The following is a 112,393-nucleotide window of genomic DNA, read 5'->3' as shown; positions in this document are numbered from 1 at the left end:
CCGAGCCGAGGGCCTGTCCGGCCGGCTCGGCATTGAGGGCGACGCGCGGGCCGAGGCGGTCCTCGGCACCGTGCTCCGGCGCCTTGGCCGGACCTGGTTCAAGCGGGTCAACCCGATCCGCCTCGGCCATCCCGCGGCCGACCGCTTCGGCCCGCTGGATGCGCTCGATGCGCGGCTGTTCCGGCCGGCGGTGCTGCGGGAGGAGGAGCAGGTCTTCGGCTTCCCGGCCGATGCCGAGACCATGGCCAAGCGCCTGGTGGCGGCGCTGCGCGCCTCGGGCGACCGCATCGTGACCGCGGAATCCTGCACCTCGGGTCTGATCGGCTCCTGCGTCGCCTCGGTTCCCGACAGCTCCGAGGCCTTCGCGGGCAGCTTCGTGACCTACCGCACCGAGATGAAGACGGACGTGCTGGGTGTTCCGGAGGCCCTGCTGCGCGAGCGCACGCCCTACGACCCAGAGGTGGCGCGGCAGATGGCGCTCGGCGCCCTGCGCGAGGCGCCGCATGCCACCATGGCGCTCGCCGTCACCGGCGTGGGCGGCCCCGGGGCCGACTGCGGAAAGCCTGCGGGCCTCGTCTACGTGGCGGTGGTCCGGCGCGATGCCGAGCCCCGGGTCGAGGAGCACCGCTTTCCGGGCTCACCCAAGGAGGTCCTGGCGGCGACGATCCGCCGCGCGCTGGCCATGGGGCTCGCCATGGCCGCCGGAGTGCCGCCCGGGCCTGCGCCAGCCCAGTGACCCCTCGACGATCAGGTGGAGGACCGAGGCCGCCAGCGCCACGACTCCCACGGCGACGGAAGCCCGCAGGAAGCGCGAGGCGTCGCCGTGGATCGCGAATTCCCACCAGAGCTCGTCCCGGAACTCCACATGCTTGTAGGAGAAGAGGCCGAGCCAGAGCGCGCTGCCCAGGGCCACCACCACGGCCACGAACCAGCCGGTGGTGAAGGGCTGTGCCAGCAACGCGCCGCGCCGATGGAATTCGCCGCGCGCGGGCAGAAGCGCCAGCAGGATCAGTCCTGGCACGATCGCCACGTGCCAGGCGCCGCCCTGCAGCAGCGCGGCCAGGGCGCCGAGGGCGAGGAGCGGCAGCGACAGGACCCAGGCGGCGTGCAGCCGGCGCTGGATCGCGTGGGACAGCAGGATCAGCAGGACGCCGACGACGCTGCCCACGAAGTGCGACATCTCCAGCAATGGTAGCGAGACCACGTGCAGGGGATCGGGCAGCGTCTCCTCGGGCGTGGCATGGGAGAGCAGCAGGAAGGCGCCGGTGACGAAAACGCAGACCGCGAGGCCAGCGGGAACAGCGGGGCCGATCAGCGCGGCGGCGCCGCGCGACAGGCCAGCCACACGATGCCGCGCCCGCGCGGCCTCGATCCCGCCGAAGAGGAGGCCGGCCGCGATCAGCGGGGCCAGGTAGTAGATGACGCGGAAGACCAGCAGGCCGGCGACGATCTCGCTTCCGGGCATCTTCGCCGACAGACCCACGAGCACGATCGCGTCGAAGACGCCGAGCCCGCCGGGGACATGGCTGATGATGCCCGCGACCAGCGCCAGCCCGAAGACGACCAGCGTATCCAGGTAGGTCACCGTGTCGGAGACGGGCAGCGACAGGTACAGGACCAGCGCCGCCAGCACCAGGTCGCAGAGGCCCAGCCCGACCTGCGCCGCGGCGATGCCGGGGCGCGGGAACGCGATCTCGCGCCTCAGGACGCGCACCGGCCGGCGCAGCACGAAGCCCGCGCAGACATAGGCTACCAGCGCCGCCACGGCCGCCGCTCCCAGCGCCGTGACCATGCCTTCAGGCACGCCGACCGCCGCGAAGGAGGCGGGATCCAGCGCCATGGCGATGGGCACGACCACCACCAGCCCGATGGTGAAGGTGGTGACCACGAACAGGGTGATCTGGGCGACCTCGAAGCCGGTCAGCCCCAGCGGCGCGTAGAGCCGATAGCGGATCGACGCGCCAACCACGCTCGCGAAGCCGAGGCTGTGGCTGAAGGCGTAGCTGGTGAAGGCGGTCACCGCGACCCAGCGGAAAGGCAGACTCCGCCGCAGATGCCGCAGCGCCAGCGCATCGTAGAGCGTCAGCACCGCGTAGCTGACCATCGCGACGGCCGAAGCCGTGGCGAGCTGCCCTACGCCGACCTGACCCAGCGCCGCGCGGATGTCCTCGACGCTGTAGCGGTCCAGCCATCGGTCGAGGATGACCAGCGCGCCGCCGAACAGCGCGATGACGAGCAGGCCGGTCGCATAGTGCAGCAGCCGCCCGCCGGCCGTCTGCGGCCGGATCGCCGCCGGGTCTCCCGACAGCGCCGCCGGCCCGGAGGCGCCTCCGCGCGGATCGGCTGCGTGCTCCGTTCGCGCCATGAGGCCGACTCCCGAAGACGTGCGGTTGATCGCCCCGCTGTCAGCAGGGGCGCCAGCACAACATCGGCCCGGTGCGCCGTGTTCCCGGCGGATTTCCGGTTTGCCCCGGCCGCGGCGCGTCAGGGCTTCCTGGGCTCGGGCGCGATCGTCACCGTGCCGGCGGCGGTCCGGGCGGCAAGGCCCGGGCGGTCCATGTCCTCGGCGGAGGCGGGCGGCTGGGCGAAGCGGCCGGCGACGGCCGCACGCACGACATAGGCGAGCCTGAACCGGCGCGTCCCCGGCGCGGGGTCGAGGGCAGCGACCAAGCGGTCCTCGCGCCGGCCGAGATGGCGCACCGGGCTGAGCTCTCCCAGCCAGCCCAGGCCCCCGGGCCCGCCGCCGTCCGGCCGCTTCACGCTCTCGATGACGAAGCCGGCGGGAACCAGTTCGGTGACCAGGACCGGACACGTGCCGCCCTCGGGGCACTGGCCCTCGACGAGGACCACCAGCCGTTCGCCCTGGCGCAGCGCATCGAGCCGCGCGGGCCGCCCCACCGTGTCGAGGACGCGGCGGGACAGGCTCATGCCACCGGCTTCGGGGGCCGGCGGGACACCCGTACGGCGCGTCGTCAGCGTCACTGCGAGCGGCCTGTCCACGGCTTCCACCGCAGGCAGGGGGGCGCCGGGATCCAGGCGCCTGTGCACGGGCCGCTCGGCCCGGATCTCCTGGCCATCCAGACGGAAGGCGAAGGCGCCTGACAGGGGTGCGATCGCCTGGGCTGCCTGGATCGCGGCGGCGCGCTCCTGCGGGGATATCCGGTCGGCGGCAGCCGCGACGTCCTGGGCCAGGGCCTCGGCACGGACCAGCAGCGCCTCGCGCGGGGCGAGGCCGTGCTCGGCCAGCAGCGCCAGGACCAGAAGCCGGTCGCGGAGCGGCGAGCCCCAGTCGCGCAGGCCCGCGGACTCGTCCCGGTTCCGGTCCGCGCGCTCCAGCGCCCCTTGCCCGGCTTCGGGCTGGCCGAGGGCGGCGAAGGCCGCCGCCAGATGCGCGCCGCCGAGCGCGGTCGGGAGCGCGTCGGCGCCGCCCGTCAGGAAGAACTTCAGCTCCTCGGGGTCAATCGCCTTCGCGCGCGCCAGGACATAGTAGGCATAGGCGCGCGCAGGCAGCTCCGCCGGGTCGAACCAGTCCATGTCCACGAGCACGTTCAGCCAAGCCTGGGCCTTGGCCAGGCGCGGCTGCGGCACGTTCAGGCCGGCCTCGCGGGCGCGCTGCAGGAACTCCACGGCCTGCGCGGTCAGCCACGGCTCGGCCACCCCGTCCGGAGCCCAATGGCCAAAGGCGCCGTCGGGGCGCTGGAAGGTCAGGAGGCGGTCGGCCTCCGTCTGCACGAGGCGCCTGAGCGCCGCCTCGTCGGAGGAGCCCAGCGCTGCGGCGGGCTCCAGCGCGCGCAGCAACGGCAGGGCGGCGGCCAGGATCCGCTCGGCGCCCGTGGACCCCAGGTCCAGCCCGCCGAGCAGGCGCAGAAGGCCGAAATCGGGCAGCGGCGACACCGTCAGGGCCCGTGGCTGGTCCGGGGCGGCGTCCTCCGGAAGGCCAGGCGTGCCAGCGGCGCCGGGCCCGATTCCGACGGTGAACGATGCCGCCGGGGCCGGAGCCGAGCCGCGCACCGGCAGGGACCAGTCGCGCGTCAGCGAGAAGCCGTCCGGGCCTTCCAGGTCGAGCCGCAGCGTTCCCGGGCCGGTGTCCATCGCCTCCAGCGTGACCGCGCCATCGGTGCGCCGGGCCGCCAGGGCGCCCGCACCGCTGACCGCGGCCTTCCAATCCTCTGGCGTGCCCGTACCCGGCAGGAACCCCAGGGGCAGCACGGCGGAGTCACCGCGGCGCAGGAAGCGTGGCGGCTCGAAGGCGACCGCCGCGGGTTCGGCCAGGTCGACCGAGGAGACGGCGTGGCCCATGCGCCCCGCGGACCAGGCGATCGCGGTGAGACGCAGGCGCCCGGCAAAGTCGGGCAGGGCGACTGGCACCTCGGCGCGGCCGTCGGGCCCCACCCGCACCACGGCGGATTGCACGGCCGCGGTGCCGCGGCCTGGGAAAGCCAGGGCGGGGGTGGGGGCCGGGACGGGGGCGTCCTGCGACTGGGCCGCTCCGGCGGAAGCCGCGGGCATCCCCCGGAACTCCGGCTGTACCAGGCGTCCGAAGACGTCGCGGACGGCAATCCGCAGCGGACGCCCGCCGAGCATCCGGCCCAGCGGATCGGCGGGCGGCTCGCCGCCATAGGCCAGCAGCGCCTCGTCCACTGCCGCGACGGTGACGAAGACCGGCGCGCCGTCCTCGGCGCCGCGGACCTGCAGGCGCAGGGGCAGGGTTGTCCGTGGACGGGCTTCCGGCGGCTCCTCGAAGGCGACCTCCAGCCGGCGCGGCGCGGGATCGAGGGCCAGCCAGGCCTGGCCGAGGGCGCGTCCGGGCGCACCGGGCTTGCGTCCGTCGGCCGGCGCGAAGGCGGTGGCGAGCACATGCGCGCCGCCGGCCCAATTTCCGTCCACCGGGATCTCGAGGAAGCCGCCTTCGGGGCCGATGCGGCGCGATGCCAGCCGGTGCAGCCGCCGGTCGGTCGCGACAGCGACCAGGACCTGGCTTTCGTAGGGCGGCCGGACAAAGACGCGGGCGGTCTCTCCCGCGGCATAGCGCGGCTTGTCGATACGCAGCTCGACCGCGTCGGGCTGCTCGTCCGCGATGGGCGCCACCCACCAGCCCGCCGTGAAGCGGATGCTGCTCGCCGCTCCGGTCGCTCGGTCGAAGACCTCCAGCCGGAAGCGGCCGGCGCCGACGGGCTGTTCGATCACCACCGGTCCCGCGGCCTTCGTGTTCACCGTGCCGCCCGCGAGGCGCCGGTCCCGGATGCGGGCCCGGTAGTCCCAGCGCCCATTCGCCTCGAACCAGTCGTGCTCGACGATTTCCTCGAACAGCTCGTAGGCGAGGCCGGGATGATCCGTCTGGGCGCCGGCGGCGTCCACAGCGATCACCTCCACCGCAGCCGTCGCGTTCTCCGGGACCGCATCGCCGTCGAAGCGCGGCCTCAGCCCGATCGCCAGCGGCTTGCGCCGCACGGGCAGCACCAGGCTCCCGGTCGCAGTGCCGCCGCCGAGGTCGACCGCCGAGACCGAGATCAGGGCCTCCATGGGATGGGTCAGATCGGGGATCTCGCCGATCGGCACGTTCAGCCGGGCGCGGCCATCCGGACCGGTGGTGAAGCCGGGCAGGGACCGCCGGAGGGTGTCGATGCCGTCCTGCTCCTGAACCAGGCCGAATCGGTAGCCGCCATGGCCTGGGAACGGCGCCTCGGTCGGCCGCAGCGTGATCGTCATCTCGCCGGGCAGGTTGGCCGCGGGCTCGCCATCCGCCAGCCGCGCCTCGACCGTCAGGGAGGCCGTTCCGCCCTCCTGCAGCGGCGTCTCGGCGGCAGCGACCGACAGGGCGAGACGGGGCAGCACGAATTCCTCGACCCGAATCGGGATGGACCCGGCGGCGGGCCCTTCGGCCTCCAGATGGGCCGAGATCGTCCAGGCCCCTGGCATGGGCGCCGGGGGAAGCTGCAGGGCGGCGACGAAGCCTCCGGCACCGGTCTCGCGCAGCTCCTGCTGCTCGACCTCGAGCCCGTCGGGCCGGGTAAGCTTCAGGATCGCCGGGCGTCCTCCCACCGCGCGCCCGGCCTGGTCGCGCAGCAGGACCACCACGTTCGCCGTCTCGCCGGGCCGGTAGGCGCCCCGGTCCGGGCGCAGGAAGGCCCGCGCTGCGCCCGCAGGCTCAGTCGGCCGGACGCCCGTCGCCGCGAGGTCCAGCAGGTTGAAGTCGCCATCGTGGGTCGCGACCAGCGCCTGGGCTGCGGTGACGCCGGAGCCCTTGAAGGCCTCGGCCGGAAGCCGGGCGATACCCTCCTCGTCGGTGCGCACGCGGCCGAGCTCGGAACGGTTGTGGGCGAGCAGGCGCAACTCGGCATTCGCGACCGGCGCCGCCGTCCGGACCGAGCGCACGAAGATCGTCAGCCCATCCTCGCCCTGAAAGGTCGTCATGCCGATGTCGGAGGAGACGAACCACTGAGTCGCCCGGCCGGCCCAGCCGGCGGGCGGGTTCTCGGCGTCGTCGGCGACGGCCACGTAGACGCCGGGCTTCGGGTCGGCGGGCAGCGCGCCGGTCGGGAGCTCAGTCAGCGCCACCTGATTGCGCGGTGCGTCGACCGACACCTCCCCCTGCCAGACCGGCTGACCGGCCTTGTCCAGCAGCTCGCCGACCTCGGCCTCGGACAGCGCGTGGCCGACGCGCCCGAAATAGGCGCGTTCCACCAGCTCGCGATCCTCGATCCTGAGGACGGCCAGGCGGACCCGGCGGATGTTGGTCGTGCGCAGGGCCAGGTTTTCCCCGTCGACCCGCGGCAGAACGTAGCCACCGTTGCGGAAGGCGATGGTCGCCGCACGGTCGGGCACGGCGACTTCGAATCGCGCCTCTTCGGGCAGGCGGGCGCCCTGCGCCCCCGGCAGGCCCGCGGCCAGCCGGACCGTGTAGGACTCACCGTGGGCGAAACCCTCCAGGCAGAGGCTCCGATCGCGGACGACGGATGTCAGCGGCACCGCCGGCTGGACGGCCACATGGCGTGCATAGTCCCGGGCCTGGGGGCGCTCCAGCCGGCGGGTGAAGGTGAAGCAGGCCTGGGGCCGATCGCGCTCGGCCACCACCTCCATGCCCTGCACGGCGAAGGCGGGGGGCTCATCGGGCCGCGCCGCCTGCGGCCATGCAGGGGCCGTGGTCGCAAGCAGGGCGGCCAAGGCAGGCGCGAGCAGGCGCGTCATGATGGGCGGGACCTCGGAGGCGGGCTGCCGGCGGGAGTGCTGGAAGGCTGCGCGTTGGCTTTGGACCATGGGCCGGGGCCGCACCGCAAGCCCCGACATGACAGGCCCGGCATGGCGCCGCGGTCAGGCGGCGCGGTCGAAATGCCGCTTCAGGCGGGCCGCCGCCTCGTCCAGCAGCGCTTCGCCCTTGCAGAAGCAGAAGCGGACGTAGCGGTCGACGGGCTTGTGGGCGAAGAAGGCGCTGACTGGGATGGCGGCGACCCCCGCCTCGGTGGTCAGCATCCGGCAGAAGGACACGTCGTCGCCTTCCCAGCCCAGGGGCCGCAGGTCGGCAGTCACGAAATAGGTGCCCTGGGCCTCGAGGACACCGAAGCCGACGGCCTTCAGGGCTGCGCTCAGCCGGTCGCGCTTGGCCTGCATCCCCGCGGCCAGGCCGGTGAAGTAGGAATCGTCCTTGCCGAGCCCGTGGGCGACCGCCGCCTGGAGGTTGGGCGGCGTGGTGAAGGTCAGGAACTGGTGGGCCTTGGCGACCGACTGCATCAGCTCCGGCGCGCCGGTCACATAGCCGACCTTCCAACCCGTGAGGGAGAAGGTCTTGCCGGCCGAGCCGATGCGCAGGCAGCGCCCGCGCATGCCGGGCCGCGTCATCAGCGGCACATGGGGCCGACCGTCGAAGGTCAGGTGCTCGTAGACCTCGTCGCAGACCGCGACGGCGCCAGAGCCGCGCATGAACTCCGCGATCAGGTCCAGCTCGTCGGACGTGAATACCTTGCCCGAGGGGTTCTGCGGCGTATTCAGCATCACCACGCGCGTGCGCGGCGAGAACGCCTGCTCGAGCTCCTCGCGCCCGAAGCTCCAGTGAGGCGGCGCCAGCGAGACGAAGCGCGGCACGCCGCCCGCGAGCTTCACGATCGGCAGGTAGCTGTCGTAGAGCGGCTCGAAGAGCACGACCTCGTCGCCGGGCCGGATCAGGCCGAGCAGGCAGGCGGCCAGCGCCTCGGTCGCCCCCGAGGTCACGAGGACTTCGCGCTGCCAGTCGACGTCGAGCCCGTAGAATCGGCCGTTGTGGGCGGCAACGGCCTGTCGGAGCTGGGGCGTCCCCCACATGGAGGGGTACTGGTTGTAGCCCTCGGTCAGCGCGTCGGCGGCGGCCTGCAGCACGTCGGCGGGGCCGCGGTCGTCGGGGAAGCCCTGCCCCAGATTGACGGCACCGTGCTGGTTTGCGAGCTGCGACATCACCTCGAAGACGGTGGTGGGCATCTCGCTGAAGAGGGGGTTGCCGACCTTATCGACCATGGAACGTCCCGTTGGCTGAAGGCCCGGGACTTTACCCATTCGCGGGCCGGGGGTCAGCGGCCTTTTTTAACAGGGCGCCCCGTCGCGTGGGATCGGGAGTCGGGGCTCTCAGCCGGCGACGTTGGCCATCTTGGAGGCGCTGATCACCGCCTGGGTGCGGTTCTTGACGCCGAGGGACTTGAAGATCGCGGTCACATGGATCTTCACCGTGCCCTCGGACAGCCCGAGCTCGTAGGCGATCTGCTTGTTCGACTTGCCTTCGCGCAGGCAGTTCAGCACGTCGAGCTGGCGCTGCGTCAGCATGGAGAGGCCGCGGGTCGAGCTTGCGGCGGGGCTGCCAGGCTGGGTCGCCGTGACCGCGGCGATCTCGGCGGCCAGCGCCGCCGGCGGCACGTAGATCCCGCCCGCCATCACCAGGTCGATGGCGCCCAGCATCACCTTGACGCTCGACGACTTCGGAATGTAGCCCGACGCGCCATGCTCGATAGCCTGGCGCATGTCCGACTGGGATTCCGAGGCGGAGACCACGATCACGGGCGTCGTGGGACGCGCCCTGCGGATCTCGGCAATGCCGGTGAAGCCGGGCCAGCCCGGCATCTGCAGGTCGCTGAGGATCAGGTCGATGTCCGGCGTCGAGAGAGCCAGCCCGGCCATCTCGTCGAAAGTGCTGGCGTGAAGATAGGAGGATCCGGGATGCGTGGTGGCGAGAAGACGATGGATCCCCTCGCGGAACAGGGGATGATCGTCCCCGATGAGAATCTTCATGCGCGCCCCTGCTGCACCGCGGATACGGAATGTTCTGCGATGGGTAACCCTGGCCCCGTTAACTCTAGGTTATCTTCTCGGAGGGGCTAGTGCAAATACTCTCCCGTGTCCCATCCTTGTCGCAATCAGGCCGCGCGACGTCCATGCAGATCCTCCTCGGCCGCGATCCAGGCGGCGATCGCGGGCGGTGCCACGGGCCGCGTCCCATGGGCAATCCCGAGTGCATCCAGGATCTCCGCTGACGGAACGGTGCCGTTCGGTCCGCGCAGCACGCCCTTGACCAGGGCGGCACAGGCGAGTCGCCCGTCCATCGTCTCGGCGATCTGCTCGAAGTAGAACCACTTCTCGTCCCAGTAGAGGAGGCGCGTGCGCAGCCGGAAGCGCTCGAACGGCCCAAGCGAGCGGCGGAACCGCACGCTCGCCCCGCCCAGCGCGGGCATCCAGCGCCTGCGCAGCGACACACCCAGGAGGCCACTGCGGATCACCACGTCGGTGCGGCCGAGATCCATGATCGTCAGATACCGCCCGTTGTTCATGTGCAGGTTCAGGTCCAGGTCGTGGGGCCAGACCCTGAACTCCAAGACCGATTCGTCCAGCAGGCCCCGGCGGCGCCCGAGCAGCGCCGCCAGGATCACGCGGACCAAGCGAAGGATCAGGTTCATCGCGTTCCCCTCAACGCATGCCCCTTGTGCCCGCCGGCGTCAGAACGCGTCGGCCTCCAGCGCCATCAGGGGCTTGGCGCCGGCGACGATGGTCCGGAACAGGGCCTCGGTCTCGGGCAGCAGCTTGGCGAAGTAGAAGCGCGCGGTCTTGACCTTGGTCTCGTAGAAGCCGGCCTCGCCGGTGCCGGCCGCCAGGCGCGCCTGCGCGGTCTCGGCCATGCGTGCCCACATGTAGCCCAGCGCCACCAGGGCGAAGAAGCGCAGGTAGTCCGTCGACGCCGCCGCGGCCTCGTCCGGGTCCTTCAGGCCCTTCTGGGCGATCAGTGCGGTCGCCTGCTGCAGCTTGCCGAAGGCCCGCATCAGCGGTAGGCCGAACTCGGCCATGGCGTCCTGCTCCATCCGTTCCTCGATATAGGCGGAGACCGGATGGAAGAACCGCCGCAGCAGCCGGCCCATGTCCTGGGGCAGCTTGCGTCCCACAAGGTCCAGGGCCTGGATGCCGTTGGCGCCCTCGTAGATCTGGGCGATGCGCGCGTCGCGCACGAACTGCTCCATCCCGTACTCGCGGATGTAGCCGTGGCCGCCATGGACCTGGACCCCGAGATTGGCCGCTGCGAAGCCGTGATCCGTGAAGTACGCCTTCAGGATCGGGGTCATGAGGGCGACCAGGTCCTCGGCCTCCTGGCGGATGGCCGGATCGGGATGCTTCTCGGCCCGGTCGATGCTGAGCCCGATCCAGGCCGCGAGCGCCCGCGCACCCTCGTTGCAGGCCTTCATGGTCAGCAGGTTCTTGCGCACGTCGGGGTGCACGATGATCGGGTCGGCGGGCCGGTCGGGCGCCTTGGCGCCGCTCAGCGAGCGTCCCTGCAGCCGGTCCCGGGCATAGGCGACGGCGTTCTGGTAACTGACCTCTCCGAGACCCAGGCCCTGCATCGCCACGCCCAGCCGGGCGGCGTTCATCATGGTGAACATCGCCCGCATGCCCTTGTGGGGCTCGCCGACCAGCCAGCCGGTCGCGTCCTCGAAGTTCATCACGCAGGTGGACGAGGCCTTGATGCCCATCTTGTGCTCGATGGAGCCGCAGAAGGCGCCGTTGCGCGGGCCCAGGGCTCCGTCGGGGCCGGGCAGGAACTTCGGGACCACGAAGAGCGAGATGCCCTTCGTGCCGGCCGGGGCGTCGGGCAGGCGCGCCAGCACCAGATGCACGATGTTCTCTGTCAGGTCGTGCTCGCCGGCCGAGATGAAGATCTTGGTGCCGGTGATACGGTAGCTGCCGTCCTCGGCGGGAACGGCCCGCGTGCGGATCAGTCCTAGGTCGGTGCCGCAATGCGCCTCGGTCAGGCACATGGTGCCCGACCAGGTGCCGTCCACCAGCCGGGGCAGGTAGAGGTCCCGAAGCTCCTGGGTGCCCCAGCGGTACAGCGCGTTGTAGGCGCCGTGGCTCAGCCCGGGATACATGCCGAAGCTGAGATTGGCGGAGCTCGTGAACTCCTCCATCACGAACTGGACGGTGTTGGGCAGGCCCTGGCCGCCATAGGCGGGATCGGCCGAGAGGCCCGTCCAGCCGCCTTCGCGGAAGGTGCGGTATGCCTCCTTGAACCCCTTCGGCGTGTAGACGACGCCGTTCTCGAAGCGGCACCCCTCCTCGTCGCCTGGCTGGTTCAGCGGGAACAGTTCGTTCTCGCAGATCCGCGCGCCTTCCTCGAGCACGGCCTCGATCAGGTCGGGGGTGTGCTCCTCGTGCCCTGGCAGGGACGCCAGTTCCGCGACGTCGAAGAGCTCGTTCAGGACGAATCGCACGTCGCGCAGCGGGGCCTTGTAGGTCGGCATGGTGTCTTCTCCCTGTCTCGCGCGGGGCTCAGTTCCGAAGCGGCTTGCCGGTGGCCAGCATGTGCTCGATGCGGGCGATCGTGGCGGGATGGCGGATCAGGCGCATGAAACGCTCCCGCTCGAGCGCGAGCATGTCATCCTCGGTCAGCGAGCGGGTCACGTCGGTGTCCGCACCCGACAGCACCTCGGCCAGCGCGCCTGCGACCACGACGTCGTGGGACGTCGCCTTGCCCGTCGCGCGGAAGCCCTCCACCGCGAGGTCGAGCGCGACCTTGGCCGTGGGGCCGGGCAGCCGCAGCTCGGCCGGCTCGGGCGGGCGGTAACCCTCGGCCAGCGCCAGCGCCCTGGCCTTGGCGTCGGCCAGCAGCCGGTCGCGGTTCATGGTGATGCCGTCGCTCTCGCGGAGGTACTTCAGGTCCTTGGCCTCGGCCGCGGACTTGGCGACCTTCGCGGTCGAGATCGTCTCAAAGGCGGCTGCGATGGGCGGCATGGGGCCGCCCGGCCGCTTTCCATCGGCCGTGTGGCGCAGCAGCATCTCCTTGCAGCCGCCCCAGCCCGGGATCAGCCCGACGCCGACCTCGACCAGCCCCACATAGGTCTCGGCATGGGCCTGCACATGCGCGCAATGCAGCAGCATCTCGCACCCGCCGCCGAGCGCCATGCCGGACGGTGCGGCGACCACGGGGAACGGCGCGTATTTCAGCGCCGCATAGGTCTCCTGGCCCATCTGGACCATCTGGTCGATCTGCGGCCAGAGCGCGACGTTCACCGCGAAGAGCGCGAGGCCTAGATTGGCACCGACGGTGAAGTTGTCGGCCTCGTTGTGGATGACCAGCGCCCTCCATTCGCCGCTGCCGTCGCCCACGAGCCCGAGCGCCTGCTGGCAAAGGCCCAGGATGTCGGTGTCGAGGGCGTTCATCTTGCTGGTGAACTCGAGGCACAGGACGCCGTCCCCGATGTCCCACAGCGCGGCCGAGCCGTTCTTCGCCACCGGCTTCGAGCGCCTCTTCACGTCCGAGAGCAGCAGCACGCCCTCCGGCCGGGCCAGGTCCGCATAGGCGCCGCCGGCCTCGAGGCATTGCAGGCGCCCGTCCTCGACGCGGTAGAAGGGCCGGCCCGCGGCCTTGCGCAGCAACGCCGGCACCGCGTGCCCTTCGGCTTCCAGCGCCTCGGCGAACCATTCTGTGCCGAGCTGGTCGATCAGTTCGAAAGGCCCGTATTTCCAATTGTAGCCCAGGCGCATGGCGCGATCGACGGAGGCCGGGTCGTCGGCGATCTCTGGCACCAGGCTCGCGGCGTAGGCCAGGGTCTGGAAGAGGACTCGCCGCGCGTACCGCCCACCCTTGTCCTCGTGCTCCACCAGCACGCGCAGGCCGGCCTTGGCCGCGTCGACGCTGGCGAGCTTCGGCTTGTCGGACCTGCGGTAGCGGCCGGTCGAGAGGTCGATCGCCTCCTTCACCTTGGCGCCGCCCTCCGTGTTCAGGCGGTAGAAGCCGCCCTTGCCCTTCCGGCCGGTATAGCCCTCGGCGATCATGCGCCGGAACAGCTCGGGATCGCGGTACAGGCCGCGATAGGCGTCGTCCGGCGGCAGGGTCGCGAGCAGCGAGCGCGCGACATGGGGCATCAGATCCAGCCCGACCAGGTCGATCAGCCCGAAGACGCCGGTCTTGGGGATGCCCATGGGGCGGCCGACGACCGCGTCAGCCTCCTCGACGCTCAGGCCGAGATCCATGGCGCCGTTGACCGCGCTCTGGATCCAGAAGGTGCCGATGCGGTTCGCGATGAAGCCCGGGCGGTCCTTGCAGCGCACGACCCCCTTGCCGAGGCGCATGTCGGCGAAACGCTCGATCGCGGCCAGTGCATCGGGGCGCGTGCGCTCGCCGGCCACCAGCTCCAGAAGCCGCATGTAGCGCGGCGGGTTGAAGAAGTGGGTGATCATGAAGTCGCGGGCGAAGGCCTCGCTCTGCCCTGCGACGAGGTTCGCCAGCGGGATCGTCGAGGTGTTCGACGACACGGCCGAGCCCGGCTTTCGGACAGCGTCGACGCGGCGGTACAGGGCCGCCTTCACTGCCTGGTCCTCGACCACGGCCTCGACGATCCAGTCCACCTCTCCCAGGCGGGCGATGTCGTCCTCCAGGTTGCCCGGCGTCACCAGCCGGGCGTTGCGCTTGTGCATGAAGGGCGCGGGGTCGGCCTTCAGCATGCGATCCACGGCGCCCCGCGCCAGCCCGGACCGGTCGCCGCCCGCCGCCTTGGCGGTGTCGGGCACGATGTCCAGCAGAAGGACCGGGATGCCGGCATTGGCGATGTGGGCGGCAATTCCACTGCCCATCACGCCCGAGCCGATGACGGCTGCGCTCTTGATCTCCATGGGGGATCTCTCCTGTCCGGCGCCGCTCAGACCGCCTCGAGCACGGTGGCGATGCCCTGGCCGCCGCCGATGCACTGGGTCGCGAGCGCGAACTGGCCGCCCTCCCGCTTCAGGAGCTGGGCTGCCTTCCCGGTGATGCGCGCGCCGGTCGCGCCCAGCGGATGTCCGAGCGCGAGCGCCCCGCCATCGAGATTCACCCGGTCCTCGTCGAAGCCGAGCTCCCGCGCGACTGCAAGTGCCTGCACCGCGAAGGCCTCGTTGCTCTCGATCAGGGACAGGTCCGCTGTCTTGATGCCGGCCCGGTCCATGGCCTTGCGGCTCGCCGCGACGGGGCCGATGCCCATGATGGTGGGATCGCAGCCGGTGACCGCGAAGGAGCGGATGCGCGCCAGCATCGGCAGACCGTGGGCGCGCGCATACTCCTCGGACACGACGAGCGTCACGGCGGAGCCATCCGTCAGCGGTGAGGAGGTTCCGGCGGTGACGAAGCCACTCGCATCGAACGAGGGCTTCAGCGTCGCCAGCGTCTCGAGCGAGGTGTCGGACCGGACGCAGCCGTCCCGGGAGACGACGCCGTCGGGCCCATGGATGGGCACGATCTCCGCTTCCAGCCGTCCCTCGGCCTGCGCCCGGATGGCCTTGGCGTGGGACTTGACCGCGAAGTCCTCCATCTCGGCGCGGGTGATGCCGTACTTCTTCGCGAGGTTCTCGGCGGTGGTGCCCATGCCCATGTACGCGCCGGGCTCGCTCTCGGCCAGGCGCGGGTTCGGCATGGGATTGAAGCCCATCATCGGGACCCGGCTCATGCTCTCGACCCCGCCCGCGAGGTGGACGTGCCCCGCGCCCATCTGGATGGCGCCCGCGGCCATGTGGATCGCCTGCATGGAGGATCCGCAGAAGCGGTTGATGGTGGTGCCCGCCACGCAGCGCGGGAGCCCGGCCAGCATCGTCACGAGGCGCGCGATGTTCAGTCCCTGCTCGCCCTCGGGAAAGGCGCAGCCGAGAATGAGGTCCTCGATCTCGGCGGGGTCGATCTCGACCCGCGAGAGCAGGCCCTTGACGGTCTCCGCAGCGAGGTCGTCGGGACGGACGCGCGCCAGCTCGCCCTTGGAGGCGGGCGTGAAGGGCGAGCGGGCGAAGGCAGCGATGACGACGTTCTTCATGGTGGCGGGCTCCTCACCTCGGGCGGTCTTGCGGCCGGGCAGCCTCGGCGCGTACGGGCTGCCGGCGGAAAAGGGGGCCGATGTCGCCGCGCGGCGCTCAGACGACCGTGTCCGGGTCGATCCCGTGGTCGCGCAGGTGGTCGGCGATCTGCCGGTCGAGATCATCGAGTTCGACCATCGCCTGGCGCAGGTCCTCGAGCTGGCGCTCCAGCGCGCGTCTGCGGTCGCGAGCGCGCTGGAGCGCGAACTTCATCTGGCCGAGCTGCCGGTCGTCGACCTCGTAGAGGTCCAGGAAGTCGCGGATCTCGGCCAGGCTGAAGCCCAGGCGCTTGCCGCGGCAGATCAGCTTCAGGCGCGCCCGGTCGCGATGGCAGTAGATCCGGGTCAGGCCCTCGCGGCGGGGCCGGAGGAGGCCCTGGTCCTCGTAGAACCGGATGCTCCGCAGCGTGATCTGGAACTCCTCGGCGAGGTCGCTGATGGACCACGTCCGCTCGGGTTCGGGGTGGAGCGTGCCGGTCATGTGCAGCATGGCGGATCGTCCGTGTTTGACGTTTACGTAAACGTAAGTCTCTGGTCGCGCCGCTGTCAAGCCGGACGGAGCAGCGCACGGAGCGCCCTCAGGCCCCCGGCGTGTCGCGCCGGGCCTCCTCCTCGTCCAGCAGCGCCTTGCGGGACAGCTTGCCGATCATCGTCTTCGGCAGCTCCTCCCGGATCTCCAGCAGCTTCGGAATCTCGATGGGGGAGAGCTTGTCCCGCAGGAAGGCGTCCAGATCCTCCTTGGTCAGGCTGTGCCCCTCAGCCAGCTTCACATACGCCTTCACCGTCTGGCCGCGGTAGCGGTCCGGCACCCCCGCCACCACGCATTCCGCCACCGCGGGATGCAGGTACACCGCCTCCTCGATGTTGCGGGGGTAGACATTGTATCCGCCGCACAGGATCAGGTCCTTGATGCGGTCGACGATGAAGGTGTAGCCGTCCTCGTCCATGTAGCCGACATCGCCGGTGTGCAGGCGGCCATCCACCAGGGCGACCGCCGTCTCGCCGGACTGGTTCCAGTAGCCTTTCATGACCTGCGGGCCGCGGATGCAGACCTCGCCGCGCTCGCCGATGCCGAGGACCCGGCCGCGGTCCTCGAGGCTCAGGATCTCGATCCGGGTGCCCGGGAGCGGAAGGCCGATGGAGCCCGTCTTGTTCTCTCCCTCGATGGGGTTCGCCGTGGCGACGGGGGAGGATTCGGTCAGGCCGTAGCCCTCCACCAGGACGCACCCTGTGCGCTTCTCGAAGGCGGCCTTCACCTCCACTGGCAGGGGCGCCCCGCCGGAGACGCAGAACTTGATGGAGGACAGGTCGTAGCGGTCGGCGTCGCGGTGGTTCGCGATGGCCGTGTAGATGGTGGGCACCGCCGGGAAGAGCGTCGGTCGCTTCGCCTGGATCGTCCGCATCACCTGGTCCAGCTCGAAGCGTGGCAGCAGGATCATCTCGGCCCCGACCGCGATGGCCAGGTTCATCACCGTCGTCATGGCGAAGACGTGGAACAGGGGGATCACCCCAAGCACCCGCTCCTGGCCAGGCTCGGCCTTGGCGAACCACATCGCCGACTGGATGGTGTTGGCCGTGATGTTGGCATGGGTCAGCATCGCACCCTTGGGCAGGCCGGTCGTTCCGCCGGTGTACTGCAGGACCGCGACGTCCTCCTCGGGATCCACCGTGACCGGAGACGGACGCCCCCCGCTGGCGAGCAGACGAGCCAAGGGAATGTGGCGTTCGTCCCGGGGTATGCGCGCCAGGTCCCTGCGCTTGGCCAGCGGGAACAGCCAGTTCTTCGGCCAGGGCAGCGCGTCCGCCATGGGGCAGACCACGATGCGCCTGAGCCGCGTCTCGTGCAGCATGCGGGCGAGCTTGTCGTAGAGCATCCTGAGGTCCAGGGTGACCATCAGGTCGGTCCCGGAATCCTCGATCTGCTTCGACAGCTCCCGCTCGGCGTAGAGCGGGTTGAAGTTCACCACGATCCCGCCGGCCTTCAGGATGGCGTGGAAGAAGATCACGAAATACGGCGTGTTCGGCAGGAAAAGGCCCACGCGATCGCCCTTGGCGAGTCCGAGATCCTGAAGCCCCCGGGCGACCCGGTCCACCAGCGCGCCGATCTCGGCATAGGTGTAGCGACGGTCGAGGAAATCCACACAGGGGCGCGAGCCGTGCCGCGCCACCGCCTCGTCCAGCAGGTGCCAGACGGGCTTCTTCGGGATCTCTGCGTGCCAGTCGATCCCAGGCGGATATTTGCGCTCCCACGGCGGGCTTTCCCGCAGGGCGGCCTCGACCATTCTCATCCTCCCGTTCCCCGGCTCATTTCCGGTCGGCGTCGTGTGTGTGGCGCCCCCCGTTGATTTCTTCCAGCCACCGGTTCGGTCGAGGTTAGTTGCCGTTTACGTAAAGGTCAATGCTAGCTGCCTCGGGCCTTTCCCTAACGGAATCGCGCTGGAGAGCGCCTGACGCCCATGCATAATCGTGCCATGGGACGGGGCCGGAGCGGCCCCGGCGGGGCAGGACAATGTCCGACGGGAACACAGTCCGCGCGACGGTAAAATGGTTCGATCCCTCGAAAGGGTTCGGCTTCGTCACCCCGGAGGACGGGTCCCCCGCCGCCTTCCTCCATGTATCGGTGCTGAACCGCGGGGGCATCGTGTCCGTCGGCGAAGGGGCGGTGCTGCTGTGCGAGATCGCGCCCGGCGGGCGCGGCCCGCAGGTCACGCGGCTGGCCGCGTTGCTCGACCCCGGGGCTCCGCCGGGCCAGCGGTCCCGCGCCGAGGCCCGCACGGGAGCAGGGGCCGAGCTGACGGGAACGGTGAAGTGGTTCAAGCCCGAGAAGGGCTTCGGCTTCGCCGAAGCCGAGGACGGCGGAAAGGACGTCTTCATCCACATGACGGTGCTGCGGCGCTGCGGCGTCGCCACGCTGGAGCCGGGCCTGCGCGTTCATATGCGCGTGCGCGAGGCGGAGAAGGGCCGCGAGGCGACCTGGCTGGCGCTCCTCTGAACGCAGGCGGATGCGCGGCCGCGGCGCCCAGCCCCGTGCTCAGACGGACAGGCGGGACGCGCTCGCGGGCGCATCGGGCTGCATCGGAGCCTCGCCGATGGCCTTTGCCAGGGTCTCGGCGAGGAGCTCGACAGGGCAGGGCTTGGCCAAGATCACGAACTCGCAGCCGGCCGCCGGGTTCTCGCTGTAGCCGCTGGTCAGGACGACCGGCAGGCCGGGATAGAGGCGCCGCACCTCGCGGCCGAGGTCCACGCCGTTGCGCGCGCCGGGCATTACGATGTCGGAGAGCAGGACGTCGACCCTCTCTCCGCCCGACAGCAGGGCCAGGGCCTCGTCGGCCGAGGACGCGCGCACGACGCAGTAGCCGAGATCCTCGATGGTGGTGGCCATGACCGGTCCGACGACGGGGTCGTCCTCCACCAGCATCAGGCGTCGCCCGCCGCCCGGGCGGGCGGCCTCGACGACCTCGGGCAGCCGCTTCTGCGGCGCCCTCGCGGAGCGGGGCAGGACAAGCGTGACCGTGGTGCCGGTGCCGGGCGTGCTGGCGATCCGGACCTGGCCGCCCGACTGGCGCGCGAAGCCGTAGACCTGGCTGAGGCCGAGCCCGGTTCCCTTGCCGACGCCCTTCGTCGTGAAGAAGGGCTCGAAGACGCGCTCGAGCACTTCGGGCGGCATGCCCTGCCCGTCGTCCGACGCGGCGATGTGGACGTGGTCCCCGGCCAGGCCGTGGGTATCCCCTCCGGGCTCCAGCACCGCGTTCCAGCCACGGATGCGGAAGCTGCCGCCTTCGGGCATCGCGTCGCGTGCGTTCACGGCCAGGTTGATGACGGCGAGCTCGAACTGGGTGGGATCGACCTCGATGGGCCACAGGCCCCGCTCGAGGTCGACCTCGAACCGGATGTCTGCCCGCAGGGCCCGGGACAGCAGCTCGGACATGCCCAGCAGCACCTCGGCAACGTCCACCGGCTCTGGGCGCAGGGCCTGGCGCCGCGCGAAGGCCATCAGCTGCTGGGTCAGCTTGGCCCCGCGGTCGACGGCCTGGCGGCCGGCCTCGATCAGCGGCGCGATCTCGGGAGCCGGCGAACGGCGCTCGATCATGCGCAGACAGGCGGACATGGCCTGCAGAAGGTTGTTGAAGTCGTGCGCGACCCCGCCACTGAGCTGGCCGATCGCCTCCATCTTCTGGGACTGACGCAGGGCCTCCTCGGCCTTGCGCCGCTCGGCGATCTGGCGCCGGAGCTCGGCGTTGGACCGCGAAAGCGCGGAGTGAGCGATTCCGAGGACGCCGACCAGCAGGGCCGCCATGCCGGCCGGGAGGCCGATGGCGGCATAGCGCTCGATCCGCCGCGCGAACGGCTCCAGCGCGGCGCGCAGCTCGACCGATCCGATCGTGCCGCCACCCTGTACCACGGGTGCCGTGACGGTGACGTAACTCGCAGCGTCTCCTTCGTCGCCGGCCTCGGGCTGGCCCGCTGCGGCCCGCCCCGCCATGGTTCGTCCCCGCCGTGCATACCTCGCGACGATGTCGCCGCGCAGGTCGTAGACAATGACGGAGACGATCTCGGGATTGGCCTGCAGAGCGTCGACGTATTCCTGGGCCGTGTCGCTGTCGTCGAAGGCCAGGGCGGCTGTGACGCTTCCGGCCAGGATCCGGGCCTGAACCTCGCTTTCGGCGGTCTTCTGACTACGGTAGGCGCGCTCGTTGTAGACCGTCACGGCCACGGCTGCGAACAGCAGGGCCACGGCCGCGCCGATGGCCAGCCCGGGGATCAGCCTCCACAGGCGCGGCGAGTCGGCGTCCTGCGTCATGCGGAATCCTCCTCAGCCCCGGCGCCTGACCGAAACGGCCAGGCCCAGCAGCTTGGAGCTGATCGTGATGCCGTTCTCGGCGGCCGCCCCGGCATCCATCTCGAACCGGACCTTCCCCTCGTTCAGGACGAAGTTCACGATTCCCTTGGCGCTGGCTTGCGGCTCGGCGTCAGTGATCGTCAGTACGGGCGTGCCGCGGACAGTTCTCAACACATCCTCGACCGGCTGCTGGCGGGATCCCGCCACGTACATGACATGGCACCGGGCCCCCGGGTCCACCACCTTCAGGCGCTGTACCGCGAAGGTGCGGCTGGCGGGCGGCTGTTCGGCGACCGACCGGTCCAGCAGGTCGCCGAAGGGGTCGTCGCCGACGACGCAGAGGGCGATCGGGCTCGTAGGGCCGTCGAAGGCGTCGTCGGGCCAATCGACGAAGGCCGCGAATTTCGGCAGGAAGGCCGCCTTGATGGCCCGCTCGAGCGACTGCGCCGCGGCCGGCCCTCCGACCGGGACGGCGAGCGCCAGCGCCGCCGCGGCAAGGGTGCGGAGCCACCGCGTGGAGGCGTGTCCCGCCGCCGTGCGCAAACGTCAGAACTCCGCCCGGATCTTCGCGAACACCGTACGGCCGATATACCGGACGGGGCTCTGCCCGAGATCGTTCACCTCGTAGTGCCTGTCGAGCAGGTTCGTTCCGTGCAGCGACAGCTCCGCCTGGGGCGTGACCTGCCAGCCCAGATGGGCGTCGAGCTGGGTGTAGGCTGGTACACCGGACGGCTCGACCGCGCCGACCCGGCGCAGCGCCACGTCCAGGAAGACGTCGCGGGAGAGGTCGAACTCGGAGCTGAGCCGCCACTGGAACATCGGATCCTGGCCGCTGGTGGGCGGGTCCGAGTAATCCGTGATGCCTGGCTCGACCTCGAAATCGCGCTGGATCCAGTTCATGCCGGCCCTGAGCCGCCACCAGTCGGCGATCCCGTAGCTGCCCCAACTCTCCACGCCGAAGGTCCGGCCCCGCATGTCGTTGCTGAGGACCAGCGGCAGACCCAGGGGGTTGCCGGCTGTGACGGGCTGTGAGGGGACCGTCGTGCGCAGGTCGTCGTAGACGTTGTAGAAGGTCGAGATCGAAATCGTGGCGCGTGGCGCCGGGCTGCCCCGGTAGCCGATCTCGTAGGCCGTGAGCTTCTCCGTCCGGAACGCGTCGGCTTCCAGCAGGATGCCGGGTGCCGTCAGCTCCCGGTCGATCCGCGACGGTGTCCGGACTGCCCTGGAAACCGCGCCCCACAGCATGTGCTCCGGAGCCACCGTCCAGGCGAGCCGGACGTTCGGCAAGGCGTCCAGGCCCGTGTAGCTGCTGTTCTCGAACTTCGATCCCAGCGTCAGGCGCAGGTCCTGATCGAGCGCGATCTCGCCCTGGGCGAAGACGTTACCCACCCACAGCGCCGAATCGGGATCGGAGAGGACGAACGGGCCCTGCGTCACGAAGGACGATTGCCACAGACGGTACTCGCCACCCCAGACGAACTGATGCCCGCCCGCGAAGGACAGGTTGTGTTGGGCCTGGGCCGCGTAGGTCCGGACCTCGTCCTCGGCGAGCGCATAGTCGCGGTTCTTGGAATCGTAGTAGGCCTGGAGCTGGAGCGACGATCCCTCGCCGAGTCGCCGCGTCCAGCGCCCGAGGGCGTTTGCCCCGTGCAGCTCGGTGTCCAGGAACGGCGTCCTGTTGCGGTACAGGTCGCCCTGGATGGTGTAGCCGTTCTCGCCCGCCTCCCTGTCCAGCCGGAAGCCTCCCTGCGTGCCCCGGAACTTGTCGTCCAGGATGTCCGACGCCTCGCGCGGGTCGCTGCGGTCGCGCAGGAACCGGTTGGCGTAGACGCGGAAGGTCGTATCTTCGTCGAGCCGGCCTCCATAGCGCACGGTTCCGTTCCGCTCGCGGTTGCCGGCGCCGCCGTCCACAAGGACGCCCTGGCTGTCGCGGCTGTGGCGGGTGATGACGTTGATGACGCCGTTGACGGCGTTGGCCCCCCACAAGGTCCCGCCAGGACCGCTGACGACCTCGATCCGCTCCACGTCCGGCAGCGAGACGTCGACGCCCTCCCAGAACACCGTCGCCGCCAGCGGCGAATAGACGCTGCGGCCGTCCACGAGGACCAGCAGCTTGTTCGAGGTCTCGATCGAATTGAAGCCGCGGGCGGTGATGGCATAGTTGTAGGTGTTCAGGCGCGCGACCTCGAGGTTCGGCGCCAGCCGCAGGGCCTCTGGCAGGCTCGTGGCGCCGGAACGCCGGATCTCCTCGGCCGTGATCACATAGACCGAGGCCGGAGCCCGGCTCAGCGGCTCGGGCCTGCGGGAGATCGAGGTGACCTCGATATTCGCGAGCTCCTCGATAGGGAGCCGGGCGAGATCCTCGACCGACTGCGCCCTGGCCTCGGGAACGCAGGCAGCCGCGCAGAACGCGACCAGGAACAGCGCCTTGTCCCTGCCGCGGTGTTCCGTCCTCACGCCCCGCCGACCGCGACCCTGGCCCGCCATCCTCACCCCGCCGCATGGCCCGTATTCGTTACAACCGCCATGCATATCATCCCGATGTCGTTGGCGGGGCTAGGCGGATGGGGTGAGGCGCATATGACATTCGGGCTGGCATTCTTCCCATGGTTGTCGAAGCCGAGCCATTTCGATGCGGTAGATCAATTCTTCGCCTCTCCGGAGGTGGTAGGTCGGCCTCAGCGGCGGGCCTGAACCGCCGGGCAACCGACGATGAGAAAGACGATGGCGAAGTTCCGGTACAGCATGATGGCCACGGCAGCGGCACTTGGCTGCATGGTCGCGGTCTCGGGCGCGCAGGCGCAGGTCAAGGGCAAGTCCGCGGGCGACTTCATGGTCCGCGCGCGTGTCCTCAGCGTCATTCCGCAGGAGGACGGCGACATCAAGGACGCCGCCGGCAACGACACCACGCTCGACGTCCAGGTCAAGAAGGACACGATCCCCGAGCTGGACTTCACCTACTTCGTGACCGACAACATCGCTCTGGAACTGATCGCCGGCACCTCGAAGCACAGCGTCTCGGTTGACCCGAGCGGCGCCAGCCTCGGCAGCGTGCGCCTGCTGCCGCCGACGCTGACGGCCCAGTACCACTTCCTGCCGAAATCGACCTTCAGCCCCTATGTCGGCGCCGGCCTGAACTACACGATTTTCTTCGACGAGGAGTCCGGCGTAGCAGACTCGATCAGCTACGAAAACGGCTTCGGCGTTGCCCTGCAGGCGGGCGTGGACATCTTCCTGACGGACAACATCCTGCTGAACGTCGACGTGAAGAAGCTGTGGCTCGACACCGACGTGTCGGTGAGCAACGGCGCGCTGCGCTCGAAGGTCGACCTGAACCCCTGGCTGGTCGGCGTCGGCGTCGGCTACAAGTTCTGAGGATCGGCCCCACGGGTTCCCGGACCGGCCGGCCACCGGCCGGTCCGGCCCTGCCGGGGCTTCCAGCCACTATTCGCGGCCCGGCGCGGGCCCGCCCTTTGGGGCATCCGTCTGCGCGGCTGCAACCAGCGCGTCGGCCGCGTCGGCCAGTGCATGCAGCGCGTCATCCGAGCCCAGGGTCTGGGCGCTGGCATAGGCGCCATCCATCAGCAGCAGGAGCTGGTCGGCCAGCACTCCCGGATCGCGTGCGCCCGCCTCTTCGGCCAGCCCTTTCAGCCGCGCCCGCTGCTCCCGCTTGTGCGCCATCGCGACCGCCCGCGCCGGGTGGTCGGGATCCGCGAACTCGACCGCCGTGTTCACGAAGGGGCAGCCGCGGTATTCGGGTCTCGTCGCCTTGATCCGCACCGCCTCGAACACGGCGCGGATCCGCGCCCGCGCGTCCCGCCCGCCGGCAGCGACCGCCCGATCCCACCACTGCCAGTAGAGCTCGTTCCGGTCCTCGAGGTAGGCTCTCGCCAACTCGTCCTTGGAGGCGAAGTTGCGGTACAGGCTCATCTTCGCGACGCCCGAGCGCGCGATGATGGTGTCGACGCCCACCGCGCGGATTCCTTCGCGGTAGAAGAGTTCTGCGGCGGTCTCCAGGATCCGTTCCCGCGCACTCTTGGCGTGCGTCCCAGGCATGAAATCACCCTCGATGACGACTTGACGAATGATACAGACCTGTCTCTATCATCGCAAGCCTCGGTACCTGTCGGGTACCGCCGTCCGCAAGGAGGTCCCATGTCGACGCCTGTCATCGCGACCCGCCGGCTGCATTACGCCTGGATCGTCGCAGCCCTGACCTTCACGATCCTTCTGGTGGCGGCGGGCGTGCGCTCCATGGTGGGCGTCCTGATCGTGCCGCTGGAGCGCGAGTTCGCCTGGGACCGTGCGACGATCTCGCTGGCCGCCTCGGTCTCGATCTTCCTCTACGGGCTTATGGGGCCGTTCTCGGCAGCCATCATGGACCGGCTCGGTGTCGGGCGCACGGTCACGCTCGCCTTCGCCCTGATCGGCACGGGCATCGCCCTGACGCCGCTGATGACGGCGCCGTGGCAGATGGTGCTTCTCTGGGGCGTCGTGGTCGGCACGGGCACCGGGATGACGGCGCTCGTACTCGGCGCGACGGTGGTGAACCGCTGGTTCCTGGAGCGCCGGGGCGTCGTCATGGGCGTCCTGAGCGCCGCCACGGCCACCGGCCAGCTCCTGTTCCTGCCGGCGCTGGCCATGGCGGTCGATACCTACGGGTGGCGGGCGGGCGTGCTCGGCGTGGCGCTTGCCGCCGTGGCGATGATCCCGCTGGTCCTGTTGCTGATGCGCGAGAGGCCGTCGCAGCTCGGGCTGCCGCCCTTTGGCGGGACGGCGGTCGAGCCGCCGCCGGCGGCCAGCGGCGCCAACCCCTTCCGCACGGCCATCGAGGCCCTGGCCGAGGGCGTCCGCTCGCGCGACTTCTGGCTTCTCTTCGGCACCTTCTTCGTCTGCGGGCTCAGCACCAACGGGCTGATCGGCACCCACCTGATCGCCGCCTGCGCCGATGCCGGCATCCCCGAGGTGCGCGCGGCGGGGCTGCTCGCCATGATGGGCATCTTCGACCTGTTCGGCACGACGGCCAGCGGATGGCTGTCGGACCGCTACGACAACCGTGTGCTGCTAGCCTGGTACTACGGGCTGCGCGGGCTGTCGCTGCTGTGGCTGCCCTTCGCCTTCGACATGAGCTTCCTGGGTCTGGGCCTGTTCGCGGTGTTCTACGGCCTGGACTGGATCGCGACCGTGCCGCCGACAGTGCGGCTGGCGGGCAACGCCTTCGGACGCGAGCGCGCCGGGCTGATGTTCGGCTGGATCTTCATGGGTCACCAGCTCGGCGCCGCTGTCGCGGCCTTCGGCGCGGGCGTCATGCGCACCGCCCTGGACGGCTACATGGAGGCTTTCCTGATGGCCGGCATCGCATGCTTTGCAGCCACGGCCATGTCGCTGCTGATCGGCCGGCGCCCCGTGGCCCCGGCCAAGGCGGCGGCGGGCGCCGCCTGACGCGGCCGCCCGCTCCGGCGCCGGCGGAACGCGCCGGGCCGGGCTCAGCCCATCCCGGCCGTGTGCGGCCCGAGGTTCACCGCCGGGGTCGGGCCGCCGCTCCGGAAGGGCAGGAAGGGCCGCGGCGGCTCGCCCGGGTCCCTCTCGCGCGGGAACAGCATCCCGCGCCGGATCGACAGGCGGACGAGCTCGCCCTGCGCGGGGACGCGCCCGCCCTCGGGCAGCACGACCTCGAACAGCGTGCCGGCATACTCGACCTCGGCCCGGGTGACCGGGCCGACCTCGTGGACGAGGCGGACCGTCGCCGCTCCCAGCCGCTCGTCAGGCGGGAGAAGCTCGATGTCGTGGGGCCGCACGTAGAGGATGGCGGGCCCGGCATGGTCGGCGGCGCCGCCCAGGGGCGTTCCGCCGGCCTCCAGCAGAACCTGGCCGCTCTCGACACGGCACTCGACCCGGTTCACGTCGCCCAGGAACTCGTAGACGAAACCGGTGGAAGGCGTGCGGTACACCGTGCCGGGCGTGCCGACCTGCTCGATCCGCCCCTGGCTCATCACCACGACGCGGTCGGCCAGCTCCAGCGCCTCCTCCTGGTCGTGGGTCACGAAGACCGAGGTGATCCCCATCTCCTCGTGCAGGTGGCGCAGCCAGCGGCGCAGCTCCTTGCGCACCTTGGCGTCGAGCGCCCCGAAGGGCTCGTCCAGCAGCAGCACGCGTGGCTCGATGGCCAGCGCCCGGGCGAGCGCCACGCGCTGGCGCTGCCCGCCCGAGAGCTGGTTGGGATAGCGATCGGCGAGCCAGTCGAGCTGGACCAGCTTCAGCAGGCGATGCACGCGCTCCGCGATCTCGGCCTTGGGCGGGCGCTGGCCGCGCGGACGCACCTGCAGGCCGAAGGCGACGTTGTTGAAGACCGTCATGTGCCGGAACAGAGCGTAGTGCTGGAACACGAAGCCGACGCGGCGATCGCGCGGGTGGCGGTTCAGCGTCTCCTCGCCCTCGAACAGCACGGTGCCCGAATCCGCCGTCTCCAGGCCGGCGATGATGCGCAGCAGGGTCGTCTTCCCCGATCCCGAGGGGCCAAGGAGCGCCACCAGCTCGCCGGCGCCGACGCGAAGGTTGATGTCCTGGAGCGCGGCATAGGTGCCGAACCGCTTCGAGATGCCCTGGATGTCGATCGTCATGGCGGGATGCTCCCTCTCGGCGGCGTCAGTGGCGGCGTGTCGCCGCGAGCTCGTCGGCGTAGCGCCATTCGAGCAGGGCCTTGGCGGTCAGCGTGACCAGCGCCAGCAGCGCCAGCAGCGAGGCTACGGCGAAGGCCGCGACCATGTTGTACTCGTTGTAGAGGATCTCGACATGCAGCGGCATCGTCGTGGTCTCGCCGCGGATGTGGCCGGAGACCACCGCCACCGCCCCGAACTCGCCCATGGCGCGGGCGTTGCACAGCAGGACCCCGTAGAGAAGGCCCCAGCGGATCTTGGGCAGGGTCACCCACAGGAAGGTCTGCCAGCCCGACGCGCCCATCACCAGGGCTGCCTCCTCCTCCTCGCTGCCCTGCTCCTGCATCAGGGGGATCAGCTCGCGCGCGACGAAGGGAAAGGTCACGAAGATGGTGGCGAGCACGATGCCCGGCAGCGCGAAGACGATCTGGATGTCGTGCTCCCGCAGCCATGGGCCGAGAAGGCCGTGCAGGCCGAACAGCAGCACGTAGACCATGCCCGAGATCACGGGGGAGACGGAGAAGGGCAGATCGATCAGCGTGGTCAGCAGGCTCTTGCCCGTGAACTCGAACCGCGCGATGCACCAGGCGGCGCAAATCCCGAACACGCAGTTCAACGGCACTGCGATGGCAGCCGTCAGCAGCGTCAACCGGATCGCGGCCTGTGCGTCCGGCTCCTGCAGCGCCTCCAGATAGGTCTGCCAGCCGCCTGCCAGGGCCTGGGCGAAGACGGCCACGAGCGGCAGGAAGAGGAAGACCACGAGAAAGGCGAGGGCGATTCCGGTCAGCGCCAGACGGATCGCCGGCCTCTCGCCCGTCGCGGGCCGGGCCGGGGGGCGGGGCGCCGGCCTGGCAGGGAGCCTGCCGGCGTCCTGCGCTGTGTCCAGAGATGCCTCAACCGCCATGGCGCGCCCTCGTCCACCGCTGCAGCAGGTTGATTGCGAGCAGCAGGGCGAAGCTCGCCATCAGCATCAGCGTTCCGATGGCGGTGGCGCCGGCATAGTCGAACTGCTCGAGCTTGATGATGATCAGCAGCGGTACGATCTCCGAGACCATGGGCAGGTTGCCCGCGATGAAGATCACCGAGCCGTACTCGCCCAGCGCCCGCGCGAAGGCGAGGGTGAAGCCCGTCAGCAGCGCGGGGAGGATCGCCGGCAGGATCACGCGCAGGAAGGTCTGCAGCCGTCCTGCGCCCAGCACCGCCGCGGCCTCCTCCTGCTCGGCCTCGAGGTCCTGGAGCACCGGCTGCACCGTCCGGACCACGAAGGGCAGGCCCACGAAGGTAAGGGCGACGACGATGCCGAGCGGCGTGAACGCGACCTTAAGCCCCATGGGCTCCAGCAGGCCGCCGATCCAGCCGTTCCCGGCATAGAGTGCGGTGAGCGCGATGCCCGCCACCGCGGTGGGCAGCGCGAAGGGCAGGTCGACCAGCGCGTCCACGATCCGGTGGCCCGGGAACTCGTAGCGCACGAGCACCCAGGCCACCAGCAGACCGAAGACCGCGTTGATCAGCCCCGCGGCCAGCGAGGTCCCGAAGGTCACCCGGAAGGCCGCGAGCACCCGGGGCGTCAGCACCGCGTTCCAGAACCCGCTCCAGCCCAGCCCCGCAGCGTTCGCCGCCAGTGCCGCCAGCGGGATCAGCACCACCAGCGACAGATACGCGATCGTGATCCCCAGCGTCAGCCCGAAGCCGGGCAGGATGCTGGGGCGCTTGAGGACCAGGCCGGTCATGGGATCAGCGTCCTGGAACGTAGATCTGGTCGAAGACGCCGCCGTCGTTGAAGAACTTGGCCTGCGCCTCGGTCCAGGTCCCGAACTTCTGGTCGATGGTGAACATGGCGAGCCGAGGATAGCGCTCGGCATAGCGCTGCGCGACCTCCGGCGAACGAGGCCGGAAATAGTGCTTGGCCGCCAGCTCCTGCCCCTCGGGCGAATAGAGGAAGTTCAGGTAGGCCTCGGCGGCCTTGCGCGTGCCGCGCCTGTCGACGACCTGGTCGACCACCGCCACCGGCGGCTCTGCCAGGATGCTCACGGACGGCACCACGATCTCCAGCTTGTCCTTGCCCATCTCCTCGATGGCGAGGAAGGCCTCGTTCTCCCAGGCCAGGAGGACGTCGCCGAGGTTGCGCTGGACGAAGGTGACCGTCGAGCCCCGGGCCCCGGAATCCAGGACGGGGACGTTCTTGAAGAGCTGCGCGACGAACTCCCGCGCCTTCGCCTCGTCGCCCCCGGCATTGTCGAGGGCGTAGCCCCAGGCCGCCAGGAAGTTCCAGCGTGCCCCGCCGGAGGTCTTCGGGTTCGGTGTGATGACCTGCAGCCCGGGTCGTACCAGGTCGCCCCAGTCCTTGATTCCCTTGGGATTGCCCTTGCGGACCACGAAGACGATGGTCGATGTGTAGGGGGCGCTGTTCTCCGGCAGGCGCTTCTGCCAGTCGCGCGGCAGGCGGCCGGCCTCGGCGATGGCATCGATATCGGGCGCCAGCGCCAGCGTCACCACATCGGCCTCGAGCCCGTCGATCACCGATCGGGCCTGGCGGCCCGACCCGCCATGCGACTGGCGGAGCTGGACGGTCTCCCCCGTGTCGGCCTTCCACTTCGTGGCAAAGGCCTTGTTGAGGTCGGCATAGAACTCGCGGGTGGGGTCGTAGGAGACGTTGAGCAGCGTCGTCTGCGCCTGCGCGGGGATGACGGCGGCCAGCAGCAGTGGGGCGGCGATGCCCAGGACCTTCAGGAAGCGCGATGGCATTCGGGACCTCCAGGCGGTTCGTTTTGCTGGGGATTTAACGCATACTTTGTGGGAAAACGGATCGTTAAATCTACTAAAACGATAGACATTAAACGCGGCCCCTGTCACGCCTTAATTCGGCGTCCGTTCAGACCGCGAAGTTCAGGGGGATCGCGCCGATCCCGTGCCTCTGGCGGACCGCATCCGCCAGGGTCCAGCCATCCAGAACATTGGCCATCGCGTCGCGTGCCTTGGTCATGGCCCAGCGGATCGAGCAGGTGTCGACGTCCTGGCAGTCCGTGCAGGGCTGGAACTGGGTCCGGCTCGCGCAGCGGATCGGCGCCAGCGGGCCGTCGATGCTCCGGATCACGTCGCCGAACGAAATGCGGTCCAGCGGCCGCGCCAGGCGGTAGCCTCCGTTCTTGCCGCGCCGGCTTTCCAGGATGCCGTCCTTGCGCAGCTCGACCAGGATCGCCTCCAGGAACTTGCGCGGGATCTGCTCCCGTTCCGCGATCTCGGCGATCAGCACCAGTTCCTCGTCCTCCTGGCGCTCGGCCAGGAGCAGGACCGCGCGCAGCGCGTATTTGGCTTTCTGGGACAGCATCCTCGTCTTGTCCGATCCGCTGAAGTCGGCGCGAACGACCTCCACCACAGGCGTCTGGGCGCCGCGAAGCGATAGGGCACGCTGCATGGGCTCTCCTGCTGACGTCCCGTTCCGCGTCGGTTCGCCGGCGCTCTGGAGGCGGCGCCGTTCTCCTCTGTTTCCCTTGACCGACAGGCCACCGGAGCATGCGCCGAGCCGCAGCGCCGTTCAACCGTCGAGAGGTCCCGGGCGCCGGGCGTCCTACGTTCGAACGGGATCATCCAAGCGCTCATGCCGGCGGCTGCGCTTCGCCGTTTGCCGATCACCGGGTCTTTGATAGGCTTCGCCATGGAGAAGGAATGCCTATGCCGATCGCACGGCGCTACATGGTCCGGCTGGCGTGCGGAACCCTTGTCGACCTGCCGCGGCGGGCTTTCGACAGGGCCGAGGATGGCGTTGCCCCGCTGCAGCAGTTCGCGGGCCGGTGCGTCGACCTCGTCTTCGTGGTGCTCGTCGAACGCAAGGACGGACCGCTGATCAGCCATGTCGATTTCCCGCGGGTCTATTTCGACCGCGATGGCTTCGTCGATGCCGGCATGCGCGCCCGGATGATCCGCCTGATGCTGGAGAGCTGCCGCCACGAGACCGCGCGGGCCTCGCTGGACCGGGAGTTCGCGTGGCATCCGGACCGCCGCGTCCTCGACCAGGTCCGCCTTCGCTTCGGCCCGTCGGCAACGCTGCGGGCGCCTCACGGGCCGCCGACGACGCTGCGCGCCCATCGCGGCCCATCCCGCCCGACGCTCCATTGAGCCCGGCCGCGCCCGAATTCCGTTCCTCAGATCTGCCCCCGCCCGACAGAGTGACGAATGACCGACAATCCGTTCTTCGAGACCTGGACGACCCCGTTCGGGGTCCCGCCTTTCGACAGGATCCGCGCCGAGCATTTCCCACCCGCCTTCGACCGCGGCATGGCGGAGCACGCGGCCGAGATCCAGGCCATCGCGCACGCCTCGGGCACGCCCGGCTTCGCCGACACGATCGAGGCGATGGAGCGGAGCGGCCGGCTGCTGAGCCGCGTGGGCCGGGTCTTCTGGAACCTCAGCAGCAGCCGCACCGACGAGGCGCTGGAGGCAGTGGCCCGGGACTACGCTCCGCGCCTTGCTCAGCACTACAGCCGCATCGCCCTGGACCCCCTGCTGTTCGCCCGCATCGACGCGCTGCACGCCCGGCGTCACGAGCTCGGGCTCGCGCCTGACCAGCTCCGCCTGCTTGAACGCACGCATCTCGGCTTCGTGCGCGGCGGCGCGACCCTGTCGCCGGAGAAGAAGCCCCGGATGGCCGAGATCACCGAGCGGCTGGCAACCCTGCACACGCTCTTCGGCCAGAACGTCCTGCACGACGAGGATGAATGGCAGATGGTGCTGGACGAGGGCGACCTCGACGGGCTGCCGGCCTTCGCGCGCGATGCCGCGGCCAGAGCCGCGGCCGACCGGGGCCTCGCCGGACGCTACGTGATCACGCTGGCGCGCTCCTCGGTCGAGCCATTCCTGACCTTCTCGGCCCGGCGCGACCTTCGCCGCACCGCCTTCGAGGCGTGGGTGCGGCGCGGCGGCAATCCCGGCGCGCACGACAACCGGCCCCTGATCCGGGAGATCGTCTCGCTGCGGGCCGAGCAGGCCCGGCTGCTGGGCTATGAGACCTTTGCCGACTACCGGCTCGACGATTCCATGGCCAAGGGGACGGCCGCCGTCGAGCGCCTCCTCCAGCAGGTCTGGGAACCCGCCAAGCGCAAGGCCGCCGCCGAGCGCGGCGAGCTGCAGGCCATGGCGCGGTCCGAGGGGCTGAACGAGGCGATCGAGGCCTGGGACTGGCGCTACTACGCCGAGAAGGTCCGCAAGGCCCGCTACGACCTCGACGAGGCCGAGGTGAAGCCCTACTTCGTGCTCGACAACATGGTGCGTGCTGCCTTCGACACGGCGGGCCGGCTCTTCGGCGTCAGCTTCACCGAGGTCGAGGGGCTGCCGCTCTATCATGCCGATGTCCGGGCCTACGAGGTCCGCGACGCCGACGGCCGACATGTCGGGCTGTTCCTGCACGACAACTTCGCGCGGCCGGGCAAGCGCTCCGGCGCCTGGATGAGCAGCTACCGCGACCGTGAGGATCTCGATGGCCCGGTGGCACCGATCATCGTCAACAACAACAACTTCGCGAAGGGCGAGCCGACGCTGCTGAGCTTCGACGACGCGGAGACGCTGTTCCACGAATTCGGCCACGGCCTGCACGGACTGCTGAGCCAGGCGCGCTACCCGTCCCAGGCGGGAACGGCCGTGCGCCGCGACTTCGTGGAGTTCCCGTCACAGGTCTACGAGCACTGGATGTCCGCGCCCGAGACCCTCAGGACCTATGCGCGGCACTTCCAGACCGGCGAGCCGATCCCCGAGGACCTGCTCAAGCGCCTGCTGGCGGCCCGCAATTTCAACCAGGGCTTCGCCACGGTCGAGTACGTGGCGGCGGCGATGCTCGACATCGCGTTCCACACGGAGGCCGATCCCCGGGATCTGGATCCAGCGGCCTTCGAGCAGCGCTTCCTGGAGCGGGTGGGGATGCCGGCGGAAATCGGCGTTCGGCATCGGCCCGCGCATTTCCAGCATCTCTTCGCCGGGGGCGGTTACGCCGCGGGCTATTACGCCTATCTCTGGGCCGAGGTGCTGGACGCAGACGGCTTCGACGCCTTCACGGAGGCGGGGGATCTGTTCCAGCCCGATCTCGCCGCGCGCCTGAAGGACATCTACGCGGCCGGCGACACGCGCGATCCCATGGAACTCTACATGGCGTTCCGCGGACGCGAGCCCAGCATCGAGCCCCTGCTGCGGCACCGGGGCCTCGCCGCCGCCTGACGGGCAGGGAAGGGCGGCGGGGCCTGCTCCGCCGCCCTTCCCGCGAGCTCAGCGGCGCTCGAACTGGCTCTTGCCGAACATCACATCGCGCGCCTTGTCGTCGAGCGGACCGGTACGGACGTGCTCCTTCAGGAGCTCCAGGCCCTTCCTGACGGCCGGACGCGCGTCGATGGCCTCGAACCAGCGCCGGACGTTCGGAAGCTCGGCAAGATCGACGCCCTGGCGCTCGGCGCCGCGCGACCACGGGAAGACGGCGATATCCGCGATGGAGTACTCGCCGGCCAGGAACTCGGCTTCGCCCAGGCGCTTGTCGAGCACGCGGTAAAGCCTTCCCGCCTCGTTGGTGTAGCGGTCGACGGCATAGGGTATCCGCTCGGGCGCGTAGAGCCGGAAATGATGCGCCTGGCCGAGCATCGGGCCGAAGCCGCCCATCTGCCACATCAGCCACTGGATCGCCTGGTAGCGCCCCTGCGGGTCGGAGGGCAGCAGGCGTCCAGTCTTTTCGGCGAGATAGATCAGGATCGCGCCGGATTCGAACAGGCTGATCGGGGCGCCGCCGGGACCGTCGGGATCGACGATAGCCGGCATGCGGTTGTTCGGGCTCAGCTTCAGGAAGTCGGGCTTGAACTGGTCGCCCCTGCCGATATCCACCGGGATTGCCCTGTAGGGCAGGCCGAGTTCCTCGAGCGCGATGGAAATCTTGTAGCCGTTCGGCGTCGGCCAGGCGTGCAGCTCGATGGTCATGGCTCTCCTCGCTCTCAGGGACGGGGTGTCTCCTTATGCGAAAAGAGCATGGCGACCGCGGCCCGCCGCGACAAGCCGCGGCCCGGCGGCGGGTGCATCGCGGCTGCCGCATGGCTTGCGGCTGGTCCGCCGGACGGCTTGCTGGGTCCGGCGGCCTCAGGGCCGCGGCGTGGCCGGTGCCTGCTGCGGCGCGGGCGTGGTCAGCGCGGGTTCCTGGATCCGCGGCTGCTGCTGCGCGAGGGCCAGGCAGTTCTCCACGATGGCGTAGCATTGGCCGAGCCGTGACGTGCCACCCGCGGCGTCCCCGCCATAGATCAGCCGCTCGACCGCGCCGTTGCGCAGCGTGAAGGTCGCGTCGCAGGACACGTCCACGACATCGTAGGCGAGCGGCGCCGCATAGCCGAGGCCATATCCGTAGTAAGGCGCGTAGCGGCTGCCGTAGAAGCCGGTCGTCGTCGAAGGGTAGGCCGCGGTGCGGCGGCTCGTGTAGGTGTAGAACTCCAGGTTGTCGATGTTGGCGGACCGGTCGGGCACCCCCGCGCAGGAGAGCAGGGTCTGCTTCGGCATCCCCAGGAAAAGCTGCGGCGCCATGGCGGCCTGCTGCGCCCGCATGTCGGTGCAGGCTGCGAGGGCCGCGAGGGCCATTAGGCTAAGGACGGCGCGGCGGGGTTGCCACCGGGCGTCGGAGGCGGTTCGGATCGGACGCACGCGCGTTCTCCTGTGGTCGGACGGCGTCGGAGGTCGCAACACCCTGCGCTCCTCGGACCACCGCGTCTGTGACGGCGCTCACCCTTTTCAGCAACGGCGCGCCATCGCATCCGGTTCCTACCGCGGTGCAAAAGTGGGAGTCCACTAGCGGAAGGGCGCTTTCCCTAGCCCCCGCGGTTCCCAGGCGGGTTGTTCCCTGTCACGCCGGGAACACCCGACTGGTACCCCGTCCTATCGGGAGAGGCGGCGCCGATATCGCTAGGATGTCCCGCCGGAAGAGGGGCCACTTCCCCCTATGCTGATTTGTGAAGCCGAGGCGGTGCCGACATCCTTCCGGCGTCGAAATCTCGGGACATCCGAAGCAGTGGGGAAACGATGATCCGATTGCTGCACGTCGAGCCGAATACGGTGATGCGGCTCATGCTCAAGGAGCTGCTCGCCGTCGAGGATCTCGAGATCGTGGGCAGCGTCGCCCGTCTGGCGGAGCTCGAGCCGGCACGTATCGAGGAGCTGGCGCCGGACCTCCTGATGGTCAGCGTCAACGACACGGACAACAGCTTCGAGCGCATCCGTCTGTGGCGCGACCGGAACCCCAGCCTGCGCATCGTCGCCGTGCTGGACGACTGCTCGCCCGACCGGCTGATCAAGGCCGTCCAGTCCGGCATCGACGGGCTCGTCCTGACCGACCAGGCGCCGGCCGAGATCTCGCGCTGCGTGATGCTGGTGGCCATGGGCGAGAAGGTCTTCCCGCCGGAGGCGACCGAGGTGCTGGCGCGCATCGCCAACGCCGAGCCCCCGGCCGAGGGCCGTCCGGGCCGGGCGCTGACCGGCACCGAGAAGCTGCTGCTGGGCTATCTCCGCGCGGGCTGCAGCAACATGCAGATCGCCACCTTCACCCGCCTGGACGAGGGTGAGGTCAAGGTTCTCGTCCACTCGATCTTCCGCAAGCTCAAGGTCCGCAACCGTACCCAGGCCGCGCTCTGGGCGGCGCGCAACCCGCACCTGATCTTCACCCCGGAGCAGTTCGCGGTGGTTCGCCAGAGATCGGCCGGCTGAGGCGCGGAATGGCGAGCGCATGAAGCCGATCCCGGACTTCGACGCGGCCAGCCTTGATGCGCTATTCGACCAGTTCCCTCACCAGGTCTGGATCGCGGATCGGGAAGGCATAATCCACCGTACAAACCGGCGGCTGGACGCGTATTTCGGACGGCGCTTCGACGAGGCGGGCCGCCGGCTCCTGCGCCTTGTGGCGGAGGAGGACGCGGAGCGCGTCGCCACGGCCTGGGACGCGGCCGCCGAGCGCGGCGTGCCGTTTCAGGTCGAGGCGCGTCTCGTGGGCGAGGACGGTACTGAGCGGCTGTTCGTGATCGCGGCCTCGCCCTTCCCGGGCGGAGCGCAGGGCGGCTCGCTCTGGTACGGCACCAACACCGACATCGACGATGCGCACCGTGCCCGGGCCGAGCTTGAACGCGCGCTCCACGCGCAGCGGCGGGCGCTGGCGACGGCCAATTACGACCTGCGCCAGCCCCTCTCGGCGATCCTGTTCCTGCTGGCGGCGCTCCAGCAGCGGATTACCGAGGAGGTGGACCGGCGCATGCTGGACGCGATCAACAACGCGGTCCAGACGATCAAGACGATGGTCGACAACCAGCTCGACTTCGTGCGCCTGAACACGAACTCGCTACGCGTCGAGCTGCAGGAGGTTCCGGTCAACGGGATCCTGACGCGCCTCGCCATCGAGTTCGCGCCCCTTGCCGCCGCCAAGGGGCTGAGCTTCTCGGTCTATCCCTGCTCGGCGCTGGTGCGCACCGATCCGCAGCTTCTGGAGCGGATGGCGCGGAACCTGCTCTCGAACGCCGTCCGCTACACGCGGCAGGGGCGGGTGGTGCTCGGCTGCCGACGCGTCGGCGGGCGCCTCCGGCTCGAGGTTCACGACACCGGCCGCGGCGTGGCCGCCGACGAGGTCGAGCGACTGACCGAACCCTTCTTCCGCAGCACGCGCTCGACGCTGGAGCACCCCGGCGGGCTTGGCCTGGGCCTCGCCATCGTCGACCGGGTCGCGCGCGCGCTCGACCACGAGCTCGCGGTCTGCAGCCGCCCGGGCCACGGAAGCGTCTTCTCGATCGCGGTGCCGCTCGCCGCCGCGGCGACGGCAACGCCGCGGGCGCGGCTGTCCGGCCGCCGCGTCCTGGTGCTCGCCGGGGACGAGCCGGTGCCGGTCGAGGCCATGGAGCGCCTCGGCTGCACGGTGGTCGTCGCGACCGACGAGGCCCAGGCCGTCGCCCTCCTCGAGGAGGATGCCGAGCCCGACATCGTGCTGTGCGGCCTGATCCACGACCGGGTCGCGGACGGGACGCTGCGGCTCCGCCGGCTGATCAACGTGCTCGCCCAGCGCGGGGCCGAGACGAGGGCGTTGCTCGCCTCGGCCAGCATGGAACCGCTGCGCCAGCGCGAGATGGTGCTGTCGGGCCATCCCTTCCTGACGCTGCCCCTGGTGCCCGAGGACCTCGAGACGCGCCTGATCGAGGTCGTGGCGCGCTGAAGTCCCCCGCGCCGCCGTCAGGCGGCGCGGTCGGTAAAGATGGGCCGCCGATCAGGCGGCGCGGATCGCGGAGAGGAACTGCTCGACCTCGGTCCGCAGCGTCTCGGACTGTCGCGCGAGCTCCCCGGCCGCGCCCAGCACTTGGCTTGCCGCGGCGCCGGCTTGGCTCGCCGCGGTCGTGACCTGCGCGATGTTTCCCGATACTTCGGCCGTTCCGGCCGCCGCCTGCACGGCGCTGCGCGAGATCTCGCCGGTCGCCGCTGTCTGCTCCTCGATCGCCGCCGCGATGATCGTCGTGATTTCGCTCATCTCGCGGATGCTCTCGCCGACTTGGCGGATCGCGCCGACGGCATCGGCGGTCGCATCCTGGATGCCGGCGACCTGGGCCGAGATCTCCTCGGTGGCCTTCGCCGTCTGATCGGCCAGTGACTTCACCTCGTTGGCCACGACGGCGAAGCCCTTTCCGGCCTCGCCGGCGCGCGCCGCCTCGATCGTCGCGTTCAGGGCCAGCAGGTTGGTCTGCGAGGCGATCGCCTGGATCAGCGCGACCACATCCTTGATGCGCCCGGCAGCCTCGGCCAGGCCGCGCACGGTCCCATCGGTGCGCTCCGCGCGGCCGACGGCCTGTCCGGTGACCTGCGTCGAGCGCGAGACCTGGCGCGAGATCTCCTGGAGCGATCCCGCCATCTCCTCGGATGCCGCGGCGACGGTCTGAACGTTCTCCGAGGTGCGCTCGGCCGCCGTGGCCGAGCCGCTGGCCTGCCGGTTGGTCTGCTCGGCGATCTCGGCCATTCCCCGCGCAGTCGCGTCCAGCTCGGTCGCGGCGGAGGACACGGTTCGCAGGATGTTGCCGACGCCGCTGTCGAACCGCGCGACGAGCTGCTCGATCGTGGCGGTGCGCCGTTCGCGGGCCGCCGCATGGGCGGCCTGCTCGGCTTCCAGCCTCGCCCGGTCCGCGGCGTTCTCCTTGAAGACCTGGACGGCCGAGGCCATCGCCCCGATCTCGTCGCGCCGCCCGGTTCCCGGAACCGCGACGGCATGGTTGCCGGCCGCGAGCGCCGCCATGGCGTCCGTCATGCCGCGCAGCGGGGCCAGGATGCGCCGACGGACCAGCACCAGGGACATGGCGATCAGAGCGCCCCCCGCGATGAGCGCGCCGAGGGCCAGGACCATGCGCCGCAGGGCGGCGCCGGACGATGCCTCGACCTCCGCCGCCAGCGCGGCGGTCGCGACCTTCTGGAGCTCCAGGATGGAGTCGATGCCACGGGTCGACGCCGCAATCCAGGCCGGGCCCTGCATGGGATAGTCCCCGCTGCCCGCGGCGGCATAGACATCCCGGCGGGTCCGCTCGAACTGTTCGAAGAAGGCGGCCTGCACCTTGGCGACCTCGGCCGCGACGGGGGGCTGCGCATGGCGCGACAGGATCTGGACCATGCTCCAGGCAAGCTCGACCTGGCCGCGCAAGCCGGACAGGAGCGCGGTTCGGTCAAGTCCGAGCGCCTCCCGCGCGGCCACGGCCGCGCCGACCTGCGCGCGCTCGCGCCCGGCGAACTCGCTCACCACCCAGGCGAAATGCCGGAGGTTCTGCAGGTCGGCCACCAGCGCCTGGCGTTCCAGGCTGGCCTGACCGATCTCCAGCCGCAGATCCTGGCTGCCCTGGATCAGGCGCGTGACAGTCGGGAACCAGGCCTTGGCGACCTCCGCGTCCCGCTTCTCCTTCGGCAGGACGAGATCGCGGTCCACCCTGCGCCGCAGCGCCTCGAGCGCGGCCGCGCTCGAGGCGACCTCGCGCAGGGCCGCGTCCTTTCCCTCGAACTCGGCTGAGGCCGACAGGGCCTTTACTGCACCAAGATAGGCATCCTCGGCCGCGGCCCGTCGCTGGCCGACCAGCGCCAGCGTCTCGGGGCCGGCTGGTGCCGGCGCCGCGAGGGCGGAGTTCGTGGCGCCGCGCTCCAGCGCCCAGTGTCCCGCCGCCAGCAGCAGCTGGTCGGCGATTGGATTTGCCTCGGCCACCGCGGCAGCACCGGCATAACGCTGCCAAGAGTCGCTGGCGATCCATGCGGTCGCGAGGAGCACCAGCGCCCCCAGCGCGGCCACGACGGACAGGATGAAACCGCGGATCGACATGCCGGCCTTCACGAAAGAGGTATGGCATAAGGGGTATGCGCCTGCCGTTATTTATCCGGGAATCGCGATCCTTGCTACGGGCGGCGCTCCGGCGCCCCTGCGGTAAAAAATCACGGGTGCGCTGCAACGGCGGGCTTGCCCGCGCCGTTGTAAAGGCATAGGTATCTGGCATCCGTGCGAAGACGGGGCGCTTGCGTCCGCCGGTCCGCACTCCATCCGGAGCTTTTCGTGAGCGACGACAGTCCGTCCAGTTAGGCGGACGGTGCCCGGCATCGTCCGCCTGCGTTCGAAACACCGAACCTGCAGGAGTGCGATGATGACGCGCAATCTCGCTGTCGAATTCCGTATCGCGGCCAACACGCTGCGCCAGCTCGCCAACCACAGCGACCCCCGCAAGGCGCAGCGCGCCCGGCAGATCCTCGAGGATCCCGCCCTGTTCCGCGCCTACGCCGAACAGCGCAGCCGCACCGTCCGCAGCCGCCGCAGCGAAGCCGAGGCAGCCTGAGGGTGCCGGGCCCGGCCGGCGTCAGGCCGCGCCGCGCAGCTCCTCCGCCGCGTTCAGGTCGACCGAGACGAGCTGGCTGACGCCGCGCTCGCCCATGGTGACCCCGAACAGCCGGTCCATGCGGGCCATGGTCAGGCGATGGTGGGTGATCAGCAGGAAGCGCGTCCCGCTGCGCCGCGCCATCTCCTCGACCATGGCGACGAAGCGGTCGACATTGGCCTCGTCGAGGGGCGCGTCGACCTCGTCGAGCACGCAGATCGGCGCAGGGTTGGTCAGGAACACGGCGAAGAGCAGGGCAAGGGCGGTCAGGGCCTGCTCGCCGCCCGACAGCAGCGACAGGATCTGCAGCTTCTTGCCCGGTGGGCTGGCGTAGATCTCCAGCCCCGCATCCAGCGGGTCCTCGGCTTCGGTCAGCTTGAGCTGCGCCCTTCCGCCGCCGAAGAGCCGCGTGAACATCTCCTCGAAATGGCCGGCCACCGTCTCGAACGACGCCAGGAGCCGCTCGCGCGCCTCCTTGTTCAGGCTTGAAATTCCCTGGCGCAGCCGCCCGATCGCCGCCGTCAGGTCCTCGCGCTCCGTCTGCATGGCGGTGATCTGCTGCTCCAACTCGGACGCCTCGCGCTCGGCCAGGAGGTTCACCGGTCCCATGGTCTCGCGCTCGCGCACGAGCCGCTCGAGCCTCTGCTCGACCGAGGCCAGTTCGGGCAGGGGCTCGCCCTCATCGAAGCCGGCGAGCTCGCGCACCTGCTCCGGCGTGCATTCCAGCCGCTCCACGATGCGCTCGCGCACGGCCTCGCCGGCCTGCATGGCGGCGGCGACCGCCGCCTCGGCGCGCACGCGCTCCTCGCGGGCGGAGCCCAGATCGGTCTCGGACTGGCGCAGGCGGCGCTCGGCCTCGGCAAGGCTGCGCTCGGCCTCCGCCAGCGTGTCGGCGGCGCGCCGTCGGCTACGCTCGGCTTCCGCGATGCGGTCCAGCAGGGCCGAGCGCTCGGCCGCGATCTCGGCGGGCCGGTCGGCCAGGGTCTCCAGCTCGGCGCGGGCCTGCTCAGCCCGCTCGCGCAGCTCCGCCAGGCGTTCGTCGGCGCCGACGGAGCGCGAGCGCCAGCCCTGGGCCTCGGCCTCGATGGCGCCCAGTCGCTGGCGCCGCGCCTGCGCCTCGCGGGCGAGCCGGTCCAGGGCGTTCTGCCGGTTGGCGAGATCGGCGCGGCGTTCCGCCAGGCTGGCGCGCAGCTCCGCGACCGCCTCGCGCACCGCAGCCGGCTCAGGCAGCTCGATCAAGGCCGAACGTGCCCCGACCGCCAGCGCCGCCACCTCTTCCAGATCGCCCTCGAGCCGCTCCACGGCCTCGTCCAGGGCGCCCAGGCGGGATTTCGAGGCGGCCGTCGCCTGCGCGAGGCGCGCCTGCGCCTCGCGGGCACGGCCGGTCTCTGCGAAAGCGGCGCGCACGGCTTCGCGCGCGGCACGGTCGCCGTCGGCGGCCTGCTCGCCGGCGCGCCGCGCGGCTTCGAGCCCGTCGCGCAGCGCGACCAGCCCGTCCGCCGCAGCCTCGATCTCGGTGCGCAGCTCGGCCAGCCGGTTGCGCTGGCGCAGCCGGACGGCCGCCGCCGTGGGCGCCCCGGGCGCCACCGAGAAGCCGTCCCAGCGCCAGCACCCGCCCTCGCGGCCGACCAGAACCTGGCCGGGCTGCAGCCCCGCCATCATGGCGCGGGCGGACGCCTCGTCCGCCACGACGCCGACCAGTGCCAGGCAGCGCTCCAGCGCCGCCGGCGCACGCACACGCGCCGCCAGCGGGGCCGCCCCGGCGGGCAGGGCCGGGGGGGTGGCATAGGCGGGCAGGGTGCGCCAGTGCACGGGCGCCGCCTCATCGAGCGGGGCCGTCAGCGCGTCCCCCAGCGCGGCGGCCAGCGCCGCCTCCCAGCCGGGCTCGACGGTCAGCGCGTCCACCAGCGGGGGGAACTGCTTCCCGCCCGCGGTGGCCAGCAGTTCGGCAAGGCCCTTCTCCTCGGCGCGCAGCTTCGCCTGGGTGCCCTCGGCGGCCTGCAGCGCCTCACGCGCGCGGGCCGCGTCGCGCTCGGCAGCGGCCCGGGCCTGCTCGGCGCCCTCGGCCTGCTCGCGGGCGATCTCCAGCCTTTCCTCGGCGGCAGCCAGGGCCTCCTCGGCCTCGCCCAGGTCGCCCGCCGCCGCGAGCTCGGCCTCGAGCTGCTCGCGTTGCCGGCGCGTCTCGTCCAGGCGCCTCGCGGCGGTCTCGCGCCGGCGCTCCAGCTCGGCGGCCTCGCGTTGCGCGGCGGCGCGGCGCGCCTCGTCCGCGGCGGCCTGCTCGGTCAGGCGCGAAAGCTCGCGGTCCAGCGCGTCCACGGCCTCCCGCGCCTCATCGAGCGCAGCGCGCGCCTCCTCCTCGGCCAGCGATTCCTCGCCCTGGGCCTCGATGAGCCCCTCGCGCTCCTCGGTCAGGCGCGCCAGGGCGGCGCCCGCATCCTCCGACAGCGCCCGCTCGCGCGTCAGGTCCGTCGCGACCTGGGCAAGCCGGCGCTCGTTGGCCGTGCGCGCCTCGGCGATGCGGCGCTCCTCGGCATCGAGCTGCTCGCGCTCGACGACCAGCCGCTGCAGCTGCGCCGCAGCGGCCTGCTCGGCGCGGCGCAGCTCGGGAAGTCCGGCGGCCGCGTCGGTCCGCTGGGCCGTCTCGTGCGCCGCGCGCGCCATCAGCTCTCGCACGGTCGCCTCGGCCGCCTCGAAGCCGGCGCGGGCGCGGGCGAGCTGCGTCTGGGCCGCGATCCAGCGCAGGTGGAGCTGGGCCGCCTCGGCCTGGCGGATATGCTCGGACAGGTTCCGGTAGCGGCTGGCCTGGCGGGCCTGCTTGCGCAGCCCGCCGAGCTGCGTGTCCATGGCCGCGATCACGTCGTCGAGCCGGACCAGGTTCTGCTCCGCCGCCTTGAGGCGCAGCTCGGCCTCGTGGCGGCGGGAATGCAGGCCGGTGATGCCCGCCGCCTCCTCCAGGATGGAGCGGCGCTCGGTCGGCCTGGCGTTGATCAGCGCCCCGATGCGGCCCTGGCTGACCAGGGCCGGGGAGTTCGCGCCGGAGGCGTTGTCCTGGAACAGGAGCTGGACGTCGCGCGCGCGGACGGACTTGCCGTTGATCCGGTAGTCCGATCCGGAGCCGCGCTCGATCCGGCGGATCACCTCCAGATCGTCGAACTCGTTGAAGCCCGCTGGGGCCGTGCGCCGCCTGTTGTCGATCAGCAGCGAGACCTCGGCCACGTTCCGCGCCGGCCGCCTGTCGGTGCCGCCGAAGATCACGTCGTCCATGTCGTCGCCGCGCATGCGCTTGGCCGAGGTCTCCCCCATGACCCAGCGGAGCGCTTCGACGAGGTTCGACTTGCCGCAGCCGTTCGGGCCCACGATCCCTGTCATGCCGGGCTCGATCACGAGCTCCGTCGCGTCGACGAAGGACTTGAAGCCCGAGAGGCGGAGCTTGACGAACTGCACGGCCCCTGCCGCCTCAGGCCCCGAGGCGGCCGAGCACCTCGGCGAAGCGGTCGATCGACTGGGCCCCGGAGAACTTCTCCTCGCGGTCGCCGCGGCGGAACACGAAGGTCGGGGTCGAGTTCACCTGGAAGCGCTGCTCGCCCTCCATGCGGATGTTCACGATCCCGTTCAGCAGCGCCTCGTTGGCCATGCAGGCGTCGAACTCCTGCTGGCCCACCCCGGCAAGGCGTCCGGTCTGCGACAGCGCCTTCAAGGGATCCTGGGCCCGCGACCAGGTCTCCTGGCTGCGGAACAGCACGTCGAGCACGCCGAAATAGCGCTCGGGCGCGGCGCAGCGCGCCAGCATCGAGGCACGGAGCGCCGCGGCGTCGAACGGGAAGTCGCGGAAGATGATCCGGACCTTGCCGGTATCCACGTAGCGCTTCTTCAGTTCGGGCAGGGTATTCGCATGGAAAGCCGCACAGTGCGGGCAGGTCAGCGAGGCGTACTCGATGATCGTGACGGCCGCGTCCGGGCTGCCGAGGACGCGGTCCTTCAGCATGTCCTCGGTGGTCCGCGGCGCACCGGGTTCCGGCCGCGCGGCGGGCGCCGCTGCCGGCGCGGCCGCGGTCTGCGCGGGCGTCGCTGCCGGGGCGGGCGCGGGCGCCGCGGGCGCCGGCGTGGCGGGCACGGCAGCGGTGCCGGCCGGCTGGCTCGGGATCACCTCCGCGGTGCGGCTGCCGCTGCCCCCGCGCAGGCCGACCAGGGCGGCGATCGCGACCACAACCACCACGGCCGCAACGATCAACATATATCGGCGCAAAATCGCCTCCTGCCTACCACATGTTGTAACTATAACGAGACCACTCCGGCCGGAGCAAGACCTTCGGCCGGTCAGCGGTCCCCGCGTGAAGCGATCGCCTGGCCCAGGCGGACCAGCGCATCGCGCAGGCCTTCGTCCTCCACCTTTGCGGCGGCTTTGCGGATGCGGTCATCCTCGGCGGCGGGCACCGGCCTGATCCGCCTTGCGGGCCGTGGCGGCGGCGCGGCCTGGACGATCTTCAGCCGGGCCACGGCGCCATATCCGAAGAAACCGTTGATCCGTTCGACGAGCTGTGGCTCCGCGTGCTGGATCTCGAGCGCCGCGGGTCCGAGCGCGCGCACCAGAAGCGTCGCCCCCTCGCGCCGGCCGGCGGGGAAGGTCAGCTTGACCGGGACGGCGCGCGCCGCGAGATCGGAACCCATCACCGTTCCCCAGTCGCCCAGGAGCGCGCCGAAGGCCTGACCCTTCTTGCCCAGAGCCTGGGATGCGACGGCTGGGACGACTCGGGACAGCGGGCGGGGGCCGGGCACGGCCGGATCTCCTCGGTCAGGGCGCCGCACGGCGGGCTTGGGGGCGGAGGCTGCAGGCACCATAGTTAAAGGACCCTTCCCGCCGCGACAACCCGCATGGACAGCCCGATCTCTGAAGCATCAGCGCTTTCCTCCCGCATGCTCGCCTGGTACGACCGCCACCGCCGGGACCTGCCCTGGCGGGCCCGTCCCGGGGAGGTCGCGGACCCGTACCGAGTCTGGCTGTCGGAGGTGATGCTCCAGCAGACCACGGTCCAGGCGGTCGCGCCCTATTTCCAGCGCTTCACCGAGCGCTGGCCGACGGTGCAGGCGCTGGCATCCGCCGATCTGGACGCGGTGCTCCATGCCTGGGCCGGGCTCGGCTATTACGCCCGCGCCCGAAACCTGCACCGCTGCGCGCAGGTCGTCGCTTTCGAGCATGGCGGCCGCTTTCCGGACACCGAGGAGGCGCTGCGCCGGCTTCCCGGCATCGGCGCCTACACCGCGGCCGCGATCGCCGCCATCGCCTTCGACCGCCCCGCGGCCGTGCTGGACGGCAACATCGAGCGCGTGATCTCGCGCGTCTTCGCGGTTGAGGACCCGCTTCCGGGATCCAAGGAGACGCTCCGCCGGCTCGCCGGAACGCTGACGCCCGATCTCAGGCCCGGCGACTACGCCCAGGCCCTGATGGATCTGGGATCCTCGATCTGCGTGCCGCGCAGGCCGCGCTGCATCCTGTGCCCCTGGTCGGACGCCTGCCGCGCCCGGGCCCTGGGCATCCAGGAGGACCTGCCCCGCAAGGCCGCCAAGGCGGAGCGCCCGGTGCGCCGCGGCATCGCCTTCTGGCTGGTGAACCCCGAGGGAGCGGTGCTGCTGCGCCGCCGACCTGAGGAGGGCATGCTCGGCGGGATGATGGAGGTTCCCTCGACGCCCTGGCTGGCCGGCCCGGCGCCGGAGCTTGCGGATGCGATCGTCGCAGCCCCGGTCGCTGTCCCGCCCGCTACGGCCTGGCGGCCGCTGCCGGGGGTCGTGCGCCATGCATTCACCCATTTTCCTCTGGAACTCGTGGTCGCCGCGGCCGTGGCCGGCGAGGGCTGGCGCGCGGTCGAGGGTGTCTGGGCCCCGGTGGACCGGCTCGCGGACTTCGCGTTGCCGACGGTGATGATGAAGGTCGTGCGCCATGCGCTTTCCAAGACCTGATGGTCGGGGCCGGGACGGACGCGCTGCGAATTGGGATGGGTGAGGGAATCGTGAGGCTTTCCTGTTTTGCGGCGCGGCTGGCGTTCCTGGCGGTGCTCCTCGCATCCGGGGCGGCGGCCGCGCTGGGCGGCGCGGGCGCTGCGCATGCGGCGCCAGGCGCCGACCCTGCGCCGGGCAAGCCGGTGGCCCTGGAGCTGGCGCTCGCCGTGGACGTGTCTGCCAGCATCTCGGGCGGGGCGATGGACTTCCAGTTCCGCGGTCATGCCCAGGCCTTCCGGGACCCGCGGCTGATCCAGGCCATCGAGGCCAGCGGCGGCACGGGGGTCGCCGTGGCGGTGATCGGCTTCTCGGGGCCGGGCAGTGCGCGGGTGCTGGTCCCCTGGACGCTTGTGCGCGGCGCCGCCGATGCCCGCGCCTTCGCTGACCGCGTCGAGGCGATCGCGCGTCCCGAAGGCGCGGGCAGCACCGCCATCGGCAGCGCGCTCGATGCGATTCGGCCCATGTTCGCGGGGAACGGCTTCTCCGGCGCCCAGAGGACCGTGGACATCGTCAGCAACGGCTTCTCCAATGGCGGGGCCCCCGTCGAGGCCGCCCGCGACCGCGCGGTGGCGGATGGCCTCACGGTCAACGCGCTGGTGATCCTGGACGAGTACGACTGGCTGGAGGGCTACTTCGCGGAGAGCGTGATCGGCGGCCCCGGCTCCTTCGTGCGTACGGCCGAGAGCCGGGAGAGCTTCGCCGAGGCGCTCGTGCAGAAGCTGATCGCCGAGATGGTCCAGGTGCGGCCGGTCGAGGGAGGCGCCGATTTCGCCGCCCTCGCACCCGAGCCGGTTGGTTCTTCGCGGCTCATTGCGGCTTCCCTTCGGGGCGCTCGCCGGAATCGTTGATCGTTTTTCCGTAATCTGCGACGCTCCGCGCCCAGCCCAGCGGAAGACAGGGAGGACGGCATGGGGGCGCCTCTTCGCTTGAACCGTCTGCGCGTCGCCGTTGCGGCGGCGCTGATCGCCGCGCTCGCCACCTTGGGTGCCCTGGCGCCGAGCGCCGCCCGGGCTCAGGAGCCGTCGGCCCTGTCCATTCTCCTGACGGAGCTGGAGGGGCTGCTCGGCCGTCCGCTGGACGGGGCCGAGCGGACGCGCTGCCTGGATGCCGGGCGCCGTGCCGTTTCGGCCCTGCGCGAGCAGGACCTCGTCTTCATGCATTCGGTCGCCGGGCTGCTGGGGCTTTCGCCCGAGATGCTGCGCGACCTGAGCACGGGCGCCATCGATCCTCCCCTGGCCGAAACCCTGCTGGGCCGGCCCCTCAGCCCTGCCGAGCGGGCCCGCCTCGACGAGCTCCGCAGCTCCCACGACCTCGCGGTCGCGCCGGTCCGCGGCGCCTATGCCCGCGACATCGCCAGCGCGACGGGCCTGCCACCGCCGACGGTCCTGCCGCTGCTCCCCCGGACGGGCATCTGAGACGGGCATCTGAGGGGTGCCCCGAATCGGGCGTCGCGCCGCGGGCGAGGCCGGGTTTCAATGAGCGCGTGCGTCCTTCATGAAACGTGACAAGCAGGCGGCGAGCGGCTATCACCGACCTGCCGGTGCTCCTTTATTGAACGAGACCCCGACGTGACCGCTTCCGCAACCATCGTTCCGGTGATCCTCTCCGGAGGCTCGGGATCCCGTCTCTGGCCGCTTTCGCGCGAGAACTATCCGAAGCAGCTTCTTCCGCTGATGTCCGAGCGGTCCATGCTGCAGGAGACGGTGGCGCGGGTGCTGGGGAGGCCGCAGGTCTCGAACCCCATCGTGGTCTGCAACGAAGCCCATCGCTTCATCATCGGCGAGCAGCTCCAGCAGATGGGCTGCACGCCCGAGACCATCGTGCTTGAGCCCTGCGGGCGCAACACGGCGCCCGCCATCGCCATCGCGGCGGAGCTGGCGCGCGAAAAGGACCCCGACTGCCTGCTTCTGGTGCTGCCGGCCGACCATCACATGGAGGATGCGGAATCCTTCGGCGCCGCGGTCGAGAAGGGCTGCGCGGCGGCCTGCCAGGGGGCGCTGGTCACCTTCGGGGTCGAGCCGACGGGCCCCAATACCGGCTACGGCTACATCCGCCGCGGCGAAGCCTGGGGCGACAGCGGCGTGTTCCGCGTCGCGAAGTTCGTCGAGAAGCCGCCCGCCGACGTCGCCGAGACCTATGTCGCCTCGGGCGAGTATTTCTGGAACGGCGGGATGTTCCTGTTCCGCGCCTCGACCTTCGTCGAGGAGCTCGAGCGCTTCGAGCCCGGCGTGATGAAGGCCTGTCGCGAGGCGCTCGCGAAGGGGCGCCGCGACCTCGACTTCCTGCGCCTGGACGAGCCGTCCTTCGCTGCCTCGCCCAACATCTCCATCGACTACGCGGTGATGGAGCGCACGGCCAACGCGGCGGTCGTGCCGCTGCGCGCGGGCTGGACCGATATCGGTGCCTGGTCGGCGCTGTGGGAGATCGGCGGGCGCGACGACCAGGGCAACATCGGCATCGGCGACGTGGTCTTCGAGGGATCGCAGGACTGCTACGTCCGTTCCGACGGCGTGCTGACCGGCGTGGTAGGCCTCAAGGACGCCGTCGTGGTGGTGATGAAGGATGCGGTCCTCGTGACGGACCGCAACCACGCCCAGGACGTCAAGCGCCTGGTCGAGCGGCTGAAGACCTCCGGCCGCCATCAGACGGCCGATCACCGCGTGGTGCACCGGCCCTGGGGCGCCTACGAGACGCTGCATGCGGGCGACCGCTTCCAGGTCAAGGCGATCACGGTGAAGCCCGGACGCAAGCTGTCGCTCCAGAAGCATTTCCACCGGGCCGAGCACTGGGTCGTCGTGACCGGCACCGCGATCGTCACCCGCGACGACGAGACGTTGCTGGTCCGCGAGAACGAGTCCGTCTACCTGCCGCTCGGCTGCGTCCACCGGCTGGAGAACCCGGGCAAGGTGATGCTCAACCTGATCGAGGTCCAGTCGGGCACCTATCTCGGCGAGGACGACATCGTCCGCATCGAGGACGATTACCGGCGGGTCTGAGGACGGCAGGTCCGCGGGCGCCGGTTCTGAGGAGGGTCCCCCGGGGAGGGGCCCGGAAGAAGGGAATGCCAGGTTGAACTCCGATATCCATCGCTTCGATCCGACGGTCCTGCGGGAATACGACATCCGCGGGATCGTCGGGCGGACCCTGACCGAGGCCGACGCCAGGGCCGTGGGCAGGGCCTTCGGCACCATCGTCCGCCGCCAGGGCGGCGAGCTGGTCTGCGTCGGCTACGATGGACGGCTGAGTTCCCCCGCGCTCGAAGCCGCCGCGGTGGAAGGTCTGGTCTCCACCGGCCTCCGGGTCGAGCGCATCGGCCTCGGGCCGACGCCCATGCTGTATTTCGCGGTGCGCAACCGCGAGGCCGCGGCCGGGCTGATGATCACGGGCTCGCACAACCCGCCCGAGTACAACGGCATCAAGATGATGCTGGGCAAGGGACCGGTCTACGGCGATGCCATCCAGGAGCTCGGCCGCATCGCCGCCGCGGGGGCCTATGCCCGCGGCGAGGGCTCCGAGAGCCGCATCGACCTGCGCGACACCTATGTCGAGCGCCTGACGGCCCAGTACCGGGCCCCAAAGGGGCTGAAGGTGGCCTGGGATGCTGGCAACGGCGCCACCGGCGAGGTGCTGCGCCGCCTGGTCGCAAGGCTGCCGGGCGAGCACGTGCTGCTCTTCGACGAGATCGACGGCAACTTCCCGAACCATCACCCCGATCCCACGGTGCCCGAGAACCTCGTGCATCTGCGCAAGGCCGTCGCGGAGCATGGCTGCGACCTCGGCATCGGCTTCGACGGTGACGGCGACCGGATCGGTGCGATCGACGGGCTCGGGCGCATCGTCTGGGGCGACCAGCTCGTCGCCATCTACGCGGCCGAGGTACTGGCCGAGAAGCCCGGCGGCATCGTGATCGCCGACGTGAAGTCCTCGGACACGCTCTTCGCCGAGGTCGCGCGCCTGGGCGGCAAGCCGCTGATGTGGAAGACCGGGCATTCCCTGCTGAAGGCCAAGATGGCGGAGGTGGGGGCGCCCCTCGCCGGTGAGATGAGCGGGCACATCTTCTTCGCGGACTGGTACGGCTTCGACGACGCGCTCTATTGCGGGGTGCGGCTGGTCTCGCTGCTGGCCAAGGGTGGCGTCTCCCTGTCCGCGCTCAAGGACCGGCTACCCGCCGTCCTGAACACGCCCGAGACCCGCTTCCAGGTCAGCGAGGAGCGGAAGTTCGCCGTCGTCGAGGAGGTCCGGGCACGCCTGGCCGAGGCGGGCGCCAAGGTGGACGCGACCGACGGTGTCCGGGTCAGCACGCCCGACGGCTGGTGGCTCCTGCGCGCCTCCAACACCCAGGACGTGCTGGTGGTCCGCGCCGAATCCGCCTCGCCCGACGGGCTGGAGAGGCTCAAGGACGTCGTGAAGGATCAGCTCGGCCGGTCGGGCGTCGCGGCGCCCGAGGGCTTCTGACAGGCCACGTCGACGCAAGCCCGTAGCCGCCCGAGAAGAGGATCGAGATGCTGAAGGCTAGAAAGCGCGTACTGGTGACCGGCGGGGCGGGCTTTCTGGGCTCGCATCTCTGCGAGCGGCTGCTGGCCGCCGGCGATCACGTGATCTGCGCGGACAATTTCTTCACGGGCCAGCGGGACAATATCGCGCACCTGATCGCCAATCCTTACTTCGAGGTGATCCGGCACGACGTCACCTTCCCGCTCTACATCGAGGTCGACGAGATCTACAACCTGGCGTGCCCGGCCTCGCCCGTGCACTACCAGCACGACCCGGTCCAAACCACCAAGACCTCGGTGCACGGCGCCATCAACATGCTCGGCCTGGCCAAGCGGCTGGGCTGCAGGATCCTGCAGGCCTCGACCTCCGAGGTGTACGGCGACCCTTCGGTCCATCCGCAGCCTGAGAGCTACTGGGGCAACGTGAACCCGATCGGCCCGCGCTCCTGCTATGACGAGGGCAAGCGCTGCGCCGAGACGCTGTTCTTCGATTACCGCCGACAGCACGGCGTTCCGATCAAGGTGATGCGGATCTTCAACACCTACGGTCCACGCATGCATCCCAACGACGGACGCGTGGTCTCGAACTTCATCGTCCAGGCGCTGCAGAACCAGCCGATCACGGTCTATGGCAACGGCAGCCAGACGCGGTCCTTCTGCTACGTCGACGACCTGATCGAGGGCATGATCCGCCTGATGGCGACGCCGGACGAGGTCACCGGGCCGGTCAATATCGGCAATCCCGGCGAGTTCACGATCCGGCAGCTCGCCGAGAAGGTGATCGCGATGACGGGCTCCAAGTCGGAGATCGTCTCGCTGCCGCTGCCCCAGGACGACCCAAAGCAGCGTCGCCCCGACATCACCCTGGCCAAGCAGCTCCTCGACTGGGAGCCGCGGATCCCGCTGGAGCAGGGGCTCGTGCGCACCATCGAGCATTTCCGCTCGCTGATCGTCTGAGTCTCCGGCGCGGCCTTCAGCCCCCGCGCAGCCTCAGTCCGCGCGCACGTGCTCGATCTCGACGCCGGCGGCGCCCGCGTCGTGGAAGACATCGAGCTTCTCGATCCGGACCCGGACGGAGCGCACGCGCGGGTCGGCAAGGCACCGCTCGGCGATGCGGTGCGCCAGCGTCTCCACGAGGTTCACATGGCCGCGCGCGACCTCCTCGCGGGCCGCGATGACGGCGTCCTCGTAGGACACGACATCGGACAGGTGGTCGCTGCCGAGCCCGTCCAGCAGGACGGCCATGTCGATCCCGACGCGGATCCGTTGCGGGCCCTGCCGCTCGTGCTCGTAGACCCCGATCCGGGCATCGAGGACGAGATCGCGGACGAAGACGCGCGCCGGCGTGGGGCCAGCGGTGCTGGTGGGCTTGTCCATGGGCGGGATGTAGCACCTCGCCCTGGACGGGCCAAGGAAAGACCGGCCGATCCGGGCGGCGATGGGCATGGGCCGTGCCGTGCAGGGAAGATTGCACCTTCAGCCCGGCGGTTTCGAGGCGGGCGCATGCATCCAAGGAGATCGCGCCGCGCCGCCGGATCGGGCGTACCGTAGCCTGCCCGGGGCCGGCAGCCTGCCTGGATCCTTCGCGATTCCGCTGTCTGCCCGGCGCCGCGGCGGCAGATGCGGGCCGGTGAAGACCGGAGGCCCTGCCATGCGCCTCGAGAACGATGGACGATCAGCGTGGGAGGACAAGCCATGAGCAATGAAAACGTCCACTCCGGCCAATGCTTCTGCGGCGCGGTCGAGGTGACCGTCACCGGCGAGCCGGACGTGATGGGCTACTGTCACTGCGCCGACTGCCGTGCATGGTCCGCCGGCCCGGTGAACGCGTTCACGATCTGGTCGCCCGAAGCCGTGCGCATCACCAGGGGCGCGGAGAACGTCGGCAGCTACCAGAAGACGGAGAACAGCATCCGCAAATGGTGCAGGACCTGCGGCGGCCACCTGCTCTCGGAGCATCCGATATGGGGCGTGACCGACGTCGCTGCCGCGGTGCTCCCCGACCTTCCGTTCAGGCCAGCCCTGCACGTGAACTATGCGAGCACGGTGCTTCCGATGCGGGACGGCCTGCCCAAGCAGAAGGACTTCCCCGCGGAGATGGGCGGATCCGGAGAGCTGCTGCCGGAGTGACCCGTCCTGGCGCAAGAGAAGGGGCGCGCTGGCGGGCGCCGGTTCCGAGGGAGCCAGGGAGATCGGGGGCGCGGCCTAGGCGGCCGCGACCCGGACCAGCAGCTTGCCGAAGTTGCGGCCCTCGAGCAGGCCTATGAGCGCATCCGGCGCGTTCTCGATCCCGTCCACGACGTCCTCGCGATAACGGATCCGCCCTTCCTTCAGCCAACCGCCGACATCGCGCCGGAACGCGTCCGCCTGCGCCGCGAAGTCGCCCACGATGAAGCCGCGCAGCATCAGCCGCCTGTTGAGGATGGCGCGCATCAGCAGGGGCGAGCGATCGGGCCCCGGCGGTAGCCCGGTGTCGTTGTAATGCGCGACGAGGCCGCAGACCGGCACCCGGGCGAAGGCGTTGAGCAGCGGAAGCACGGCGTCCCAGACCGCGCCGCCGACATTCTCGAAGTAGACGTCGATGCCATCGGGACATGCGGCCGCCAGCCGTTCGGCCATGGCGGGATCCCGGTGGTCGACCGCGGCGTCGAAGCCGAGTTCGTCGAGGAGATAGCGGCATTTCTCGGGGCCGCCTGCGATCCCGACCGTACGGCATCCCTTGATGCCTGCGATCTGCCCGACGAGCGATCCAACCGGCCCCGCCGCAGCCGCCACGACGACCGTCTCGCCGGGCTTCGGCTCGCCGATCGAGAGAAGACCCACATAGGCGGTCATGCCGGGCATGCCGAGGACCCCCAGCGCCGTCGAGACGGGTGCCGCCTCGGGATCGAGCCTGCGCAGGTCCGTGCCGTCCGAGAGCGCGTATTCCTGCCAGCCCGAGCGGCACAGCACGATGTCGCCCTCCGCGTAGCCGGGATGCTGCGACGCCGTCACGACGGAAACCGTGCCGCCCCCCATGACGTCGCCCACGGCGATCGGATCCACATAGGATTTCGCATCGCTCATTCGGCCGCGCATATAAGGGTCGAGGGACAGCCAGAGCGTGCGCAGCAGGACCTGACCCGGTGCGGGCTGCGGGACGGGGATCGCCTCCAGGCGGAAGTCGGCAGCGCTCGGCCGGCCTCGCGGCCGCGAGGCGAGCACGATGCGGCGGTTCAGGGGATCGGTCACGGCGCTTTCTCGTCTCCGGGTGGCGCGGTTCCGCGGGCCGCATCGGCGGGCCGTCTTGCGACCCCGGGATTGCTCCAGGGCCCGAGACGCGCGCTTGCAGCCTGTGGTGGACCACCAACAGGACGCGGACGCTTTCGTCGATGCCGCGGTGCCGGACCGGCTTCGATTTCTGTGGTGACGGACGGGCAGGAGTCGCCGCCCTATACCGTCGGCAGCTTCGATCGGTCTTCCTCCGAGTGCCGACTCCTCATAAAGTTTAACAATTATAAAAATAGGGCCGGCGCGGGCGATCCCGCGTGGCGAAGGGGGAGGGAATGTCGATGAACGCGACAGGGAAGCCCCCGGGGCCGGGCCGCCGGCCTCTTGCGGCACCCGCCGACGAGGCGGGCCGAAGCCCGGAGCCCCGCGGACCCGACGACCAGGCTGTCGACATGGGCGGGCTCGCGACTACCGTCGGATACGTGATGCGCCAAGCCCAGACACGCGTCCTCGAGGATTTCTCGCGCTCGCTGGAGGCCCTCGGCCTGAGGCCCGCGCAATTCAGCGTGCTCCTGGTCATCGACCGGAATCCGGGACTGAAGCAGTCGCAGGTCAGCGCGGTTCTGGGAATCCAGCGGACGAACTTCGTCGCGATGGTGGACGAGCTCGAGCGCCTCGGGCTGGCGCTGCGCGAGCCGGTGCCGAACGACCGACGCTCCTATGCGCTGGTGCTGACCGATGCGGGGCGCCATGCGCTGGCCGAGGCGCTGCGACTGCAGGCGCTGCACGAAAGACGCATCGAGGAGGCGCTTGGCGCGAGCGGCCGGGAGACGCTGCTGCGCCTGCTCGGCATCATCCTGTCCATGCGAAGCGACGGAGCCGCCCCGCATCCAGGGGCGGGCACGGCCGTCAGTTCTGGACGCCCTGACGCATCTCGGTGATCAGGCGCTGGCGCAGCAGGTCGATCGGGGCGAGCTCGCTGCCTTCCTCGAAGTGCCAGAAGGTCCAGCCGTTGCAGGCCGGCAGGCCCTGGACGGCGGCCCCGACCTGGTGGATCGAGCCGGCATGGGCGCCCAGGGCGTTCTCCGAGATCAGCGTGCCGTCGGCGCGCACCCGTGCGCTGTGGCGGCGGCGCAGGTCCTGCAGCAGCGTGCCGGGGTGCAGCAGTCCGCGCTCCACCAGCCAGCCGAAGGGGACCCGGGGCGCCTGGCGCTTGCTGGGCGCGTAGAGGACATCCTTCTCCGGCGCCTCCTGGACGGCGGCGATGCGCCGCGCCGCGAGGCCGGCATAGGCGTGCTCGCGCTCGATGCCAAGCCAGCGGCGGCCCAGGCGCTTCGCGACGGCGCCGGTGGTGCCGGTGCCGAAGAACGGGTCGAGCACCAGGTCCCCGGGCTCGGTCGCCGCCATCAGGATGCGGTAGAGCAGCGCTTCGGGCTTCTGGGTCGGGTGCGCCTTCTCCCCGTTGTCGTCCTTCAGCCGCTCGGACCCCGTGCACAGCGGGAACAGCCAGTCGCTGCGCATCTGGAGATCGTCGTTCAGGCTCTTCATCGCCTCGTAGGCGAAATGATACTTTGCGTCCCGCGACTTGGCGGCCCAGATCAGCGTCTCGTGGGCATTGGTGAAGCGCCGCCCACGGAAGTTCGGCATCGGGTTGATCTTGCGCCAGACGATGTCGTTCAGGATCCAAAAGCCGAGGTCCTGGAGGATCGCGCCGACCCGGAAGATGTTGTGGTAGCTGCCGATCACCCAGAGCGCGCCGTCGTCCTTGAGCACGTGGCGCGCCCCCGCGAGCCAGTCGCGGGTGAAGCGGTCGTAGGTCTCGAAGTCGGAGAAGCGGTCCCAGTCCTCCTCCACCCCGTCGACCCGGGTGTGGTTCGGGCGCAGCAGCTCGCCCCCGAGCTGCAGGTTGTAGGGCGGGTCCGCGAAGACGAGGTCGGCGATGCCGGCGGGAAGCCCCTGCATCAGGGCCGCGCAGTCGCCGACCAGGATGCGGTCGGGCTCGAAGGGGACGGGGCTTGGGTCGACGGCGCGGAGCTTCATGGCGCGGAGAATGAGTCCCGGCCGAGTCGGCGTCAATCCAAATCTTGACGCGAATTTCCGAGGAGAGTCTTGGGAATCAGGCGCTTAGCCGGGAAGCGGCCGAGCGTCGGGGGTGGCCACGCCCGTTGCGCGTGCCCGAGACCTCGGGAAAGGCGGTCTTGAACGATCGAGCAGATATTCCGGACGCGCAATTATTCATCGTACGAAGCCCGCCGCCTATGCTTCCGGCGTCGCAACCGGAGGTCCGCCATGGAAACCACAGAGCCCAAGGTCGTCGCTATCACGGGCGCGAGCAGCGGCATCGGCGAGGCGACCGCGCTTCTGCTGGCCGCGCGCGGCGCGAAGGTGGTGCTGGCCGCACGCCGGCCCGACCGGCTGAAGCTCCTCGCGCACCGCATCGCCGATGCGGGCGGAGAGGCCATCTATGCCCGCACGGATGTGAGCCGGCGCAGCGATCTCGCCGATCTCGTCAAGCTCGCATGCGGCGTCTACGGACGCCTCGACGTTCTCGTCAGCAATGCCGGCGTGATGCCGATCTCCCGGCTCGACGAATTGCGGGTCGAGGACTGGGAAATGATGGTCGACGTCAACATCAAGGGCGTCCTCTACGGCATCGCCGCGGCACTGCCGGTCTTCCGCAGGCAGGGATACGGGCATTTCGTCAACGTCGCCTCGACGGCCGGGCACAAGACGGTGCCTACCCAGGCGGTCTATTCGGGCACGAAGTTCGCCGTGCGCGCCATTTCCGAAGGGCTGCGGCAGGAGGCCGGCGAACGGCTGCGCGTGACGGTCGTCTCGCCCGGCATGGTGCACACGAACTTCGCGGACGGCATCGCCAGCGAGGACGTGCGAACGCAGCTCCTCCGCCTTCGCGACAGCATCGCGATGACGCCGGACGCCGTCGCCCGTGCGATCTCCTTCGCCATCGATCAGCCGCCCGAGATCGACGTGAACGAGATCGTGCTCCGCTCCACCGCGCAGGTGTAGCGGGCGGGGCCGGGAGCTCGGACGGGCCCGGCGGCGCCATTCACCGGGGTGCGGCGGGCAGCACCTCACCCTCCGCCCGCGAGCGGTAGTGCCTGGGCGCCAGCCCGGTGCGGCGCTTGAAGGCATTGCTGAAGGCGCTTTCCGAGGTGTAGCCCAGCGACAGCGCAAGCTGCGAGACCGGGGCCGTGCCCTCCCGCAGGCTGCGTTCCGCAAGGCGCATGCGCCAGTCCAGCAGGTAGGCCAGAGGCGCAACCCCCGCAGCGGCCTTGAACCGCAGCGCGAAGCTCGTGCGGGACATGCCGACCGCACGCGCCAGCTCGTCCAGCCGCCAGGCCCGCCCGGGGTCGGCATGCATCATGCGAAGGGCGGGGGCGATGCGGGCGTCGCGGAGGGCGCCGATCCAGCCCAGGCCCGTGCGGTCCGACCCTGCCAGCCAGGATCGGATGACGTGGAGGAACAGAAGCTGGGCGAGCTGCTCGGAAGCCAGGGCGGCGCCCGGAAGGTCGGCGGCGACCTCCTTCACGAGCTGGTCGATGATCCAGCGCATGGCCGCGGCCTCGGACGAGCCGGCATCGACATGGATCAGCGGCGGCAGGACCTCCGCCAGTACTCCGCCACGCACGGGATCCAGCACGACATGGCCGCCGATGGCGAGAAATCCGCTCCCGTCGCCGACGCTTGCCACGTTGCCGATGGCATCGGCGAAGACCCGGGCGCCGTCCATCTCGGGCGCGCCGGGGGCGCCTGCCAGCGCGAAAGGGCGCCCTGCGCCAAGCATCGCAACGTCGCCCGTGCCGAGGCGCCGGGGATCTTCCGCGCCCTCGACCGAGAGCCAGCACCCGCCCTTCACCACGGCCACGAACTTGATGTCCTCGGGCGGCGGGAAACGCAGCGCCCAGTCTCCCCCAGCCGCAAGGCTGCCCGACATCCTGAACCGGGCGCCGGCCAGCAGCACGACGTCGGTGAGCGGATCGCCCCTCATGCCGGGAGGTCGGCGCCCCGCAGGCCGAGGGCGAGCTGCTCGGCGACGGGCGCGAAGCTGCGGCGGTGGTGCGGCGTTGGACCCAGGTGGGCGAGAGCTGCCCGGTGCTCGGCCGTGCCGTATCCCGCGTTGCGCTCCCAGCCGTAGCCCGGGAAGGCCTCGGCGAGCTCGGCCATCATCGCATCGCGCGCGACCTTGGCGACGATCGAGGCGGCGGCGATCGACAGGCAGCGCGCATCGCCCTTGACCACCGCGCGGCCGCGGCAGGGAAGGGGCGGCAGCAGGTTGCCGTCGACCAGCGCGAGGTCGGGCACGACGCCGAGGGACGCGATGGCCCGCTCCATGGCGAGATGGCTCGCGCGCAGGATGTTCAGCGCGTCGATCTCCTCGACGCTGGCAAGGCCGAGCCCGATCCAGGCGTGCTCGCGCAGCGCAGGCGCCAGGTCATCGCGCAGGGCGCGCTTCAGGGCCTTGGAATCGTCGATGGCATCGGCCAGCCAGCCCGGCAGGCTCTGGTGCGGCAGGATGGCCGCCGCGGCGACGACGGGGCCCGCCAGGGGGCCGCGGCCGACCTCGTCCACGCCGCAGACGAGCGCGGCCGTGCCGTGGCCGGCGGCGGTCTCGAGCGAGAAGTCGGGGCGGAGGGCGATCACGGAAGGCACGGCCGAGACATAGCCCGGGCGGCGGGACCTGCCAACCGCGGATTGGCCAACTACGGATTGGCGGGCCGCGGCGGCGCTACACCTTCGCGTCCCGCTCCCGGGGTCAGGCGAGATCGAAGACCAGGACCTCGCTCGCGTCCTCCGCCGTCAGGACGAGGCTTGCCTCGCCGGTGACGGCGGCCCCGTCGCCGGCACGCAGGGGCCGGCCGTTCAGGCTCAGCCCGCCGCGCGCCACCTGCACCCATGCGGCGCGGCCGGGCCGAAGGTCGAGGCCCGCGGTCTCGCCGGGCGCCAGGAGCCCCGCATGGAGGTCGACGTCCTGGTGCACGGTGACGCTGCCTTCGCGCCCGTCGGGCGAGGCGACCAGGTGGAGGCGGCCGCGTCTTTCCTCGGCCGGGAAGGCCTTCTGCTCGTAGCCGGGGGCGAGGCCCCTGCGCTCGGGCAGGATCCAGATCTGCAGGAAATGCGCGGGGTCCGTGGCCGAGGCGTTGTACTCGCTGTGGCGGATGCCGCTCCCGGCGCTCATGCGCTGGACCTCGCCCGGTCGGATCACCGAGCGGTTGCCCAGGGAGTCCTCGTGCTCGAGTCCGCCCTCGAGAACGTAGGAGAGGATCTCCATGTCGGCATGCGGATGCGGCGGAAAGCCCGCGCCCGGCGCGATGCGGTCCTCGTTGATCACACGCAGGGCGCGGAAGCCCATATGCGCGGGATCGTGATAATGGCCGAACGAGAAGCTGTGGCGGCTGTCGAGCCAGCCCAGCGCGACGGTGCCGCGCTGCTCGGCATGACGGATCGCGATCATGGCGCTCGTTCCTCCAGGGCCGGTCGGATTTCGCCCCTGAGGATCGGCCTCCCGGCTCGCCGGCGCAATCGTCCTGGATGGAACCTTATCGTTGCCGGACCGGCAACGATCACCGCCGCTCGTACAGGAAGCGCGCGCGGATCGTGCCGTTGATGGCCCGCAGCTCATCCAGCACCTCGCTGGCCGCCGCCGTGCCGCCGTCGACGTCCATCACCACATAGCCGATCTCGCCGTCGGTCTGCAGGTACTGCGCGCCGATGTTCAGCCCGCGCGCGGTGAAGACGTCGATGATGCATTTCAGCACCCCGGGCGCATTGCGGTGCACATGCATGAAGCGCGTGCCCGAGGGACGGGTGGGGAGCTGCACCTGCGGGAAGTTCACGGCCCCGAAGGTCGCGCCGACATCCGAATAGTCCACGAGTTTGCGCGCGACCTCGTTGCCGATCCGCGCCTGGGCCTCGGCGGTGGATCCGCCGATATGCGGCGTCAGGATCGCGGTCGGGATGCCGCGCAGCGGCGACACGAAGGGATCGTCGGCCGCGGTCGGCTCGACCGGGAAGACGTCCATGGCGGCGCCGAGCAGGTGCCCGTCGGCCAGCGCCCGGGCGGCGGCGTCCACGTCCACCACGGTGCCGCGCGAGGCGTTGATCAGGAAGCTGCCCTTGCGCATGCGGCGGATCTCGGTCTCGCCGATCATGCCGGCGGTCTCGGCCGTCTCGGGGACGTGGAGCGAGACGACATCGGAGATGGAGAGCAGGTGCTCCAGGCTGCCGCAGGGCTCGGCCCGACCCAGCGGCAGGCGCGGCACCACGTCGTGGTAGACCACGCGCATGCCCAGCGCCTCGGCCAGCACGCTGAGCTGCGTCCCGATGTTGCCGTAGCCGACGATGCCGAGGGTCTTGCCGCGGACCTCCCAGCTGTTGGCCGCGGACTTGATCCATTCGCCCCGGTGCGTTGCCTCCGATTTCGGGAAGATGCCGCGCATCAGCATGATGATCTCGCCGATCACCAGCTCGGCCACGCTCCGCGTGTTGGAGAAGGGCGCGTTGAAGACGGGGATGCCCCGCCGGCGCGCGGAGTCGAGATCGACCTGGTTGGTGCCGATGCAGAAGCAGCCCAGGGCGATCAGCCGGTCCGCCGCCTCCAGGACACGCTCCGTGACGTTGGTGCGCGAGCGGATGCCCAGCAGGTGGACGCCCTTGATCTTCCGGATCAGGTCCGCCTCGTCCAGCGCCTTGGAAACCATTTCGACCTTGGCGTAGCCCGCGTCTGCCAGGTCCTTGGCGGCGTTGGCGTGGATCCCCTCCAGCAGGAGGACGCGGATCTTGTCCTTGGACAGGGAAAGCTTGGTCACCGGGTAGCCCTTCGTCGCACGGCGGGAAGGCCGCATTCCTACAGCCCGCGCGTGCGGCGCGGAAGGGGCCTTGTGGCCGCCGCGGACCGCTTCGCGCGCCGAAGCCGCGCAAATCCTACCCAAATTCGTGTCATCAAAAGTGGATGTGCCGTTCTGCGTCTTGAGGCAGGGAGAGCGCTGATGCTTCTTTAGTTTTGACTCTTATCAACTTAGGCGGACGATTGCCTCTCATGTCCTCTGCTTCCGACGTCAAGATCTCCTGGGGCCAGAAGGGCGGACCCGGGCAATGGTACCTGCCCGGCACCGACGTCTCGCGGTTTCCCGACCTGCCGGCTGGCGGGTCCGACCACTGGCCCTCGGTTGATTCCTTCTCCTGGAGCGTGAACGGCTCGCGCCTGGGCCTCGACGGCCTGCGCTACGCCGGCAAGCTCGGCATCTCCGCGCGCGAGACGGTGCTGGCGGATGGCAGTACCGGGATCCACCGGAGCTTCGAGAGCACCGGCGGGTGGGGCGCCCTCAAGAACCTTTCGGTCACCACGCGGGCGGATGCACAGCTGACGGTCCGCGACATCGTGCATGTAGACGTCCGGACCTCCGGCATCTGGGATCGTGATCCCGACGGCATCGGCTCGACGATCGAGATCCTCGGAGCCAAGCGCGGCAATGTCGTCACCGGCGCCGACAACGACACGATCCTGATCCAGCCGGTCAGCAACGGAAAGTTCTGGAACAACGAGTTCCGGATCTCCAGCGGCGGTGGGTCCGACACGATCATCGTCCGCACGCCTGCCGATGCCGAGCCGCAGACGTACCGCGGCAAGCCGCTGGTTACCGACGGCCATCTGACGACCGTGCATGTGGACGCCGGCGCGGGGAACGACATCATCCATCCCGGCGGCGCCCGCGAGATCATCGATGGTGCCGCCGGAACCCGCGACACCGTGATCTACGACGGCGCCTCCGAGGGAATCGTCGCCTTCCTGAACGAGGTCGGCGTGAAGCAGCCGCTGGTCGGCCGCGGCGGCGCCCAGGGCGACGTCCTGATCGGGGTCGAGCGGCTGGCGGGGTCGCCGTTCGACGACGTGCTGTACGGCAGTTCCGGTGACAACGACCTGATCGGCGGCCGGGGCGAGGACCTGCTGTACGGCGGAGCGGGCCACGATCATTTCGTGCTCGCCCTGGGGCACGGGAACGACTTCGTCGCCGACTTCGAGCGTGGCGAGGACACGGTGGAGATCCGCGGCGTCGGCATCGTCGACATCCGCCAGGAGCTGACGACCGTCCATGGCGTCGAAGGGTTGGCGATCCACCTCGCGGCGGGAGCCGGGGAGGGCGCGTCCTCGCTGTTCCTCGCGGGCGTCGAAGCGGAGCTCACGGCCTTCGCCGATGTCGGCGGCGATACCAACTGGCATGATGGGCTGATGCTCTCGTGACCGCCTGCGCCCGGCGGCGGCTCATGGCCGCCGCCGGGCGCGAACGGCCTCTCAGGACCCCGGTGCGCGTGGCGCGGACCAGCCGCGCTGGACACTGACAACCCGCAGCGTGAAGGCCACGACGACCCCCGCGATGGACACTGCGGCTTCCGGAAGGCCGAAACGGTCGCCGATCACCACGACCGCTGTTCCAATGAGGGCGGCCAGGGCATAGATCTCCTCCCGCAGCACGCGGGGGACCTCCGTCACCAGCAGGTCCCGGAGGGCGCCGCCGCCGACGGCGGTCAGCACCCCCAGCGCCATCGACGCGACGGGATCCAGGCCGAAGGCCAGGGCCTTCTGGCATCCGGTCACGGCAAACAGGCCGAGCCCCAGGGCATCGAGCACCATCACGGGCTTGCCCACCCGGTTCAGCGCGGGATGGAACAGGAAGGACGTCACTCCGGCCGCAAGGGCGACCAGCAGATATCGCTCGTCCTCCAGGGAGGCCGGCGGCGTGGCGCCGAGCAGGACGTCGCGCACCATGCCTCCGGCAATCGCCGCCGCGACGGAGAGAACGAGGACACCGAAGATGTCCAGACGGCGGCGGACGGCGAGCGTACCGCCGCTCAGGCCGAAGACGAAAGTGCCGAGGAGATCCAGGCCACGGAGGAGTACGGCGATGTCCATCATCGTGGGACGGGTATAGGCGCCTCGGTCCGGTACTGCAATTGGACGGCCCTACAGCAGGGCGAACTGGTCGCCCGGGCGCGGCGGCGGGCGGAACCGCGTGCAGTCGAGCCCCTCGAACCGACGCTGGTTCAGGCCTAGGCGCGCGCAGGCGAGTTCGAACCGGCGCGCCAGAAGGGCCGCGACCGGACCCTCGCCGCGCATGCGGCTGCCGAACTCCGAACGGTAGAGGGCGCCCCCGCGGGTCTGCCGCAGCAGCGATAGGACGCGCTCGGCCCGGTCGGGGGCATGGGTCCGCAGCCATTCCTGGAAAAGCTCGGCGATCTCGCGCGGGAGACGCAGCAGGATGTAGCTGGCGGCGGTGACCCCGGCTCCCGCGGCCACCTCCAGGATGCGCTCCATCTCGTGGTCGGTCAGGCCCGGGATCATGGGCGAGGCCAGCACCGCCGTCGGGATCCCGGCCTCCGACAGGAGCCGGAGCGTTTCGAGCCGCCTCGCCGGGGTGGCGGCCCGCGGCTCCAGCCGGCGCGCCAGGCCGGCGTCCAGCGTGGTCAGGGACAGACAGACCCGGACCAGGCGGCGCTCGGCCATCGGCGCAAGCAGATCCAGATCGCGGGCGACCAGGGCGGATTTGGTGATGATCACCACGGGCTGGTTGAAGGCCGAAAGCACCTCCAGGATGCGGCGGGTCAGGCGCTGGCCGCGCTCGACCGGCTGGTAGGGATCGGTGTTGGCACCGAGCGCCAGCGGCTTGCAGCGGTAGCCCGGGGCCCGCAGCTCGCGGTCCAGCAGCTCCGGCGCCTTCGGCTTGTGGAAGAGGCGGGTCTCGAAGTCGAGCCCCGGCGAAAGGCCGAGATAGGCATGGGTCGGCCGCGCGAAGCAGTAGATGCAGCCATGCTCGCAGCCGCGATAGGGGTTCACGGACTGGTCGAAGGGAATGTCGGGGCTGTCGTTGCGCGCGATGACGCTGCGCGCGCTGTCGACGCCCAGGACGGTGCGCAGCGGCGGCAGGTCCGGATCGGGTTCGACGGACGATCCCCAGCCGTCGTCGACCGTGACGCGCGCCTCGGCCTCGAAGCGGCCGGTGCGGTTGCTGACGGCGCCGCGTCCCTTGCGCGCCCTGTCCGGGATCTCGTCGACCATGGCCGGAGGATGGCACAGGAGGAGCGGAACGCAACATGAACATTTGTCGGGAATGGGCGCCTCGGCCGAAGAGCCAGTTGGCCCAGCAGACCCTTTGCGGTTAATGAATCCGGGAAGCGCCGCTCTCGAACGAGGGGACGGCCACGCGACAGGAGGGTGCGAAAGGTGCCGAGGCGCGCCACCGGCCGGACGTCCTTGCACCGCCCAGACTGCGCGGCATGACCAAGCGCACCCGCAGCACCGCACGGGTCTGGCGCGACGACAGCGGCAGGCCTGTCGTCGAGCCCGGATTCTTCACGGGTGGCAAGCGGCCGCGGCTGGAGCAGGCGCAGCTTGCCGAGGCCCTGCGCCGGCATGAGGATTTCCTCAGGGCCAAGCCCGGCGGCGCCCGGCTCGTCCTGAAGTTCCACGACCTCATGGGGCTCGACTTTTCCGGCTTCAACCTGGAAGGGGCCGACCTGACCGGCGCGCTGCTGCGGCGCTGCCGGATGTACGGCTGCAACCTGCGCAACGCGACGCTGTTCGGGGCGGACCTGAGCGAGGCTTCGCTCCAGATGGCGGACATGACCCGTTGCGACCTGCGCGGCGCGCGGCTGCGCGGCGCATCGCTGCCCGGGGCGATGATGGTCGAGGCCGACCTGCGCGACGGGCTGCTGCTGGGGCGCCGCCGCAATGGCGATCTCCAGAACATGGTGGCGGACGACGGCCCGACCCTGGCCGATGCCGCCGACCTGCGCCGGGCCAACCTGACCCGGGCCAAGCTCTCCAACGCCTTCATCATGCAGACGGACCTTCGCGACACCAACCTGCGGGCCTGCATGCTGGTGCGCGCCGACCTGTCCAATTCCGACCTGACGGGATCCAACATGGAAGGCGCGGACCTGTCCGAGGCCAACCTGACCGGAGCCCGGCTCGAGGGCGCGATCCTGACGCGCGCTGTCTTCCGCCAGACGGTCCTGAAGGGCGCCAGCCTGGTGGGTGCGATCCTCGACGGCGTGGATCTGTCGACGGCCGACCTCGCCAATGCGCGCCTGACCCGCGCCCTGGAGGACCTGGGCCTGGAGTTCGGCCACATCATCGGCCAGCATGGGCGCTGGATCGCCTCGGACGGGCGCGAGGGACAGCGCGCGGACCTCTCCGAGGTGGATCTCTCGAAGCTCGACCTGTCGGGGGTGAACCTGGCAGGGGCGCTGCTTTGCCATGCCGACCTGCGGGGCACCAACCTGCGCGGGGCCTGCCTGGTGCTCGCCGATCTCAGCGGCGCGGACATGCGCGGCGCGGACCTGGCCGATGCCGACCTGCGGGCGGCGACGCTGCTGCGGACATCGCTCGCCGGGGCCGATCTCGTCCGTGCGCGGCTCGAGCCCGTCGAGATCGGAAACGGCGCCGAGGCCCACCGCCTCGCCGCCAATCTCAGCAAGGCCCGCATGGAAGGCGCGCTGCTGCAGGGCGCGCGGCTGCGCCATGCGCGCCTCGTCCGCGCCGATCTCCGCCGCGTCGACCTCGCCGATGCGGACCTCACGGGCGCGCAGCTCGTGGGGGCGAACCTGGAAGGTGCCGTGCTGCGCGGCGCCCGGCTCGATGGCGCCGACCTGCGGGGGGCGAGGGGCCTGAAGGGCGCCGACCGGCCCGCCGGCGCGGCCACGCCCGAGCCGCAGGCGGAGGATGCGGCTGAGCCGCAGGTGGATGATGGACCCGAGCTACAGTCCGATGATCCGGCCGAGCCGCGGGCCGAGGATGTGGCGGAAGCCGCCCACGAGGCCGTCTCGACGCCGCGGTCCGCTCCCGATCGGCGGGACTGAAGGGGAGACGCCGTCGGCTTTGCGGCAGCTGCCCTCAGCCGGCCTCGTGCTCGCGCAGGCGGGGCATCAGCTCGACCAGGTTGCAGGGGCGGTGCCGGTTGTCGAGCTGGAAGCGCAGGATCTGGTCCCACGCGTCGCGGCAGGCGCTGGGCGATCCCGGTAGCGCGAAGAGATAGGTCCCGCCCGCGACGCCGGCGGTCGCGCGGCTCTGGATCGTCGAGGTGCCGACCTTCTCGTAGCTGAGCCAGCGGAACAGCTCGCCGAAGCCGGAGATCTCCTTCTCGTAGACGCTGTGGAACGCCTCGGGCGTCACGTCGCGCCCGGTGACACCGGTGCCGCCGGTCGAGATCACCACGTCCACCTCGGGGTCGGCAATCCAGGCGCGGAGCCGGGCGACGATCTCATCGGCATCGTCCCGCACGATGGCGCGGGCGGCGATGCGGTGGCCGTCGGCAGTGGCCCGCTCGACCAGTGTCGCGCCCGAGCGGTCGTCGGCCTCGGAGCGGGTGTCCGAGACCGTCAACACGGCGATGTTCACCGGGATGAAGGGCCGGCTCTCGTCAATCTTCGGCATCGAAGGCCACCTGGGTCGTATCGGGGTCCCTGGCGATATAGAGAGGCCAGCGACCCGCCGCAACGGCGTCCAGGGAGGATGATTTCTGGCCCAGCCGGTGCCGGTAGATCCAGTAGTTCGCGAGGACAAGCCTGACAAAGTCGCGCGTCTCCTGGGCCGGGAGCCGCTCGATGAAGAGCAGCGGGTCCGGATCCTTCGCGGCCTCCCCCATGTCGCGCCGCCAGCGCAGCAGGTTTCCGGGGCCGGCATTGTAGGCCGCGAGCAGCATCACGAGGTTGTCGCCGATCTCCTTGTGGCGGCGCAGGTGGATCAGGTAGCGCTGGCCGAAGGCCAGGTTCACCGAGGGATCCGAAAGCGGCCGCCCGCCGCCGCCGATGAAACGCGCGGTCTCGGGCATGAGCTGCATCAGGCCGCGGGCGCCGGCCTCGCTCCGGGCGTCCGGGGCGAAGCGGCTCTCCTGGCGCATCACGGCGAAGAGCAGCGCGCGGTCGAGCTGGAACCCGTCCTCGGGCTGCCAGGGCGGCAGCGGATAGAGGGCCGCGTCGTAGAGGCCGCCCGACGGCGCCTTCAGGCTGCTCCCCAGGGTCAGCGCCAGCCCCGGCATGCCGCCGAGGTCGGCGAGCGCCAGCAGCGCCTGCTCCACCGCGGGGTCGCCGTCGGGCACGATGCGGCGCAGCTCGCGTTCGGCGCGCTCCCTCTGGCCGACCTGGATCAGCGCCACGGCGCGGCGCGCCTCGGGCAGGGCCTTCAGCGCGGCCACGTGGCGTGTCGAAAGCGGCGGCAGGTCGAATTCCAGCGGCAGCTCGCGGCCGAGAGCGCGCATGGCGACGAGGCCGTAGAAGGTACGCGGCTCCTCGGCCGCGATCTCCAGCCACTGGGCCCGCTCGGCTGGCCGGCGCAGCCGGCCGTGAACCCTGGCGGCCCAGTAGGCCGCTGCGGCCTTGTCCCAGGCGGGCGCGTCCTCGGTCGAGGCAAGGGCCTCGAAATGGCGCGCCGCGCGGTCGTATTGGCCCAGCGACCAAGCGGCGAGGCCGGCCGTCCAGTGGGCGCCGGAGGGAACCTCGCCGGGCGTCGTGGCGGCTGACCGGGCGAGCTCGAGCGCCTCGCGGTCGCGGCCGAGCTGAAGAAGCCGCGTCGCGACCCGGACCCGCTCGGTGGCGATGTCCCCGGGATCGATGGTCGAGGCGGGGGCGATAGCCCGGGTCAGAAGGTCGCGGGCCCCGTCGACTTCCCCGGCGTCGAGCTTCGCGGCGATCGCCGCCTTCAGCTCGCGCGTCGGCTCGCCGGCGTCCGCCTGGCCCGACCGGCTACGCGGCGTCACGCTGCGCGGGCGTTCCAGGCTTTCGCGCCCGTGCAGGCCCGGCCGGATCGTATCCTGGGCCTCGACCGGGCGCGGCGCGCGCGGATCGCTCTTGCCCATGCGCCGCTGCGCGAGCGACCAGACGCGGTCGGCATCGGGGTGATCGGCGTAGCGCTCGAGCCAGCTGCGCAGCTCGGCGTAGCTGGCCTTGTAGGCCTTGGGATGCAGAAGGCGCTGGGCCTCCACATGACCCATCAGCCGGTCGTCCTTGATGTCAGTGATCAGCGCATCAGCCGCGCCCCAGTCGCCGCGCTCCTGATGGGCGAAGATCGCGCGGTAGCGCTCCGCCTCCTCGGATGGGAGCTCGATCGCCGCCATGGCGGCGGGCCGGGGGGCCTGGCGGGCCGGCGCCACCCCATGGACGATGCCATGGACCACGGGCCCCGCGACCGGCCCGGCCATGGTCCTGTCCGGCTGTGCGCGTGTGCGCTGTGCCTGTTCCCGCGTCTCCCCCGTGTCCGGCTCGACCAGGATTCCGAGGGAGAGGCACAGCACCAAGCCGCGGAGGAGGGTTCGGGTCCATCCGCCGGGACGGGGATCCGTGTCGCACATCCGTTCCATAGGCTCGGCATACTGAATTACCTCAAATGCAGCAATACTCCAGGAGGGTAGGTTGACGATGCGTGCGGGGGTAAGCCCGAGGAAATTGGCTAGAGGGCGCCGCCTAGAGACAGTCGAGCCGCTTGCGCAAAGAAACGAGATCTCGCCAGGTTTCACGCTTTTGCGCGGGTTGGCGCAGCAGGAAGGCCGGATGATAGGTCGGCAGGGACGGAATTTCCTTTGGGAGACTCGGCCGCGCATACTCGAACCATCGGCCCCGAAGCCGGGTGATGCCTTCGGTCCGGCCGAGCAACGTCCCCGCCGAGGTGCCGCCGAGGAACAGCAGGGCGGCCGGCGAGACGAGCTCGATGTGGCGCTCGACGAAGGGCAGGCAGGCCTGGATCTCGCCGGGGTTGGGTTTTCGGTTCCCGGGAGGCCGCCAAAACAGAATGTTGGTAATGTAGACCGAGCTGCGGTCGAGGCCGACGAAGCCCAGCATCCGGTCCAGCAGGCGGCCGCTGACACCCACGAAGGGCTTGCCCTGCCGGTCCTCGTCCTCGCCGGGCGCCTCGCCGACGATCATCACCCGCGCGGCGGGATTGCCGTCGGCGAAGACGGTGCTGGTCGCCGTGCGCTTGAGCGCACAGCCCTCGAACGCCTCGACGGCCGCCCGCAGCGCCTCGACCGAATCGGCGGCGGCCGCGAGGCCGCGGGCGCCCTCCTCGGCCTCCCTGACGCCCAGCGGCGCCCCCTGGGCCAGGGCCGGCGCGGCCGGGGCCGGTCGCGCCGGAGGTGCCCCGGCGCCCGGGGCGAAGGCGCGCGGCGGCGCGGCGGCGCGCCCCGCCGCCTGCGCAGGGACAGGCTGACGCAGCGTCACGCTGGTCCAGTCGGTCGGCGTCTCGGCGATCGCCTCGTCGGCACCGGCCTCGACATGCCAGCGCAGCAGGGCCAGGAGCTCGCTCGGGTCGGACACGTGGATTTTCCCGTCAGGCTTGCCGGTCGCGGCGGCGATTGACCGCGGCAATACGATCATGGTCCAAGAACACCACATATAGGCACGGATGGCCAAGGACCGGGCCGCAGGAACCGGGGAATTGCATGGAACGGGAGTCGATGGAGTTCGACGTCGTGATCGTCGGGGCGGGGCCTTCGGGCCTGTCCTGCGCGATCCGGCTGAGGCAGCTGGCCGCGGAGGCCGGCCGCGAGCTGTCGGTCTGCGTGATCGAGAAGGGCTCCGAGGTCGGCGCGCACCTGCTTTCGGGCGCGGTGTTCGAGCCGCGGGCCCTGGACGAGCTGATCCCCGAATGGCGCGAGAAGGGCGCCCCGCTGAGCGTCGAGGCCAAGGAGGACCGGTTCCTCTTCCTCACGGAGACGCGCGCCTACAAGCTGCCCACCCCGCCGGCCATGCACAATGCCGGCAACTACGTGATCAGCCTGGGCGAGCTCGGCCGCTGGCTGGCCGGCCAGGCCGAGGCGCTGGGCGTCGAGATCTATCCCGGCTTCGCCGCGGCCGAGGTCCTGTTCCACGAGGACGGGTCGGTGAAGGGCGTCGCCACCGGCGACATGGGCATCGGCAAGGATGGCGAGCGCACGGATGCCTACACACCCGGCATGGAGCTGCACGCCCGGCAGACGATTTTCGCCGAGGGGTGCCGCGGCTCGCTGACCAAGGTCGTGTCCGAGCGCTTCGACCTGCGCCGGGACTGCGACCCGCAGATCTACAGCATCGGCATCAAGGAGCTCTGGGAGATCGACCCGGCGAAGCACAAGCCGGGCCTCGTCCTGCACACCATCGGCTGGCCCATGGACCCGAAGACCTATGGCGGGTCCTGGCTCTACCATGCCGCCAACAACCAGGTCTCCATCGGCTTCGTGATCGGGCTGGACTACCAGAACCCGTATCTGTCGCCCTTCGACGAGTTCCAGCGCTTCAAGACCCATCCGGAGATTCGCAAGCATCTCGAGGGCGGCCGGCGCATCAGCTATGGCGCGCGGGCGCTGTCGGCGGGCGGGTTCCAGTCGATCCCCCGGCTGAGCTTCCCGGGCGGGTGCCTGGTGGGCGACACGGCGGGCTTCCTGAACGTGCCCAAGATCAAGGGCAACCACACCGCCATGAAGAGCGGGATGGTGTGCGCCGAGGCCGTCTTCGCGCATCTGTCCGGCGAGGGCGAGGGCGCGGGGAACGAGGTGACGGGCTATCCCGAGCGGCTCAAGGCGAGCTGGCTGTGGGAGGAGCTGCGCGCGGTGCGCAACGTCAAGCCGTCCTTCCACTGGGGCCTCTGGCCCGCGCTGGCCTATTCGGCGCTGGACACCGTCCTGCTGCGCGGGAAGGCGCCCTGGACCCTGCGCCACCGGCCAGACCACACGACGCTGAAGCCGGCCGCGGAGTGCAAGCCGATCGCCTATCCCAAACCGGACGGAGTGCTGACGTTCGACAAGCTCAGCTCGGTGTTCCTGTCGAACACCAACCACGAGGAGAACCAGCCCTCGCACCTGAAGCTGAAGGATCCCTCGATCCCGGTGGCCGTCAACCTCGCGCTCTATGACGGGCCCGAGCAGCGCTACTGCCCGGCGGGGGTGTACGAGTTCGTGGGCGAGGGGGAGGGGCGGCAGCTCCAGATCAACGCGCAGAATTGCGTGCACTGCAAGACCTGCGACATCAAGGACCCCACCCAGAACATCGTCTGGACCGTGCCCGAGGGCGGCGGCGGGCCCAACTACCCGAACATGTGATCCCGGCACGGAGCCCTACTGGCGCTGAGGCCCCTTCCACCGGGGGTGGGGCTACCGCCGCCGGGCGCGGCGGGACATCGGAGGGGCGCGCCGCCGGACGGGGTTCGGCCCGCTTGCTTCGCGCGGCCGAGTCGGGGCACGATTGCCCATCCGCCCGGCCTTCCGGGCGGACAGGCCCCTGACGGCGGACGGCATGAAGCACCTGGTCCAGACCCTCCTTTCCTCTTCCGCCGCCCTGGCGCTGGGCGTCGGCCTGGCCCTCGGGGCCGGGTTGCTCCAGACGCCCGCCCTGGCAGCCGCGCAGACCGGGCCCAATGTGACCGGGCCCACCGCCGCCGAGGCGTCGAGCACGGCCACCGGCGCCTATCTGGCAGGGCGCCACGCCCAGCAGGTCGATGACTGGACCAGCGCGGCCGCCTTCATGGAGCGGGCGCTCGCGCACGATCCCGGCAACGTCGCGCTGCTGCGCAGGACCTTCCTGCTGCAGCTCGGCGACGGCCGCGCGAGCCAGGCGGTCGAGCTCGCCCGGCGCCTCGCGCAGAAGGATCCCACCAACCATCTGGCGGCCACGGTGCTGGCCGCCGACGACCTGCTGCGCGACAAGCCCAAGCAGGCCGAGAAGCGGCTGGTCGGCGCTGTGTCCGAGGACGGTCTCGGCCAGTACGTGACGCCGTTGTTGAACGCCTGGATCGAATACGCCAATGGCCGTCCGGCCGAGGGCGTCAAGGCGCTTGAGCCGCTGTCGGCGACCCCAGGCTTCGCCGCGCTGCACGACCTGCAGGCGGCGCTGATCCTCGACCTCGCCGGTCGGCGCGACGAGGCCGCCGCGCGCTATGCCAAGGCCTCGGAGTCGGGAGCCTCGCTGCGCGTCGTCCAGCTCTACGGCAACTTCCTGGAGCGCCAGGGCCGCAAGGACGAGGCGCGCCGCCTCTACACGCAGTTCGGCGACGCCGCGGCTGACCCGGTGCTGATCGAGCCGTCGCTCTCGGCCCTCGGCAGCGTTCAGCCGGCAGGTGGCCAGGCGGGAAGCGGCCAGGCGGCGGGTGCGCAGCCGGGCGGCGGGGTCAAGCCGCTGGTCGGCTCGGCTCGCGAGGGCATGGCCGAGGCGCTTTTCGACCTGTCCAGCGCTCTGCACCAGGAAGGCGCCTCCGAGCTGGCGCTGCTCTACGGGCGCGTGGCCCTGCTGCTGCGCCCGGACTTCCCGCTGGCGCGGCTGATGACCGCCGACATCCTGTCCTCGCGCAAGCGCTACGACGAGGCCATCGCCGAGTACCGGCAGATCGGAGGCGACCGCGGCGTGCGTTGGCTCGCCCGCATGCGCACGGCCGAGCAGTTCCAGCTCCTGAAGCGGGAGGACGAGGCGATCCGCCTGCTCGAGGAACTCGGTGCCGAGCGGCCGGAGCGTACCGATGCGCTGGTCGGCCTGGGGGACCTGCACCGCTCCGCCCAGCGCTTCGACAAGGCCGCCGAGGCCTATGACCGGGCCATCGCGCGGCTCGGCTCCGATCTCGGCTCGCGGAGCTGGGCGATCTTCTACGCGCGTGGCATCGCCCTCGAGCGCTCGCAGCAGTGGGAGCGCGCCGAGGCGGACCTGAAGAAGGCGCTGGAGCTCAGCCCCGAGCAGCCCTACGTGCTGAACTATCTCGGCTATTCCTGGGTCGATCGCGGCCAGAACCTGGACGAGGCCAAGCGCATGATCCTGCGCGCGGTCGAGCTGAAGCCCGACGACGGCTATATCGTCGACAGCCTGGGCTGGGTGCTGTACCGGCTCGGCGACGTGCAGGGCGCCGTCGGCCACCTGGAGCGCGCCATCGAGCTGAAGCCTCAGGACGCCACCATCAACGACCATCTGGGCGATGCCTACTGGCAGATCGGGCGCCGGACCGAGGCCCGCTTCCAGTGGGAGCGCGCGCTGCTGAATGCCGCCGAGGACGACAAGCTAAAGGCGGAGATCCGCGAGAAGCTCGCGGGCGGCCTGCCGCAGCGCGGCCAGCGCCACGCGGAAACCCAGCCGGCACGCTGAACGGGAAGGTCCCCTCGTGGCAGCGCCCGGCACCGCGGCCTTCGCCGCGGCGAAGCTGAACCTGTACCTGCACGTGACCGGCCGGCGTCCGGACGGCTATCACGAGCTCGACAGCCTCGTGGCCTTCGCCGATATCGGCGACACCGTGACCGTCGCGCCAGCCGCGGGCTTCTCCCTGCGCATCGAGGGCGCGATGGCGGCCGGCCTGTCCGGCGGATCCCCGGCCGACAACCTGGTGGCCCGGGCCGTGCACGCCCTGGCGGCCCTGCTGGATCGGCCGCCCGACGTGGCGGTGAGGCTGGTCAAGCGCCTGCCGGTGGCCTCGGGCATCGGGGGCGGCTCGGCCGACGCGGCGGCGGCGCTGCGGGCGCTGGCATCCCTATGGGAGCTTCCCGCGGAGGATCCGCGGCCCGCGCAGGCGGCGCCGGCCCTGGGCGCGGACGTGCCTGTCTGCCTTCATGGCCGGGCCGCGCGCATGACAGGCATCGGCGAGCGGGTCGAGCCCGTGGCGCCGCTGCCAGAGGCCGGCGTGCTTCTGGTGAACCCCGGCGTGCCGCTGCCGACGCCCGCGGTGTTCCGGGCGCGCAGCGGGCCCTTCTCGGAGCCCGCGCCGCTGGAGCGCCCGCCCGCGACAGCCGCCGAACTCGGCGCGATGCTGGCCGACCGGCGCAACGACCTGACGGTCCCGGCCCTGGCCACCGCCCCTGTTGTGGGGGAGGTGCTGGAGCGCCTGTCGGGCCTGCCCGGATGCCTGCTGGCGCGGCTCTCGGGAAGCGGCGCGACCTGCTTCGGCCTGTTCGCCGATGCTGCGGCGGCGTCGCGCGGGCAGGCGGCGCTCGGCGCGCCGAGGGGCTGGTGGGTGCGCGCGGGGCGGCTCGTTCGGGATGCCCGCCTCATCCCTTCGGCCTTGCGCTAGCCACAATTTCGGACCATCCTTGGACGTTTTCCAAGCTGGTCCCCCATGTCTCCCATCCGCACCGCCCTGTTGCTGACCGCGCTCCTCCTGGGGCAGGCGCCCCCGTGGGCGGAATCCGCGGCCGCCGCCGGGGGATCGGAGGAGGGGAGCGAGAACCTGTTCGTTCCCGTGGACCGCATGCGCCTGATCCTGGTGGGCCCGGACGAGCGGATCGTCGGCTCGCTGCAGTTCGACATGATGATCGAGGCGAAGAACGTCGTTGCGCGCGAAAAGATCACGCTGCTGATGCCGCGCATCCGCGACGCGATCCTGACGCGCCTGGCGGCCCAGCCCGTCACCGGGCGCGCGCTGAACGCCGAGCAGATCAGCGAGGCCAAGCGCCGGATCGTCACGCTGGTCGAGCAGACCGTCGGCAAGGCCACCGTGTCCGGCGTGCAGATGGTGAAGTCCTACATCCAGCCGGTCTGAGCAGGGGCCGCAGCCGGTGCCGCAGCTATCCCTGCGGCCCGCTGCAGACGTTCATTCCGGCACCGCGCAAATCCCGTCTCCGCCCCGTTGCGGGCCGGTGCGAAGGCCGCTATGGTCGCCCCGCGGCTGGGGCGTCGCCAAGCGGTAAGGCAGCGGTTTTTGGTACCGCCATTCCCAGGTTCGAATCCTGGCGCCCCAACCAGCCGCATCCCCGAGAAAGCCTGATCCCAATGGCGTGCGCCGGCGCCCCCGCTACTGCGCCTGCTCGCGTGCCGGGGCGGCCAAACGTGCCTGCAGGGCGGTGACGGCGCCGGGCAGCAGCGAGACCAGCAGGGCGAGGGTGATGCCGGCCATCGGCGCAATGCGCCCGGCGGTCAGGTGCACCGTCAGCAGGAAGCCCAGCAGGCCCAGGATGCCGGTCTGGGCGGCGGCCATGGTCGCGGCCGCAAGCCGGCCGCCCAGGCGGCGGTGCACGATCCAGCCGACGGCGGTCAGGCCGACCGGGAAGGTGATCAGCACGCCGGCGGCGGTCTCGCCGAGCGCCGCGCTCGATCCCGCGACCGCGGCCACCAGCAGCCCCGCGGGAACCGCGCGGCCCAGCATCATGGTGGGCGTCGCGCGCGCGGCTGCGGGCCGGGCCGCGAAGTCGTGGCGCCCGCGGGTTGCGCGGGCCAGCAGGAAGCCGGCCGCGAGGATCGCCGCCGTCACCGGCAGCTCGGGCTGCGCCGTCGCCATCACGAGGCCCATGGCGCCCCAGGCGAGGATCGAGGCCGCCAGCGTCAGGACCGGCCCCGAGGCCGGCGCGATCCGCACATGGGTGATCAGGAAGGCCAGCACGCCGGCCAGCCCCGCGAGGCTCGCCAGCGAGGCGTCCGCCACGTAGGCCGGCGGCTTCTCCAGGGCGATGAACAGGTATCCGGGGCCAAGGACGATCGGCAGCCCGACCGCGATGCCGCCGGCCCGGGGGCCGAGCCGTTCGACCAGCCAGGTGACCGCGACGACGACGCCGGCGGTCAGCACCAGCTTCATTGTGAAGGCCAGCATGGGATTCCGGCGTGTCGGGAAGGAAAGGACCGATGGCCCGCCCGCAGCGGGGGCTCCGCCGCGGGCGGTCGGGCGATCAGGCCACCACGGGTTCCAGCGCCCTGGCCACCGATAGGAGCCGCCGGTCCCCGCCGCGGCGCCCGACGGCCATGAGCCCGACGGGAAGCCCGCCGCTCGCGCAGGGCAGGGAGACGGCCGGCCGGTCCAGGAAGTTCCAGGCGGTGGGGTTGCGCAGGATCAGCAGGTTCAGGCGCGTGTACTCGGCCTCTGCCTCGACCTCGTCCAGCCTGGGCGGGACCACCGGCACCGTCGGCACCAGCAGCGCATCGAACCCCTCGGTCAGGCCGTCGGTCTCGGCCTGCAGCGCCTGGCGGCCCCGGGCGACCTCGACATACTCGGCCGCGGTCTGCTCGGCCCCGCGCAGGATGCGGCCGCGCACTCGGGGGTCGTACTGATCGGCCCCCCGCTCCAGCAGGGCGCGGTGCCAGGCAAGCGCCTCGGGCGCGACGAGGCCGCCCTTGGCGTTGAGCGCCGGGATGCGGTCGAGCTGAGGCAGCGCGAACTCGACTACCCTGGCGCCCGACTTCGAGAGCCGCTCCAGCGCGCCCTGGAACGCGCGGGCGACGGTCTCGTCGAGCCCGTCCAGCAGATAGCTCCGCGGAACGCCGAGGCGCAGGCCCGCCAGCTCGGCGGGCTCCGGGACCTCCGGCGCCTCGCCCGACAGCACGGCGTCCAGCAGGGCGCAGCAGGCGACGCTGCGCGCCAGCGGCCCGATCGCGTCGAGCGACCAGGACAGCGGCAGCACGCCGTCACGGGGAACCCGCGCCTGGGTCGGCTTGAAGCCGATGAGGCCGCAGAAGGCCGAAGGGATGCGGACCGACCCCCCGGTGTCGCTGCCGATCGCCGCGGCGGCCATGCCGTCGGCCACCGAGACGGCGGCGCCGGAGGAGGAGCCGCCCGGGATCCGGGCGCGGTCGAAGGGGTTGCCCGGCGTCCCGTAATGCGGGTTGACCCCGAGGCCGGAGAAGGCGAACTCCGTCATGTTCGTGCGGCCGAGGATCACGGCGCCGGCGGCGCGCAGCCGTGCGACCGCCGGTGCGTCCCGTTCGGCCGGTGGTGCGTCGCGCAGAATTCTGGACCCCGCCGTCGTCACCTCGCCGGCGACGTCGAAGAGGTCCTTCACCGAGACCGGGATGCCGGCCAGCGGCGAAGGCGCGATGCCTTGGGCGCGCAGCAGGTCGCTCGCCCGCGCCTGGGCGAGGACCGCGTCGCGGTTCACATGGGTGAAGGCGCGCGCGCCCTCGCCGGCGGGATCCTCGATCCGCGCGAGGGCCTCCTCGGCGAGGGCGACGGCGGTCGCCCGCCCTCCAGCCAGGTCAGCGGCAAGCTCGGCCAGCGTCCTCGGGGTCACGGCGTCCTCCTTCAGCTTACGATGGGCAGGCAGCGCATGGCATAGGCGTGCCGGAGCGCCCGCCCGAGGACGGGGTCCCGCAGCTCCATCTCGAAGCGCTCGGCCGGGCGGATGCCGCCGATCGCAGCCAGCGTTCCGCAGAACATCGCCGTCCCGACGGGCAGCCCGCCGGCGCCGGCATGGCGGGCGATCAGGTCCCGGGGATCCCGGAGCCCCGCGACGGCGCCCTCCTGGTAGAGGACCCGCTCGCCGCCGATTACCGCCCAGGAGCGCAGCTCGAGCCTGTCCCAGTGCGCGGCGACCTCGTCCAGCGGCCAGAGCTCCGGCCCGATCGGCTTGGGGCACATCTGCTTGGAGACCGCGACGGAATAGGATTCGACGTCCCGGTCCGTGTGGTCTGAGCCGATGCCGACATACATCCCGCCGGGCAGCGAGAGGACCACGGCCTCCGCCTCGCCCGAGCTGCCGGGGCCCAGGACGTCGATCTCGGCCGCGGTCGTGAGCTGGTTCGTCCCGACCCGGTAGAACAGGGGAACGGTGCTCGGCCGGGGCACGCCCAGGGCCGCGAGCTCCTCGATATGGTGCTCGACGGCGGCCATGTCGCGCCCGGCCCAGCCGGCGATGACGAGATCCTTGATCTCGGCGCGCACCGGCGTCCCGTCCTGCGCAAGGCGCAGGTCCACGGTATGCATCAGGGTCTCCTCTCGAGATTGAGGGGTGTTCTTCTGGGGATCAGCCCATGGCCTTCGGGAGCCACATGGCGAGATCCGGAAAGGCGATCAGCAGCGCGATCATCACGAACATCGTCAGCACGAACGGCACGGTGCCGACGATCACGTCGTTCAGGGGGCCCGGCCGCGTGCGGATGCTCTGCACCACGAACAGGTTGAGCCCGATCGGCGGCGTGACCAGCGCGGTCTCCAGCAGCAGCATCAGCATGATGCCGAACCAGACGGGATCGTATCCCTGGGCCACCACGATGGGCGTCACGATCGGAACGGTCGCGATCATCATGGAGAGCGTCTCCATGAAGCAGCCCAGGATCACGTAGAAGACGACGATCGCGACGATGGTCTCGACCGGCGAGAGGCCGAGATCGGCGACGACCGTCGAGACCTGGCTGGCCAGGCCGATTGCCGACAGGATCAGGTTCAGGAAATAGGCCGCGATGATGATCAGCATGATCATCGCCGTCGTCCGCATGGTGCCCTCGAAGCACTCGCGCATCATGGGCCAGCTCAGAGACCGGCTCGCCGCGGCGAGGGCCAAGGCCGCGATCACTCCCAGCGCCGCGGCCTCGGTCGGCGTCGCGAAGCCGGCATAGATCGAGCCGACCACGATCAGGAAGATCCCGAGCGGCGGCAGCAGGTGGCCGAGGCTGCCGAACCGGTCCTGCCAGCTCGACGGCACCTTCAGGCCGCCCCAGCGGGGAACGATCATGCAGGCGATAACCACGGTCACCATGAAGAGCGCGGCGAGCAGCAGGCCGGGAATGATGCCGGCGAGATAGAGCTGCGGCACCGACGTGTCGGTGAGCACGCCGTAGATGATCATGTTGATCGAGGGCGGGATCAGGATGCCCAGCGTTCCGCCGGCCGCGAGGGTCCCGAGGAAGATCCGTTCGCTGTAGCGGTAGCGCGGCACCTCGGGAAGGGCGACGGTGCCGACCGTCGCGGCCGTCGCGACCGAGGAGCCGGAAGTGGCCGCGAACAGGGCGCAGGCGCCGATGTTCGAATGCATCAGCCCGCCGGGAAGCCAGGACAGCCACTGCGACATGGCGCCGTACATGCGCGAGGCCATGCCCGAGCGCAGCAGGATCTCGCCCAGCAGCACGAAGAGCGGAACCGCCACCATCAGCGTGTCGGTGCTGGTGGACCAGGCGATCTCGCCGATCGCGCGCTCGAGCGGCATCGGCGAGTAGAGCTTGCCGAGCACGAGCCCCAGGACGCCCATGGACGCGGCGACGGGAATGCTGAGCGCCAGCAGCGCCAGCAGGGTGATCAGAGCGGTTGTCAGCATCGTTCGGCCCTCATCCCGCCGCCCGGCCCGGTTCGCGTCCGGGCTCGTGCCCTGGCTCGTGCCCGGGCTCGTGGTGGATCTCGTCCTCCACCTCGTCCTCGACGGACCGGATGCCGGCCAGGTCCTGGACCGTGGCGACGTCGCCGCGCAGCAGGGCCCGTCCGGCCCGCAGCGTCAGCAGGAGGATCGCCGCGCAGAACAGGACGAGCCCCGCCAACCACAGGCCCTGCGGGATCCAGAGCGGGGTCTGCAGCGGCGTGTTGGCGGTGGCGCCGAAATCGACCGTCGTCGCGAACAGCTCATAGGCCCAGTAGGTCATCAGCCCCATGAAGGCGCCGAGGATCACCAGGGACAGGATGTCGAGCACCGCGCAGACGCGGGCCGGAAGGACCCTGTAGAGGGCGTCGATCCGGATGTGCGCGCGGTGCAGCAGCGTGAAGGCGAGGGACCAGGTGGTCCCGATCGCCAGCACGTAGCCCGAGATCTCGTCCGCGCCGCCGAGGCTGTAGTTCGCGAACTTGCGCAGCAGGACCTCGGCCCCGATCAGGAAGCACACGAGCACGAAGCCCGCCCCGCTGAACCAGGCGCCGGCCCGGCTCAGCCCTTCGACCGCCCTCAGAGGGAACGCCAGCGGGTCGAACCCGCCGGCGTCCCGGGCGGCCGTCACCGGACGGCCGGCCATGTCACTTCGCCGCCGAGGCGCCGATGACCTGGCCGATGGTCTTGTTGAACTCGTCGGCGCAATCGGCGCCGCAGCGCTGCACCCACTTCGGCACGATCACCGAGTTGACGACCTGCGTCAGCTTCTGGCGGTCGGCGTCGGAGACCGGGACCAGCGTCATCTTGGCCTTGGTCCCGTTCACGCAGGGATCCTGGCCGATGTTGCAGTTGATGCCTTCCTGGGTCTCCTCGCCCGCGGCCTTCCAGATCTGGTCCTCGAGGCTCGCGATCTCGCGCTCGATGAAGGTCTGGGTCTCGGCGTTCAGCTTGTTCCAGGTCTTCAGGTTCACGCCGTGGACGAGCGTGCTCCAGCCGACCGGCAGGGCGTAGAGATGGGAGGAGACCTCGTGCCACTTCGCCGAGTTGCCCGAGAGCGTCCCGGTGATGGCGCAGTCCACGACGCCCTTCTGCAGCGCCGGGACCACCTCGGCGAAGGCCATGGTGACTCCCGATCCGCCCAGCGCCTCGGTGAACTCGGCGAGCGTGCGGTTGCCGGTCCGGACCTTCTTGCCGGCAAGGTCGGCAAGGCCGCTGATGGGCTTGTTGCAGTAGAGGACCTGCGCCGGGTAGGGCCACAGGCCCAGGACCTTGACGCCGTACTTCTTGCGGAAGAAGGCGTCGAGGACGGGCTTGTAGACGTCGGCGACGCGATGGGCGGTGTCGATGTCCGGGGCGATGCCCGCAAGGTCGACGGCCTCGTTGCGGGGATCATCCGACGCCGTGTAGCCGAGCACCGTGGTCCCGAACTCGATCACGCCCTGGCTCATCAGGCGCAGGATCTCGGGGCCCTTCAGGCCCATGTCGTTGAAGCCGGTGATGGTGGCGGTGACCTTGCCGCCCGAGGCCTCGGTGATGCGCTTGGTCCAGAAGGGCTGTTCGTAGTTCTTGTACTGCGACAGGTTCGAGAGCCCGCCGACCACGTTGAGCTGGACCTTCTGGATATCGGCCGAGGCCGGGGCGGCCGCGGCGCAGGACAGAGCGACTGCCGCGATGGCGGCCTTCAGCAGGTTACATCCGGTCATCTTCAACCTCTCCCTGTTCGTTGTTTGAAGGCGGACTGAACTCAGAGCGCTGCAAGACGCGCGTTGGGAACGTCGCAGACCAGCATGTGCCCGGGACTGTGCGCGATCAGCAGGGGCGGCCGCGCCCGCTGGATCACGACCTGCGGGGTCACGCCGCAGGCCCAGAACACCGGCAGCTCGTCCGCATCGACGCGGACCGCGTCGCCGAAATCGGGCTTCGAGAGATCCCGGATGCCGATCTGCTCGGGCAGGCCGATATGCACCGGCGCGCCGTGGACCGAGGGGAAGCGCGAGGTGACCTGGATCGCGCGGATCGCGTCGGCCGGCTTGAACGGCCGCATCGAGACCACCATCGGGCCGCCGAAGCGCTCGGTCGGGTTGGTCTCGATGTTCGAGCGGTACATCGGCACGTTGAGGTTCTGCTCCCAGTGGCGCAACCCCAGTCCGGCCTCGTGCAGCGGCGTCTCGAAGGAGAAGGAACAGCCGATCACGAAGGTCACGAGGTCGTCGCGCCACACGGAACGCACGTCGGTCGGCTCGTCCACGAGCTCGCCGTCGCGGTAGACGCGATAGCGCGGGATGTCGGTACGGATGTCGATGTCCAGCCCCAGCTCCGGTAGCGCGGGCGAGCCGGGATCGCTGACCGCAAGGACGGGACAGGGCTTCGGGTTGCGCTGGCAGAAGCGCAGGAACTCGGCGGCCCAGTCGGCCGGCAGGATCGCGAGGTTTCCCTGGACCATGCCCCGGGCGAGGCCGGCGGTCGGCCCCGTGTATCCGCCGCTGCGGATGCGCATCCGGACCTCGTGCGCTGAAAGGCCGGCCATCTCGGCGGCCTCGGGACGGATCGTGCCGTCCATTCCCATGCTCTACCTCCGCTGGGACATTCGATCTTCTTCATGATGTTGGACTTGATCAGCAATCAGGTCTAACGACAAATTTTTATCGCATCCGATAAATGGATTTTATCAGGCGGTGCTCAGTTTCTGTGCGGCCGCATGCTCGGTGGCAATTTCGACGGCAATCTCGGCCGCGATCTCGGCGACCGGGTTGTAGGGGCGGCTCGGGAACGAGGCCGTGAAATCGAGCGGCGGGAGCCGGTGCGTCGTCCTGACGATGCGGAGCTCCCCGGCCGTGAGCTCCCGACGCACGACAGTCTGCGGGACCGCGCTGACGCCGAGCCCGTCGGCGACGAGGCGGACCGTCGTCAGCAGCGAGCTGGAGCCGTTCAGCTTCGGCGGAGGGATGTCGGGATCCCGGAAGAGGTTCTGGATCGCGGCGAAGGGGGCCGAGCCGCGGGGATAGGTGATGATGGGTAGCCGCGCCAGCGCGGCGACGCTCAGCGGCTCGGGCGGCAGGTCGAGCTGCGGGCTCGCGACCCAGTCGAGTTCGTAGCTGCAGAGCCGGTGGTTGACGATGTCCGGGCCGTTCACCGGTCCGAGCAGCAGGGCGAGGTCGAGCTCCCGTCCGTGCAGGTCCTCGGCAAGGTTCAGCGTGGTGTCGATCATGAGTTCGACCGCGACGCTGGGGAAGCGCACGTTGAGCCGCTCGATCAGGGTCGGCAGCCAGGTGTGCACGATGGTTTCGCTCACCCCCAGGCGCAGCACGCCGCGGACTGCGGCGGGCGTCGAGACGGTCGCGACGATGTCCGCCATGAGGGCCGTGACCCGCTCGGCCAGGGGCAGCAGCTCGATCCCCTTGGGCGTCAGCGCCACGCTCCGGCTGGACCGGTCGAAGAGCTCGACGCCGAGCTCGCTCTCCAGCGCGGCGATCCGGGCCGATACCGCGGGCTGGGTCGTGTTCAGCCGCCTCGCCGCGGCCCGGAAGCTCCCGAGCGTCGCGATCAGGACGAAGGTCTCCAGCGAGTCGGTTCTCATCCGCATTGTCGCTCCGCCGGTTGTGCTCGGTCGTCCGCCCCGCGCGCCCCGGAGCGGCGCGAGGCCGGGGAACGAGGCGGCGAGACGAGGTTAGGGCAGGCGCTCCCAGGCACCAAGCCGCACGAGACTGCAGCCGTGCTCCTTGAACTCGGACGGCGACCTTCCATATACCATCCATCTGGATGGCGAATGGATGATGAACCCGTGTCCCAAGCCTTGAACCCGTCCGTCGATGCGCGGCCGAAGCTCGCCGACAGCGAGAAGATCACGATCAACCTCGGCTATGTGGATCTCGGCCACGTGGACCTGCTGGTGCAGGAGGGATTCTATTCCAACCGCACCGACTTCATCCGCACCGCCATCCGCAACCAGATCGACCGGCATGCCGAGGTGTGCCGCCAGGCCGTGACGCGCAAGAGCGTCGATCTCGGCCTGCGCCACTACGGCCGCGCAGATCTGGAGGCGGCGCGGGACGCGGGGCAGATGCTGCACATCCGCGTCCTGGGCCTGGCCTCCATCGGCCGCGACGTGACCCCCGAGCTGGCCCGCGCGGCCATCGCCTCGGTCTCGGTCCTGGGCGCGCTGCATGCGGACCCCGCCGTCAAGGCGGCCCTGGCCGACCGCATGCTCTGAAGGCCGGCACGCTCTGAAGCCCAGTATGGCCTGAGGCCCAGTATGGCCTGAAGCCCAGTATGGCCTGAGGCCCGGTATGGCCGACCGGCATCTTCCCATCCCCTTCATGGCCGCGCCGACGGCGCGCCATCCCGCAGAACAGGATCCACCTTCGACATGAACCAGCATATACACCCCGAGATGGCCGAGGCAGCCCGCCTGACCCGTGCCGGCAGGCTTGCCGAGGCCATGGCGCTGATCCAGCGCCTGTTGCGGGGCGGAGGGGATCCGGGCCGCAGCGCTGCGCCGGACGGGGCGGCTCGTCAGGGGCCAAGCGGTGCGTCGAGCGGGGCGGCCCGGCCGGGATCGGGCACCGTGATCGATGCCGAGGCCATCGAGGTGGATGCCGATGGGAAGGCCAGGGCCGCCTCCGGCAAGGCGTCGTCGGAACGTGCGCGGACGGCCCGTGATGGCACGCGTGAGGGCGCCGGTGAAGGTGGCGGCCCGCGTCTGCAGGACATGCTGCGCGATCTGGTGGGCCGCCTGGCGCCTTCCTCGTTGCCTTCCTCGGCGGGCGCGTGGCAGCCCGGCGCCTCCAGCCGCGCATGGCAGCAGCCTGGCGCGCCGGGCCCCGCGGCAGAGGTCGAACCCGCGCCGCCCGGTGCACAGTTTCTGGCAAGGTCCTTCGTCTCCGAGGCGGGGAGCCGGGATTACCGGCTCTACGTGCCGGCGGCGCGGTCCGGAGGACCGATGCCCCTGGTCGTGATGCTGCATGGCTGCAAGCAGTCGCCCGAGGATTTCGCGGCCGGCACCCGCATGAACGTGCTGGCCGAGGAGTTCGGCTTCCTGGTGGCTTATCCCGGCCAGTCCTCGAAGGCCAACGCCTCGAAGTGCTGGAACTGGTTCAGCCCGGCGGACCAGCAGCGCGGACGGGGCGAGCCCGCCCTGATCGCCGGCATCGTCCGCGAGATCATGGCCGGTCACCCGGTCGACCCAGGGCGCGTCTACGTGACGGGGCTGTCGGCGGGCGGGGCGCAGGCCGCCGTCATGGCGAGCGCCTATCCCGACCTCTTCGCCGCGGTGGGCGTGCATTCCGGCCTTGCCTGCGGCGCCGCCCGCGACGTGCCCTCGGCCTTCGCCGCCATGCGGAGCGGGGCGCCCGGCGCCGTCCCGGACGCGCGGGACGGGGCGCGGCTGGTGCCCACGATCGTCTTTCACGGGGACCGTGACGCGACCGTGCATCCCAGCAACGGCGATGCGGTGATGGCGCAGTTCCGCGCCGGCGGGAACGGCGCCGCGGCCGGGCTGCGGCGCGAGGTCGAGAGCGGCCAGGCGCCCGGCGGCCGTGCATACAGCCGCGAGAGCTTTGCCGATGCGTCGGGGCGCGTGCTGTTCGAGCAGTGGACGGTGCACGGCGCCGGCCATGCCTGGTCGGGCGGAAGCCCGCAGGGCTCCTACACCGACCCGCAGGGCCCCGATGCCTCGCGCGAGATGCTGCGCTTCTTCCTGGCTCATGAGGGAGCACGGGGCCGGCCCGCGGCCTGACACGGCGGGAAGGGCTGGGCCGCGGCGAACGCCGCGGCGTCCCGTCCGTTCATGAATCCACATCCCTGGCGCGTCCTTCCCGACGGGAGGGGCGGCCACGGCCCCGGCCCCGGCCGGAGCATTCCAGCCGTGCGAGTCGCGCACGGGACTTGACCTCCGGCCCCAACAACGAGTAATTTTTTTACCTGGATGAAGCATACCGATGAGCGGATCCCGTCTGGGGATGCCGCCCGCGTGAAGCCCGTCGACCGGGCAGCCGCGGAAACCGACCGGGACGGCGCGACCGTCCTTCCCTTCAATCGATACACGGATTTCGGCAGCCACTGGCCTGTGCCCGCCCAGGGCGAGGTGCTCGTGGTGCCGCTCGGCGGCCTTGGCCGCATCGGGATGAACTGGACGCTGTACGGCCATGCCGGGCGCTGGATCCTCGTCGATGCCGGCATCGCCTTCGCCGACGAGACGCTCGAGGGCGTCGACGCCATCATCCCGGACCCCGCCTTCCTCGCGCCGATCATGGACCGGCTCGACGGGCTGGTGGTGACGCACGCGCACGAGGACCATATCGGCGCGATCGACCGGGTCTGGCCGCATGTGATCGGCTGCCCGATCTGGGCGACGCCCTATGCGGCCGCCATGCTGGAGCGGCGCTTCGACGAGGCCGGGACCCTGTCCGAGATCGACCTGCGCACCTATCCGGTGGGCGGCTCCTTCGAGGTCGGGCCCTTTTCGATCCGCTCGGTCCGCATGACCCACTCCGTGCCCGAGCCGGTGGCCCTCGCCATCGGCACCGCGGCCGGAACGGTCCTGCACACGGGCGACTGGAAGCTGGATCCCGAGCCGCTGATCGGCGAGCCCGCGGATCTGGACGCGCTGCGCGCCATCGGCGATGCGGGCGTGCTGGCCATGCTCTGCGACAGCACCAACGCGCACAAGTCGCTGCCCCGGACCTCCGAGGCGCAGGTGCGCGAGGCCTTCAAGCGGCTCTTCGCCGCGCGCAAGGGCCAGGTGGCGGTGGTCTGCTTCTCGACCAACGTGGCGCGCCTCGCCTCGGCGGCGGTGGCGGCCGAGTCCTCCGGGCGGCAGATCGCGCTCGCGGGCCGGTCGATCCGCAACAGCGAGGAGACCGCGCGCAGCCTCGGCCTGCTGGACTCCGTGCCCCATTTCCTGGCCGAACCGGCGCATCTGAAAGGCCTCGATCGCGTCCAGACGGCGCTGGTCTGCACCGGCGCCCAGGGCGAGGAGCGCGCGGCGCTGGCCAAGCTCGCGCGCGGCGACTGGCGCCTGCCGTCCTTCGGGCCCGGCGACACGGTGGTCCTCTCCGCCCGGGTGATCCCCGGGAACGAGGAGGCCGTGGACAAGGTGGTCTCGAAGCTGCGCTCCCGCGGCGTCGAGGTGCTGATGGGTGACGAGTCCTTCGAGGGCGCCCCGCTGCACGTCTCCGGCCATCCCGGCGCCGACGAGCTGCGCGAGCTCTATGGCCTCGTGCGGCCGCGCTTCGCGATCCCCGTCCACGGGACCGAGATGCACCTGACCGCCCATGCGCGCCTGGCGCGCGAGAGCGGTGTCGAGGCGGCGCTGGTCACCGAGGAGGCCGAGGTGATCCGCCTGTCCCATGCCGGGGCCTGCGTCACAGGCCACGTGCCGGTGCCCAAGCTGCACCTGGCCTCGGACGAGCGGGGCAACCGGGTCGTCCTCGGCCGGCACGGCATCGCCGCGGTCTGAGCGCGCGGCGCGCCGTGGATCGCGTGGCGGACCTCGTCCACCCGACGGACACGGCCGGCGCCGATGTGCCGGACTGCCAGAGCTGCGGGGCCTGCTGCGCCTTCTCCTGGGAATGGCCGGCGCTGATCGGCTTCGGGGACGGCGCGGGAATCCCGCCGCACCTGATCGAGGACGGGCGCATGCGCTGCGAGGGCAACCGCTGCGCGGCGCTGGCGGGCACCCTGGGCGAGGACGTGCACTGCACGGTCTATGCGGACAGGCCGCTGGTCTGCCGCGAGTTCGCCTCGGGCAGCGAGGACTGCCTGGCCGTGCGGCGGCATTTCGGCTTCGGCTGAGCGCCCCCGGAACCGGGGAGGGCGGGGGGCTTCCGAGGGCCGCCGCGGGGTGCCAGGATGGGCGCCCGCAGGCGAAGTTCCAGAGAAGAAGTCCCGGAGGAGGACAGGCGATGGCCCATACCACCGTGAAGGCCGAGATCGGCACCCAGCGCTACCGCGTCTCGCTCGACGCCGGAAGCCATGCGCTGGTGGCCGACGAGCCGCCGGCCCTGGGCGGCGGCGGCACCGGCCCCGGACCCTTTGACCTGGTGCTGGCCGGGCTCGCGGCCTGCACCGCCATCACCCTGCGCATGTATGCCGAGCGCAAGGAGCTGCCGCTGGGGCGCGTCGGCGTCACGCTGACGCTGGGCAAGCAGGGCGAGCGGTTCAGCATCCGGCGCAGCATCGAGGCCGAGGGCGACGTCACCGAGGCCCAGCTTGCCCGGCTCGGCGAAATCGCCGAGCGCACGCCCGTGACCCTGGCGCTGCGGGACGGCTTCTATATCTCCACCACCATCGCCCGCCGCGCCTGAGCCACGGGGTCCGATCAGCCAGGCCTGGAGGCCGAGCGGGCGGGCTCCTCCTGCATGCGTCGCTCGATCTCCTCGCGGCCGGGCGAGCCATTGTCCAGGGCCTTGCCCAGGTTCTCCAGGTATTTCGCCGGTGGGTGCGGCGGCATGAAGGGCTCGTTGGGGTCGATCTCGGCCTCGATCAGGGCAGGGCCGGGCTCCGCCAGGGCCGCATCCAGAGCCGGGCCGCATTCCTCGGGGTCGGCGACGCGCCAGGCCTTCAGGCCGAAGCCCTCGGCCACCCGGGCGAAGTCCACGGGCTGCAGATCGCAGCCGAACTCCGGATTGCCCAGGAACAGCATCTGCTCCCACTTGATCTGGCCGAAGACGTTGTTCTTGGCGACCACGATCTTCACCGGAAGCCGGTAGCGAATGCAGGTCGCGAGTTCGCCCAGCATCATGGTCAGCCCGCCGTCGCCGACGAAGGCGACGACCTGCCGGCCTGGGAAGGCCAGGGCAGCCGCGATGGCGTAGGGCAGCCCGCATCCCATCGAGGCGAGGCCCCCGGAGACCGAGAATTGCTGGGCGCCGCGCAGCTCGACATTCTGGGCGACCAGCCCGGTGTTCATTCCGGAGTCGGCGGTCACCACCGCATCCTCGGCGAGCCGGGCCGAGAGCTCGCGCGCGATGCGCTGGGGCTTCATGGGACGACCGGGGCGCATGGCAGCCTCGGCCAGCATCCGGCGCCAGTCCGCCATGCCGGCCTGCGCCCGTTCGAGGAAAGCGCGGTCCTCCTTGCGGCGCAGCTTGCCGTTCAGCGCGGCCAGGGTCGCGCGGGAATCGCCGACCAGGCCGACCTCGGCGGGGTAGCGCAGGCCGATGCGCTGGGCGTCCAGGTCGATCTGCACGGCCCGGGCCTGGCCGGGGCCGGGATAGTATTCGACATAGGGAAAGCCGCTGCCCACGATCAGCAGCGTGTCGCACCGGGCCATGGCCTCGTGGGATGGCAGGGTGCCGAGATGCCCAATGCCGCCCGTGGTCAGCGGGTGCCCGTCGGGCACCACCGCCTTGCCGAGCAGCGCCTTGACGATGGGTGCGCCCAGCAGCTCGGCCGTGCGCAGCAGCTCGTCCCCCGCGTCCAGCGCCCCCTGGCCCGCCAGGATCACGACGCGGCTGCCGGCGTTCAGCACCGCGGCCGCGCGGTCCAGCGCATCCTCGGCGGGCAGGCGCCGGCCTTCCGTATGATCGCCCCCGCCATGGGGGACCTTGTTGCGGGGCGAGGGCTTGGCCTCCTCCTCCAGGTGCTCCTGGATGTCGGCGGACACTGCCAGATGGGCGACGCCGCGCCGGGCCAGCGCCGTGCGGCAGGCGAGGCCGGTCACGTTGGCCGCATGGGCCGGTCCGTTGACGCGGGCCGTGTAGGTGGCGGCATCGGCGAAGACGCGGGAATGGTCGACATCCTGCTGGGTGAAGGTGTCCACCAGATCGTGATAGGGCAGCCCGGTGATCGCCACCACCGGCGCCCGGTCGATCTTGGCGTCGTAGAGCCCGGTCAGGAAGTGCAGCCCGCCCGGACCCGAGGTCGCGAGGCAGCAGCCGATCCGCCCCGTGAACTTGGCATAGCCGCAGGCCATGAAGGCCGCAGCCTCCTCGTGCCGGACCTGGATGAAGCGGATGCGGTCCTGGCGTGTGCGCAGGGCCTCCATCAGCCCGTTGATGCCGTCGCCCGGCAGGCCGAAGACGGTGTCGATGCCCCATTCGATCAGCGTCTCGACCATGATGTCGGCGGTGTTGCGTCCCATGCTGGCCTCCGGCCGGTTCGAGCCCGAGCGTGACAACAGGAGGCGGGCCGCATTTGCGCGCGTCCTGACGGACGATATCGTGGGGATGGTATCGTGCGGGGGCGCGCCGGGCGCCCGGAGAGGGTAGCGGATGGGAAAGCGCGTGGTTCTGCTGGGCGCCGGGCATGCCCATCTGCATGCCATCGCCGCGGCCGGCGACTTCGCCGCCCGCGGTCACGAGCTGGTGGTGGTGGCGCCGGACCGCTTCTGGTACTCGGGCCTCGCGACGGGGATGCTGGGCGGGGAATATCCACCCGCGCTGGACCAGGTCGACGTGTCGGTGCTGGCCGCCCGCGGCGGCGCGCGCTTCGTCGCCGGCCGCCTCCATCACCTGGACCGCGAGCGCCGGGTCGTACACCTGGCCGGGGGGACCGGGATCCCCTACGACACGCTTTCGGTCAATCTCGGCAGCGAGCCGCCCGCCATACCCGGGGAGGAAGACTGCCCCACCGCCTTCCGGGTCAAGCCGGTGCGCCGGGTGGCCGAGCTGCGCGCGGCGCTGGAGGGGCGCTTCGCCGCCGATCCCGCGCGCCCGATCGCGGTGCTCGTCGCGGGCGGCGGCGTCACGGCTTGCGAGCTGGCGGCGAACCTGCTGGGCCTGGCCGCGCGCCGAAGCGCCCGGGTGGCTGTCAGCGTGCTCGCCTCCGGCGGCGGGTTCCTGCGGCAGCTCCCGCCCGGCGCCGCCGCATCGGTGCGCGCGGTGCTGGAGCGGCGCGGCGCGGTCCTTCGCGCGGGCGCGCGGGTCATCGCCGTCGAAGGGGAGGGAAACGGGGGAAGCTGGCAGGCGGTGCTGGAGGGCGGCGAGCGGCTGGCCTTCGACCTGTTCCTGAATGCCAGCGGGTTGCGGCCCAACCCAGCGGTTCGCGCCCTGGACCTGCCGGTGGACGATCAGGGCGCGCTGCTGGTGGACCGCCACCTGCGCTCCGTCGCGGACGCGCGCGTGCATGGTGGGGGTGACTGTGTCGCGGTGGAGGGGCACGCGTTGCCGCGCATCGGAGTCTACGCGATCCGCGAGGCGCCGGTGCTGCGCCGGAACCTGCTGGCCGCCCTTGGGGGCGGCGAGCCCGAGGCCTTCCGGCCCCAGAGGGACTATCTCTGGATCATGAATCTCGGCGACGGCACGGGCTTGGCTGCGCGCGGCCGGCTGTGGTGGCACGGGCGCGCGGCCCACTGGCTCAAGGACCGGATCGACCGGCGCTTCCTCGGGGGCTACCAGCGTCTGGCCGGGCAGGCGGAGGCATAGGGCGGCCCGGCGGCCGCCCTGCCATCGCGGTTTCGGGCCTTGCCGGGGCCCGGCTCAGGCCTTGCCGGAGCCCGGCTCTGCCATGCGGCGGTGCTGCTCCGCCAGGACGCCCGCGGGCGTGACCGTCGCGACAGAGGTCTGGATCTTGTTCTTCCAGCCGCTGACCACGTCGCCATCGCCGCGCATCATGGCCTGGAACCCCACCTTGGCGACGTCGGCAGGATCGTCCTTGCTGCCCTGGCCGACCTTGGTGTCCTCCATGTCGGCACGCTCGAAGAACTCGGTGTCGGTCGGGCCCGGCATCAGGCAGGTGACGGTGACGCCGGAATCCTTGAGCTCGTTGCGGAGCGCGAAGGAGAAGCTGTCGATGAAGGCCTTCGTGCCGTTGTAGACCGCCTGGAACGAGCCCGGCATGAAGCCCGCGATGGAGCCGGTGATCAGGATGCGGCCCTGGCCGCGGGCGCGCATGTCCTTCCCGACCTTCTGGATCAGGTAGAGCGTGCCGGTGACGTTGGTGTCGATCACGTGCCGGACCTCCTCGAAGTCCTGGTCCAGGAAGCCGTGGCCGAGCCCGTGCCCGGCATTGGCCAGCAGCGCATCCACCGGCCGGCCCTTCAGCGCGGAATACAGCGTGTTGATGCCGTCGAGCATCGCGAGATCCGCCTGGACGGTCTCGACCTGCGCGCCGAGCCCGCGAAGATCCTGGGCCGCCTGGTCGAGCGGCCGGTCGGCCGCGATGACGAGGTCGAACCCGTTTTGCGCGCATTGCTTTGCGAGCTCGTAGCCGATGCCGCTGGAGGCGCCGGTCACGACGGCGAGAGGACGCGTGCTGGATGCCATGTCACGATCTCCGGATATGAAGGAATGCGTTCGCCGGGCCTGTCAGGCCTCATCGCCGATCTCGATGCGCCAGAGCTGGGTGGGCAGGCTGGCGGGCGCGTCGGGCTTGAAGAAGGCGGAATCCTGGATGTGAGAGGTCGTCAGGTAGATCGCGCCGTCCGGCCCCTCTGACAGCGTGTCGGGCCAGCGCAGCCGCTCGTCCCGGATCAGGATCTCGGTCCCGCCGCCGGCCGCCAGGTCGCGCACCCTCAGGGCGTTCTCCTCGGGGGCGGTCACGTACATGCGCGTGCCGGCGCGATCGATCAGCAGGCCGTCGGCGACGCCGTTCTCGCCGACCTTCTCGACCCGGCCGGCGACCTCGCGCGCGCCCTCCGACCCGCTGCCGGCCTCGATCAGCGTCGCGGTCGGGATGCGGTAGAGCGTCCGGCCCTTGATGGCCTGCCAGTAGAGGTGCCGCCCCTCGGTCGAGAGGGCGATGCCGTCGGCGGCGAACTCGACCCCGCGTCCGTCGGGGCGGCGCAGCACCTTGCCGTCGGCGCGCACCTGCACGTCCTTCTCGGGCTGGGTCGAGGGGTGCCCGTCGAGGACGCGCCAGGCCCTGCCTCCGTCGAGATCGACCACCACCAGCGCGCCCCTCGCGCCGGAATCCGTGATGTAGGCGTGGCGCCCGTCGGGCGCGATGCGGACGTCGTTGAGATAGGAGCCCTGCGGCGCCGCCGTCTCGTCGAAGGAAATCACCTGGGTGACCCTGTCCGTCGCAAGGTCGATGCGCACCAGCTTGGGCCCGCCCGGCACCACGTAGGACTGCGCCGGGGCCGCCGGGTCGAGGATCCACAGGCTGCCGCGCCCGTCGGCCACGACGCTCTGCACGCAGACGAGATGCTCGCCTGCCGGCAGCTCGTCCTTGCGGGCGTTGCGCCAGGCGTTCCAGCCCTCGTCGGGATAGGGCCGGATGCTGCCGTCCTTCAGGAGCTCGGCGACGGAAACGGGCGAGTCCTCGGTCCAGCGCGGGAAGCATACGAAGATGCGGCCGTTCTCGGCGACCGTGATCCCGGTCACCTGGTGCTCGAAGCGCGCGACGAGGGAAAGCCTGGCTTGGATCTGCGGCATGGGGCCTGCGCATGGGTCGGGAGCCGCCGGCCCAGGCCGCCCTTTTCGGGCACCGGCCGCGACATCCCGTGAACAGGCACAAAGCGGCTTCGTCCCGCCGGGGGCGGGATGCGGTTCTGGAGACCGGCGGAGGGATCCGCCCGCAGGTGGGAATACTCACAGAAGACCGGCGGCCCAACGCCCTATCGTGGTCATGATGATCCCAGGGGGGATGCAGCAGAAGCCGATGGAGAAGGGCTATGCGGGTGCTGGTGATTTCTCTGTTCGCGGTCGCGCTCATGGGTTTCCTTCCCGGTGCGGCGGAGGCCTGCCCCAGCGGCTACCGGTCCTGCGGAACCTATTGCTGCCGGTAGGCCGTCCCCGGCGCGCGAGGCGCCGTCCATGAACGCCGCAAAAGGGGCCGCGGGCGGCCCCGACGGGCGAAAGGCTGCACGGGCCGGCGGGCCGGTCCCGCCGTCTGCGAAGGAGATCGGCCATGAAGGGGAGATCTGCGGTCCTTCTTTCCTCGGTGCTGGTGACGGGCGTCGCGCTCTGGTACGCCGCGAGCATGTCCGGCACCGCCGTCGCGATGGATAAGTCGCTGGAGGGAATGGGGTTCTTCCCGCTCCGCCCGCCGACGACGCTGGTCGGGCCAGGCTCGATCTATCACGTCAGCCGCGACGGCAAGTTCTATCGGACCGTCTGCAAGGCGGACCAGAGCCGCGTCACAAAGGCCATCGAGCGCTCCCCGAGCGAGAAGGTGATCGCCCAGCAGCTCTCGAACGGGAAGATCTCCCTGGGAGCGTCCGTGACCGAACTGGTCAGGGCGGGCATCGGGAACACGGCGATCCAGTCCGTCTCCTACAGCCTGAGCGACGTTGCCGTCCTCGAGATCCCCTTGAACAAGAACGAGGAAATCTTTGTCGCCCTGACGTCCGAGCCATCCTGCAGGAGCCAGGTGGACCACCTGCTGCGCAACGGCGAGCTGGTCTGCCAGGGGCAGACGGCGCTCGTCGCCAGCGTGGACTACCAGATCCAGACGAGCTCCCGCACGGATGTGCAGGCGGAGCTCGACCAGGAGCAGCTCATGAAGGTGAAGGGCATCCTGCAGGAGAGCGTGGGCGCCGAGGTGGAGGTCCAGTCCGGCCGCATCCGCAGCGGCGTCGGCCTGCACTACGGCATCAAGGTGAACCCGTTCTGCGTGACCCGTCCCGAGGACAGGTTCCCGCGCCGCATCCCGCAGCACTACGGGCACAGGATCCTGAACTACGTCCAGATAAACCTGCTGGGGGGCTAGCCTGCGGTGCCCGCAAGGGCGGTGCCGCCCTCGTCGAGCAGTGCCGACCGGAAGGTCGCCCCCTCGGCCCTGGCTCCGTCCAGCCGGGCGCCGCGGAGGTCGGCGTGGTCGAGCTTCGCATCTCGCAGGTCGGCGCCGGTCAGGTCCGCATCCGCCATCCTCGCCTCCCAAAGCGAAGCGCCGGCCAGCCGGGCGCCGTTGAGCGAGGCACCGCGGAGATCCGCATGGTCGAGATTGGCGTCCGCCAGATCCGCGCCGTCGAGCACGGCCCGCCGCAGGTTGCCGCGCCAGAAGCTCCGCCCTGCGAGGTCCAGGCCGCTCAGATCGGCCCGCTCGCCCTCGCTGCCGTCCGTCCTAAGCCAGAGGGCGTGGCGCTCCAGCCGGCGGTCGAGATCGTCCACGCCGCGATGCGCATGTTCGGCCATCAGGATTCTCCGAGACGTGAGGGTGTCGTTTACGGTTTGCGGACGCCGCGAAAACAAATCGAGGCCGTGGCAGTTCCAGGCGGCGCATTGTTTATTGTGTGTGAGGTCGGCGGTTTGCGTAAAAATAGAGCCGGGGTGCCTGGATATTGTTTTGCAGGGTGATCTCTGCGTTTTTCAAAGGTGCGGCGGATATCGGTGGATCGTCCTGCTGAAATGTGCATCTTTATTTCGACGGAGCCGCGTGGTTCCTGCCTGTGATCCCGGGCGCCGCATTCGGGTGCGCCGTCCTGCGGCGCCTCCGGGAAGGAGGAGCATGACCGACGACCCGATCGAGCTGGACGCCCGCCGGGGCCTGGCTGGCCGGAAGGCGACGGAGACACGCAGGGAGGAGCGCGCCGTCGCGGCCGACCAGGCGGCCATCAGGCAAAGGCAGGACGAGCTGGAGGCGGCTCTGATGGCCGAGCCCGCGGCGAACTGGCCCGATCTTGCCGCGAAGGCCAGCTATCTCATCGGCCTTTTCGCGGACACGCCCGAGGGCCGGGATCCCCGCCACGCGCAGCTGATCCGGAGCGCTCTCGACGACATCCGCCGCCTTTCCGGGCCGGAACCCGCCCAACGACCCGTCCAGCAACCCACGCCGGGCGCGCCTGCCGGGGATACCGACGGTTCCGCCGGCCCCCGGCCCGACGGCGAAGCCTGACCGCCGGTCCAGAACAGGCCGACGGGTGCGCCCGGCGCGGGACGGCAGGCGGCCGGGGGCCGCGGCGCTCCATGGAGTTTCCGTCCTATACCGCCCGCGAGAGCGCCGTCGACGGCATGCTCCATGGTCTCGGCCTGGTGGCGGGGATCGCGGGGATCCTGTGGCTGCTCGGCTCGCGCGCGGGGCGCGTCGGCCCGGCCGACTTCGTGGCGCTGCTGGTCTATGCCGGAGGGCTGGCCGGGATGCTGGCGGCGTCCGCGGCCTATAACCTCTCCGCGCCGGGGCCGCGCAAGGAGATGCTGCGACGCCTCGACCACGCGCAGATCTTCGTGATGATCGCCGGGACCTACACGCCCTTCGCGGTGAAGGGCCTCGGCTCCGGGCCCGGTGCGCCGTTCTGGTCGGTCTGGGGCGCGGCGGCCGCGGGGGCTTTTCTGAAGCTCGCCTTTCCGCGGCGTTTCGAACGCGTCGGCCTAGTGCTGTATCTCGGGCTCGGCTGGGCGATCCTCGCCATGGCGCGCCCGCTATGGACATCGTTTCCACCCGGAATCCTGGCGCTGCTGGTGCTGGGCGGCGCGCTCTACACGCTCGGAGCCATCTTCCACCTTCTGGAGCGGCTGCCCTTCCACAACGCCGCCTGGCACGGGCTCGTGCTCGCGGCAGCGGCCTGCCATTTCGCCGCCGTCGCGACGCTTTAGGTCGTCTGGGCTCTGCTGTGGGGCGGAGGAGAAAAATCCGTGGGAGCCAGAAAATATTACCAGGGATGCGATGCTGCGCCTGCGAATATATATTAAAGGGTTATACCATAATAGGTCTGAGATGATTTGCAAAAGCCATCGTGGGAAATTCGACCTTGCGCATCGAGGCTGCAGAGATCACTATCGCGCGGTCGAACTTGCTCTGGGCAAGACCTTTCCGGCCGCCATGCGTGGGTGACGGGTCCCCGAAGTGATTTGATTCCGGCGCGACCGCGCGCCGGGCACCTCGGTCCGGCGCGATCGCGTGCCGGCCGCCACCAAGGAAGGGACCTCCATGGCCACTGGCACCGTTAAGTGGTTTAATGCCACCAAGGGCTTCGGCTTCATCCAGCCCGATGACGGCACCGCCGATGTCTTCGTCCATATCTCGGCCGTTCAGCGGGCCGGCATGAGCGATCTCCGCGAGGGGCAGAAGCTGTCCTTCGAGGCGATCCGCGACCCCCAGAGGGGCAAGGTCTCGGCCGAGCAGCTTCAGAGCGCCTGACCTCGGGCGTCGGCCGGCGGCACGCCATGCGTGCTGCCGGTCCTGGCGCCGCGCCCCCGCCCCGTTCCGGAAGCGGGAGGCGCTTTCGTTTCAGGACATGCGGCCTGGCCGCCGGGGCGCTGGACGCCGCCGGCCGGCCTGCGCGCCGCAAGCTGCAAGGAGAAAGCCGAATGGACATGATGGCGAGACTTCCGGATATGGCCGACGACGCCCTGGCGAACCTTCACGCCAATGCCGTCCGGCTTGCCGGCGCCGGAAACCCCAAGCAGCAGCGGGCGGCCAACGCCCTGCTGCCGGCCATCGCTGCCGAGATAGCAACGCGCCTCGCGCGCAAGCCGCCGAAGGCGACCGGCGGCCGCCCGCGGCGCGCCAAGGCAGCCGCACCGGCTGTCGCGGACGCCGGCTGAGATCTGGCCGGGACGGTGACGGCGCCGAGCGTGGCGTGAAGTGCGCGCGGCCGGAGTTCTAGGCTGAGTTCAAGGAGCGCGTGCGCGCGACCCATGGCCAGCCTCTCCGCGCCGCCGCCAGTGGCGGCGTCCGTCAACCGGGCCTCTCGATCCGATGCCCGTGGCAACCCCGGAGCCGGCGAACGGGATCATCCCATGCGGGTTGCGGCCGTGGCGATCGCGCGGCTTCTGAACCGGGACGGCGATCTTGGCATCGCCGGGCGGGACGTGCTGGGGGTCGTCGAGGTCGCGCAGCACTGGCGCCTCGCGCCGCGGGCGTGACCCGTCGCAGGGTCGGCCCGATCCGCGCGTTCCGTGCCGATGATCTATCTGGAGAGAGTGGCGGACGGGGTGGGATTCGAACCCACGGTACCCTTGCAGGTACGCCGCATTTCGAGTGCGGTGCCTTCAACCACTCGACCACCCGTCCGCAGAGGCCGCGGAACCTAGCGCAAGCGTTCGGGGCCTGCAAGCGGCTTTCGCGGGCGCGCCGTGGCATCGTCGCGCCGCCACAACCCGGCCTGCCACGTCCCGCGCGACTTCGGCGCCCGGGCTCGGCTAGGATGCCGGGCATGGACATGCCGCGAGATCCCGCTTACGCCGTCGCGCCGCTGGCGCCCGTGGCCGCCCCGGTGCTGCCGCCGGCCGCCGTGCTGCACGGGGGCGGCGAGGGGGTGGACGGGCTGCTGGAGAGCTTCGCGGCCGCGCTGGCGGCACGGGGTTTCCGCATCGGCGGGGTGGTGCAGCGCACCGGCTGCGGTGACGGCGCCTGCGCCGCGCCCATGGAGCTGGTCGACCTCGCGACCGGCCGGGTCATGCCCATCAGCCAGAAGCTCGGCCGCGGCTCCTCGTCCTGCAGGGTTGATCCCGCCGGCGTCGCCGAGGCGGCTCCGATGCTGCGCGCGGCGCTGGCCGCCGGGGTCGACCTGCTGGTGGTCAACAAGTTCGGCGCGCTCGAGGCTTCGGGCGGCGGTCTCGCCGCCGAGATCGCCGAGGCGACCGCCGCCGGCGTGCCGGTGCTGACCTCGGTCAACGGCAAGCACCTGGGCGCCTTCCTGGCCTATGGCGGCGACCTCGTGCGCCTGCTGCCGCCGGATCCCGCCGCGCTTTGGCGCTGGTGGGGCGGCTGCCGCCTCTACGACGACCTGCTGCATCCCGTAGAGGACGCTCCGGTCCGCCGCATCCTCTGTCGTCCTCCCTGGATCCTCGTGCTCGCCGAGGCGCATGGGCGGCCCTCCGCAGGCCTCGCCCGCCTGCCCGCGGGGGGTGCCCCGCCCGATACGGCCGCGCTCGCGGCACTGGCGGCGGGCGGCCTGCGTCGCCTGGCGGAAGGGTTGGCCGGCTGGGATCCCTTCCGGGCGGCCCTGGCCGTTGCCGCGCTGAACCTGCACCACAATGCGGTCGCCCTGGCCGCCGCGGACGGCGTGCCGGGCGCGGCCGCTCTGGAGCCCGGCAACGGGCTCGACCTGCTAGCACGGGAGGCCGCGGGCGAGGGCGGGCGGCTGGTGGTGATCGGCAGCTTCCCCGGGGTGCGCGACCGGCTGCCCGGTGCCCAGGTCATCGATGCGCGGCCAGGCCCCGGCGAATACCCCGCAGAGGCGGCCGAATGGCTGCTGCCCGGCGCGGCGGCCGTCGCGATCACGGCGGCGTCGCTCGCCAACCGCACGCTGCCGCGGCTGCTGCAGCTCGCCGCGGGCGCAAGGGTGGCGCTGGTCGGCCCCTCGACGCCACTCTCGGACCGGCTCTTCGCCTATGGGATCGACCGGCTGGCCGGCTTCGTCGTGGACGATCCCGAGGGGCTGGCCGTGGCCGTGGCCGAGGGCGCCGGTCCGCGGGGCTGGACCCGCTTCGGCCGGCAGGTGGTGCTCCGCCGAGGCCCCGTCGTCGGCAGGGTGGAGGCCGCTGCCGACGGCGCTGCTCCGCTGTTGACTCGTGCGTCGGGGCGAGTATAGTCCCGGGCTCTTGAAAGCGGGCACAGACCTGACGGTGCGCCAACCCGTTCGGACATGTGTGCCCGCCGTTCTTTTTCAGATACGGCAGTGGCAGACATGTTCGCAGTCATCCGCACCGGCGGCAAGCAGTACAAGGTCGCGTCCGGCGACGTGATCCGGGTCGAGAAGCTCCCCGTCGAGGCGGGCGCGACGATCGATCTCGAAGAGGTCCTCATGGTCAGCGATGCGGGCCAGAACACCGTCGGCACGCCCCTGGTGGCGGGCGCGGTGGTCTCGGCCGAGGTCGTCGCCCAGGACCGCAACGACAAGATCATCGTCTTCAAGAAGAAGCGCCGCCAGAACTACCGGCGCAAGAACGGGCATCGCCAGCACGTGACCGTGCTGCGCATCACCGGCATCAAGGCTTCGGCCTGACGCCCGCCCCATAGAGGAGAGATCCCATGGCACATAAAAAGGCAGGCGGCAGCTCGCGCAACGGCCGCGATTCGGCCGGCCGGCGCCTCGGCGTCAAGCATTTCGGCGGCGAGCTGGTCGTGCCCGGCAACATCATCGTGCGCCAGCGCGGCACCAAGTTCCACCCCGGCGCCAATGTCGGCATCGGCAAGGATCACACCCTGTTCGCGCTGGTCGCGGGCGAGGTGAAGTTCCGCCGGACCCAGGACAAGACCTTCGTCCTGGTCGAGCCCGCGAACGACGTGGCGCCCGAGGCCGTGGCCGCCGAGTAACCGCGCGCCACGCACCGGTCTTCTTGCGTCGGGGGGAACGGGCGACCGTTCCCCCCGATGTCGTTTCGGCCCGCCCCTTCGCGAGCCCCGTTCCCTCCTCTCCCGTCCGCCAGGCCCTCCCGCCATGAAATTCCTCGACCAGGCCAAGATCTTCGTGAAGAGCGGGGATGGCGGCGCGGGCGCCGTCGCCTTCCACCGCGAGAAGTTCATCGAGTTCGGCGGCCCCGACGGCGGCAATGGCGGGCGCGGCGGCGACGTGGTGGTCGAGGCGGTGGACGGGCTTAACACCCTGATCGACTACCGCTACCAGCAGCATTTCAAGGCCGCCAAGGGCGGCCACGGCATGGGTAAGAACCGCACGGGCGCCAACGGCCCCGACGTCGTGCTGCGCGTCCCGGTGGGAACCCAGGTGATCGCCGAGGACGAGGAGACCGTCCTGGCCGACCTGACCGAGCCCGGCCAGCGTGTGGTGATCTGCAAGGGCGGCGATGGCGGCTTCGGCAACGCCCATTACAAGAGCTCGACCAACCGCGCCCCGCGCCACTCCACCCCCGGCTGGCCCGGAGAGGAGCGCTGGGTCTGGCTGCGGCTGAAGCTGATCGCCGATGCGGGGCTGGTCGGCCTGCCCAATGCCGGGAAGAGCACCTTCCTGGCCGCCAGCTCTCGCGCGCGCCCCAAGATCGCGGACTATCCCTTTACGACCCTGCAGCCCGGGCTCGGCGTCGTCTATGTCGGCGGCGAGGAGTTCGTGCTAGCCGACATCCCGGGCCTGATCGAGGGCGCCCATGCCGGCGCCGGCCTGGGCGACCGGTTCCTCGGCCATGTGGAGCGCACGACGGTGCTGCTGCACCTGATCGACGGCACGGCCGAGGACGTGGCCGAGGCCTACCGCGTGATCCGCGGCGAGCTCGAGGCCTACGGTCACGGACTCGCCTCGAAGCCCGAGATCGTGGGCCTCAACAAATGCGACGCCCTGGTCGAGGAGGAGATCGCCGAAAAGCGCGCGGCGCTCCAGGCGGTGACGGACTCGCCGGTCTTCGCCCTGTCCGGCGCCGCCAAGATAGGGGTCGAGGCCGTGCTGATGGAGCTGCTGCGCCGGATCAAGGCGGCCCGCGAGGAGGCGGCCGAGCAGGGAACGAGCCTCTATGCCGCCGAGGGCGGCCTCGCCCGCAGCCGCCGCCCGCGCCAGGAGCCCATGGGCGAGGACGAGGACTGGGACGAGGAGTGGGACGACGAATGAGCGCCGCCCAGGATTCCGATACCGCCGATATCGTCACGCTCCGCTCTGCGCGGCGGCTGATCGTGAAGATCGGCTCGGCGCTGCTGGTCGACGAATCCACCGGGCGGATCCGCCGCGACTGGCTGGACGCGCTGGCCGACGACGTGGCGATCTGCCGGGCGCGCGGCCAGGAGGTCCTGATCGTCAGCTCGGGTGCCGTCGCGGTCGGGCGCGAGCATCTGGGGCTGGTCGGCCGGCCCCTGCGGCTCGAGGAGAAGCAGGCCGCCGCCGCCACGGGTCAGATCCGCCTGGCCCATGCCTACCAGGAGACGCTGGCCCGGCACGACATCACGGTCGCCCAGGTCCTGCTGACCCTGGAGGACACCGAGGACCGCCGGCGCCACCTCAACGGGCGCAACACGCTGGAGACGCTGCTGCGCCTGGGCGCCGTCCCGGTGATCAACGAGAACGACACCGTCGCGACCGCCGAGATCCGCTTCGGCGACAACGACCGGCTGGCCGCGCGGGTCGCCCAGATGACCAGCGCCGACACGCTGGTCCTGCTCTCCGACATCGACGGGCTCTACACCGCCGACCCGCGCCGGGACCCCGGGGCGACGCTGATCCCCCTGGTGCGCGAGCTCACCCCCGAGATCGAGGGCATGGCCGGCGAGCCGCCGCCGGGCTACAGCTCGGGCGGCATGGTGACGAAGATCGCGGCGGCCCGCATCGCCATGAGCGCCGGCTGCCGCATGGTGATCGCCAAGGGCAAGCGCATGAACCCGCTGGCCGCTCTGGAGGCGCCGCCGGGGCAGGGCGGGGCCGACTGCACCTGGTTCATCCCGTCCCACGAGCCCGTCTCGGCGCGCAAGCGCTGGATCGCCGGGCACCTGAACGCGGGCGGCGCGCTGGTGATCGATGCCGGCGCGGTGGCGGCGCTGCTGCGCGGCACCAGCCTGCTGCCCAAGGGCGTCACGGCCGTGGAGGGCGATTTCGAACGGGGCGACCCCGTGATCGTGCGCGGGCCCGACGGGCGCGAGGTCGCGCGCGGGCTCGTGGCCTACAGCGCCGAGGACGTGCGCCGCCTCCGCGGCTGCCACAGCGCCGAGATCGTCGAGATCCTGGGCTGGCGCGGCCGGGACGAAATCGTCCACCGCGACGACCTGGTCCTGTCCTGAGCCATGGCGGTGCAGGCGCCGCCACCCGCGCGCACGCCGGCGCGCTCGGCACCGGGGACGCTGATCCGGACGGTAGCGCTGGGCCTGGTGCTGCGCCCGGGCGCGCTGCTGGTCGCGGCCGAGCATGACCGCGTCACCGGCCAGCACTATTTCCGTCCGCCTGGCGGCGGGGTCGAGTTCGGCGAGCGGGCCGATCAGGCCTTGCGCCGCGAACTGCGCGAGGAGCTGGGGCTGGATCTTGCGGCGGTGCGCCTGCTGGGCGTGATCGAGAACCTCTTCACCTTCGAGGGCCGCCGCGGCCATGAGATCGTCTTCGTCTTCGCAGCCGATCCCGCCGATCCCGGCTTTCTCGACCGGCCGGCCCCGGTGCTGGTGGAGCATGACGGGACCGTCCTTCCGGTCTCCTGGCTCGCCCTCGACCGGCTCGACGATCCCGCGGCCCCGGTCTACCCGCCAGGGCTCTCGGCCCTGGCGCGCGACGAAGCCGCGCGCAGGACGGACCATGATCGGGTATAAGACGGCATGTCCGGATTTCGACGCTTGCGCCCCGTGCGGGGCTTCCTTGCCGCCGCGCTCGGCGCCGTGCTCCTCGCGGGCTGCGCCGGGACGGCGGGGCCCGATGCCCATCCGCTGCCCAGCGGGCTGCGTGTCGGCACCCTCGCCATCTTGCCCCTTGCGACGGAATCCGTGACCTACACGAAATACGGGCTCGTCGCCTTCGCCAACGACGAGGTCGTGCGGACGGTGCCGGAATGGGGGCTGGCCGAGCGCTTCCGCAGCGCAGTGGAGCGGGCGCTGGGCAACCGCGGCGTGCGCCTGATTCCCATCCTCCTACCGCCCGAGGCCGGCAATCCTCCCTCGGCCGAGGCGGCGCGTCCCCTGCTGCGCAAGGCGTTGGCCGCCGACCCGCCCGATGCGGTGCTGGTGCTGGAGCCCGAGGCCGGGGCCGTGGATCCCGTCCTGCAGGGGCCGGACCTGCACGGCTGCGGCCTGTTCTACCGCTCGGGGCTGCTTTCGCCGGTGGTGACGCCCTTCTGCCGCTACCAGGCGGTGGTGCTGGACGGCAAGACGCTGGCCGAGATCGGCCGCGCGCCGGTCTGGGATTCAGCGCTGCGCGAGGAGATCCGGGCGGTGAACGGTCCCGACCGCGGCTATGGGCCGGGATTCGAGAGCGCGCTGGCGCCGGCCCATGCGCAGCTGCTGCGCGCCGACATCGAGGCCCTGATCGACCGCAGCATTCCACCGGCCCTGGCCGAGATCGGCCTGCTGCCGCCCGCCGCGGGGGCGCAACGATGATCCAGGCCGTTCTCTGGGATATCGACGGCACGCTGCTGGACAGCGAGCCCCACCACTTCGCGGCACTCGCGGCTGTCTGCGCGGCCCATGGCGCGGTGCTGGAGCCGGAAGAGCAGGAGCGCCTGCTCGGCCTCTCCATGGGCGAGGTGTTCGCCCTGATCACCGCGACGCGCCCGCTGCCCCTGGCGCTGGATGCCTTCAAGAACGCCTGCAACGCCTTCTACGTGGCGCGGGTCGACGCGGTGCCCTTCCGGCCCGGCGGGTACGAGCGGGTCGACGACCTGGCCCTGCGCGGCGTGCCGCAGGCCTGCGTCAGCAACAGCGGGCGCAAGGTGGTCGAAGCGAACTTCGCCCGGCTGGGCCATCCTGGCCTCGCCTTCGCCCTCAGCCGCGACGACGTGGTCGACGGCAAGCCGGCGCCCGAGCCCTACCTCAAGGCGGCAGCGCGCCTGGGCGTGGCTCCCGAAGCCTGCCTGGTGGTCGAGGACAGCCCGATCGGCGCCCGCTCCGCCAAGGCGGCGGGCATGTTCACCATTGCCTGGCCCCAGGTTCCGGGACTGACCTTCGATGCGGCCGACCGCGTGGTGGACAGCCTGGACGTGCTGGACTGGGACCGCCTGCTCGCCGGCGCCTGAGCCCGGCGAAACGGGGACCGGGCAGCCTTGCCCGCCCGATCCCTTCCGGCCTCAGGCCGCCTTGGATGCCACGGGGGCAAGGGCCTCGGCCACGGCGTCGCGGCGGCGGTCGAACTCCTGTCCCAGGAACTCGGCCTCGTGGTCGTCCAGCACCTTGCGGGCCATCTCGAAGAGCTCCTCTTCCTCCTCGTCGAGATGGTGCTCGGTGATCTCGCGCAGGACCTGGAACTTCGCGGCCCAGGCCTCGGTGGAGGCCGTCATGGCCTCCAGTTCGTCGAGCAGCGCGTCGCCGAGATGGTGCTCGTTCAACCCCTCCAGAACCTCCTTGCGCGTCTCGTCCGAGCCGCGCAGCGGGGCATAGAAGACGACCTCCTCGACGCGCGCATGGGACCATAGAAGAATCTTGAAGCTGTCGAAGAGATCGCGGCGGCTTTCGGGCTCGGCCTCTTCGATGCGCTTCATCTGGGCGCGGAGCTCGTCGTGGTCTTGCTTGATGCGCTCGTAGATCCTCATGGGGCGTCCTGCGTTGCGGGGAAAGGTCTTCCCGGAGAACGCAGCGGTGGCGGCGGCGGTTCCTGCAGGCGCGCCGGCTTCCGGGCTCCTAATCCGAACGCCTGTACCGGTAGAGCGCGGCGATCCCCAGCGGAACCGCGAGCGCCAGCGCGCCAGCCATCGCGCCACCGCGGCGGGTCCGGCCGCGATCCTCGGCCGGTCGCCATCCGCCGGTCTCGCCGGTGCCCTCGGGCATCGGGCGGTGCAGCGCGCCGTCGCTGCTGCGCCGGCCGGGCCGGCCGCCCAGGATCTGCCGGCGCACGCTGCGGCCCATCTGCCGCTCGATGGGACCCTGCGCCACGGCCATGCCCAGCTCGACCAGCCAGGCAGGGGCGCCGATGCCGACCTCGCGCCGCGGGCGCAGCGCCAGATTCACCATGGCCTCGGCGACGTCCTCTGGCCGCGAAGCCGGCTGCATCGCGCGGATCTCCCGGCCGCTGAAATTGGCGGCATGCTGCCAGAACGGTGTGTCCACCGGGCCCGGAAGAATGCTGCAGAGATGCACGTCGCGCAGCCCGTCCTGGCGCAGCTCCTGCCGGACTGATTCGATGAGGCCCAGCACCGCGTGCTTGGCGGCCCCGTAGGCTGCGTGATAGGGCGCGGGCGCCCGTCCCGCGACCGAGGCCGTGGTGATCACCGTGCCGTGCCCACGTCGGCGGAAATAGGGCAGCACGGCCCGGAACCCGTTGACCACGCCGTGGAAGGTGGTCGCCATCACCGCGTCGAAGGCCTCGGCCGGGGTGTCCTCGAACCGGCCGAAGCTGGCGACGCCCGCGTTGTTGATCCAGACATCGATGGCGCCGAAGGCGTCGATCGCCCGCTCCGCCAGATGGCGCATGGCGTCGGCGTCGCGGACGTCGGCCGGAACCACCATGGCCCGGCCCCCGGCCTCGACGATCGCCCCGGCCACCTCGTGCAGCGGCACCTCGCGCCGGGCGGACAGCACCACGCTCGCGCCGGCCGCGCCGAAGGCCCTGGCCGCGCAGCGCCCGATCCCGCTCGACGCGCCGGTGATCACGACGACCTTTCCCTCCAGGCCCCTCGCCATGCCGATCCCCTTGTCTCTTCGTTTCGCCGTTCCGTTCCAGACCGCTTGGAACAGCGCCCGCCGCCATTGGTCACGGCGGCATCGGTCACGCGGTGCCGGCATCCGCTTCGTCCGGACCCGCATCGCCGCGCCGGAGGGGGAAGGCGATGCGGCAGCGCAGGCCCGGCCCGGCGAAGTCGAGCTGCGCGCTGCCGCCGAGCTCGTGGGTGACGCTGCGCTCGATCAGATGCGTGCCGAAGCCGCGGGCGGGGGGCGGGGCCGTCGGCGGGCCGCCGCGCTCGACCCATTCGAGGTGCAGCCAGTCGCCGGTGCGGCGGCGCTCGCGCCGCCAGGTCACGGAGACGTGCCCGCCGGCCGCCGACAGCGCGCCGTACTTGGCGGCGTTGGTGGCGAGCTCGTGCAGGGCCATGCCCATGGTCAGGGCAGCGCGCGGGCTCAGTTGGACCGCCGGTCCGTCCAGCGTCCAGCGCTCGTCGGGCCCGGACCCGTAGGGCGCGAGCTCCTGTTCGCACAGCCGGTGCAGGCTGGCGCCGTCCCAGTTCCCCTGGGTCAGCAGCGCATGGGTCTCGGAGAGCGCCCGCAGGCGTGCCTCGAAGGTCTCGGAGAAGGCCGGGAGCGACGGCGCCCCACGCAGCGTCTGCCGTGCCAGCGACCGGACGGTCGCAAGCGTGTTCTTGACCCGGTGGTTCAGCTCGGCGACCAGGAGGCGCTGGCGTTCCTCTGCTTCGCGTCGCGCGCTGACGTCCTGGACGATCCTCACGCCATAGCGGAAGCGCCCTTCGGCATCGCGCACCGCGGAGCCGGAGATCGCGACCCACACGGTCCGGCCGTCCTTGCGGAGATAGCGGAACTCGCCCGCGAGCTCGTCCAGCCGGCCCGCGGCCTGGGCACGGTGTGCTTCGACGGCGCGCGGCTGGTCGTCGGGATGCACGAGGTCGCGGAATGTCATAGCCAGGAGCTCGTCGCGCGCATAGCCGCTGATCCGGCACATGGCCTCGTTCACGTCGACGTAGCGACCGGCGGCGTCCACCTCGACGATGCCGACGGCCGCGCTCTCTCGCGTGCTTCGCAGGCGCGCCGTCGCCTCGTCCCGCTGGCGCTCCCGCGAGACGACGAGGCGCAGCGCCTGGTCGATCTCCTCGACCCTGGAGCGCGGGGGCGGCGGGGGCGGCGAGGACCGCGTGGCGGCGCCCGTCCGCGTGAACCAGTCGAGCGGCCCGGTGATCCCGCGCGCGAGCTGGAATGCCAGCAGGCCACCCACCAGCAGGGTCAGGCCGCCAGCCGCCGTCATCGCGCCGAGAATGCCCCGGATCGGCCGGTCGAGCGCCGTCTCGGGAACCGCGACATAGGTCGCCCAGCCCGTCTTGGCCGAGCGCACGAAGCTGGACAGCACGGGGCGTTGCTCGAAGTCGATGCTGCGGGTCCAACTTCCTTCGGGCGCATCGGAGCGGCGGAGCAGCGCATTGGGCGCGACCTGCGTCCCGACGAAGCGCCCGGGATCCCGCGAGCGCGCGAGGATCACGTGGCGCCGGTCCGAGACGCCGATGACCCAGTCGTCGGGAAGGCGCTGCGCGACGAGGATCTCGCTCAGGCGCTCGGCGGGAATCGCCATCGCAAGCAGATAGGCCGTCGTGCCCCGCAGCGTGACCGGGAGCTCGACCGACAGGATCGGGCGCCTCAGGTTCACGCCGGTGACCAGGTCGGAGACCGCGGCGGCGCCGGTCGCGATCGCGCGCTGCTGCGCCTCCAGGAAGCTGCGCCGCTCGGGCTTCGTCCCGAAGGGCTGCAGGCTCGAAAGGACGACCTGCCCGTCCGGATCCGCCAGGAGCACGCCGATGCCCCGGAGCGCGGATGCCTCCGAGAGCTGGGCGTGGAAGCGCTCCAGGTCGCCGTTCCGCAGGGCGGGCGAGGCCGACAGGACCTCCAGCACCGTCTCGGCCTCGGCGATGTGCTGGTCGATGGCCATGGAGGCCACGCGCAGCCGCTCGACCACCTGGGCCTTCATCGCGTCCTGGTGCGATTCCACGAGATGGTGGCCGGCCACGATGCCAAAGGCGCACAGCGGCAGCACGCAGGCTAGCACGAGTGCCAGCAGGCGCGTGCGGACGGTGGTCGTGGGGCTGGGCATCGGGACGGGGCGAGGTCGGTCGTGGCTGTGAGAACCGGGACGGAAACCCGGGGCGCATCCAGACTAAAGCAGCGCGAAAGCGCAGACGCCTCGGCCTAACAACATAAGGCGAAGGGAGAGGGCGGAGCGTGGCTCCGCTCTCTCCTTCTGGGACAGGGTCGCCGGTCCGTAATCAGGTCTTGAGGACGACCTTCATGCATTCGTCCTGCTTGTTCAGGAAAATGTCGTATCCCTTCGGCGCGTCCTCCAGGCGCATGGTGTGCGTCACGCAGAAGCTCGGGTCGATCTCGCCCTTCTGGATGCGCTCCATCAGGATCGGCATGTAGTGCTGCACATGGGCCTGGCCGGCCTTGATGGTCAGCGAGCGGTTCACGACCGACCCCATGGGGAACTTGTCGATGAAGCCGCCATAGACGCCGATCACCGAGACCGTGCCGCCGTTCCGGCAGTTCATGATGGCCTGGCGCAGCGCGAAAGTGCGGTCGGTCTCCAGCGACAGCGCCTGCTTGGCACGGTCGTAGGCGCCGGCCAAGCCCAGCCCGTGGGCCTCCATCCCGACCGCGTCGATGCAGCCGTCGGGGCCGCGGCCGCCGGTCATCTCCTTCAGCGCGTCGTGGACGTCCACCTCCTCGTAATCCAGCGTCTCGGCGCCGGCCTCTTCGGCCATGCGGAGGCGGTAGGCGAAGCGGTCGATGGCGATCACACGCTCGGCGCCGAGCATGAAGGCACTGCGGATCGCGAACTGGCCGACCGGGCCGCAGCCCCAGACGGCGATGGTGTCGCCGGGTTTGATGTTGCAGTTGTCGGCACCCATGTAGCCCGTCGGGAAGATGTCCGACAGGAACAGCGCCTGTTCGTCGCTCATGCCGTCCGGCACCTTGATGGGGCCGACATCGGCGTAGGGAACGCGGGCGTATTCCGCCTGTCCCCCGGCATAGCCGCCGAGCATGTGGGAGTAGCCGAAGATCCCTGCCGGCGAATAGCCCCACAGCTTCTCGGCCATCCAGGCATTGGGGTTCGAGTTCTCGCAGACCGAGAACAGGTGGCTCTCACAGGACAGGCACTTGCCGCAGGCGATGGGGAAGGGAACGACCACGCGGTCGCCCACCTTCAGCTTGCGCACTTCGCGCCCGACCTCGACGACCTCGCCCATGAACTCGTGGCCGAGGATGTCGCCCTTCTCCATGGTCGGAATGAATCCGTTGTAGAGATGGAGGTCGGACCCGCAGATCGCGGTGGAGGTGATCCGCACGATCGCGTCGTGGGGGTTCAGGATCTTGGGGTCGGGCACGTCGACGACGCGTACGTCGTTCTTGCCCATCCAGCAGTTCGCCCGCATCGCTTTCTCCTCGTCGGAAAGGTCGTTCCGTCTCGTTTCCCGGGTCGCCCTGGGGCCGCGCCCCTCAGCCGTGCGCCTCGATCTCGGCGCGGGTCGGCGGCTGTCCGGGATGGCGCAGCCGGCCGAAGGTGGCGTCGGACTTCGTCACCTCTCCGGTCTCCATCACCTGCTTGAGCTTGCGCAGGTCCTCCTGCACCTCCTGGTCGGGCGAGCGCCCGAACAGCTTGGCCACCATCGCGCCGACCCGGCCGGCGGGTGGCGTGTAGTGCAGGTCGACCCGGACCACCGTGCCCCGGCCGCCCGGCGCGGCCTCGAAGCGGACCCAGCCCGCATTGTCCACGTCGGCGCCCGGCATCGAGCGCCAGGCGAGCAGCTCGTTCGGTCGGTCCTCGGTGATCTCGGCGTCCCAGGCGACGCTGGTGCCGCCTGGACCGGTGGCCCGCCAATGCGAGCGGCGGTCGTCGATGGTCTCCACGGCCTCGAGATGGCTCATGAAGCGCGGAAGGTTCCGCAGGTCCCGCCAGAAGGCGTAGATCTCCTCGCGGGGACGGTTGATGGTGATCACGCGCCGGACCTGCACCGCATAGCGGTGGGGCCGATCCTCCTCCCGCCGCGCGGCGCGGCGTGACCTGGACCGGGGAGACTGCGCGGCCTCGGCGGCTCCTGCGGCGATGCCCTCGGATTCCAGCCGCTGCGCGCACAGGATGTCGAGGGCGGTGATCCCGGCAACCGCGGCCAAGGCGCCTGCCAGGCGGTTCCGGTCAGCGTGCTCGGAGGCCATGGCCGCAGCCAGGAGGGTCAGGTCCATGGCATCGCCGCCGACCCGCGCCCACATCCACCCGGCAGGGCGGTCCCGACTGAGGACGCCGAGGCCGCTGACGATCTCGCGCAGCCCCACGGCCAGCATCACGTCGCGGTCGTCGGATCCGCCGGGCACGCCGATGGTGCGAGCCATGCCCCGAGGAGCCGCGACCGCCGCCAGGCCGAGCCCGATGCTGAACCAGCCGATCGCCTTGGCCAGCCCTTCGCCCCCGGTGGGCCCCTGCGGTCGGTGTCTTGCCAGATCGCGAGTGGACGGCCCGGCCGGGCGGGCGGTCGCCTCAGGGTTGCGCTCGATTCGGCTGTCCTGCCGCGAATCCTGTATCGCCATGATGCTCGGCCTCTCCTGGAACACACGCGTCGCGTTGCGCGGTCTGATGTCCCAGGCCCCAACAGGCAGGTGGGCCGAGTGATTGCCTACCTAATGTGGGTATCTCTCCCGGCAGGAGGATCTTCCGCGCATCCCGGCGTCACGCCGGGTGCGCGGGGGGATGCTGCTCGTCCCGGTGGCGTCCGGTTCCGCTGCCGGGCTCGCCGCCGGGCCCGCTGCCAGGGCGTCCGCCGCGGAACCGGAGCACGAGCTTCCGGATTGCCACGTAGAAGACCGGGGTCAGGAACAGTCCCAGGAAGGTGACGCCAAGCATGCCGGCCAGCACCGCGACGCCGATCGCCTGGCGCAGCTCGGCGCCGGGGCCGGTCGCGATGGCCAGCGGCACCACGCCCAGCGAGAAGGCGAGCGACGTCATCACGATCGGGCGCAGCCGGTCGCGCGCCGCGTCCACGGCGGCGTGCAGCGGATCCTCCCCCTCGACCTCGCGCTGGCGGGCGAACTCGACGATCAGGATCGCGTTCTTGGCGGCGAGGCCGATCAGCACCACGAAGCCGATCTGGGTCAGCACGTTGTTGTCGCTGCCCTTGAGCATCACCCCCATCAGCGCCGCCAGGACGGAGAGGGGCGTGATCAGGATGATCGCCAGCGGCAGGGCCCAGCTCTCGTACTGCGCCGACAGGAACAGGAAGACGAACAGCACCGCCAGGGCGAAGACATAGATCGCCGTGTTGCCGGCCTGCTTCTCCTGGAAGGCGATGTCGACCCATTCGTAGCTGAAGCCCGGCGGCAGCACCTCGGCGGCGAGCGCCTCCATCAGGTTCAGCGACTGCGCGGTCGAGACGCCTGGGGCGGCCGAGCCCTGGACCGGAACGGACGGGTACAGGTTGTGCCGGTTCACGGTGTAGGGGCCGGTCGCATTGCGCAGCGTGATCAGGGTCCCGAGCGGAACCAGGGCACCGTTGGTCGAGCGCACCTTGAACTGGAGCAGGTCCTCGGGCTGGACGCGGAAGGGCGCGTCGGCCTGGGCGTTGACCTGGAACGAGCGGCCCAGCGCCGTGAAGTCGTTCACGTAGGAGGAGCCGACCAGCACCTGGATCGCTTCCAGCACGGATTCGATGGGCACGTTGAGCTGCTGCGCCTTCACCCGGTCGATGTCCAGGTAGACCTGCGGCGCCCGGGTGTTGAAGGTCGTGAAGATGCCTGTGAGCCCGGGCGTGGCCGAGGCGCGGGCGATCAGCTCCTGCGCGGCGCCTTCGAGGGCGATGAAGCCTTGTCCCGAGCGGTCCTGCACCTGCATGCGGAAGCCGCCGCCCTGGCCGACGCCTTGCACGGGCGGGGGCAGGATCGCGATGACGAAGGCCTCCTCGATTCCGAACAGCCGGTTCTGGACCTCGTTCACGATGGCACCGGCCGTCAGCTCCGGCGCGTTCCGCCGCTCGAAGCGGTCGAGGATCACGAAGATCGCGCCCGCGTTGCTCGCCGCGCTGAAGGTGGCGCCCGAGAAGCCCGCGATCCCCACGGCGTTGGAGACGCCGGGCACCTCGCGCGCCACGTCCGAGGCGCGCCGGACCACGGCGTCGGTGCGCTCTAGCGAGGCGCCCTCGGGAAGCTGGACCGCGATAATCGCGTAGCCCTGGTCGGACTGCGGGATGAAGCCGCCGGGCACCCGCCCGAACATGTAGACGGTCCCGGCGATCAGCCCCGCATAGACCAGCAGGAAGAGCAGCCGGTGGCGCACCACCCAGCCCACGCCGCCGGCATAGCCGTGGGTGACCCGGTCGAAGCCGCGGTTGAAGAAATTGCCGAGGCGCCGGGCCAGCCCCGGCCGCGCCTCGTGGTTGTGCGGCTTCAGGAGCAGCGCCGCCAGCGCCGGCGACAGCGTCAGCGAGACCAGCGCCGAGACGACGGTCGAGGTCGCGATGGTCAGCGCGAACTGCTGATAGAAGATCCCCGAGATGCCGGGGATGAAGGCGGTGGGCACGAAGACCGCGCAGAGCACCAGGGCGATCGCGACGACCGCCGTGCCGACCTCGTCCATGGTCTTGTGCGCGGCCTCGCGCGGCGTGCGGCCCGCCGCGATGTTGCGCTCGACGTTCTCGACCACGACGATCGCGTCGTCGACGACGATGCCGATTGCCAGGATCAGGCCGAACAGCGTCAGCATGTTCAGGGTGAATCCGAAGGCCGACATCACCGCGAAGGTCGCGATCAGCGAGACCGGGATCGCGGCCACCGGGATGATCGCCGCCCGCCAGGACTGCAGGAACACGAAGACAACGATCACCACGAGGAGCACCGCCTCGTAGATCGTCTCCTGGACGGCCTCAATGGAGGCCGAGACGAACTGCGTCGGGTCGTAGGCGATCGCGTAGTCGAGGCCCGGGGGGAAGGACTGCTTCAGGCGCGCCATCTCGGACCGGATCTCGTCGGCCGCTGCCAGCGAGTTGGTGCCCGGCCGCTGCTGGATCGCGATGCCAACGGTCTCGCGCCCGTCCAGGTACGAGTTCGTGCCGTAGAGCCGCGCGCCCAGCTCGACCCGGGCCACGTCGCCCAGCCGCAGCAAGCGCCCCTCCTCGGTCGCGCGGACGATCACGCCGCGGAACTGCTCGGCCGTCTGGAAACGGCCTTGGGTGGTCACGGTGATCTGCTGCGTGGTGCCGGGCGGGGACGGCGGCTGGCCGAAGGCGCCGCCGGAGACCTGCACGTTCTGGGCGCGCAGCGCCGCCACCACGTCGCCAGCCGAAAGGCCGTAGGCGGCGAGCCGGTTCGGATCCAGCCAGACGCGCAGCGAAAGCTCGCGCTCGCCGAAGATCAGGATGTCGCCGACCCCTTCGATGCGCTTCAGCACGTCGATCAGGGTCGTCGTCGCGTAGTTGGACTGGTAGATCGCATCCCGCGACCCGTCGGGAGAGATCAGGTTCACCAGCAGCAGGAAGTCGCTTGCCTGCTTGTTCACCTGCACGCCGTTCCGGCGCACCTCCTCGGGAAGGCGGGGCTCGGCCCGGCCCACGCGGTTCTGGATCTGGACCTGCGCGATGTCGAGGTCTGTGCCGGGGGCGAAGGTGACCGTGATCGACAGGGCGCCGTCGCCGGTCGCCTGCGACGTCAGGTAGAGCATGCCCTCGACGCCGTTGATCTCCTGCTCGAGGGGGGTCGCGACGGTCTCGGCCAGCGTCTCGGCGTTGGCGCCGGGATAGGTGGCCGCGACATTGACCGTCGGTGGCGCGATTTCGGGATACTGCGCGATGGGCAGCGTCAGCAGCGAGATGCCGCCGACGATCATCAGCAGGATCGAGATGACCGACGCGAAGATCGGCCGGTCGACGAAGAAATGCCCGAAGCCCATAACGCGTCCTTACCGTGCGGCCGGGGCGGGGGCGCCGGCGGGCGGT

The 112,393-nt window shown here is 70.9% G+C and carries 100 protein-coding genes and 2 tRNA genes (2 of these 102 running past the window's edge); 45 read left to right on the top strand and 57 right to left on the bottom strand.

Annotation, left to right across the window (positions count from 1 at the left end):
- Window positions 1–736, top strand: the final stretch of a protein-coding gene (nadE, locus tag JUB13_RS06620) for an NAD(+) synthase (protein WP_207477988.1). Its footprint begins 800 nt before the window's first position; the window shows 736 of its 1,536 coding nt (coding positions 801–1,536); the start codon falls outside the window, past its left edge; the stop codon is at window positions 734–736.
- On the opposite strand, the gene JUB13_RS06615 is transcribed toward nadE, so the two are convergent.
- The 10 genes from JUB13_RS06615 to JUB13_RS06570 form a co-directional block, all read right to left on the bottom strand.
- Window positions 638–2,365 (bottom strand): lysylphosphatidylglycerol synthase domain-containing protein, encoded by a 1,728-nt coding sequence (locus JUB13_RS06615; protein WP_207477987.1) that lies wholly within the window; start codon window positions 2,363–2,365, stop codon window positions 638–640. The two genes, nadE and JUB13_RS06615, sit on opposite strands and share 99 nt — an antisense overlap.
- 119 nt (window positions 2,366–2,484) lie before the next feature.
- Window positions 2,485–7,188 (bottom strand): alpha-2-macroglobulin family protein, encoded by a 4,704-nt coding sequence (locus JUB13_RS06610; RefSeq protein WP_207477986.1) that lies wholly within the window; start codon window positions 7,186–7,188, stop codon window positions 2,485–2,487.
- Window positions 7,189–7,311: 123 nt separating this feature from the next.
- The gene (locus JUB13_RS06605) at window positions 7,312–8,484 is read right to left on the bottom strand and encodes an aminotransferase (protein WP_207477985.1); all 1,173 of its coding nucleotides are present in this window, start codon (window positions 8,482–8,484) and stop codon (window positions 7,312–7,314) included.
- 108 nt (window positions 8,485–8,592) lie between these two features.
- The gene (locus tag JUB13_RS06600) at window positions 8,593–9,249 is read right to left on the bottom strand and encodes a response regulator (RefSeq protein WP_207477984.1); all 657 of its coding nucleotides are present in this window, start codon (window positions 9,247–9,249) and stop codon (window positions 8,593–8,595) included.
- A 125-nt stretch (window positions 9,250–9,374) separates the two neighbouring features.
- Complete coding sequence (locus JUB13_RS06595) at window positions 9,375–9,911, bottom strand: thioesterase family protein (protein WP_207477983.1); 537 nt, start codon at window positions 9,909–9,911, stop codon at window positions 9,375–9,377.
- Window positions 9,912–9,950: 39 nt separating this feature from the next.
- Entirely contained in the window at window positions 9,951–11,741 is a 1,791-nt protein-coding gene (locus JUB13_RS06590) for an acyl-CoA dehydrogenase C-terminal domain-containing protein (RefSeq protein WP_207477982.1), read from the bottom strand.
- Window positions 11,742–11,769: 28 nt separating this feature from the next.
- Window positions 11,770–14,112, bottom strand: a complete 2,343-nt coding sequence (locus JUB13_RS06585) for a 3-hydroxyacyl-CoA dehydrogenase/enoyl-CoA hydratase family protein (protein WP_207477981.1) — start codon at window positions 14,110–14,112, stop codon at window positions 11,770–11,772.
- A 26-nt stretch (window positions 14,113–14,138) separates the two neighbouring features.
- Window positions 14,139–15,275: a thiolase family protein gene (locus JUB13_RS06580; RefSeq protein ID WP_207477980.1), complete on the bottom strand. Its 1,137-nt coding sequence runs from the start codon at window positions 15,273–15,275 to the stop codon at window positions 14,139–14,141.
- A gap of 97 nt (window positions 15,276–15,372) precedes the next feature.
- Complete coding sequence (locus tag JUB13_RS06575; RefSeq protein WP_236024757.1) at window positions 15,373–15,804, bottom strand: MerR family transcriptional regulator; 432 nt, start codon at window positions 15,802–15,804, stop codon at window positions 15,373–15,375.
- Between the two features lie 88 nt (window positions 15,805–15,892).
- Window positions 15,893–17,596, bottom strand: a complete 1,704-nt coding sequence (locus tag JUB13_RS06570; protein ID WP_207477979.1) for a long-chain-fatty-acid--CoA ligase — start codon at window positions 17,594–17,596, stop codon at window positions 15,893–15,895.
- Window positions 17,597–17,823: 227 nt separating this feature from the next.
- Between JUB13_RS06570 and JUB13_RS31990 the strand changes: the two genes are divergently transcribed.
- Window positions 17,824–18,306, top strand: a complete 483-nt coding sequence (locus JUB13_RS31990) for a cold-shock protein (protein WP_207477978.1) — start codon at window positions 17,824–17,826, stop codon at window positions 18,304–18,306.
- A 39-nt stretch (window positions 18,307–18,345) separates the two neighbouring features.
- Here the strand turns inward: JUB13_RS31990 and JUB13_RS06560 are convergent, their stop codons facing one another.
- Genes JUB13_RS06560 through JUB13_RS06550 form a run of 3 tightly spaced genes read right to left on the bottom strand, consistent with a single transcriptional unit; the run spans window position 18,346 to window position 22,611 of the window.
- Window positions 18,346–20,115: an ATP-binding protein gene (locus tag JUB13_RS06560; protein WP_236024756.1), complete on the bottom strand. Its 1,770-nt coding sequence runs from the start codon at window positions 20,113–20,115 to the stop codon at window positions 18,346–18,348.
- 12 nt (window positions 20,116–20,127) lie between these two features.
- On the bottom strand, window positions 20,128–20,697 hold the full coding sequence (locus JUB13_RS06555) for a YfiR family protein (protein WP_207477977.1): 570 nt from the start codon (window positions 20,695–20,697) through the stop codon (window positions 20,128–20,130).
- 3 nt (window positions 20,698–20,700) lie between these two features.
- Window positions 20,701–22,611: a TonB-dependent receptor plug domain-containing protein gene (locus JUB13_RS06550; RefSeq protein WP_207477976.1), complete on the bottom strand. Its 1,911-nt coding sequence runs from the start codon at window positions 22,609–22,611 to the stop codon at window positions 20,701–20,703.
- A 267-nt stretch (window positions 22,612–22,878) separates the two neighbouring features.
- On the opposite strand from JUB13_RS06550, the gene JUB13_RS06545 reads away from it, so the two are divergent.
- Window positions 22,879–23,529 carry an OmpW/AlkL family protein gene (locus tag JUB13_RS06545; RefSeq protein ID WP_236024754.1) on the top strand — a complete coding sequence of 217 codons (651 nt, stop codon included), beginning with the start codon at window positions 22,879–22,881 and terminating at the stop codon, window positions 23,527–23,529.
- 69 nt (window positions 23,530–23,598) lie between these two features.
- Here JUB13_RS06545 and JUB13_RS06540 read toward each other — a convergent pair whose 3' ends face one another.
- Window positions 23,599–24,210: a TetR/AcrR family transcriptional regulator gene (locus JUB13_RS06540; RefSeq protein ID WP_207477974.1), complete on the bottom strand. Its 612-nt coding sequence runs from the start codon at window positions 24,208–24,210 to the stop codon at window positions 23,599–23,601.
- Between the two features lie 99 nt (window positions 24,211–24,309).
- On the opposite strand from JUB13_RS06540, the gene JUB13_RS06535 reads away from it, so the two are divergent.
- Entirely contained in the window at window positions 24,310–25,596 is a 1,287-nt protein-coding gene (locus JUB13_RS06535) for an MFS transporter (RefSeq protein ID WP_207477973.1), read from the top strand.
- 44 nt (window positions 25,597–25,640) lie between these two features.
- Here the strand turns inward: JUB13_RS06535 and JUB13_RS06530 are convergent, their stop codons facing one another.
- From JUB13_RS06530 to JUB13_RS06510, 5 genes are all read right to left on the bottom strand, one after another.
- Window positions 25,641–26,774 (bottom strand): sulfate ABC transporter ATP-binding protein, encoded by a 1,134-nt coding sequence (locus JUB13_RS06530; protein WP_207477972.1) that lies wholly within the window; start codon window positions 26,772–26,774, stop codon window positions 25,641–25,643.
- A gap of 25 nt (window positions 26,775–26,799) precedes the next feature.
- Window positions 26,800–27,714, bottom strand: coding sequence for a sulfate ABC transporter permease subunit CysW (gene cysW, locus JUB13_RS06525; protein ID WP_207477971.1), 915 nt, complete (start codon window positions 27,712–27,714; stop codon window positions 26,800–26,802).
- Window positions 27,704–28,540 (bottom strand): sulfate ABC transporter permease subunit CysT, encoded by an 837-nt coding sequence (gene cysT / locus JUB13_RS06520; protein ID WP_207477970.1) that lies wholly within the window; start codon window positions 28,538–28,540, stop codon window positions 27,704–27,706. The genes cysW and cysT overlap by 11 nt, the downstream gene beginning before the upstream one ends.
- 4 nt (window positions 28,541–28,544) lie before the next feature.
- Entirely contained in the window at window positions 28,545–29,555 is a 1,011-nt protein-coding gene (locus JUB13_RS06515; protein ID WP_207477969.1) for a sulfate ABC transporter substrate-binding protein, read from the bottom strand.
- A 127-nt stretch (window positions 29,556–29,682) separates the two neighbouring features.
- On the bottom strand, window positions 29,683–30,225 hold the full coding sequence (locus tag JUB13_RS06510; protein ID WP_407928089.1) for an RrF2 family transcriptional regulator: 543 nt from the start codon (window positions 30,223–30,225) through the stop codon (window positions 29,683–29,685).
- A gap of 251 nt (window positions 30,226–30,476) precedes the next feature.
- Between JUB13_RS06510 and JUB13_RS06505 the strand changes: the two genes are divergently transcribed.
- Both JUB13_RS06505 and JUB13_RS06500 read left to right on the top strand, forming a co-directional pair.
- Complete coding sequence (locus JUB13_RS06505) at window positions 30,477–30,926, top strand: hypothetical protein (RefSeq protein ID WP_207477968.1); 450 nt, start codon at window positions 30,477–30,479, stop codon at window positions 30,924–30,926.
- Window positions 30,927–30,983: 57 nt separating this feature from the next.
- Window positions 30,984–33,014 carry a M3 family metallopeptidase gene (locus JUB13_RS06500; RefSeq protein ID WP_207477967.1) on the top strand — a complete coding sequence of 677 codons (2,031 nt, stop codon included), beginning with the start codon at window positions 30,984–30,986 and terminating at the stop codon, window positions 33,012–33,014.
- Window positions 33,015–33,062: 48 nt separating this feature from the next.
- Here JUB13_RS06500 and JUB13_RS06495 read toward each other — a convergent pair whose 3' ends face one another.
- Together JUB13_RS06495 and JUB13_RS06490 are read right to left on the bottom strand one after the other, a co-directional pair.
- The gene (locus JUB13_RS06495; protein WP_207477966.1) at window positions 33,063–33,758 is read right to left on the bottom strand and encodes a glutathione S-transferase N-terminal domain-containing protein; all 696 of its coding nucleotides are present in this window, start codon (window positions 33,756–33,758) and stop codon (window positions 33,063–33,065) included.
- Window positions 33,759–33,914: 156 nt separating this feature from the next.
- Window positions 33,915–34,349, bottom strand: a complete 435-nt coding sequence (locus JUB13_RS06490; RefSeq protein ID WP_207477965.1) for a hypothetical protein — start codon at window positions 34,347–34,349, stop codon at window positions 33,915–33,917.
- Between the two features lie 492 nt (window positions 34,350–34,841).
- On the opposite strand from JUB13_RS06490, the gene JUB13_RS06485 reads away from it, so the two are divergent.
- Both JUB13_RS06485 and JUB13_RS06480 read left to right on the top strand, forming a co-directional pair.
- Window positions 34,842–35,522, top strand: a complete 681-nt coding sequence (locus JUB13_RS06485) for a LuxR C-terminal-related transcriptional regulator (RefSeq protein ID WP_207477964.1) — start codon at window positions 34,842–34,844, stop codon at window positions 35,520–35,522.
- 19 nt (window positions 35,523–35,541) lie between these two features.
- Window positions 35,542–37,008, top strand: coding sequence for an ATP-binding response regulator (locus tag JUB13_RS06480; protein ID WP_207477963.1), 1,467 nt, complete (start codon window positions 35,542–35,544; stop codon window positions 37,006–37,008).
- A 51-nt stretch (window positions 37,009–37,059) separates the two neighbouring features.
- Here the strand turns inward: JUB13_RS06480 and JUB13_RS06475 are convergent, their stop codons facing one another.
- Entirely contained in the window at window positions 37,060–39,135 is a 2,076-nt protein-coding gene (locus JUB13_RS06475) for a methyl-accepting chemotaxis protein (protein WP_236024753.1), read from the bottom strand.
- Window positions 39,136–39,451: 316 nt separating this feature from the next.
- Here JUB13_RS06475 and JUB13_RS06470 point away from each other — a divergent pair, with 316 nt between their 5' ends.
- Window positions 39,452–39,640: a hypothetical protein gene (locus tag JUB13_RS06470; RefSeq protein ID WP_207477962.1), complete on the top strand. Its 189-nt coding sequence runs from the start codon at window positions 39,452–39,454 to the stop codon at window positions 39,638–39,640.
- 21 nt (window positions 39,641–39,661) lie between these two features.
- On the opposite strand, the gene smc is transcribed toward JUB13_RS06470, so the two are convergent.
- The 3 genes from smc to JUB13_RS06455 form a co-directional block, all read right to left on the bottom strand.
- Window positions 39,662–43,123 carry a chromosome segregation protein SMC gene (smc, locus tag JUB13_RS06465; protein WP_207477961.1) on the bottom strand — a complete coding sequence of 1,154 codons (3,462 nt, stop codon included), beginning with the start codon at window positions 43,121–43,123 and terminating at the stop codon, window positions 39,662–39,664.
- A 13-nt stretch (window positions 43,124–43,136) separates the two neighbouring features.
- Window positions 43,137–43,913, bottom strand: coding sequence for a DsbA family protein (locus JUB13_RS06460; RefSeq protein ID WP_236024752.1), 777 nt, complete (start codon window positions 43,911–43,913; stop codon window positions 43,137–43,139).
- Window positions 43,914–43,996: 83 nt separating this feature from the next.
- Complete coding sequence (locus tag JUB13_RS06455; protein ID WP_207477960.1) at window positions 43,997–44,455, bottom strand: DUF721 domain-containing protein; 459 nt, start codon at window positions 44,453–44,455, stop codon at window positions 43,997–43,999.
- A 96-nt stretch (window positions 44,456–44,551) separates the two neighbouring features.
- Here JUB13_RS06455 and mutY point away from each other — a divergent pair, with 96 nt between their 5' ends.
- The 6 genes from mutY (at window position 44,552) to JUB13_RS06425 (ending at window position 51,123) form a co-directional block, all read left to right on the top strand.
- On the top strand, window positions 44,552–45,634 hold the full coding sequence (mutY, locus tag JUB13_RS06450) for an A/G-specific adenine glycosylase (RefSeq protein WP_207477959.1): 1,083 nt from the start codon (window positions 44,552–44,554) through the stop codon (window positions 45,632–45,634).
- A 50-nt stretch (window positions 45,635–45,684) separates the two neighbouring features.
- Complete coding sequence (locus tag JUB13_RS06445) at window positions 45,685–46,521, top strand: DUF1194 domain-containing protein (RefSeq protein WP_207477958.1); 837 nt, start codon at window positions 45,685–45,687, stop codon at window positions 46,519–46,521.
- A gap of 60 nt (window positions 46,522–46,581) precedes the next feature.
- The gene (locus JUB13_RS06440; protein WP_207477957.1) at window positions 46,582–47,088 is read left to right on the top strand and encodes a hypothetical protein; all 507 of its coding nucleotides are present in this window, start codon (window positions 46,582–46,584) and stop codon (window positions 47,086–47,088) included.
- A gap of 153 nt (window positions 47,089–47,241) precedes the next feature.
- Complete coding sequence (locus JUB13_RS06435; RefSeq protein WP_207477956.1) at window positions 47,242–48,669, top strand: mannose-1-phosphate guanylyltransferase/mannose-6-phosphate isomerase; 1,428 nt, start codon at window positions 47,242–47,244, stop codon at window positions 48,667–48,669.
- A gap of 73 nt (window positions 48,670–48,742) precedes the next feature.
- Window positions 48,743–50,128 carry a phosphoglucomutase/phosphomannomutase PgmG gene (gene pgmG / locus JUB13_RS06430; RefSeq protein WP_207477955.1) on the top strand — a complete coding sequence of 462 codons (1,386 nt, stop codon included), beginning with the start codon at window positions 48,743–48,745 and terminating at the stop codon, window positions 50,126–50,128.
- 47 nt (window positions 50,129–50,175) lie between these two features.
- Entirely contained in the window at window positions 50,176–51,123 is a 948-nt protein-coding gene (locus tag JUB13_RS06425; RefSeq protein ID WP_207477954.1) for a UDP-glucuronic acid decarboxylase family protein, read from the top strand.
- Window positions 51,124–51,156: 33 nt separating this feature from the next.
- Here the strand turns inward: JUB13_RS06425 and folB are convergent, their stop codons facing one another.
- The gene (folB, locus tag JUB13_RS06420; RefSeq protein ID WP_207477953.1) at window positions 51,157–51,543 is read right to left on the bottom strand and encodes a dihydroneopterin aldolase; all 387 of its coding nucleotides are present in this window, start codon (window positions 51,541–51,543) and stop codon (window positions 51,157–51,159) included.
- 318 nt (window positions 51,544–51,861) lie between these two features.
- Here folB and JUB13_RS06415 point away from each other — a divergent pair, with 318 nt between their 5' ends.
- Window positions 51,862–52,296 (top strand): GFA family protein, encoded by a 435-nt coding sequence (locus JUB13_RS06415; RefSeq protein WP_207477952.1) that lies wholly within the window; start codon window positions 51,862–51,864, stop codon window positions 52,294–52,296.
- 75 nt (window positions 52,297–52,371) lie between these two features.
- Here JUB13_RS06415 and JUB13_RS06410 read toward each other — a convergent pair whose 3' ends face one another.
- A complete protein-coding gene (locus JUB13_RS06410; RefSeq protein WP_207477951.1) occupies window positions 52,372–53,397 on the bottom strand; it encodes an NADP-dependent oxidoreductase in 1,026 nt (341 codons plus the stop codon).
- Window positions 53,398–53,717: 320 nt separating this feature from the next.
- Here JUB13_RS06410 and JUB13_RS06405 point away from each other — a divergent pair, with 320 nt between their 5' ends.
- Window positions 53,718–54,317, top strand: a complete 600-nt coding sequence (locus JUB13_RS06405; RefSeq protein WP_207477950.1) for a MarR family winged helix-turn-helix transcriptional regulator — start codon at window positions 53,718–53,720, stop codon at window positions 54,315–54,317.
- On the opposite strand, the gene JUB13_RS06400 is transcribed toward JUB13_RS06405, so the two are convergent.
- Window positions 54,286–55,416, bottom strand: coding sequence for a site-specific DNA-methyltransferase (locus JUB13_RS06400; protein WP_207477949.1), 1,131 nt, complete (start codon window positions 55,414–55,416; stop codon window positions 54,286–54,288). The two genes, JUB13_RS06405 and JUB13_RS06400, sit on opposite strands and share 32 nt — an antisense overlap.
- 249 nt (window positions 55,417–55,665) lie before the next feature.
- Here JUB13_RS06400 and JUB13_RS06395 point away from each other — a divergent pair, with 249 nt between their 5' ends.
- Window positions 55,666–56,403 (top strand): SDR family oxidoreductase, encoded by a 738-nt coding sequence (locus JUB13_RS06395; protein ID WP_207477948.1) that lies wholly within the window; start codon window positions 55,666–55,668, stop codon window positions 56,401–56,403.
- 40 nt (window positions 56,404–56,443) lie between these two features.
- Here JUB13_RS06395 and JUB13_RS06390 read toward each other — a convergent pair whose 3' ends face one another.
- The 4 genes from JUB13_RS06390 to serA all read right to left on the bottom strand — a co-directional run bounded on the left by JUB13_RS06390 (window position 56,444) and on the right by serA (window position 60,203).
- Complete coding sequence (locus JUB13_RS06390) at window positions 56,444–57,385, bottom strand: AraC family transcriptional regulator (protein ID WP_207477947.1); 942 nt, start codon at window positions 57,383–57,385, stop codon at window positions 56,444–56,446.
- Window positions 57,382–58,038 carry a ribonuclease HII gene (locus JUB13_RS06385; RefSeq protein ID WP_407928088.1) on the bottom strand — a complete coding sequence of 219 codons (657 nt, stop codon included), beginning with the start codon at window positions 58,036–58,038 and terminating at the stop codon, window positions 57,382–57,384. Before JUB13_RS06385 ends, JUB13_RS06390 begins: the two co-directional genes overlap by 4 nt.
- Window positions 58,039–58,150: 112 nt before the next feature.
- Entirely contained in the window at window positions 58,151–58,849 is a 699-nt protein-coding gene (locus tag JUB13_RS06380) for a pirin family protein (RefSeq protein ID WP_207477946.1), read from the bottom strand.
- A gap of 109 nt (window positions 58,850–58,958) precedes the next feature.
- A complete protein-coding gene (gene serA, locus JUB13_RS06375) occupies window positions 58,959–60,203 on the bottom strand; it encodes a phosphoglycerate dehydrogenase (RefSeq protein ID WP_456237107.1) in 1,245 nt (414 codons plus the stop codon).
- A 230-nt stretch (window positions 60,204–60,433) separates the two neighbouring features.
- Between serA and JUB13_RS06370 the strand changes: the two genes are divergently transcribed.
- Entirely contained in the window at window positions 60,434–61,636 is a 1,203-nt protein-coding gene (locus JUB13_RS06370) for a calcium-binding protein (protein WP_207477944.1), read from the top strand.
- Between the two features lie 51 nt (window positions 61,637–61,687).
- On the opposite strand, the gene JUB13_RS06365 is transcribed toward JUB13_RS06370, so the two are convergent.
- Together JUB13_RS06365 and JUB13_RS06360 are read right to left on the bottom strand one after the other, a co-directional pair.
- Window positions 61,688–62,308: a trimeric intracellular cation channel family protein gene (locus JUB13_RS06365; protein ID WP_207477943.1), complete on the bottom strand. Its 621-nt coding sequence runs from the start codon at window positions 62,306–62,308 to the stop codon at window positions 61,688–61,690.
- 48 nt (window positions 62,309–62,356) lie between these two features.
- A complete protein-coding gene (locus JUB13_RS06360) occupies window positions 62,357–63,448 on the bottom strand; it encodes a PA0069 family radical SAM protein (protein ID WP_207477942.1) in 1,092 nt (363 codons plus the stop codon).
- Window positions 63,449–63,666: 218 nt separating this feature from the next.
- Between JUB13_RS06360 and JUB13_RS06355 the strand changes: the two genes are divergently transcribed.
- A complete protein-coding gene (locus JUB13_RS06355; RefSeq protein ID WP_207477941.1) occupies window positions 63,667–65,250 on the top strand; it encodes a pentapeptide repeat-containing protein in 1,584 nt (527 codons plus the stop codon).
- 34 nt (window positions 65,251–65,284) lie between these two features.
- Here the strand turns inward: JUB13_RS06355 and moaB are convergent, their stop codons facing one another.
- The 3 genes from moaB to JUB13_RS06340 form a co-directional block, all read right to left on the bottom strand.
- On the bottom strand, window positions 65,285–65,824 hold the full coding sequence (gene moaB / locus JUB13_RS06350; protein ID WP_207477940.1) for a molybdenum cofactor biosynthesis protein B: 540 nt from the start codon (window positions 65,822–65,824) through the stop codon (window positions 65,285–65,287).
- Window positions 65,811–67,586: a lytic transglycosylase domain-containing protein gene (locus JUB13_RS06345; protein WP_207477939.1), complete on the bottom strand. Its 1,776-nt coding sequence runs from the start codon at window positions 67,584–67,586 to the stop codon at window positions 65,811–65,813. Before JUB13_RS06345 ends, moaB begins: the two co-directional genes overlap by 14 nt.
- A 262-nt stretch (window positions 67,587–67,848) precedes the next feature.
- Window positions 67,849–68,697 carry a uracil-DNA glycosylase gene (locus JUB13_RS06340; protein ID WP_328702880.1) on the bottom strand — a complete coding sequence of 283 codons (849 nt, stop codon included), beginning with the start codon at window positions 68,695–68,697 and terminating at the stop codon, window positions 67,849–67,851.
- 125 nt (window positions 68,698–68,822) lie between these two features.
- On the opposite strand from JUB13_RS06340, the gene JUB13_RS06335 reads away from it, so the two are divergent.
- From JUB13_RS06335 to JUB13_RS06315, 5 genes are all read left to right on the top strand, one after another.
- Window positions 68,823–70,457: an electron transfer flavoprotein-ubiquinone oxidoreductase gene (locus JUB13_RS06335; RefSeq protein WP_207477937.1), complete on the top strand. Its 1,635-nt coding sequence runs from the start codon at window positions 68,823–68,825 to the stop codon at window positions 70,455–70,457.
- A 193-nt stretch (window positions 70,458–70,650) separates the two neighbouring features.
- Window positions 70,651–72,480, top strand: a complete 1,830-nt coding sequence (locus JUB13_RS31775) for a tetratricopeptide repeat protein (protein ID WP_207477936.1) — start codon at window positions 70,651–70,653, stop codon at window positions 72,478–72,480.
- Between the two features lie 16 nt (window positions 72,481–72,496).
- Entirely contained in the window at window positions 72,497–73,396 is a 900-nt protein-coding gene (locus JUB13_RS06325; RefSeq protein WP_207477935.1) for a 4-(cytidine 5'-diphospho)-2-C-methyl-D-erythritol kinase, read from the top strand.
- A 45-nt stretch (window positions 73,397–73,441) separates the two neighbouring features.
- Window positions 73,442–73,864 (top strand): hypothetical protein, encoded by a 423-nt coding sequence (locus JUB13_RS06320; RefSeq protein ID WP_207477934.1) that lies wholly within the window; start codon window positions 73,442–73,444, stop codon window positions 73,862–73,864.
- A 127-nt stretch (window positions 73,865–73,991) separates the two neighbouring features.
- Window positions 73,992–74,066 (top strand) — tRNA-Gln (locus tag JUB13_RS06315).
- 50 nt (window positions 74,067–74,116) lie between these two features.
- On the opposite strand, the gene JUB13_RS06310 is transcribed toward JUB13_RS06315, so the two are convergent.
- From JUB13_RS06310 to JUB13_RS06275, 8 genes are all read right to left on the bottom strand, one after another.
- On the bottom strand, window positions 74,117–74,908 hold the full coding sequence (locus JUB13_RS06310; protein ID WP_207477933.1) for a hypothetical protein: 792 nt from the start codon (window positions 74,906–74,908) through the stop codon (window positions 74,117–74,119).
- Between the two features lie 76 nt (window positions 74,909–74,984).
- Complete coding sequence (locus JUB13_RS06305; RefSeq protein ID WP_328702879.1) at window positions 74,985–76,319, bottom strand: amidase; 1,335 nt, start codon at window positions 76,317–76,319, stop codon at window positions 74,985–74,987.
- Between the two features lie 11 nt (window positions 76,320–76,330).
- Window positions 76,331–77,011, bottom strand: coding sequence for a DUF2848 domain-containing protein (locus JUB13_RS06300; protein WP_207477932.1), 681 nt, complete (start codon window positions 77,009–77,011; stop codon window positions 76,331–76,333).
- Between the two features lie 40 nt (window positions 77,012–77,051).
- A complete protein-coding gene (locus JUB13_RS06295) occupies window positions 77,052–78,338 on the bottom strand; it encodes a TRAP transporter large permease (protein WP_207477931.1) in 1,287 nt (428 codons plus the stop codon).
- Window positions 78,339–78,348: 10 nt separating this feature from the next.
- Window positions 78,349–79,020 carry a TRAP transporter small permease subunit gene (locus tag JUB13_RS06290; RefSeq protein ID WP_207477930.1) on the bottom strand — a complete coding sequence of 224 codons (672 nt, stop codon included), beginning with the start codon at window positions 79,018–79,020 and terminating at the stop codon, window positions 78,349–78,351.
- 1 nt (window position 79,021) lies between these two features.
- Window positions 79,022–80,080 carry a TRAP transporter substrate-binding protein gene (locus JUB13_RS06285; protein WP_207477929.1) on the bottom strand — a complete coding sequence of 353 codons (1,059 nt, stop codon included), beginning with the start codon at window positions 80,078–80,080 and terminating at the stop codon, window positions 79,022–79,024.
- Window positions 80,081–80,121: 41 nt separating this feature from the next.
- Window positions 80,122–80,943, bottom strand: coding sequence for a putative hydro-lyase (locus JUB13_RS06280; protein WP_328702878.1), 822 nt, complete (start codon window positions 80,941–80,943; stop codon window positions 80,122–80,124).
- A gap of 102 nt (window positions 80,944–81,045) precedes the next feature.
- Entirely contained in the window at window positions 81,046–81,954 is a 909-nt protein-coding gene (locus tag JUB13_RS06275) for a LysR family transcriptional regulator (RefSeq protein ID WP_207477928.1), read from the bottom strand.
- A 189-nt stretch (window positions 81,955–82,143) separates the two neighbouring features.
- Between JUB13_RS06275 and JUB13_RS06270 the strand changes: the two genes are divergently transcribed.
- From JUB13_RS06270 to JUB13_RS06250, 5 genes are all read left to right on the top strand, one after another.
- Entirely contained in the window at window positions 82,144–82,587 is a 444-nt protein-coding gene (locus JUB13_RS06270; RefSeq protein ID WP_207477927.1) for a CopG family transcriptional regulator, read from the top strand.
- 156 nt (window positions 82,588–82,743) lie between these two features.
- Window positions 82,744–84,111 carry an extracellular catalytic domain type 1 short-chain-length polyhydroxyalkanoate depolymerase gene (locus tag JUB13_RS06265; RefSeq protein WP_207477926.1) on the top strand — a complete coding sequence of 456 codons (1,368 nt, stop codon included), beginning with the start codon at window positions 82,744–82,746 and terminating at the stop codon, window positions 84,109–84,111.
- A gap of 189 nt (window positions 84,112–84,300) precedes the next feature.
- Window positions 84,301–85,833 (top strand): ribonuclease J, encoded by a 1,533-nt coding sequence (locus tag JUB13_RS06260; RefSeq protein WP_207477925.1) that lies wholly within the window; start codon window positions 84,301–84,303, stop codon window positions 85,831–85,833.
- 23 nt (window positions 85,834–85,856) lie between these two features.
- Window positions 85,857–86,168, top strand: coding sequence for a YkgJ family cysteine cluster protein (locus tag JUB13_RS31770; RefSeq protein WP_328702877.1), 312 nt, complete (start codon window positions 85,857–85,859; stop codon window positions 86,166–86,168).
- Between the two features lie 110 nt (window positions 86,169–86,278).
- Complete coding sequence (locus tag JUB13_RS06250) at window positions 86,279–86,680, top strand: OsmC family protein (RefSeq protein WP_207477924.1); 402 nt, start codon at window positions 86,279–86,281, stop codon at window positions 86,678–86,680.
- 14 nt (window positions 86,681–86,694) lie between these two features.
- Here JUB13_RS06250 and JUB13_RS06245 read toward each other — a convergent pair whose 3' ends face one another.
- Window positions 86,695–88,458, bottom strand: coding sequence for a thiamine pyrophosphate-dependent enzyme (locus tag JUB13_RS06245; RefSeq protein ID WP_207477923.1), 1,764 nt, complete (start codon window positions 88,456–88,458; stop codon window positions 86,695–86,697).
- A 130-nt stretch (window positions 88,459–88,588) separates the two neighbouring features.
- Here JUB13_RS06245 and JUB13_RS06240 point away from each other — a divergent pair, with 130 nt between their 5' ends.
- Window positions 88,589–89,740 (top strand): NAD(P)/FAD-dependent oxidoreductase, encoded by a 1,152-nt coding sequence (locus JUB13_RS06240; RefSeq protein WP_207477922.1) that lies wholly within the window; start codon window positions 88,589–88,591, stop codon window positions 89,738–89,740.
- 54 nt (window positions 89,741–89,794) lie between these two features.
- On the opposite strand, the gene JUB13_RS06235 is transcribed toward JUB13_RS06240, so the two are convergent.
- On the bottom strand, window positions 89,795–90,580 hold the full coding sequence (locus tag JUB13_RS06235; protein WP_207477921.1) for an SDR family NAD(P)-dependent oxidoreductase: 786 nt from the start codon (window positions 90,578–90,580) through the stop codon (window positions 89,795–89,797).
- A gap of 42 nt (window positions 90,581–90,622) precedes the next feature.
- Window positions 90,623–91,690 carry an L-dopachrome tautomerase-related protein gene (locus JUB13_RS06230; protein WP_207477920.1) on the bottom strand — a complete coding sequence of 356 codons (1,068 nt, stop codon included), beginning with the start codon at window positions 91,688–91,690 and terminating at the stop codon, window positions 90,623–90,625.
- A gap of 475 nt (window positions 91,691–92,165) precedes the next feature.
- Here JUB13_RS06230 and JUB13_RS06225 point away from each other — a divergent pair, with 475 nt between their 5' ends.
- A complete protein-coding gene (locus JUB13_RS06225) occupies window positions 92,166–92,966 on the top strand; it encodes a hypothetical protein (protein WP_207477919.1) in 801 nt (266 codons plus the stop codon).
- Here JUB13_RS06225 and JUB13_RS06220 read toward each other — a convergent pair.
- Complete coding sequence (locus JUB13_RS06220) at window positions 92,963–93,391, bottom strand: pentapeptide repeat-containing protein (protein WP_207477918.1); 429 nt, start codon at window positions 93,389–93,391, stop codon at window positions 92,963–92,965. The genes JUB13_RS06225 and JUB13_RS06220 overlap by 4 nt on opposite strands.
- A 313-nt stretch (window positions 93,392–93,704) precedes the next feature.
- On the opposite strand from JUB13_RS06220, the gene JUB13_RS06215 reads away from it, so the two are divergent.
- From JUB13_RS06215 to JUB13_RS31765, 5 genes are all read left to right on the top strand, one after another.
- Entirely contained in the window at window positions 93,705–94,091 is a 387-nt protein-coding gene (locus tag JUB13_RS06215; RefSeq protein WP_207477917.1) for a hypothetical protein, read from the top strand.
- A gap of 71 nt (window positions 94,092–94,162) precedes the next feature.
- A complete protein-coding gene (trhA, locus tag JUB13_RS06210) occupies window positions 94,163–94,789 on the top strand; it encodes a PAQR family membrane homeostasis protein TrhA (RefSeq protein WP_207477916.1) in 627 nt (208 codons plus the stop codon).
- Window positions 94,790–95,123: 334 nt separating this feature from the next.
- Window positions 95,124–95,333, top strand: a complete 210-nt coding sequence (locus JUB13_RS06205) for a cold-shock protein (protein ID WP_207477915.1) — start codon at window positions 95,124–95,126, stop codon at window positions 95,331–95,333.
- Window positions 95,334–95,503: 170 nt separating this feature from the next.
- On the top strand, window positions 95,504–95,740 hold the full coding sequence (locus JUB13_RS06200) for a hypothetical protein (protein ID WP_207477914.1): 237 nt from the start codon (window positions 95,504–95,506) through the stop codon (window positions 95,738–95,740).
- Window positions 95,741–95,935: 195 nt separating this feature from the next.
- Window positions 95,936–96,061, top strand: coding sequence for a hypothetical protein (locus JUB13_RS31765; RefSeq protein WP_268914336.1), 126 nt, complete (start codon window positions 95,936–95,938; stop codon window positions 96,059–96,061).
- Window positions 96,062–96,119: 58 nt separating this feature from the next.
- Here the strand turns inward: JUB13_RS31765 and JUB13_RS06195 are convergent.
- Window positions 96,120–96,209 (bottom strand) — tRNA-Ser (locus JUB13_RS06195).
- A gap of 142 nt (window positions 96,210–96,351) precedes the next feature.
- Here JUB13_RS06195 and JUB13_RS06190 point away from each other — a divergent pair.
- The 8 genes from JUB13_RS06190 to JUB13_RS06155 all read left to right on the top strand — a co-directional run bounded on the left by JUB13_RS06190 (window position 96,352) and on the right by JUB13_RS06155 (window position 102,784).
- Window positions 96,352–97,731, top strand: a complete 1,380-nt coding sequence (locus JUB13_RS06190) for a DUF2478 domain-containing protein (RefSeq protein ID WP_207477913.1) — start codon at window positions 96,352–96,354, stop codon at window positions 97,729–97,731.
- Between the two features lie 96 nt (window positions 97,732–97,827).
- Window positions 97,828–98,145, top strand: a complete 318-nt coding sequence (gene rplU, locus JUB13_RS06185) for a 50S ribosomal protein L21 (protein ID WP_207477912.1) — start codon at window positions 97,828–97,830, stop codon at window positions 98,143–98,145.
- A 26-nt stretch (window positions 98,146–98,171) separates the two neighbouring features.
- Complete coding sequence (gene rpmA, locus JUB13_RS06180; protein WP_207477911.1) at window positions 98,172–98,456, top strand: 50S ribosomal protein L27; 285 nt, start codon at window positions 98,172–98,174, stop codon at window positions 98,454–98,456.
- A 124-nt stretch (window positions 98,457–98,580) separates the two neighbouring features.
- Window positions 98,581–99,696, top strand: a complete 1,116-nt coding sequence (obgE, locus tag JUB13_RS06175; protein WP_207477910.1) for a GTPase ObgE — start codon at window positions 98,581–98,583, stop codon at window positions 99,694–99,696.
- Window positions 99,693–100,853 carry a glutamate 5-kinase gene (gene proB / locus JUB13_RS06170; RefSeq protein ID WP_207477909.1) on the top strand — a complete coding sequence of 387 codons (1,161 nt, stop codon included), beginning with the start codon at window positions 99,693–99,695 and terminating at the stop codon, window positions 100,851–100,853. Before obgE ends, proB begins: the two co-directional genes overlap by 4 nt.
- 3 nt (window positions 100,854–100,856) lie before the next feature.
- A complete protein-coding gene (locus JUB13_RS06165; protein WP_207477908.1) occupies window positions 100,857–101,369 on the top strand; it encodes an NUDIX hydrolase in 513 nt (170 codons plus the stop codon).
- A gap of 24 nt (window positions 101,370–101,393) precedes the next feature.
- Window positions 101,394–102,149, top strand: coding sequence for a hypothetical protein (locus JUB13_RS06160; RefSeq protein ID WP_207477907.1), 756 nt, complete (start codon window positions 101,394–101,396; stop codon window positions 102,147–102,149).
- Window positions 102,146–102,784 (top strand): HAD family hydrolase, encoded by a 639-nt coding sequence (locus JUB13_RS06155; protein WP_207477906.1) that lies wholly within the window; start codon window positions 102,146–102,148, stop codon window positions 102,782–102,784. Before JUB13_RS06160 ends, JUB13_RS06155 begins: the two co-directional genes overlap by 4 nt.
- A gap of 51 nt (window positions 102,785–102,835) precedes the next feature.
- On the opposite strand, the gene JUB13_RS06150 is transcribed toward JUB13_RS06155, so the two are convergent.
- From JUB13_RS06150 to JUB13_RS06120, 7 genes are all read right to left on the bottom strand, one after another.
- A complete protein-coding gene (locus JUB13_RS06150; protein WP_207477905.1) occupies window positions 102,836–103,297 on the bottom strand; it encodes a hemerythrin domain-containing protein in 462 nt (153 codons plus the stop codon).
- 88 nt (window positions 103,298–103,385) lie between these two features.
- A complete protein-coding gene (locus JUB13_RS06145) occupies window positions 103,386–104,384 on the bottom strand; it encodes an SDR family NAD(P)-dependent oxidoreductase (protein WP_207477904.1) in 999 nt (332 codons plus the stop codon).
- 85 nt (window positions 104,385–104,469) lie between these two features.
- Window positions 104,470–106,512: a sensor histidine kinase gene (locus tag JUB13_RS06140; protein ID WP_207477903.1), complete on the bottom strand. Its 2,043-nt coding sequence runs from the start codon at window positions 106,510–106,512 to the stop codon at window positions 104,470–104,472.
- A gap of 172 nt (window positions 106,513–106,684) precedes the next feature.
- Window positions 106,685–107,851 carry a zinc-dependent alcohol dehydrogenase gene (locus JUB13_RS06135; protein WP_207477902.1) on the bottom strand — a complete coding sequence of 389 codons (1,167 nt, stop codon included), beginning with the start codon at window positions 107,849–107,851 and terminating at the stop codon, window positions 106,685–106,687.
- 64 nt (window positions 107,852–107,915) lie between these two features.
- Entirely contained in the window at window positions 107,916–109,001 is a 1,086-nt protein-coding gene (locus JUB13_RS06130; RefSeq protein WP_207477901.1) for an SRPBCC family protein, read from the bottom strand.
- Window positions 109,002–109,140: 139 nt separating this feature from the next.
- Entirely contained in the window at window positions 109,141–112,347 is a 3,207-nt protein-coding gene (locus JUB13_RS06125; protein WP_207477900.1) for an efflux RND transporter permease subunit, read from the bottom strand.
- A 9-nt stretch (window positions 112,348–112,356) separates the two neighbouring features.
- Window positions 112,357–112,393: the 3' portion of an efflux RND transporter periplasmic adaptor subunit gene (locus JUB13_RS06120; protein WP_207477899.1), read on the bottom strand. 1,145 nt of this gene lie beyond the right edge of the window; 37 of the gene's 1,182 nt are visible here — the last part of the coding sequence; its start codon lies off the right edge, out of view — the gene reads right to left on this strand; its stop codon occupies window positions 112,357–112,359.

This window comes from Arenibaculum pallidiluteum (assembly GCF_017355985.1).
Lineage (GTDB): Bacteria > Pseudomonadota > Alphaproteobacteria > Azospirillales > Azospirillaceae > Arenibaculum > Arenibaculum pallidiluteum.
The sequence above is the reverse complement of the archived record's forward strand: the minus strand, read 5'-3'. Positions and strand labels throughout refer to the sequence as shown.

Excerpts from the sequence above, each read along its gene's own strand:
- JUB13_RS06615 (WP_207477987.1), bottom strand. The coding sequence starts at position 2,365 with ATGGCGCGAACGGAGCACGCAGCCGATCCGCGCGGAGGCGCCTCCGGG.
- JUB13_RS06610 (WP_207477986.1), bottom strand. The coding sequence starts at position 7,188 with ATGACGCGCCTGCTCGCGCCTGCCTTGGCCGCCCTGCTTGCGACCACG.
- JUB13_RS06605 (WP_207477985.1), bottom strand. The coding sequence starts at position 8,484 with ATGGTCGATAAGGTCGGCAACCCCCTCTTCAGCGAGATGCCCACCACC.
- JUB13_RS06600 (WP_207477984.1), bottom strand. The coding sequence starts at position 9,249 with ATGAAGATTCTCATCGGGGACGATCATCCCCTGTTCCGCGAGGGGATC.
- JUB13_RS06595 (WP_207477983.1), bottom strand. The coding sequence starts at position 9,911 with ATGAACCTGATCCTTCGCTTGGTCCGCGTGATCCTGGCGGCGCTGCTC.
- JUB13_RS06590 (WP_207477982.1), bottom strand. The coding sequence starts at position 11,741 with ATGCCGACCTACAAGGCCCCGCTGCGCGACGTGCGATTCGTCCTGAAC.
- JUB13_RS06585 (WP_207477981.1), bottom strand. The coding sequence starts at position 14,112 with ATGGAGATCAAGAGCGCAGCCGTCATCGGCTCGGGCGTGATGGGCAGT.
- JUB13_RS06580 (WP_207477980.1), bottom strand. The coding sequence starts at position 15,275 with ATGAAGAACGTCGTCATCGCTGCCTTCGCCCGCTCGCCCTTCACGCCC.
- JUB13_RS06575 (WP_236024757.1), bottom strand. The coding sequence starts at position 15,804 with ATGCTGCACATGACCGGCACGCTCCACCCCGAACCCGAGCGGACGTGG.
- JUB13_RS06570 (WP_207477979.1), bottom strand. The coding sequence starts at position 17,596 with ATGGTCGAGGCCGCCCTGCGGGAAAGCCCGCCGTGGGAGCGCAAATAT.
- JUB13_RS31990 (WP_207477978.1), top strand. The coding sequence starts at position 17,824 with ATGTCCGACGGGAACACAGTCCGCGCGACGGTAAAATGGTTCGATCCC.
- JUB13_RS06560 (WP_236024756.1), bottom strand. The coding sequence starts at position 20,115 with ATGACGCAGGACGCCGACTCGCCGCGCCTGTGGAGGCTGATCCCCGGG.
- JUB13_RS06545 (WP_236024754.1), top strand. The coding sequence starts at position 22,879 with ATGGCGAAGTTCCGGTACAGCATGATGGCCACGGCAGCGGCACTTGGC.
- JUB13_RS06540 (WP_207477974.1), bottom strand. The coding sequence starts at position 24,210 with ATGCCTGGGACGCACGCCAAGAGTGCGCGGGAACGGATCCTGGAGACC.
- JUB13_RS06535 (WP_207477973.1), top strand. The coding sequence starts at position 24,310 with ATGTCGACGCCTGTCATCGCGACCCGCCGGCTGCATTACGCCTGGATC.
- JUB13_RS06530 (WP_207477972.1), bottom strand. The coding sequence starts at position 26,774 with ATGACGATCGACATCCAGGGCATCTCGAAGCGGTTCGGCACCTATGCC.
- cysW (WP_207477971.1), bottom strand. The coding sequence starts at position 27,714 with ATGGCGGTTGAGGCATCTCTGGACACAGCGCAGGACGCCGGCAGGCTC.
- cysT (WP_207477970.1), bottom strand. The coding sequence starts at position 28,540 with ATGACCGGCCTGGTCCTCAAGCGCCCCAGCATCCTGCCCGGCTTCGGG.
- JUB13_RS06515 (WP_207477969.1), bottom strand. The coding sequence starts at position 29,555 with ATGCCATCGCGCTTCCTGAAGGTCCTGGGCATCGCCGCCCCACTGCTG.
- JUB13_RS06510 (WP_407928089.1), bottom strand. The coding sequence starts at position 30,225 with ATGCAGCGTGCCCTATCGCTTCGCGGCGCCCAGACGCCTGTGGTGGAG.
- JUB13_RS06505 (WP_207477968.1), top strand. The coding sequence starts at position 30,477 with ATGCCTATGCCGATCGCACGGCGCTACATGGTCCGGCTGGCGTGCGGA.
- JUB13_RS06500 (WP_207477967.1), top strand. The coding sequence starts at position 30,984 with ATGACCGACAATCCGTTCTTCGAGACCTGGACGACCCCGTTCGGGGTC.
- JUB13_RS06495 (WP_207477966.1), bottom strand. The coding sequence starts at position 33,758 with ATGACCATCGAGCTGCACGCCTGGCCGACGCCGAACGGCTACAAGATT.
- JUB13_RS06490 (WP_207477965.1), bottom strand. The coding sequence starts at position 34,349 with ATGGCGCCGCAGCTTTTCCTGGGGATGCCGAAGCAGACCCTGCTCTCC.
- JUB13_RS06485 (WP_207477964.1), top strand. The coding sequence starts at position 34,842 with ATGATCCGATTGCTGCACGTCGAGCCGAATACGGTGATGCGGCTCATG.
- JUB13_RS06480 (WP_207477963.1), top strand. The coding sequence starts at position 35,542 with ATGAAGCCGATCCCGGACTTCGACGCGGCCAGCCTTGATGCGCTATTC.
- JUB13_RS06475 (WP_236024753.1), bottom strand. The coding sequence starts at position 39,135 with ATGTCGATCCGCGGTTTCATCCTGTCCGTCGTGGCCGCGCTGGGGGCG.
- JUB13_RS06470 (WP_207477962.1), top strand. The coding sequence starts at position 39,452 with ATGACGCGCAATCTCGCTGTCGAATTCCGTATCGCGGCCAACACGCTG.
- JUB13_RS06460 (WP_236024752.1), bottom strand. The coding sequence starts at position 43,913 with ATGTTGATCGTTGCGGCCGTGGTGGTTGTGGTCGCGATCGCCGCCCTG.
- mutY (WP_207477959.1), top strand. The coding sequence starts at position 44,552 with ATGGACAGCCCGATCTCTGAAGCATCAGCGCTTTCCTCCCGCATGCTC.
- JUB13_RS06440 (WP_207477957.1), top strand. The coding sequence starts at position 46,582 with ATGGGGGCGCCTCTTCGCTTGAACCGTCTGCGCGTCGCCGTTGCGGCG.
- JUB13_RS06425 (WP_207477954.1), top strand. The coding sequence starts at position 50,176 with ATGCTGAAGGCTAGAAAGCGCGTACTGGTGACCGGCGGGGCGGGCTTT.
- folB (WP_207477953.1), bottom strand. The coding sequence starts at position 51,543 with ATGGACAAGCCCACCAGCACCGCTGGCCCCACGCCGGCGCGCGTCTTC.
- JUB13_RS06415 (WP_207477952.1), top strand. The coding sequence starts at position 51,862 with ATGAGCAATGAAAACGTCCACTCCGGCCAATGCTTCTGCGGCGCGGTC.
- JUB13_RS06405 (WP_207477950.1), top strand. The coding sequence starts at position 53,718 with ATGAACGCGACAGGGAAGCCCCCGGGGCCGGGCCGCCGGCCTCTTGCG.
- JUB13_RS06400 (WP_207477949.1), bottom strand. The coding sequence starts at position 55,416 with ATGAAGCTCCGCGCCGTCGACCCAAGCCCCGTCCCCTTCGAGCCCGAC.
- JUB13_RS06395 (WP_207477948.1), top strand. The coding sequence starts at position 55,666 with ATGGAAACCACAGAGCCCAAGGTCGTCGCTATCACGGGCGCGAGCAGC.
- JUB13_RS06390 (WP_207477947.1), bottom strand. The coding sequence starts at position 57,385 with ATGAGGGGCGATCCGCTCACCGACGTCGTGCTGCTGGCCGGCGCCCGG.
- JUB13_RS06380 (WP_207477946.1), bottom strand. The coding sequence starts at position 58,849 with ATGATCGCGATCCGTCATGCCGAGCAGCGCGGCACCGTCGCGCTGGGC.
- JUB13_RS06370 (WP_207477944.1), top strand. The coding sequence starts at position 60,434 with ATGTCCTCTGCTTCCGACGTCAAGATCTCCTGGGGCCAGAAGGGCGGA.
- JUB13_RS06365 (WP_207477943.1), bottom strand. The coding sequence starts at position 62,308 with ATGATGGACATCGCCGTACTCCTCCGTGGCCTGGATCTCCTCGGCACT.
- JUB13_RS06360 (WP_207477942.1), bottom strand. The coding sequence starts at position 63,448 with ATGGTCGACGAGATCCCGGACAGGGCGCGCAAGGGACGCGGCGCCGTC.
- JUB13_RS06355 (WP_207477941.1), top strand. The coding sequence starts at position 63,667 with ATGACCAAGCGCACCCGCAGCACCGCACGGGTCTGGCGCGACGACAGC.
- moaB (WP_207477940.1), bottom strand. The coding sequence starts at position 65,824 with ATGCCGAAGATTGACGAGAGCCGGCCCTTCATCCCGGTGAACATCGCC.
- JUB13_RS06345 (WP_207477939.1), bottom strand. The coding sequence starts at position 67,586 with ATGGCCGGGCCGGTCGCGGGGCCCGTGGTCCATGGCATCGTCCATGGG.
- JUB13_RS06335 (WP_207477937.1), top strand. The coding sequence starts at position 68,823 with ATGGAACGGGAGTCGATGGAGTTCGACGTCGTGATCGTCGGGGCGGGG.
- JUB13_RS31775 (WP_207477936.1), top strand. The coding sequence starts at position 70,651 with ATGAAGCACCTGGTCCAGACCCTCCTTTCCTCTTCCGCCGCCCTGGCG.
- JUB13_RS06320 (WP_207477934.1), top strand. The coding sequence starts at position 73,442 with ATGTCTCCCATCCGCACCGCCCTGTTGCTGACCGCGCTCCTCCTGGGG.
- JUB13_RS06310 (WP_207477933.1), bottom strand. The coding sequence starts at position 74,908 with ATGCTGGCCTTCACAATGAAGCTGGTGCTGACCGCCGGCGTCGTCGTC.
- JUB13_RS06300 (WP_207477932.1), bottom strand. The coding sequence starts at position 77,011 with ATGCATACCGTGGACCTGCGCCTTGCGCAGGACGGGACGCCGGTGCGC.
- JUB13_RS06295 (WP_207477931.1), bottom strand. The coding sequence starts at position 78,338 with ATGCTGACAACCGCTCTGATCACCCTGCTGGCGCTGCTGGCGCTCAGC.
- JUB13_RS06290 (WP_207477930.1), bottom strand. The coding sequence starts at position 79,020 with ATGGCCGGCCGTCCGGTGACGGCCGCCCGGGACGCCGGCGGGTTCGAC.
- JUB13_RS06285 (WP_207477929.1), bottom strand. The coding sequence starts at position 80,080 with ATGACCGGATGTAACCTGCTGAAGGCCGCCATCGCGGCAGTCGCTCTG.
- JUB13_RS06280 (WP_328702878.1), bottom strand. The coding sequence starts at position 80,943 with ATGGGAATGGACGGCACGATCCGTCCCGAGGCCGCCGAGATGGCCGGC.
- JUB13_RS06275 (WP_207477928.1), bottom strand. The coding sequence starts at position 81,954 with ATGAGAACCGACTCGCTGGAGACCTTCGTCCTGATCGCGACGCTCGGG.
- JUB13_RS06270 (WP_207477927.1), top strand. The coding sequence starts at position 82,144 with ATGGATGATGAACCCGTGTCCCAAGCCTTGAACCCGTCCGTCGATGCG.
- JUB13_RS06265 (WP_207477926.1), top strand. The coding sequence starts at position 82,744 with ATGAACCAGCATATACACCCCGAGATGGCCGAGGCAGCCCGCCTGACC.
- JUB13_RS06260 (WP_207477925.1), top strand. The coding sequence starts at position 84,301 with ATGAAGCATACCGATGAGCGGATCCCGTCTGGGGATGCCGCCCGCGTG.
- JUB13_RS06250 (WP_207477924.1), top strand. The coding sequence starts at position 86,279 with ATGGCCCATACCACCGTGAAGGCCGAGATCGGCACCCAGCGCTACCGC.
- JUB13_RS06245 (WP_207477923.1), bottom strand. The coding sequence starts at position 88,458 with ATGGGACGCAACACCGCCGACATCATGGTCGAGACGCTGATCGAATGG.
- JUB13_RS06240 (WP_207477922.1), top strand. The coding sequence starts at position 88,589 with ATGGGAAAGCGCGTGGTTCTGCTGGGCGCCGGGCATGCCCATCTGCAT.
- JUB13_RS06235 (WP_207477921.1), bottom strand. The coding sequence starts at position 90,580 with ATGGCATCCAGCACGCGTCCTCTCGCCGTCGTGACCGGCGCCTCCAGC.
- JUB13_RS06230 (WP_207477920.1), bottom strand. The coding sequence starts at position 91,690 with ATGCCGCAGATCCAAGCCAGGCTTTCCCTCGTCGCGCGCTTCGAGCAC.
- JUB13_RS06225 (WP_207477919.1), top strand. The coding sequence starts at position 92,166 with ATGAAGGGGAGATCTGCGGTCCTTCTTTCCTCGGTGCTGGTGACGGGC.
- JUB13_RS06220 (WP_207477918.1), bottom strand. The coding sequence starts at position 93,391 with ATGGCCGAACATGCGCATCGCGGCGTGGACGATCTCGACCGCCGGCTG.
- JUB13_RS06215 (WP_207477917.1), top strand. The coding sequence starts at position 93,705 with ATGACCGACGACCCGATCGAGCTGGACGCCCGCCGGGGCCTGGCTGGC.
- trhA (WP_207477916.1), top strand. The coding sequence starts at position 94,163 with ATGGAGTTTCCGTCCTATACCGCCCGCGAGAGCGCCGTCGACGGCATG.
- JUB13_RS06205 (WP_207477915.1), top strand. The coding sequence starts at position 95,124 with ATGGCCACTGGCACCGTTAAGTGGTTTAATGCCACCAAGGGCTTCGGC.
- JUB13_RS06200 (WP_207477914.1), top strand. The coding sequence starts at position 95,504 with ATGGACATGATGGCGAGACTTCCGGATATGGCCGACGACGCCCTGGCG.
- JUB13_RS31765 (WP_268914336.1), top strand. The coding sequence starts at position 95,936 with ATGCGGGTTGCGGCCGTGGCGATCGCGCGGCTTCTGAACCGGGACGGC.
- JUB13_RS06190 (WP_207477913.1), top strand. The coding sequence starts at position 96,352 with ATGGACATGCCGCGAGATCCCGCTTACGCCGTCGCGCCGCTGGCGCCC.
- rplU (WP_207477912.1), top strand. The coding sequence starts at position 97,828 with ATGTTCGCAGTCATCCGCACCGGCGGCAAGCAGTACAAGGTCGCGTCC.
- rpmA (WP_207477911.1), top strand. The coding sequence starts at position 98,172 with ATGGCACATAAAAAGGCAGGCGGCAGCTCGCGCAACGGCCGCGATTCG.
- obgE (WP_207477910.1), top strand. The coding sequence starts at position 98,581 with ATGAAATTCCTCGACCAGGCCAAGATCTTCGTGAAGAGCGGGGATGGC.
- proB (WP_207477909.1), top strand. The coding sequence starts at position 99,693 with ATGAGCGCCGCCCAGGATTCCGATACCGCCGATATCGTCACGCTCCGC.
- JUB13_RS06165 (WP_207477908.1), top strand. The coding sequence starts at position 100,857 with ATGGCGGTGCAGGCGCCGCCACCCGCGCGCACGCCGGCGCGCTCGGCA.
- JUB13_RS06155 (WP_207477906.1), top strand. The coding sequence starts at position 102,146 with ATGATCCAGGCCGTTCTCTGGGATATCGACGGCACGCTGCTGGACAGC.
- JUB13_RS06150 (WP_207477905.1), bottom strand. The coding sequence starts at position 103,297 with ATGAGGATCTACGAGCGCATCAAGCAAGACCACGACGAGCTCCGCGCC.
- JUB13_RS06145 (WP_207477904.1), bottom strand. The coding sequence starts at position 104,384 with ATGGCGAGGGGCCTGGAGGGAAAGGTCGTCGTGATCACCGGCGCGTCG.
- JUB13_RS06140 (WP_207477903.1), bottom strand. The coding sequence starts at position 106,512 with ATGCCCAGCCCCACGACCACCGTCCGCACGCGCCTGCTGGCACTCGTG.
- JUB13_RS06135 (WP_207477902.1), bottom strand. The coding sequence starts at position 107,851 with ATGCGGGCGAACTGCTGGATGGGCAAGAACGACGTACGCGTCGTCGAC.
- JUB13_RS06130 (WP_207477901.1), bottom strand. The coding sequence starts at position 109,001 with ATGGCGATACAGGATTCGCGGCAGGACAGCCGAATCGAGCGCAACCCT.
- JUB13_RS06125 (WP_207477900.1), bottom strand. The coding sequence starts at position 112,347 with ATGGGCTTCGGGCATTTCTTCGTCGACCGGCCGATCTTCGCGTCGGTC.